Origin of the sequence: Rhodococcus wratislaviensis (genome assembly GCF_900455735.1) — a bacterium.
Taxonomy (GTDB): domain Bacteria; phylum Actinomycetota; class Actinomycetes; order Mycobacteriales; family Mycobacteriaceae; genus Rhodococcus_F; species Rhodococcus_F wratislaviensis.
Genome location: NZ_UAUI01000029.1, coordinates 57291 through 172633 on the forward strand (window position 1 = coordinate 57291; position 115343 = coordinate 172633).

Below are 115343 nucleotides of genomic sequence, written 5' to 3' on the forward strand. Positions count from 1 at the left end.
GTACTCGTCGGGCAGATGGGGCCGTCACGACGCGACGGCGTCCGCCAGACCGACTACCGGGTGTGGATCACCGGCATCGGCCTCACCGGCGCTAACCTGATCCTCGACGACCTCGAGCGGCTGTAGGCGGCTCCGCCGCCCGTGCGCGGTTAAGGAGTGTCAGGACTCGTCAACCACGCACGGGGGCTAGCCTGCCTGGGTGAGTTCCGACAAGATGCTGACCCGCATCGGTGGGCTCCTCCGGCAGGCGGAATCCACCGACAACCCGCACGAGGGCGAGGCCTTCATGGCCGCCGCGCAGCGGCTCGCCACCGCCTCCTCGATCGACCTCGCGGTGGCGCGCGCACACGCCGCGGGCAGGGAGAAGCGGGCCACCCCCACGCAGCGCCTGATCACGATCGGTGAACCGGGCAAGAAGGGTCTGCGGACGTACGCGCAACTGTTTCTTGTGATCGCCGCCGCCAACGACGTCCAGTGCGACATCGCCCAGACGTCGGCCGTCATCTACGCGTACGGATTCGCCGGCGACATCGACGTCTGCGAGGCCCTGTACGCGAGCCTGCTGATCCAGATGGTCCGGGCGTCCGACGGCTACATCAAGTCGGGTGAGTACCGCAGCGAGACGACGCTGCGGACGCAGGTCGAGAAGCGCGGGCGCCGCCGGGTCGCGACACGGGTGCGACGGCCCGTCGCCGGTGTCACCGCCCGCTTGAACTTCCAGCTCGCCTACGCCGCGCGGATCGGGCAGCGCCTCGCCGACGCCAAGAAGGAGGCCGAGGATCAGGCGGTGTCCGTGCCGGAGTCGTCGGCGGAGACGGCGCTGGTCCTGCGCGACAAGCAACTCGAGTTGAAGGACTACTACTCGGAGAACTCGCAGGCCCGCGGCACGTGGCGGGGAGGGCGCGCGTCCGCCGGACATTCGTCGAGTGCCCGCCGGGCCGGCGACCGCGCCGCCCGGACCGCACGACTGAGCAACTCACCCGAACTGTCGACCGCCCGCAAGCAGATCCCGTCGTGAAGCGGCCCCGCGACACTCAGCGGACCGCCGTGTACGACGCGGAAGCCCTGGTGCGCACCATGTTCGACCGCGCCGACGAGCGTGGACTGCGCGTCGTCGACGTTCTGGGATCGCAGGTGACGCTGCCGGTGGAACGCAAGTTCGCGTCGATCGATTCGGTGCAGGACTACGTGGACCGGGTGCTCGCCCTGAATTGGGTGCGGTCGACGTGGACGCGGGCAGCCACCCCGATTCACGTCCGCGCGCGGTCGGGCAACAAGGCCGCGCACTACGAAAGCGATTGCGCGACAATCGCGGTACCCGAGCACAGGAACGGCAACGCTTGGGCCTTCCGCGAACTGGTGGTGCTCCACGAAGTCGCCCACCACCTCGATCCGTCCGACCCCGAGTACCCGACGGTCGCGCCGCACGGACCGGAGTACGTGGACCGCTACCTCACCCTGGTCGGGGAGATCATCGGCCCCGAGGCGGCATTCGTCCTGCGGACCATGCTCCTCGCGGGCGGGGTCCGGCTGAACTGACGACCTCAGGCCCGGGTTCGCAGCCTGACGAAACGGATCTCACGGCCCGCCGCCCGGAAGTCGGACGCGCTGCCGTCGACGTCGAAGCCCATGCCCCGGGCGATCCGCATTCCGAGTTTCGGATGCTCCGCCGCGTAGTGCGCCATGAAGTCCGCACCGGTCTCCGGATCGAGGAATTCGGCTGTCACAGGCAGTCGCCGACGGCCCACCTGGATGTTCGCGTGCGGCTGCGCCCGCAGGTTCCGGTACCAATCGGACTTGGGTCCGAACCCGGCGGCCAGCACGTACCCGTCGCCGACGGCGTCGTGGTTGACCACCTCGAGCACGACCTGCCGCCGGGCGCCGGTCTTGCGTCCGACGTGTTCGAGAAGCAGGAATCGACCGCCGAGCAGCGACCCGAGATGGAAGCGGTAGAGGTAGATGGGGGCGCGAAAGAACGCCCGCCGGATGCCGGTGGGCGGGTCAGGCCTCTGCGTGACCTTCACACACCCAGTCTTCCACGTCCGCCGCGTGGTCGGGTGGTGATGCGGCCGCGTCCGTTTCGGAAACGATGGGCGGAAGATGCCGGAAGTACACGGCGTCGACGACGGCGACCAGCAGCGCGATCGCGGCGGCGACCCATCCGACGACGTGCACGCTGATGGTGAAGGCCTCGCGGGCGGAGTCGAGCAGCGCGGCGCCATCGGGCCCGAGTTGTGCCGCCGAAGTCGCGGCGCCGGCGAGGCTTTCGCGTGCCCCGTCGGCAAGGTCGTCGGGAACATCCGGGGCGATCGACAGCTGGGTGCGGTACACGAGCGCGCCGAGGCTACCCACCACGGCGAGCCCGATGGCGTACCCGAACTCGGCGCTCGTCTCGGACATGGCGGCAGCCGAACCGGCTTTGGCACAGGGCACCGAACCCACGACGATCCCGGTGCCGAGCGTGACCAGCGGTCCGCAACCGAGGTTCATGACGGCCAGGCCCGCGATGATCGCGACCAGTCCACCGTCTGCGTCCGCGAGCGTGTAGAGGAAGCAACCAGCCGCGGCGACCAGCATGCCGCCGGAGATCGCGAACACCGGCCGGATGTGTTGCGCGAGTATCGGGGCTCCGCCGAAACTGACGATCGCCGCGAGCGCCGCCGGTAGCATCGCGAATCCCGCCTGCAGCGGCGTGAGACCGGCGACGAGTTGCAGGAACTGCGCGGTGAAGAACATCAGCGAGCCGATGACGGTCACGAGCATCATGCTGATCACGACGGTCGTGAACGCCCGGTTGCGGAAGAGACTCAGATCGACGAGCGGGTCGTCCAGGCGTTGCTGCCTGCGCACGAAGACCCACCCGAACGCGACGCCCACGACCACGGCGAGACCGGATGTCGCGGCCCAGCCGTGGGTTGCGAACTCCTTCAGCCCGAACACCGCGGGCAGGATGGCGGCGAGCGACAGGGCGACACTGGTCAGGTCGACGCGACCCGCGGCCGGATCGCGTTCCTCGGGAAGCAGAATCGGCCCGAGGACGAGCAGCAGGACCATCGCCGGCACGCCGAGGAGGAACACCGAACCCCACCAGAAGTGCTCGAGCATGAAACCGCCGACGACGGGTCCGGCGGCGGCACCGCCCATGAACCCGATCATCCACAGCCCGATCGCCACCGACCGTTGCCGGGCGTCGCGGAACATCGTGCTGATCAGGCCGAGAGTCGACGGCGCCAGCGTGGCACCGGCGATGCCGAGCAGCGCGCGTGCGGCGATGAGCATCTCCGGGCTCGTGGAAAAGGCGGCAACCACCGACGCGGCCGCGAATCCCGCGCCGCCGAGAAGCAGCAGGGTGCGGCGCCCGATCCGGTCACCGAGCGTGCCTGCGGTCAGCATGAAGCCGACGAGCAGGAATCCGTAGATGTCCATGATCCACAACTGCTCGGTGGCACTGGCGTCGAGATCCCGACTCAGGCTGGGCAGGGCGAGCAGCAGCACGAACACGTCGATGGACACGAGCAGGGAGGCGAGGCCGAGGACCGCGAGACCGGCCCATTGGCGAGTGCCTGCGGTGGCGGTCCGGGTTGGTGAGGGATCGGTCGATTCGCTCATGAGAGCCACCGTAACCAGGCGTGGTCCTAAAACACAACCACTTAGTCGTGATTTGGTACCATCAGGTATGGCGTCCCGACGTACCTACGGCTCCTACGACGACGGCTGCGCCGCCGCCCACGCACTCGACCTGGTCGGGGAGCGGTGGTCGCTGATCGTGGTCCGCGAACTGATGCTCGGGCCCAAGCGCTTCACCGACCTCCGCACTGGCGTACTGGGCGCGAGCGCGAATGTGCTGTCGCAACGACTGCGCGACCTCGAGGACGCGGGCGTCGTCCGCCGGGTCACCCTCGGACCGCCGACGCGGGCCCAGGTCTACGAACTGACCGAATGGGGGCTCGAACTCGAGCCGGTGCTCCGGGCGCTGGGACGCTGGGGAGTGCGCTCGCCCACCATGCCGCACGGCGCGCAGGTCAGCAACGAGACCACCGTGCTGTCGATGCGGACCATGCTGGAGGACACCCCGCTCGGCGACGTGCAGGTGCGCCTCGAACTTCGACTCGGGAGGGGAGACGTCATCCGAATCGACACCACCGACGGTCTCGTCATCGAGCGCGGCGCCGCCACCGATCCCGATGCGGTGGTGACCACCGAATCCACCGTCTTCACGTCCATGGCGTTCTACGGCCGCGACCTGGACGAGGCCGTCGACGCAGGCGACGCCACCGTCGACGGCGACCGGGCAGCGGTACGGCGCTTCCTCGACCTGCTGCCCGAGTTGACCTGAGCCACAACACTCGTCCGATCCGCGGGCCCAGCGCATCGTGCCTGGATCCACGTCGACGCCGCTCGCTTCACCGATGTTCGCCCGCACTGCACCGAACTTCGCAAAGAAGAGCAGGTCGCAGGCCTTTCGACTCGTCCAGCGGAATGTCGGGCGCCATCAGGTCGGCGGCGAGGCGCGTGTGCACCTCGACGGGAATCACCTCGTCCGCGTGCGGACACCCAGCCGGCGGACACAGCCCTCATGGTCGAACGAACCTCTCCTCGGGTTCGGGGGTGAATTCATGCTGTGCCCGGGTCACGGCCGTAGTAGCCGCACTCGGCGCGGGCGAGCAATATGGTTCAGGGAGGGACTTGCACGCACGGGCCCTGCACGCAGGGTCTCCGTACTCATCCGAGGAGCCACGAATGACTCGTCCAGTTCGCATCGGTGTCCAACTTCAGCCGCAGCACGCGCCCGATTACGGGATGATCCGCGACGCGGTGCTGCGGGCCGAGGACGCCGGCGTCGACATCGTCTTCAACTGGGATCACTTCTATCCGCTGTACGGCGACCCGGCCGGCGCGCACTTCGAGTGCTGGACGATGCTCGGGGCGTTCGCCGAGCAGACGGAACGGGTGGAGATCGGCGCCCTCGTCACGTGCGCCGGCTACCGGAATCCGGACCTCCTCGCCGACATGGCCCGGACGGTCGACCACATCAGCGGCGGACGGCTGATCCTGGGCATCGGCTCGGGCTGGTTCGAGCGCGACTACGACGAGTACGGCTACGAATTCGGCACCGCGGGGTCGCGGCTGAACCTGCTCGCCGAATACCTTCCGCGGATCACCGCGCGGTTCGGCAAGCTGGAACCCGCACCCACCCGGCACATTCCGATCCTCATCGGCGGTGGCGGCGAGAAGAAGACGCTGCCGCTGGTCGGTCAATACGGCGATATCTGGCACAGCTTCAGCGACATGGACACGTACAAACGCAAGTCGGGGATCCTCGCCGGGTACGCACGGGATGCCGGGCGCAGCCCCGACAGCATCCAGCACTCCACGTCGTGGCCGGGTGTCGACGACGCGGCAGCCCACGTCGACGCCGGCGTCACCCTCTTCACCGTGGGTGTGGGCGGTCCGGACTACGACCTCGGCACCCTGAAGGAGGCCATCGCCTGGCGGGACGAGAACACCCCGCCGCCGCTGTCGGGCCTGGCCTAGGTGCTTCGCACCCGTGCGTGGTTGACGAGTCCAGAGACTCGTTAACCACGCACGGGCGGCGGAGCCGCCTACAGCCGCTCGAGCACCATCGCCATGCCCTGTCCGCCTCCGACGCACATGGTTTCGAGGCCGAACTGCTTGTCGTGGGTGGTCAGGTTGTTCAGCAGGGTGGCGGTGATCCGGGCACCGGTCATGCCGAACGGGTGGCCGAGGGCGATCGCGCCGCCGGAGACGTTGAGCTTGTCCTCGTCGATGTTCAGCTCCCGCGCCGACCCGATCACCTGCACCGCGAACGCCTCGTTGATCTCGACGAGGTCGATGTCGGAGATGCCCAGTCCCGCGATCGCCAGGGCCCGCTTGGACGCCTCGATCGGGCCCAGCCCCATGATCTCCGGCGACAAACCGGACACCCCGGTGGACACGATCCGGGCCAGCGGGGTCAGTCCCAGCTCCTTGGCCTTGGTGTCGGACATGATCACCAGGGCGGCGGCGCCGTCGTTGAGCGGGCACGCGTTGCCGGCGGTGACGGTGCCGTCCGGACGGAACACCGGCCTCAGCTGGCTGACGGCCTCGTAGGTGGTGCCGGCGCGGGGGCCGTCGTCCTTCGTCACGACGGTGCCGTCGGGCAGGGTCACCGGGGTGATCTCCCGTTCGAAGAAACCGTTGCCGATGGCCTCCTCGGCGCGGTTCTGCGAGCGCACCGCCCAGCGGTCCTGCTCCTCGCGGGTGATGCCGGTGATCTGCGCGACGTTCTCCGCGGTCTGGCCCATCGCGATGTAGGTGTCGGGGACCAGCCCCTCCTGCCGCGGGTCGACCCACTGCCGGCCGCCCTGGGCGAGCTTCTCGGTGCGGGTCTGCGCGTCGGCGTACAGCGGGTTCTCGGTGTCGGGCAGCGAGTCGGAGTTGCCCGCGGTGAACCGGGACACGGTCTCGACGCCGGCGGAGATGAAGACGTCGCCCTCACCGGCCTTGATCGCGTGCAGAGCCATGCGGGTGGTCTGCAGCGACGACGAACAGTACCGGGTGATGGTGGTGCCGGGGATGAAGTCGTAGCCGAGCTGGACCGCGACGTTGCGGCCCATGTTGAAGCCCTGCTCGCCGCCGGGCAGGCCGCAGCCCAGGATGAGGTCGTTGATGTCGGTGGGGTCGAGTGCGGGCACCTTGTCGAGTGCCGCCTGGACCATCTGCGCGGCGAGGTCGTCGGGGCGCATGCCCTTGAGCGATCCCTTCATGGCGCGACCGATCGGGGAACGGGCGATGGAGACGATGACGGCCTCGGGCATGAGTAACTCCTACCGATTGACGTGGTGGACGGCAGTCGGTGCGGACCTGCAGCCCCTCAGTTCTAAGCAAGTGCTTATTTTCTAAGCGTTTGCATATATTGACCACGCCCGCGGCGCGGTGTCAACCCCCGGACGGTCGCGATTGTGCTCAACCGACAACGAACCGCCCGAACTCGAGCCCCCGAGGCCGTTTCTTGCACGAAAGCCCGTCGATAGTGTTGTGGATCACACCACAACGAAAGGGCGGACGAAATCGTGTCGCACATCGGCTATTTCGCTTGGAACCTCGCCACAGAGCGTTCGGACGCGCCGTGCCTGCGCGATGACCGACTCGAACTGACGTACCGGCAGTTCGCGGACCGGGTCGATGCCTTCGCCGCGCAGCTGTCCGAGAACGGTGTCGGACGGGGCGACGTCGTCGCGATCATGCTGCCGAACCGGGCGGAACTGCTCATCGCCCTGATGGCTGCCTGGCGAATCGGTGCGGCCGCGACGCCGGTCAATCCCACTTTCACCGCGAGCGAGGCGGACTATCAGATCGGCGACGCCACAGCGGTTCTCGTCGTCAATGAGGGACCCGACGCACCGACCGGCGGTCGTCCGGCGATCGCCGTCGACGACATGGCCACCATCCCCGATCCCGCCTGGGAACCGGGCATCACCGCCGGCGGAGACGACCTCGCCCTGCTGATCTACACGTCCGGGTCGACCGGTCGCCCCAAGGGCGTCATGCTCACCCACGACAACCTGCAGTTCATGAGCGTGTCGATGGTGCAGCACTTCTCGTTGACCGCCGACGACCACTGCCTCCTGATCCTGCCGCTGTTCCATGTCAACGCGATCTGCGTCAGCTTCCTGGCCCCGATACTCGCCGGCGGCCAGTTGAGCGTCACCGGACGTTTCTCGCCGGCGCGGTTCTTCGGCGACGTCGCCCGCCTGCGCCCGACGTACTTCTCCGCGGTACCGACCATCTACGCCCTTCTGGTCTCGCAGGACACCGTCGGCGACACCTCCTCGCTGCGCTTCGCGGTCTGCGGGGCCGCCCCGATCTCGAAGGAACTCCTCGACCGCGCCGAACAGCGTTTCGGACTCGTCATCGTCGAGGGCTACGGGCTGACCGAGGGCACGTGCGCGTCCGCGTGCAATCCGCCTGCCGGTGTTCGCAAACCGGGCACCGTCGGCCCCGCGCTGCCGGGTCAGACCATCGCGATCGTCGACGAGTCCGGGACACCGGTCCCGGCGGGGACGGTCGGCGAGGTGGTGATCCGGGGCGCGAACGTGATGCGCGGTTACCTCGGCCGCCCCGAGGAAACGGAACGCACCGTCGTCGACGGCTGGTTGCACACCGGCGACGTCGGCCGACTCGACGAGGACGGCTACCTCACCCTCGTCGACCGCATCAAGGACATGATCATCCGCGGCGGGGAGAACATTTACCCCAAGGAGATCGAGAACGCCCTCGCCACGCACGACGACGTCCTCGAGTCGGCCGTGATCGGAGCCCCGCACGACGTGTACGGCGAGGTGCCGGTCGCGTACGTGGTCACGTACCCGGACACCACCGTCACCCACGACGTCCTGGCCGAGCACCTGACAAGCCGACTCACGAAAGTCAAACTGCCGGTTGCCATTCACATCGTCGACGCGCTGCCCCGCAACCCCGTCGGCAAGATCGACAAGCCGGGACTGCGGAGCCGGCATCGGCCTGCCGCCGTCAGCTGATCCAGTAGAACTCCACACCTCGGGACGCACCCGAGGCGATGCCCCCTACCCTCAGGAGCCTCCCATGGGATTCAAGACCGGGAACTTCCCCGAAGTCGACCCCGCCACCTTCCTCGACCTTCCGTTCCGCGACCGCCTGCGCGCCATGTCGACCCATTGGGTCGACTACGGCTTCGGAACCCCGAAGATGGTGCACACCATCTACATTCTGAAACTGCTCGTCCTCTACCTCGGTATCGGGCTGTCGCTCGCGACGTTCACGTCCGGCCTGAACGTCCTCGACGTCGGCGCCTGGTGGAACCAGCCGATCGTCTACCAGAAGCTGATCCTGTGGACAGTCCTGCTCGAATCGGTGGGTCTCGCCGGTTCGTGGGGTCCGCTCGCCGGCCACTTCAAGCCGATGACCGGCGGCATCCTGTACTGGCTGCGCCCCGGGACCATCAGGCTCCCACCGTGGCCGGGGAAGGTGCCGTTCACCTCGGGCGACACCCGCACCGTCGGCGACGTCCTGATCTACGCGGCGTTACTGCTCAACATCATTGTGGCGCTGATACTTCCGGGAGTACACACGTCGTCGATCGACGCTGCCATCACCGACAACTCCGGACTCGTCCGCCCCGCCGTGCTGTTTCCCCTCATCGCGCTGCTGGTGCTGATCGGTCTGCGCGACAAGGTCATCTTCATCGCGGCCCGCAGCGAGCAGTACCTGCCCGCGATCGTCTTCTTCGGGGTCCTTCCGTTCGTGGACATGATCATCGCGCTGAAGCTGCTGATCGTCTCGGTGTGGGTCGGGGCGGGCGTCTCCAAGCTCGGCCACCACTTCTCGATGGTGGTGCCGCCGATGCTGTCCAACACCCCGTGGATGCCGTTCAAGAAGATCAAGCGCGCCCACTACCGCAACTTCCCCGAGGACCTGCGGCCGTCGATCGTCGCCGGTGGTGTCGCCCACGTGCTCGGGACTGTCGTGGAAGTGGTGACCCCGCTGGTGCTGCTGTTCTCCACAAATCGCACGCTGACCCTGCTCGCGGTGGCGTTGATGGTGGCGTTCCACCTGTTCATCCTGTCCACGTTCCCGCTGGCGGTGCCGCTCGAGTGGAACCTGCTCTTCGCCTACGCGTCGATCTTCCTGTTCCTCGGATTCCCCGCCTGGGACGGGTACGGCGTCGCCGACATGTCCTCGGTGTGGCTGACCGCGGTGATCGTCGCCGCCCTGGTGTTCTTCCCGATCCTCGGCAACCTGCGCCCCGACCTCGTCTCGTTCCTGCCGTCGATGCGTCAGTACGCCGGCAACTGGGCGTCCGCCACCTGGGCCTTCGCCCCGGGTGCGGAGGAGAAGCTCGACGAGCACATCATCCGTCCCACCAAGAACACGCGCACCCAGCTGCTGGCCACCTACCCGCCCGAGGTCGCGGACGTGGTGATGCACCAGTTGCTCGGCTGGCGGTCGATGCACAGCCAGGGGCGGGCGTTGTTCTCGCTGATGATGCGCCACCTCGGCGACGACATCGACACCTACTCGCTGCGTGAGGCCGAGTTCAGCTGCAACTCGCTGGTGGCGTTCAACTTCGGTGACGGCCATCTGCACAACGAGTTCCTGATCGCCGCACTCCAGCGGCGCTGCAACTTCGCGCCCGGCGAGTTCGTCGTCGCCTGGATCGAATCGCAGCCCATCCACAGGGGCACTCAGCAGTACAAGGTGATCGACGCGGCCCTCGGTGTCATCGAGCGGGGAACGTACAAGGTGTCCGACGCGATCGACGAGCAGCCGTGGCTGCCGAACGGTCCCATTCCGTTCGACGTGCAGTGGACACTGGAACGTGACGGCTCGAACGTGCGAACGCGGGAGGCGAAGATGCAGGAGACAGATCTGGTGGTGCGGCCGTGACCACCGCAGTCGTCGTCGGCAGCGGGCCCAACGGGCTCGCTGCCGCGGTCCACCTCGCCCGGCACGGCGTCGACGTCCAGGTCCTCGAGGCCGCCGACACCATCGGCGGCGGCACCCGCTCCGGCGAACTCACCGTCCCCGGCCTGCTGCACGACGAGTGCTCGGCGTTCCACCCGATGGGCGCCGGATCGCCGTACCTGCAGACCCTCGACCTCGACCGATACGGCTTGACGTGGAAGTGGCCGGAGATCGACTGCGCCCACCCCCTCGACTCCGGTGAGGCGGGGTTGCTGCACCGGTCGGTCGCGGCCACCGCCGCCGGACTCGGCGAGGACGGCGGGCGCTGGCAGCGCATGTTCGGCGGGCTCGCCGACGGCTTCGACGACCTCGCCGCCGACCTGATGCGTCCGATCGCGAACGTGCCCCGGCACCCGCTGAAGCTCGCGAGCTTCGGGCCCCGAGCCCTCCTGCCTGCCGCCGTCACGGCCCGCTGGTGGCGCACCGACAAGGCCCGCGCACTGTTCGGCGGTGCCGCCGCGCACGCCTATTACCGCTTGGACCGGCCCGCGACATCGGCGGTCGGCATGATGATCGTCGCCGCCGGTCACCGCTACGGCTGGCCGGTCGCCGAGGGCGGATCGCAGTCGATCACCGGTGCACTGGCGGCCATGCTCACCGACCGGGGTGGCAAGATCACGACCGGTGTCCACGTCCGCGAGTGGAACGAACTCCCGACCGCCGACGTCGTCCTGCTGGACGTCGCGCCGTCCGCCGCGCTCGGCATCCTGGGCACTCGCCTGCCCGGCCGGGTGGCCCGCGCGTACCGGCGGTTCAAGCACGCGCCCGCCGCGTTCAAGGTCGACTTCGCGATCGAGGGCGGGGTGCCCTGGGCCGATCCCGACTGCGGACGCGCCGGGACCGTCCACCTGGGTGGCACTTTCGCCGAGATCGCGGCCGCCGAACGCGACGTCGCATCCGCGCGGATGCCGCAGCGGCCATTCGTCCTCGTCGGCCAGCAGTATGTCGCCGACCCCGGACGATCGAACGGAAATCTGCATCCGCTGTACGCATACGCCCATGTCCCGCACGGCTACACGGGAGACGCGACGGAGGCGATCACCGCGCAGATCGAACGATTCGCGCCCGGGTTCCGGGACCGCATCGTCGCCACGGTCAGCAGCGGACCGGCGCGACTGGCCGCGTCGAATCCCAATTACATCGGCGGTGACATCATCGGCGGCGCCAACACCGAGACCCAGGTGGTGCTGCGGCCGCGCATCGCCCTCGACCCGTACAGCACCGGGATCCCCGGCACGTACCTGTGCTCGGCATCGACGCCGCCCGGCGCCGGGGCACACGGCATGTGTGGGTACAACGCGGCGCAATCGGCCCTGCGCTTTCTGCGACGAGGCGGAGGGGACGTGCTGTGAGCAGTCCCGCCCCCGGCGACCGCGGCGCCGGTGCCAGGCGTCGCATGGCGCGGGTGCCCGCGATGGCGGAGGCCGAGGTCCTCGACATCGTCGCAGGCATCGCCCGGAAACTCGATGCGCGGCAGGCGGAGATCACCCGCACGATGAGCGCGCTGCTCGCGCACGAGATCGACCAACTCGACGAAGACCCGCAACTCGTCGAACTGCTCGAGGCCAGCGTGAACGGCAACGTCTCGACGATCGTGCACGTCCTCGCCAACGACATTCCCGTCGATCACCTGCAGCCCACCACGGCCGCCGTGGAGTACGCGCTGCGGCTGGCGCAACGCGACGTGTCGTCGAACTCGCTGGTCCGGGCCTACCACATGGGCCAGGACGACCTGATCAAGATCTGCTACGACGAGGTCAGCTCACTCCAATTGTCCGGACCGCTGACCCTCGCTGTGCTCAAACACATTTCGGAGGTCGTGTACAGCTACATCGACTGGATCACGCTGTACGTGTTCGACGCCTACGAGCAGGAACGACGGCGATGGCTGGGTGCCCGCGGCAACGTCCACTCGTCGACCATCCACACCCTCCTCACCGGAACGGGCAACGACGGGTCCGCATTCGAGGCCGAGACGCACTACCGGCTCGAGCAGACGCACGTCGCGATGATCCTGTGGTCCACCGGTCCCGACACCGAGGCGAGCCTCAACACCCTCGACCACTACGTGCGGGACCTTGCCCGCCACCTCGCCACCGACTCCGCACCCATCGTCACCGCCATCGACCGCCGAACACTGTGGGCCTGGCTCCCTTTCGGTCGCCGGAAACCCGTCCTCGACACCACCGAACTCGCCGCGGCCCTGCCCGCGAACCCGGGAATCCGGACCGCGATCGGACTACCTGCGACCGGGGTCGCGGGATTCCGGCGATCGCACGAGCAGGCCCGCGCCGCCTACTCGGTCGCCACCGTGCCCAACACCCCGGCCCGGCCGATCGTCGGCTTCGGCGACCGCGGTGTAGCCGTCGTCTCGCTCCTCGCCGAGAACCTGGACTCCACCCGTGCCTGGGTGTGGGAGGTCCTCGGCCCACTCGCGGAGAACACCGACCAGGCCGCGACACTGCGGACCACGCTCAGCACCTACTTCGCGACCGGCGAAAGCCACCTCCACACCGCCCAGCAGATGAACCTGCACCGCAACACCGTCAAATACCGCATCACCAAGGCACTCGGCGACCCCGCCACGGGCACGCACAGCAAGCTGGATCTCGCTCTCGCCCTGCAGGTGTGCGAGTTCCTGGGTCCGACGGTGCTGAAGTAGGCGCTTCGCGCCTGTGCGTGGTTGACGAGTCTCTGGACTCCTTAACCACGCACGGGCGGCGGAGCCGCGAGTTTGTCGCCGATCACGCGTAGGCCTTCGGGGAAGGCGCCGGGGTTGGTGCCGGAGTAGTTGAGTCGGATGAATGGCCCGGCGGGTTCGGCGGGGAACCACTCGGCGCCGGGGGCGATGAGCACTCCTGCCGCTTCGCAGTCGCGGACGAGTTGTCCGAGGTTGGTTTCGTCGGGCAGGCGCACCCACAGGTTCAATCCGCCTTTGGGCACGCTGGTGAGATGGGCGCGGGGGACGTGCTCGCGCAGGCTGGTGACGAGCAGGTCGCGGCGTGCTCGGAGTTGTTGCCGGAGATTGCGCAGGTGGGTCTGCCACCCGGGCTGGGTGACGACGTCCAGTGCCGCGGCCTGGAGGAGTCCGCTGACGTACATCGAGGAGGCTCCGCGGTCGGCGAGGATGCGTTCCCGGGCCGGACCGCGGGCGATGACTGCGGCGACGCGTATGGACGGCGACACGCTCTTGGTCAGCGAGCGGAGGTAGACCACATGGCCGGCGTCGTCGTGCGCGGCGACGGGGTTGGAGTTGGTGTCGATTCCGAAATCGTGGGCCCAGTCGTCTTCGACGAGGAAGGCCCCGTTCGCCCGTACTACCTCTAATATGTTTTCGGCCAACGTGTTCGACCATTGTGCGCCGGTGGGGTTGGCGTAGTTCGGTTGCGCGTAGAACACACGGGCGCCGGTCTCCTCGAAGGCGCGGGCCAGCTCGTCCGGGTCGGGGCCGTCAGGTCCGCTGGGGACGGGGACGACGCGCACTCCGGCCTGGGCCGCGGCCAGGATCGCGCCCCAGTACGTGGGCGACTCCGTCAGCAACGGTTGCCCGACGGGGACCAGGGCCCGGAAGACGGAGCTGAGCCCGCTCTGACTTCCGGGCAACACGATGACGTCGCTCGCTGTGGGCGGCGTGACGCCGACCGGTGTCGAGCCGCCGAGCTCGTGGGCGAACCACGATTGCAGTTCCGGCAGACCCGCTGCGGGAGAGGGCGACAGCGCGGCGTCGCTGCGGGCTGCTCGGGTCAGCGCCGACCGGACCAGGCGCTCCGGTAGGAGTTCCCGGTCCGGATAGCCCGCGTGCAACGCGATCGCATCGTTGGGGGGCCGGCGCATCGGGGTCGACAGCGAAGGCAGGCGGCTCTGCGGGGATCGCAGAGCCGCAGTTTGCCATCCGTAGTCGAGCGGCCGCGCCGTCCGAACGGCGCGAACGAACGTCCCGACGCCGGGCCTGCTCTCGATCAGTCCCTGCGCGGTGAGGGTGCGCAGGGCCTTCTGCACGGTGACCGGACTTGCCGCGTATTCGGCGACCAGTGAGCGGGTCGATGGGAGCCGCGCCCCGGGTGGCGCCTGGGCGATCCACTTGCCCAGTGCGGCGACGATGCGCGCACTGCTATCGTTGACCATGACGGTAGATAGTAGCGCTACTCAAATTCACGCACCAGTGTTATCGCATTCTCGTGCCGGTCTCCGGTGGGGCCTGCTCGGGGTGGCGGCGTTCTCGTTCACGGTGCCGTTCACTCGGGTGGCGGTGGGCGGATTGTCGCCGCTGTTCATCGGCTCGGGCCGGGCCGTGATCGCGGCGGTGCTCGCAGCGGCGGCCCTGACGCTGACCCGGCAGCGCCTGCCGCAGCGTGCGCAGTGGATGCGACTCGCCGTGGTGGCGGCGGGAATAGTCTTCGGCTTCCCGCTTCTCACGTCCTTCGCCCTGACGACTGCGTCCGCCAGCCACGGTGCCGTCGTCATCGCGCTGCTGCCGTCGGCGACAGCAGTCACGGCTGTCCTCCGGGGCAAAGAGCGTCCACCGCTGTCGTTCTGGATCATGGCGGGGGTGGGTGCCCTGGCGTCCGTCCTGTTCGCATCCATGCAGGGCGGCGGGGTTGGTCAGTTGCACTGGTCGGACCTGCTGCTGTTCGGAGCCGTCGTGGCCGCCGCCGTCGGATACGCCGAGGGCGGCCTCCTCGCCCGCGAGCTCGGCGCATGGCAGACGGTGTCCTGGGCCCTGGTGCTCTCCGCGCCGCTGATGATCGCCCTGACCGTCATCTCGGCGGTCCGGCAGCCGCCGACCGCCTCACCGATCGAGTGGGCGGCGTTCGCGTACCTGGGCGTGGTGAGCATGTTCCTCGGCTTCTTCGCCTGGTATCGCGGGCTCGCGATCGGGCCGATGGCGCAGGTCAGCCAGGTCCAACTGGTCCAACCCGTGTTCACCATTTGCTGGGCGGCCCTGCTGCTGCGTGAACAGCTCACCTGGGCCACCGTCCTCGGCGGAGTAGCCGTCGTCGTGTGCGCGGGGACCGCCGTGAGAGTTCGAGGGCGCTCCGCACCCGTGCGCGGTTGAGGAGTCCAGAGACTCGTCAACCGCGCACGGGCGGCGGAGCCGCCTACGCCCGCCTGAGGATCGCCTGCAGGTCGGCGGACGGGGAGAGAGTGCCGTATTCGTGGGTCCGGTCGGGGCCGAGGCGGGCGTCGATGAATGCATCGGCGACGGCGGCGGGCGAGAACCGGGTCAGCAGCGACGCCTGAAGTGCGAGGGCCATCGATTCGACGACGGTGCGGGCACGCAACTGGGCGGACGCAGCGTCGAGTCCGGCGAGTTCGCCGAGTTGACGACGGACCCGGTCGAGGTGGTCGTCCAGCAGCGCGTTGCTGCCGCGGGCCAGGTTCACCTCGGCGTCGAACGCGGCGACGCTGTCGGGTTCGCGGGTCATCGCGCGCAGGACGTCGAGGGCGATGACGTTGCCCGACCCCTCCCACACGGCCATGACGGGCTGCTCCCGGTAGCGGCGGGCGAGCGGGAAGTCCTCGGTGTACCCGTTGCCGCCCAGGCATTCCAGCGCCTCGTAGGCGTGGTGCGGGCCGCGCTTGCAGATCCAGTACTTCGCGACCGCGGTCGCCAATCGGCGGAAGCTGCGTTCCTGCTCGTTCGCGTCCTCGTCGTGTGCCCGGGCGAGGCGCAGCGCGGTGACGGTGGCCGCCTCCGACTCCAGCGCCAGGTCGGCCAGCACCGACGTCATGGCCGGCTGATCGGCCAGGACCTTCCCGAACGCCGAGCGGTGCCGGGCGTGCCACACCGCCTCGGCGACGGACTGCCGCATGCCCGACGTGCTGCCGAGCACGCAGTCGAGGCGGGTGCGCGCGACCATTTCGATGATGGTGCGGACGCCGCGTCCCGGTTCGCCGACCATGACGCCGACGGTGCCGTCGAGTTCGATCTCGGACGACGCGTTGGACTTGTTGCCCAGCTTGTTCTTCAGCCGCTGGATGCGGAAGACGTTGCGAGTGCCGTCCGGGAGGATGCGCGGCAGCAGGAAGCACGAGAGACCCTCGCCGCCCGCACCTTCCGCCTGTGCGAGCACGAGGAACGCGTCGGACATCGGCGCGGAGCAGAACCACTTGTGCCCGGTGAGCAGGTAGTCGGCGCCGGGACCGCCGCGTCCGGCGGGTGTCGCGACGGTGGTGTTGGCCCGCACGTCCGAGCCGCCCTGCTTCTCCGTCATGGACATCCCGAAGATCGCGGACGCCTTGCCGGGTGCATCGAGTTCGGGAGTGTAGCTGCGGGACAGCGCGCGCGGCTTCCAGATCGCGGCGACGTCGGGTTGCAGGTCGAGGGAGGGGATGACGGCGTTGGTCATCGAGATCGGGCAGGAGTGTCCGGGTTCGATCTGCGCGAACATCATGAATGCCGCTGCGCGCGCGACGTTCGCGCCCGGCTTCGGGTCGGCCCACGCCGACGTGTGCGCCCCGTGCGCGACGGCGGCGGAGATGATCCGGTGGTAGCTCGGGTGGTATTCGACCTCGTCGATCCGGTTGCCCCAGCGGTCGAACGTCTTCAGTTCGGGGATGATCGTGTTGGCCAGTTCGGCGTCGTGCTGGAACGTGGCGCTGCCGACGAGTGCGCCGATATCGGTGAGTTCGCCGGTGGCCCAGTCGGCGTCGTGGCGGCGCACGCCCTCGGCCAGCACCGTGTCGAGGGTGAACTCGTTGACGTCGGCGCGGGGCACCGACTGGTTGAGCACGGTGTGCGTCCGGTGGGGTGCGGGATGGGTGACGTTCGTTTCGGAAAAAGTAGTCATGACACTGTCTTTCGTGAGTCAGCTCGCGGAGCGGATCAGGTGCTTCTGGATCTTGCCGGTGGGGGTGCGGGGCAACACGGTGGCGAACACGTAGTCACGGGGAATCTTGTAGCGCGCCAGCTTGTCCGACAGGTAGCCGCGGATGTCGTCGGCACCCACGACGTCCGGTTCGCGCCACACGACGTGCGCGACGACCGTCTCGCCCCACTCGGGGTGCGGCCGGCCCACCACCGCGACGTCCACGACGTCGGGGTGGCCGGAGATGGCGTCCTCCACTTCCTTGGAATAGACGTTCTCGCCGCCGGTGATGATCATGTCTTTCGCCCGGTCGACGATGAAGAGGTAGCCGTCGTCGTCCTGGCGTGCGAGATCGCCTGTGCGGTACCAGCCTCCGTCGGCGAACACGGCCGCGGTGGCGGCGGGATCGTCGAGGTACCCCTGCATCACGGTCTCGGTGCGCAGCCAGATCTCGCCGATCTCCCCGGCGGGCACGTCGACGCCGTCGGGGCCGGCCAGGCGCATGTCGACGCCGGCGAGCGCCGCCAGGCCGATCGAACCGGCCTTCGCGAGCTGTTCCTCCGGGTAGAGGACGGCCCCGACGGGACCCGTCTCCGTCATCCCGTACACCTGGTAGAAGCGGGTGGTCCGGTACGACTCGACGAGCCGGCGCGCCACGTCGGCTCCGATCGGCCCGCCGCCGTAGAGCCAGGCCCGGACGCTGGACAGGTCGTAGTCGGCGAAATCCGGTACCGCATTCAGTGCCGTGGTGTAGATGACCGGCGGTCCGAAGCACAGCGTGATGCGTTGCTGCTGTACCGCTTCCAGGAAGTGGACGGGGTGGTACTCGCGGACGAGGACGACGGTGCCGCCCATGTAGAGCGTCGCCATCAGCCAGTTGTTGAGCGGCGACGCGTGCCAGATCGGGACGGCCATCAGCAGTCGCTCGTCGCGGGTGATCGACAGGCCGAGGGCCGCCGTCGTCGCCACGAGCACGACGTTGCGGTGGCTGTGCACGCAACCCTTGGGCGCGCCGGTGGTGCCGGACGTGTAGAGGATTTCCGCGGGGTCGTTCTCGTCCGGCTCGATGCCGTCGATGCCGTCCAGGTCCGCGATCGCGTCGTCGAAGCAGGTGCGGCCCTCCATGGCCGTGTCGGTGGACAGCAGCTGCACCGGCGTCTCGAGTCGCTCGATGACGGGTGCGAGTTCGCCGTCGAAGACGCAGACCTTCACCTGCGCGTGCCGCAGGATGTAGTCGACCTCGGGTGCCTGCATCTTGTGGTTGACCGGCACCACCACCGCGCCGAGGCGCCAGGCCCCGAGCATCGCGTAGACGAAACCGGGGGTGTTGAAACACATGAGGGCGACGCGGTCGCCGCGCCCGACACCCAGTTGTCGCAGCAGGGCGGCGGCGCGGCGGCTACCGTCCTGCACGGAACCATACGTATGGTCGCGACCCTGGAAATGGAGAAACGCCTTGTCGGGCGCCTTCCGAACGTTGCTGTCGAATACGCGAACGATGTTCATCGCGCTCCTTGGAGAAGAGGGGTTCAGTCGATGGAGGTGTTGCGGACGGTCTCGGGGATCTGCAGGTTCGCGAAGATGACGGCGACGGCCTCCTCCAGCGAGTAGCCGAAGCTCTCACCGGTGGCGGTCTTCTGGATCACCAGGCCGAAGATCGCCGACCAGAACGCCTTCGATTCCACGTCGATGCCGGCGCGTAGTTGCCAGCCGGTGCGCATCAGGGTGCGGATCAGCGCGTCCTCGCCCGAGGAGTGCAGTGTGCGGAGGGTGTCGGTGATGAGGTCGCGCAGTTCGCTGCGGCGTCCCGTCATCAGCATCGCCGACGTGAAGAGTTCGACGCTGGGCGCGCCGGGCCCGAGCAGGGAGCCGACGAGTTTCTCCGTGTAGTCGCCGACGGTCTCCGCGGTGGCCGCGTCGTCCTCGGCCCGCTTACCGGCGCGCAGCACGGCACCGCACGCGACCTCGACGAAGAGTCGCTCCTTGGAACCGTAGTAGTAGGTGACCTGGTTGGGGTGGGCCCCGGCGGCGGCGCAGATCTGCGTGATCGGGACACCCTCGCCGTGCTCGAGAAAGAGTTCCGTGGCGGCGGCGAGCAGGGCGTCGCGGGTCTGACGACCGGACTCCCGGGTGGCTCGCGCTGCTCGTCCCGTCTGCGGCACCATGACTGCACTCCTAGTTGTTTGTATGACAAACAATAACTTGACTTTGTTTGTATGACAAACAAGGGGAGTGACGGGCGTCGCCCCGGACGTCCTCCGACCCCGGAAATCCCGACTTCCAGGGTTACGCTGCTCACCATGTTTTCTTCCGTCGGAGCGAAGATCCGTGTGGTGGTGGCGCTACTGCTCACCGTCCTGCTGGCGTTGACCCTGTCGTCGTGTTCGAGTGACGGGGAGACGTCCGGGGCGGCACCGCAGGATCTGTGTTCGCCACCCGGCGTCGGCGCGGCCACCGCGGCCCCGACCAACCTGGCCGCCGCAGGCGCCGCGGCCGAAGACCGCTACACGACGCCGTCGACCACCCCGATCGACCAGATCGACGCGTCGAAACTGAACCTCATCACCCCCGGCGTGCTCACCGTCGGCACGCTGTCCGACGCGCCGCCGAGCATCTGCGTGAACTCGGAGAACCAGTTCACCGGCTACGACAACGAACTACTGAAGGCCGTCGCCGACAAGCTGGGCCTGCGCGTCGACTTCGTCGGCACCGAGTTCGCCGGCCTGCTCGCCCAGGTGGCCGGCCGCCGCTTCGACGTCGGATCCTCGTCCATCACGACGACGGACGAGCGCCGCAACACCGTCGGCTTCACCAACGGCTACGACTTCGGCTACTTCTCCCTCGTCGTTCCCAACGGCGGTCCGATCCAAGGCTTCGACGACCTCACCGCGACGACCCGCATCGGCGTCGTCCAGGGCACCGTCCAGGACGACTACGTCGTGAACACGCTGAAGCTGAACCCGGTGAAGTTCCCCGACTACGCCACCGCCTACGCGAACCTGAAGTCCGGGCAGATCGACGCCTGGGTGGCGCCGTCGCAGCAGGCCGAGGGTGCCATCGCGCCGGGCGATCCCACGTCGATCGTCGAGAACACCTTCAGCGTCAACAACTTCGTGGGCTGGGCCGTCAACAAGGAGAACCAGCCGCTCATCGACGCCCTCAACTCCGGGCTCGACGCCGTCATCGCCGACGGCACCTGGGCCCAGCTGTACTCCGACTGGGTGCCCCGCGAACTGCCCGAGGGCTGGAAACCCGGCAGCAAGGCGGCACCGGCGCCCGACCTGCCCGACTTCGCCGCGCTCGCCGCCCAGAACGCGCAGGACACGACCGAAACCCCGGTCGCGGAACCCAAGTCGACACTCCAGCAGCTGAAGGACACGTTCTTCGACTGGGACCTCTACACGCGGGCGTTCCCCGATCTGCTCAAGACCGGTCTGCCGAACACGCTGATCCTGGCGCTGGCGTCGGGCATCGTCGGCACCGTCCTCGGCATGCTGCTCGCCATGGCCGGGATCTCCCGCACCCGCTGGCTCCGCTGGCCCGCCCGCGTCTACACGGACGTGTTCCGCGGCCTGCCCGCCGTCGTCATCATCCTCATCGTCGGCCTCGGCGCCGGCCCCATCGTCAAGGGACTCACCGGCAACAACCCCTACTGGCTCGGTGCGGCCGCACTGTCACTGCTCGCGTCCGCCTATATCGGCGAGATCTTCCGGTCCGGCATCCAGAGCGTCGAACCCGGACAGCTCGAGGCGTCCCGGGCGCTCGGCTTCAGCTACCGGAAGTCGATGACGCTGGTCGTCGTCCCGCAGGGTGTGCGACGGGTGCTGCCCGCGCTGATGAACCAGTTCATCTCCCTGATCAAGGACTCGTCGCTGATCTACTTCCTCGGCCTGCTCGTCAGCCAGCGGGAACTGTTCGCCGTCGGCCGCGACCTCAACGCCCAGACCGGCAACCTGTCGCCGCTCGTCGCCGCCGGCCTGTTCTACCTGGCGATGACGATTCCGCTGACGCACCTCGTCAACTACATCGACAACGCGATCGGTGAAGTCCTCATCCGGACGTGGGGCAGTGCTCATGAAAACCATCGTAGCGACCAACTTCACACTAATTCAGAACTATTTTACTAGTGAAGTATACGGTACGCTGAGGTCATGCAGGCTTCCACTCGATACGCACCCGACCTCAGCCGGCTCCATCACTCCCGTGGGGCGCTGGCCTACTCGGTGGCGCCCTCGACATGGCGTCGTGCGTTCGAGGTCCGGAATGCGGATGCCACCATCGCACCCGCACTGCGGGTGGGTGCGGCAACTGCCCTGGTGCTGGTCATCGGTGGTCTTCTCGGGCACGGCAACCTCGCGGGCTTCGCGGCGCTCGGTGCGCTGACCGCCGCATTCGGCCGCTACGAGCCGTACCCCCGGCTCGCCCGCAAGGCGGGTCTCGTCGGTGTCGCACTCATCGCCTTCGTCGCCGGAGGAGCGCTCCTCGGTGCTGCGGGACTGCCGCTCTGGCTGCAGATAGCGGCCATGTCCGTGGCCTCGGGGGTCGCCGCGTGGCTGCTGGCGGCGTTCCGTATCGCCGGTCCCGGCCCTGTCATCCTGATTTTCGCGGCGACCGCGGCCGTCGGACACGCAACCCATTTCTCCGATCTCGGACCGGCCGTCGTGGCCGTTGCGGTCGGGGTCGTCGTGGGCTGGCTCGCCGCCATGACGCCCTGCCTGTTCGTTCCCCTCGGGCCCGCCCGGCTGGCGGTGGCGCGGGCGCTGGCCGCGGCCGCGGAACTGGAGCATGCACACGACACTTCCGCGATCGCGTCCGCTCGCAAGGCCATCGACAACGCGCGTGACGTGATCGCGCACAGCGGACGGGGCCGCGACGGGCACTCCCACCAATTGTTCGCGCTTCTCGCCGAAGCGGACACGCTGGTCGATCGGTGGGCGCACGAGCGGGACCACGACACCCTGCGTGCGCTCGTCGATCACGAGTCCGAACTTCGTAAGGTGAAGCGCCGCAGCGATCTTTCGGCGTTCGGTGCGGATCCCGCGGTGCTGCCGAAGCCGGGTGGCTTCTTCGCAGACGGTCGCCTGGCGCTGCGGTCGCGGGAGGGGATCGTCAACGCGGCCCGTATCGCCGCTGCGGCCGCGCTGGCCGGATGGATTTGTGTGGCAATGGGATTGGAGCACCCGCTGTGGGCGTCGATGGGCGCGATGGCCGCGATGCAGGGGTTCAACTTCAGTCAGACCGTGCAGCGGGGAATTCAACGCCTCGTCGGCAATGTGGCAGGGGCGGTCCTCGCCGCCGGGCTGATCGCCGCAGCGATGGGGTACTGGCAGACCGTCGTGGTCATCGTGGTGCTGCAGACCGTGACCGAACTGGTGGTCATCAAGAACTACGCGTTCGCGTCCGTCGCCATCACACCCATGGCTCTGCTGCTCACCGGACTCGGGTCGGCGGTCGCACCGGACATCGCGGTGAGCCGCGTCGTCGACACGCTCGTCGGCGTGGTGGTCGGGGTGATCGTCTCGGCTGTCGCGATCAGCCGGACCGACCACCATCACGTGAACTGAGGCGGCTCAGATTCCCGTCGCGGAGACGTAACCGGCGAATCCGATCGCGCACGCGCCCGCGCTGAGGGCCAGGGTTACACATGCCACCGGCCACGCGATCGTGCGCCGCGCGATGCGTGCGATCGTGACCGCGCCGCCGATCACGGTCACCAGTGCGGCGACCGCGAGCGCCACGCACACCGCGATCCACGCGTTCTCGGCGCTGCAGGTCTCGGGCGGGCAGTAGTCCAGGAACAGCAGCCAGAACAGCCCCGCGACCGCGGAAATGCTGGCGACGGCGACCGCGACGACGAGCGCGGCCGCCGACACCGCCACGTCCCAGCCGTTCAGCTGCGGCTGATCGTCACCCGGACACGGGTGATTCCATGGATGTGACTGAGGCCCCCCTGGCTGCATGTTCGTCACTGTACTGCGGGTTCCGGGAGTATCGGTGGCGGCAGCGGAGCCCCGTCCGGGCGCAACCCGGCGAGGAACACCGTGATCAGGCGCGGAACGAGATTGGCTGTCGTGTCGTCGAACATGAGCACGTGGGGCCGGGTCAGCATGGCGATTCCCATGATGATCTCGAGCGGCACGACGTCCTCGCGCACCAGTCCGTCGTCCTGGAGCCGGCGGATGAACTCGGTGACCGTCGACTTCGTGAGCTCCCTCGACTCGCGGACGTCGGGCGGTAGTTCGTCGAGGCTGTTGACCAGTGCGGGAACCAACGCTCCCATCCTCAGTTCGACCACGGCGTCGACGAACCGCCGCCACGCTCCCTCCGGATCGTCCCCGCATTCGTCCAGTCCCCGGACCGCGAGTTCGCGGACTTCGGCCAATGTCGTCCGGGCCACGGCGTGGGCGAGTTCGTCCCGGCTCGGAAAGTTCCGGTAGAGGGTGGCGATCCCGACCCCGGCCTCTGCGGCGATGGCGTCGAGCGGCGCGTCGTGCCCGCGGTCGGCGAACACCGCGCGCGCAGCCTTGATCAGGGTGTTGCGTCGTTCCAGCGCGTCTGCCCGCACGATTTCACCTCTTTCGTTGACAACCCAGCATAACCGGAGGAATATTCTCCACAAGTAGTGGAGGAATTTCCTCCGCTTAGTGGGAAGGGGAGTCCGATGAGCACTTCGGATACCGGGACACTCGAGCCGCGCACGGAGCCCGCCGGGCGATCGGCGCACGGCCCGTCCGATCCCGTGAAACTGACCGCTGTCGTGCTGGGACTCACCGCGGTGATCGCGCTGATGCTGCTGGCGTTCGCGTTGCCCGCCGTCAACAGCGGCCCCCACGACCTCCGGCTGGGCGTCGCCGGACCCGACGCGGCCGTCACCCGGATCGACACCGTGCTCGCCGCGGGACACCCCGGCGCATTCGTCACCGAGCGCTTCGCCGACTCCGATGCGGTCCGGACGGCGATCGAGCACCGGGAGGTGGTCGGCGGAATCGTCGCGACACCGGACGGCATGAAGGTCCTGTCGGCCGGCGCCGGCGGGGCGCCCATCGCGCAGACGATGAACGGCATCGCGGCGGGCATGAGCACGGCTGCGGGACACCCCGTTCCGGTCGAGGACGTCGTTCCGCTGACGGCCGACGACCCCGCCGGCGTCGGTGTCGGTGCCTTGGCGCTACCCCTGGTCTTCGGCGGCATGATCCCCGCGCTCGCGCTCGTGCGGCTGTTTCCACGCAGTCTCGCTCGGCGGATGGCCGGAGCGGTGCTGTTCGCCGCGAGCGCCGGTCTGGTGCTGACGGCAATTCTGCAGTTCGGTCTCGGCAGCGTCGACGGCAACTACTGGACGACCACCGGTGCCGTCGTGCTCGGCATCGCCGCTATCTCGCTGACCGTTCTCGGGCTCGAATCGGTGCTGGGCACAGCGGGGTTCGCGCTCGGAGCGGTGACGATGATCTTCCTCGCCAATCCGCTGTCCGGCCTGGCGACCTCCGCGGCGTGGCTCCCTTCGGGGTGGGGCGCATTCGGTCAGCTGTTGCCACCCGGCGCGGCGGGCACCGTGGTGCGGTCGACGGCGTTCTTCGACGGACACGGAGCCGGTGCGGCGGTGCTCGTGCTGACCTGCTGGGTGCTGTTCGGGCTGGGCCTGTGCCTGGTGTCCGGACTGCGTGAGCGGCGCGCCGGGGAAGAACTGGCCGTCGCCTGACGCTGTGGTTTGATGGCGGCATGGGGGAAAGACGGATCGTCCGCCGACTGGTCGGCATCGGAGCGGGCCTCGGTGCGCTCGCGGTCCTCGTCGTGGCGGCCTCGACGGTGTGGATATCGCGCGAGGCCTCCGGCCACGTCTACGACGTCGACGACGCACCCGAAGCGCCGGTCGTCATCGTCCTCGGTGCGCAGGTGCGCGACGGCAAACCCCGGGAGTACCTGGCCGGACGCCTCGACGTCGCCGTCCGCCTCGTGCAGGATGGCCGTGCGCGGGCGGTCCTCGTCTCGGGCGACGGTGCAGGCAGATCCGGCGACGAGATCGCAGCGATGACGGACTACCTGGTGGAGAAGGGCATCGACCGCAGCAAGATCGTCGGAGATCGGTACGGGCTCGACACCTACGACACGTGCGCGCGGGCCGTCCAGACGTACGGAGTGACCAAGGCGCTGATCGTCACTCAGGGTTTCCACGTCCCCCGCGCGGTCGCGCTGTGTCGCGGTGCCGGGATCGACGTCGCCGGAGTCAACGCCGGATGTGAATGCCGCCCGATCACGATGGCGAGGAACACGGTGCGCGAATCGCTGGCCCGGCCGAAGGCCGTCCTCGACCTGTTGTCCGGGCGCGATCCCGTGGTGGTGTCCGAACCCGAGGACTCGCTGGGGAAGGCTCTCGCCGCCGAGGGCTGACCTCGAACCGCCGCGGTGGGGAGGGGCCCGTCGGTAGGCTTCTCACCGTCGACGATCGGGAGGCTGAATGGTTTCTCCGACGGGTTCGGGTGCACGACCGGATCCCGGTCCGCGTGAAGTCCGGAAATGGCGTCGCTACCTCGCCGACGAACGCGCCGAGGCGGCTGTCTACCGCGACCTCGCGAAACGCCGGACCGGTGAGGAACGCGAGATTCTGCTGGCGCTCGCCGACGCCGAGGGACGGCACGAGGCGCACTGGCGCGAGCTGCTCGGCGAACACGTCGGCAAGCCAGTGCGCGGTGACGTCCGCACGCGCATCCTCGGTGTGCTGGCCCGGCGTTTCGGATCGGTGTTCGTGCTCGCCCTCGCGCAGCGCGCGGAGACCCGGTCGCCGTACCCGACGGACGTCGACGCCACCGACGCGATGGGCGCGGACGAGCGCATCCACGAAGAGGTGGTGCGGGCGCTGGCGGCGCGCGGGCGAAATCGGCTGTCCGGCACGTTTCGTGCCGCCGTGTTCGGTGCCAACGACGGCCTGGTCAGCAACCTCGCCCTCGTCCTCGGCATCAGCGGTAGCGGCGTCGACAATCACATCGTCCTGCTGACCGGGCTCGCCGGTCTGCTCGCGGGCGCGTTGTCGATGGGCGCGGGCGAGTACGTGTCCGTGCGGTCGCAGCGTGAACTGCTCGAGGCGTCGGCGCCGGGGCAGGGCGCCCGTGAGGCGGTGCCGCTCCTCGACGTCGACGCGAACGAACTCGCACTCGTGTACCGCGCACGGGGCATGCCCGCGGAGGACGCCGAGAAACGTGCCGCCGACGTGTTGCGGAGAGCCGTTCAGCCCGAGCCTGTTTCGGGTCCGGAAGCCGTCGACGAGCACGAGGCCATCGGCACCGGGCTCGGTGCGGCCGCCGCGAGTTTCTGCTTCTTCGCGTCCGGTGCGGTGATCCCCGTGCTGCCGTACCTCTTCGGCATGGAAGGCACCGCCGCTCTCGTCGTCGCGGCCGCACTGGTCGGCGTTGCGCTGCTCGGGACGGGTCTGGTGGTGGGATTGCTGTCGGGTGGACCACCGGTCAAGCGGGCATTACGCCAGCTGGCAATCGGGTACGGCGCAGCCGCCGCCACCTACGTGCTGGGCATGCTGTTCGGGACAGGCGCCTGAGAACGTCATCATCACCACCGGTGTGGAACCGTAGCCGGGGACGGGAAACGTGCGCACCGTGTGCCGGGACCAGGATCCGTCCGACAGTGCGACGCGGGCGACAGCGGGAAGACGGGCCGGGATCCGTTGCCGCACTGCCGCGAGGTCTTCGCCGTGCAGCAGTCCGATCTGCCCGCCCTCTGCCGCGGCAGACAGACCGGTCAGTGGTGCGGTGATCCATTTGATGGCGTACCCGTGCTGTGAATCGACCAGTGCGGCATGAACCCCCGCGACCGCGTGCACGGTCGACGCGATGTCGGAATCCATCACCCGGATGGCCAGTTCGCCGACGTCGGTCTTGTGCGTGATGTCGTGATCGACGCCCCGCAGCACCACCCCCTCGGGTGTCTCGACGGCTCGGCGCACGAACCGGACGAGGCGCAGCGTTCCGTCGTCGTGCCGGGCGATGAGTTCGCCGGACAGGAACTCGCCGTCCCGCGCGTTGTCGACGCGTTCCATCAGTACCGCGATGTCGGAGATCCGCGGCACCCTGCGGTACAGGTCGGCGAGACCGAAATGGTCGTGTTCCGGCCGGGTGTCCGCCACCCCGTACAGATTCCGGAACTCACGCGTCCATCGAGTGCGTCGCGGACCCGCCGACACGGACAGATTCCATTCCCATCCTGCGGCCCGGTGCGGCTGCGGCACCGGGCTGTCCGCGCGACCGGTGAAGATCTGCACCGCGAGGACGTCCCCGCCCGGACCGAGTACCGGTTTCGCCACGACGAGATCGATGTCGCCGACCGTCTCGCCGAGGGTCACCTGCACCGGCTGTCCCGACGACCTGACCGTGTCGATGGCTCCCGCCACCAGGGTCAGCATCCTGCCGCGGTAGACGTTGCCGAGCGGCCGGCACTGCCGCTGCTTGATGCCCTCCGCGATCACCGTCGGTGCGTCCCCCAGGATTTCGGCCAGAATCCAGCCGTCTCCGCTTCCCCGTTGTCCCACTCGTACCGCCCCCTCTTGGCGCACGATCATCGCACGGCGGCGATCCGGATGCTCGGCGAGACGGTTGCCGCGACAGCGTTCAGTCCGGCGCGGTCGCGACGGCGTCCAGGAGTCCCGGGAAGCGGGATTCGATGTCGGATCTGCGCAGCTGAGCCATCCGGGAATTGCCGCGGTCGACCTGTGTGATCAGCCCGGCCTCGCGCAGGACCTTGAAGTGGTGGCTGCGGGTCGATTTGGACACCGGCAGCCCGAACGACGTGCAGTGACGTTCCGCCCCGTCCGCCTCGGCCATGAGCTTCTGCACGACCTCGAGGCGCAGGGGGTCGGCGAGTGCGGCGAGCACGGACACCAATTCGATCTCGTCGACCGCAGGATGTCCCTCGGCGTCGGGCACAGCGCACCTCCAGGTTCGCATCGTCGACCACCAGAGTGAAGGTTCGTCTTGCATCGAACCTCACTCTGGTGCATGGTTCGTATTGTATCGAACCTCTGGTGCACGGGGGCAACGCACTCTTCAGGAAGGATCGACATGACCTCGGAGCTGACCACGCCGGACGCCACGACGCCGACGTCACCACCCGAAGCAACACCGTCCGACCCGCGACGCGGGAACCTCACCCTCGCCGCCGTACTGCTGGCCGTTCTCGTCGTCCCGATGTCGATTTCCGGAACCGCGGTGGCGCTGCCCGCCATCACCTCCGACATCGGGGGCGGAGCATCGGGCCAGCAGTGGGTGGTGAACGCGTTCAACCTGTCGTTCGCGTGCTTCACCCTGGTCTGGGGGTCGCTGTCGGACCGTCTCGGCCGCGGCCGACTGTTCGCCGCCGGTGCCGCCACGTTCGCGGTCGGAAGTGTCGCCAGCGCACTGGCCCCGAACATCATGGTCCTCGACATCGCCCGCGGTGTCGCCGGTCTCGGTGGCGCCGCCATCTTCTCGTGCGGCGCGGCGATCCTGTCCTCCGCCTTCGACGGGCCCGCCCGGTTGCGCGCGTTCGCCCTGTTCGGGACGACCGCGGGCATCGGTGTGGCGCTCGGACCCACGCTGTCCGGGCTTCTCGTCGACACGGCCGGCTGGCGACCCATCTTCGCGGTGCAGGCCGCCGTGCTGCTCGTGGTGCTGGCGGCCACCCCGGTGATCGGACTGGCACGACCGGCGGGCGACGCGGCTGCGAAGTTCGACCTGCTCGGCACGGTCCTCCTGGTGCTGGGTCTGCTCGCGGCGATGGTCGGCATCGTCCAAGGCGAACCGTGGGGCTGGGGCAGCCCGGCGGTCGTGGCGTCGTTCGTCCTCGCGGTCGCGCTGCTGGTCGGGTTCGCCCGTGTCGAATCGCGACGTCCGGCGCCGCTGCTGGACCTCGAACTGCTCACGCACGCACGGTTCATGGCCCTGTGCCTCGTTCCGGTGGCCGCGTCGTTCGGCTTCGTCACGTTGCTCACCTACTTTCCGACCTTCCTCCAGTTCGTGGCCGGCCAGTCTTCGGCGAAGGCGGGTCTGGTGATCGTGCTCCTCACGATTCCGGTCGTGGTGGGACCGCTCGCCGCAGGCCGCGCGGTCGGCGCCGGGGTGAACCCCCTCGTGGTCATCTGGATCAGCCTGGGAGCGTTGATCGCCGGTGACCTGGGACTTCTGTTGGCGGGCCTCGACACGGCGGTCGCTGTCATCGCGGTGCCGCTGCTCCTCGCGGGGTGCGGAATGGGACTGTCCGCCGGTCTCGTCGACGGTCAGGCGCTCGCCCTCGTCCCCGAGGAGAAGGCGGGTATGGCTGCGGGAGTGGTGAACACGATGCGACTGGGCAGCGAGGCCATCGCCGTCGCGGTGTACGCGGCGCTGCTCACCGGTCTCGCGACCCGCAGGGGCGAGGAAGCGCTGTCCGGCGTCGACGGCGTGGGCAATGCCACGGAGGTCGTCGGCAAGGCCGCGAGCGGTGACCTCGAGCAGGCCCTGGCGGCGGCCGGACCGGACGTCCGGGAACAGGTGGCGCCCCTCGTGATCGACGCCTACAACAGTGCGTTCCACACGACGCTGGTCGTTCTGGCGGTCGTCGTCGCCGGATTGTCGGGCGTCATCGCGGTGCTGCTGCGACGCGGGGCGGGCGCGCGATGACGGAGGCGGACGACCTGCGACAGCACTATCGGATCGTGGTGGTCGGCGGCGGCCCGGTGGGATCGCTGACGGCACTCGAGCTGGCGCGCAGCGGAATCGACGTACTCGTCCTCGAGGCCGCTCCGCACACCACGGACGTTCCGAAGGCGGGGACGATCCACGCACGCAGTATTCAGCTGCTCACCCGGCGAGGACATTTCGCGGCGCCGGACGTCGACGCCGGAGCCGCGTCGACCACCTTCCACTACGCCGGCGTCTGGGGTCTGGAGATCACGGCACCACCCGGCGAGGGACCTGCCATCGCCGGTATCGGGCAGAGTGATCTCGAAAGACTCTTCACCGCACGGCTGATCGGTCTCGGCACCCCGGTGCTGAAGGCCGCGATGGTCACGGGCGTCGATCAGGACGACGGTGGGGCGACGGTGACCTTCACCCACGAGGGACGCACCCGGAGGGTGACAGCCGACTGGGTGGTCGGCGCGGACGGCGCCCGCAGCATCGTGCGGCGAAGCGTGGGCTTCCCGGCGACGGAGACTGCTCCGACCGCCGCGGCGCTCCTGGGTCTCGCCGTCCTCGACGACCCGGCGACCGCCCCCAGGGGGTGGGTGCGTACCGAACGGGGCTGGACCGTCCTCAACGTCAACCACGGCGGATTCAGCCGTATCATCACATTCGATCTCGGTGGTCCGCACGAGGATCATCGCCGGCCCCTCACCGCGGAGGAACTGCAGGAGACGGTCGACAGATTCGCGGGCCGTCCCGTTCCGTTCCGCAACGCACGGTCGCTGTCCCGGTTCAGCGACTACTCGCGGCTGGTCGACGACTACCGGTTCGGCCGGGTCCTGCTCGTCGGTGACGCTGCGCACGTGCACTTTCCGCTCGGCGGGCAGGGGTTGAACCTCGGCATCGGAGACGCGGTCGGCCTCAGCTGGCGCCTCGCCCTCGTCGCGCGGGGACAGGCCGACCCGTCGGTGCTGGACGCGTACTCGCGGGAGCGGCACGCGTGCGCGGCCGGGGTGATCGCCAACGTCGCGGATCAGCGTGAACGGATGCGCATCGGTGTCGACGGCGACCGCCTGCGACACGAACTCGATGTCCTGCTGGAGGATCGCGACCGCAATCGGGCGCTGGGTTCGGTGATCAGTGCGCAGAGTCAGCCCGCGCCCAGCACTCTCCAGGATGCGGCGCGCGGCGACTTCGCCGCGAACACCGTGCTCGAGACGGACACCGGAGTCACCGACCTGATCCGGTTGCACGTCGCGGCGGGTAACCGGGGTCTCCTGCTGTGCGGGGACGCATCCGAATCCGTCCGCGCACTCGTCGAACCCTGCTGGGGCGAACGGGTGCGGGTGATTCGGGCGCGGAACCTCGGGCCCACCACGGTGCTCGTGCGCCCGGACGGTGAAGTGGCCTGGTCGGGGGAACCTGGAGACGGCAGCGAACTCGTCGCCCGGCTCGCGGAGACGTTCGGCGGCTCCGCCACCCGTGCGCGGTTGACGAGTGCAGGGACTCGTTGACCGCGCACGGGCGCGAAGCGCCTACCAGCGGACGGGCAGCGACGTCGGACGCCGGAGGAGTACTCCCGAATCCCACGGCACCGCAGCCGGTTCGACGGCGAGAGCGAGGGTCGGGAATTCCTCCGCCAACAGGACCAGTGTCGTGGTGATCTCCATCCGGGCCAGCGACGCGCCCATGCAGTGATGCATGCCGTACCCGAACTGCAGATGGCGTTTCCCGTCCCGGAACGGGTCGATCAGTTCCGGGTGCGGGAACGTGTCGGGGTCCCGGTTCGCGGCGAACGCGTCGGCGTAGACGAGGGCGCCCTCGGGGATCACGGAGTCCCGCAGCTGAACTTCACGGGTGGCGATCCGGGGAAACGTCGAAATGTTTCCCAGTGGAAGCACCCGCAACAGCTCCTCGACCAACTGCGGCGCAGCGGCAGGCTCGTCCACCAGCAGAGTCCACAGCGCAGGCGCCTGCACCAGCACGTACACGGCCTTCGCGAGCACGGACAGCACGTTCTGGTCGGCGCCGAGGACGGAGCCGAGCAGGATCGCGACCAGTTCGTCGTCGCTCAGCGGCGGTTCCGCCTCGTCCCGCGCCGCCAGGAAGCGGTCGATCAGCCCGCCCGGTTCGACGGGTCGTTTCCGCTGCACGAGGTCGGTCACGTAGTGGTAGACGAGCCAGAAGTTCTCCAGCAGGCCGGGAATGTCGGTGTCGTGCGACAACTGCACCACCCGCGACGACGGGCGGAAGTAGTCGATGTCCGACTCCGGGATCCCGAGGAAGCCGACGTTCACCTCGACCGGCAGGCGGTCGAGCACCGTGGCGAACAGGTCGGGGCTTTCCTCGCTGCGCAGCAATGCGATCCGGCGGTCGAGGATGCGCCGGACCGATCCCTTCAGCTTCTCGACGCCGGCAGGGCTGTAGTCCGCGTTGACGAAACTCTTCATCCGCGCGTGATCCGGGTTGTCCAGATTCAGCAGAAGATCCGGGGGCATCGTCGTGGGCTGAAAACTCGGCCCGCCTTCGACGTTGGTGTCCCTCCGGCCGAAGGACGGATCCGTGAGCACCTTCAGGACGTCGTCATATCGTGTGACGTGCAGGGCGGTGTGCCCGCTCGGCAGGGTGATCTCCGGTAGTCCGGTGGGCCCCTCCGCGGTCACCGGGGTGTACGCGACCGGCGGGTCCAGGTGGGGAATGTCGTCGATGGACACCGCGACACCGCGTCGGCGTCCAGGTGGAGCGAGTGTCGAAACCTGGGTCGTCACGTCGTACTCCTTCACGTTGGTGGGATTCACAGGACGGCGGCGACGCTTGTCAGCCGGGACAGCTCACTCGACGCCTGGGCGTTGGTGCGGAAATGAATGGCACGCCAACCGCTCTCGCGTGCAGCGCGTACGTTCTGCTCCAGGTCGTCGATCAGAATGCACTGATCGGCGGCGACGCCGGCGGTCTTCTCTGCGATCGCGAAGATCTGGGGGTCCGGCTTGCGCGCGCCGACCAGGCACGAGTCGACGACAGCATCGAGCGGGCCGGCGGGTTCGATGATCGGCCTCCAGAACCGCTCCCACTCGACCACGTTGTTCGACAGGACGCCGACGCGCAGACCGTGAGCCTTCAGGCCGCGCAGGGCCGCGGCTATCGCCGTGTTCACGGTGATCCCGTCGAACCATTGCTCTCCGAACGTCTCCAGCCGCGCCCTGGTGAGGTCCAGACCGGGGTCGGCGGCGGCGAGGTGCTCCCTCAGCCTCGCACCCCACTCGCGCTCGGTGATCTGGGCCAACTCGATCGGGGCGAGAGGAGGTGCCCCGAGGTCGTCGCCGACGGCCTGCATCGCCGCCTGCAGGGCTGCGGGTGAGATGCCCGTCTTCGTTTCGTACGCCGCGAAGAGTTCGGCGAGCGGGGGCGAGAGCACACCACCGAAGTCGAACCAGACCATGGTGTCGTCCCGCGTCGTCATCGGACGATCCGATCGAGAGCGGCAGTCGAGGCGCTCACTCGTTGCAGGGTGACCCGGCCGTGGGCGATCTGCCGCCCCTCCTGCGCGAGAGTGACGGACAGGACGACCTGGCGGGAGCAGATTTCCGCCTCGGCGACGGCTGCGCAATCCGTCGGCAACTCCAGCTCACCGAAGCTCTCGAAGACGGCGTCGCACCCCACGAGCACGAGCATTCGCGGGGACAGGCCGAACAATTCGTGCGCGGCGACGAGGGCGGTCTGACGCATCGCCTCGAAGATCAGGGCGCCCGGCACGTGGTCGAGCGGGTGATCGAACAGGCCGGGGTGGGCCTGATCGACCAGCACCTGGCTGCGCACGGTGTCGCCGTCGACCCCGATCCGGCTCAGCACCACGTTGTCGAACGAATGTCGAGCCACCTCCCGAGGCTCGACCCGCTCGTGCAACGGATGCGGTCGGGCGGGATCGAGCTGCAGCGGTGCTCGACCCCTCTGCCGGAGGCGGTCCCACGCGTCGCCGGGCATCCACTGGATGGTCATGCTCATGGTGGCCGCGGCAGACCCGTCCAGCGCGAGTGTCATGGCGAGCGTGATTCCGACGATGTCGGCGCCCCGTCTCTTCTCGGCGGTGATCGTGGCGTCCAGAACCCCCGCGGCGGGTGCGGGGCCCACTTTCACGGCGTCGAGGTCGACGACCTCGAGCGCTCCGGCGTTGAACACGAACTTGGCGTCGAGCGGAGCGTCGACGTGCCGATGCGAGATCAGGATGGACGCCTGCCGGAACGTTTCCAGCAGAAGCAGCGGATCATACTGTCGTACAACGACATTGTGATCGCTGTAGTAGCTGTGGACTCTGGGAAGCTGCACGCCGAGACGGAACTGTGGGTAGCTCTCGCAGATGATGTCGGTGAGGAAGACCTCGCAGATCGCGGCGCGGTGCACGTGCGCGCGGGGGATGGCGGACGAATAGGACAGGGTCGGTTCCAGGACGGCGGTCATGTCGATTCCTTTCGTTGACAGCGGAATTCGCACGGGTCGATGCCGCCGGGCGACGACGGCGGTGAGCAGTGGAATGCGTGACCCGTGCAGACGGTGGTTCGCGCTGGAGCGGAAGAACGCGGGCGAGCCCGCAGCGCAGAGGGCGAGGAGCTCGGGGTCTCGTCGCGGACCGGGGATCCCGGTGGATGCGCACGATCAGTGAATACCGGGCGATCCGGAGCGTCAACAGATGTAATCCGGTGTTCACCGATCCCTTGACGGTGTTCGGCACGCGAACACCACGGTCGAAAGTCGTTGACCTGCGGTATCGGTGACTCCGCGTACGAGCAACTTCCTTGTCGCGTGGCGGGAGTCACAGCCTAGGTTCCGGATCGGGACGGAAATGTTACCGCCAGGTATGGCGTGTGGTAACCGGCGAGCGTAGAGGGGCGATGCTATGTTCCCCTCGCCGGGAGTGGCCGGAGTTGACGGAGGGGTCGGGGATGTCGAAGAGGTGGGTCGCGTCGGTCGCGGCAGTGGCGATCGGCTCGGGCATGATCGCCTATTCGAACCAGAACGCTGCCGTCGCGGAACCCGAGCCGGTGTCCAACGGCCTACCCGGCAGCGGTCCCTGCGCGAGCGAGGTGTCGAACGAGACGCACTCGCTGATACCGGAGAAGCTCGAGATTCCGATCCCGTACCCCAAGATCACGACGGTGCCGTATCCGGCTCCCGTCACGGATCCCGTCCGCGTGTCGCAGGCGTTGCCCGCCGACACGTGCACCGATCCGTGCCCCGACCTCACCGACGAGACCGACCAGGCCCCGGGGAACCTGTCGAGCGTGCTGAACATCCCGGACGTCAGCGTGAAGTTCACGCCCTTCCACTTCGGCATTCCCGTCCCGGGCGCCGACATCCAGTTGCCCCCGCGGCCGCCCCTCGTGCACCCCGCGACCGAGGAGGCGCCGCGCAGCGCGGCCCCGGCCACCCCGAAGATCGGCGACGTGACCCGCGTGGCCAAGGTGACCGGGTCCGGTTCCGTCAGTCGCACCGACAAGCGTTACCAGGTCAACGGCACCGACCTCGGCATCATGTGGGAGAGCGCCCCCGACCAGATCGCCGTCGCGTTCGGCGACACCGTCGGCAAGGGATTCCAGCCACCCGGTGGTCAAGGCGACGACTGGCGCAGCAACGTCCTCGGTTTCAGTTCCGACCGCAACCTGTCCGACGGCATGAGCCTCGACAGTATGGTCCAGGACAGCCGGTGCCACGCGGCGGAACTGCTCGACAGCCGCAAGCTCGACAATATCGAGATCACCACCATCCCGACCTCGGGTTTCGCCGTCGGGAACCGGCAGTACATGAGCTACATGTCGATCCGCACCTGGAACAGCATCCCTGCCACGTGGTGGACGAACTACGGCGGCATCGCCTACTCGGACGACGGCGGATCGACCTGGACCAAGGACCCGTACGCGAAGTGGGACAACATCTTCGGGGTCACCAAATTCCAGGTCGCGTCGATGGTCCCCGCCGGCGACTTCGTGTACATGTTCGGCACCCCCAACACGAGGCTCGGCGCCATCGGCCTGGCCCGCGTCCCGGCCGCCGATGTGCTGAACACGTCCGCCTACCAGTACTGGCAGAACGGCAACTGGACGCCGGTCGGTGGTTACACGGAGGCGACCCCGATCGTGGACGCCCCCGCCGCCGAATTGTCCGTGCGCTACGAGGAGGCCACCGGCAAGTGGCAGATGGCGTACCTCGACACGTCGAAGGCGGCCATCGTTCTCCGGGAGTCCGACTCGCCGCAGGGCGTCTGGTCGGATGGGGCGCCGATGGTCAGCGCCGTCGAGTACCCGGAACTGTACGGCGGCTTCATCCACCCGTGGTCGAGCGGCGACGAGCTGTACTTCACCATGTCGACGTGGTCCGACTACAACGTCTTCCTCATGAAGGCGGACATAGGCGCATAGCGCCCGTGCGCGGTTGACGAGTCCAGGGACTCCTTGACCACGCACGGGCCCGGAGGGCCTACAGCAGGCCGTGGCGTGGCGGGACGGTGCCCGAAAGCGTCCAGCGGCCGATGTGCTGAATCTTCCACCGCGTGGGGTCGTGCAGGGTGTGGGTGCGGGCGTCCCGCCAGTACCGCGACAGGTTGGACGTTTCCGACGCACTGCGGGTGCCGCCCAGCTCGAACAGCACGCTCGACGCCTCGAGTGACGCGCGGGCGGCGCCGACCTTGGCCGCGGCGGCGTCGATCGAGGCGACCGCGGCGCTCTGCTCGGTCAGGTCGCGACGCGCTGCGTCGATGCTGCGCGCACCCTCCCGGAGGAGTGCCGTCGCGGACCGGACGCTGACCGCCGCCTCACCGGCCAGCTGGATCAGCAGGGGATCGTCGACGGCGTCGGTGACGCCCGCCTCGAAATAGGGCCTTGCCTGACGCGCCGACCGCACGCCCTCGTTCAGCGCTGCTGCGGCAATCCCGGCGTCGATGGCGGCGTGCAGGATCTGGGCCTGTGACCCGTACGTGGTGGGTGCGTCGAAGATGGGGGAGAACGGCACGACGTGGAACGCGGGCACCCGGACGGCGTCCAGGGTGACGGTTCCGCTCGCCGTGGTCTTCTGCCCCATGCCGTCCCAGTCGTCGACGATCGACAGCCCGGCGGCGCTGCGCGGCAGGTAGGCGACGGCCTTGGCGGCTTTCCCCGTCGGCGTCGTCGTCCCCGGAAGGGTGGCCCGTACCGCGATCCAATCGGCGAACAGTGCGCCCGTGCTGTAGAACTTGCGACCGTCGACGACGAAGTCTTCGCCCTGCCCGGTGAGCGTCGTGGCGTCGATGTCGATCGTCGTGGTTCCGCGCTCGCTCTGGGCGTTGGCGAACCGGCGCCCCGCGAGAACCTCGGAATAGAAGAACTCCTGCTGCGCCGGCGTGCCCTGGTGACGCAGCACCTCGAGGAACGTGTAGTGGCTGTGCGGGATCTGCGCGATGCTCGGATCGCCCTCGGCGAGAAGACGGAAGACTTCGGCGAGGGTTTCGGTCCGCGCGTCGATGCCACCGTGCTCGCGGGGAACACCGAGCGCGAGCAGTCCGGACGCGGCGAGAGCGCCGACCTGTTCGTAGGGGAGTTGCCGGCCGGCATCGCGAGCCGCCGCCTCCTCGGCGAACTGTGCGGCGAGATCGGCAGCAACGACGAGGGCTTCGGCCTCGTCACTGATGCGGTGGGCGCTCTGGACGGCGGTCATGCCTGACCTCCCTGTACTGCTGTCATGCCGTCGAACCTCACACGGACCCACGAGCGGGGTGAAGGGTTGTACGCGCACTGATTGGAAGGGTGGGCGTGCGCTGTGTGGGCGGGTTGCATGCTGGGTATGTCAACCGAACACATCGCTGAGCAGATCAAGTTCGCCTACTGGGTGCCCAACGTCAGTGGCGGGCTCGTCACGTCCGACATCGAACAGCGGACCAGCTGGGATTACGAGTACAACAAGAAGCTCGCCCAGACCGCCGAGAACAACGGTTTCGAGTACGCGCTCAGCCAGGTCCGGTACGAGGCCAGCTACGGGGCCGAGTATCAGCACGAGTCGACCAGCTTCAGCCTCGCACTGCTGCTGGCCACCGAACGGTTGAAAGTGATCGCCGCCGTCCACCCGGGTCTGTGGCAGCCCGCGGTGCTGGCGAAACTGGGGGCCACGGCCGACCACCTGTCGAACGGCAGGTTCGCCGTCAACGTCGTGAGCGGCTGGTTCAAGGACGAATTCACCCATCTCGGCGAGCCGTGGCTCGAGCACGACGAACGGTACCGGCGCAGCGCCGAGTTCCTGCAGGTGCTCCGCAAGATCTGGACCGAGGACGACGTCGACTTCCGTGGCGACTTCTACCGCATCCACGACTTCACCCTCAAGCCGAAGCCGCTGAACACGCCCGACCGTCCGAACCCCGAACTGTTCCAGGGCGGCAATTCCGCCGCCGCACGGCGGAACGCGGGCCGGTACTCCGACTGGTACTTCAGCAACGGCAAGGACTACGACGGCGTCACGGAACAGATCGTCGACGTGCGACAGGTGGCGCGCGAGCACAACCGGGAGGTGAAATTCGGGCTCAACGGATTCATCATCGCCCGCGACACCGAGAAGGAAGCGCGCGACACCCTCCGCGAAATCATCGAGAAGGCGAACAAGCCTGCGGTCGAGGGATTCAGGTCCGCCGTCCAGCAGGCCGGCGCGTCCACCGCCGACAAGTCGGGGATGTGGGCCGACTCCACGTTCGAGGATCTCGTCCAGTACAACGACGGATTCCGTTCCCAGTTGATCGGGACGCCGGAGCAGATCGCCGAGCGCATCGTCGAATATCGGCGTCGCGGAGTCGACCTCATCCTGGGCGGGTTCCTGCACTTCCAGGAGGAGATCGAGTACTTCGGCGCCAACGTCCTGCCGCTGGTCCGCGAACTCGAGGCTGCCGAGAGGCTTGCGCCCGTGAGTGGTTAGCGAGTCCAGGGACTCGTCAACCGCGCACGGGCGGCGGAGCCGCCTACAGGTGCCGGGCCAGCGCGCGACCCGCGGCCCGGCCGGAGAAGATGCAGCCGCCGAGGAAGGTGCCCTCGAGTGCGCTGTAACCGTGGACGCCGCCGCCGCCGAATCCGGCGACCTCACCGGCGGCGTAGAGACCCTCGAACGGTGTGCCGTCGGGCCTGATCACCTGCGAGTCGAGGTTGGTCTCGAGGCCACCTAGGGTCTTGCGGGTGAGCAGGTGCAGCCGGACCGCGATCAGCGGGCCGTTCTTGGGGTCGAGCAACTCGTGGGGGCTCACGACGCGGGTGATCTTGTCGGCCAGCAGGTTCCGTGCGTTGTGGATCGCCATGATCTGGAAATCCTTGGTGTAGCTGTTCTTCACCTCCCGGTCGCGGGCCACGATTTCGCGTTCGAGGTCCTCGTACTTCAGCGGTGCCTCGGGGGTGAGGGCGTTCATGCCGTCGACGAGGTCGCGGAGATTGTCGCGGACGACGAAGTCCGCACCGCGCTGCTTGAACGCCTCGACGGGCCCGGGTGCGCCCTTCTTGAGGCGTTCGGCGAGCAGTTTGAAATCGCGGCCGGTGATGTCGGGGTTCTGCTCGGAGCCCGACAGTGCGAACTCCTTCTCGATGATCTTCTGGTCGAGGATGAACCACGTGTGGTGGTGGCCGCTGTTCATGATGTGGTCGAGTGTTCCCATGGTGTCGAAACCGGGGAAGTTGGGGCTGGGGAGGCGTTTGCCGTTGCCGTCGAACCACATCGACGACGGTCCGGGGATGATGCGGATGCCGTGGTTCGGCCAGATCGGGTCCCAGTTCTGGATGCCCTCGGTGTAGTGCCACATGCGGTCGCGGTTCACGATGTTGCCGCCGGCGTTCTCGGTGATCTCGAGCATGCGGCCGTCGACGTGCGCGGGAACGCCGGCGAGCATGTTCTCGGGAGCCTTACCGAGGCGCGCGGGCCAGTTCTTCTTGACCAGTTCGGGATTGCCGCCGATACCGCCGGATGTGACGACTACTGCCTGTGCGGAGAATTCGAACTCCCCGACCGCGGTTCGCGAACTCTTGACGCCGCGTGCTTCGGTGGACGGTTCCAGGACGGTGCCGCGCACGCCGGTGGCGGCACCGTCGGTGACGACGATCTCGTCGACCTGGTGACGGTGCTTGAACGTGACGAGGCCCCGCTTCGACGCGGCCATGACACGTGTGAGGAAGACTTCGACGACACCCGGTCCGGTGCCCCAGGTGATGTGGAAGCGCGGAACGGAATTGCCCTGTCCGAGAGCGGATCCGCGTCCGCGTTCGGCCCATCCGACGTTCGGCATCAGGCGCAGGCCGAGGTCGTGGAGGTACTGCCGCTTCTCGCCTGCCGCGAACTCGACGTACGCCTGGGCCCACAGCCGCGGCCACTGGTCCTCGCGGGCGCGGTCGAAGGCCGCGGTGCCCATCCAGTCCTGGATCGCCAGTTCGTAGGAGTCCTTGATGCCGAGTCGCCGTTGTTCGGGGCTGTCGACGAGGAACAGGCCGCCGAGCGACCAGAAGGCCTGTCCGCCGAGATTCGCCGAACTCTCCTGGTCGACGACGAGGACCTTCCGGCCCGCCTTGACCATTTCGTAGGTGGCGACGAGTCCGGCCAGTCCGGCGCCGACGACGATCACATCAGCCTGTTCGGTCACGAGGACCCCTCTTTCCGGTGTGTGTGGGTGTGGGTGGTGTCGGGTTCGGTGTACGCGGCCACGACGTGGGTGAACAGTTCGAGACGTAGTTCCCGGGCGGATGCGTCGTCGTCCTCGATGAGGCACTGGACGCTCGTGCCGTCGTGCAGGGCGACGAGCGCGCGGCCGAGCACCCGCGGATCGCCGACGGCGCGCCGCCCGAGGCGGTGAAGCGCCTTCTCGAGGATCGGCACGATCGTGTCCAGAATCGTGTCCTCGCGTGCTGCGAGGGCCTTCTTCAGGGACGGGTTGCGCAGGGCGTGGGCGGTGAATTCCGCGTTGATCCGGTACCACTGGTCGTCCACGGGGACGACTCCGAGCACCAGTTCGGTGCCGGCGCGCAGCTTTTCGGCAGGCGTGAGCCCCGAGAGGTCGATGCTCGACGAATCGGCGGCCAGCCGGATCTGTGCGAGCATCGCGCTGGAGCGCTGTTCCCACATGGCGAAGAACATCTCGTCCAGCGAGGCGAAGTTGGAGTAGAAGGCGCCGCGGGTGTAGCCACCGCGTTCGCAGATCTGCTCGACCGTCGACCGTCCGAAGCCGTTGTCGGCGAACACCTCGACCGCGGCGTCGAGCAGACGCCGGCGAGTCTGGCCTCGCCGTTTCGTCACCCGGCGAGGTGTGTCGGTGGCAGGCTCGGAGGAGCGGGCCGGTGAGGTCGGCATGGGCACTCCTCCGATCGGGTCGACAGCAGCCGTCGATACACTAGCGTATCGGATACGCCGGTGTATCGGACGTGACTGTCAGAGCCCGTTCGGGCAATCTCAGAGGTAGAGGTCCTGCTTTCGGATCAGGGCCGTGGCCACGACGCTGACCACCGACGTGGCGACGAGGTATCCGCAGGCCAGCCAGGGAGTTCCACCGCCGGCCGCGATCAGGGCGGTAAGGATCATCGGCGTGATGCCGGACGCGTAGATCCCGGAGAACTGGTACACCACGGACAGGCCGGTGTAGCGGATCTCGGTGGGGTACAGGCTCGCGTATAGCGTGCCCTGCGCGCCGTAGAAGAGGGCGTGGATGACGCCGAACACGAGCACCATCGCCACACCGAACAGGATGAGATTCTCCGTGCCGAACAAGGCGAACGCGGGGAAGACCGCGAGCCCGTAGGCCGCGATCCCGATGAGGTAGATCCGCTTGGCGCCGTAGCGGTCGACCAGCAGGCCGGAGAACGGCAGGAGCACGGCCATGACCGTTGCGGCGACGGTGACGACCAGGAGGACGGGGATCTTCGCGAACTCCAGATTCTTGGTGGCGTACGTGATCGCGAAGACGCCCCAGGTGTTGAACGCGGCGCCCTCACCCCAGCGTGAGAGCAGGCCGAGGAGGGTGCCCCGGCGGACCCGGCCGCGGAACACGTCCTTCAGCGGAGCGGAGGAGCGCTTCGCGAGGTCGTGCACCTCCTGGAACGCCGGGGTCTCCTCGACCTTCAGCCGGACCACGAATCCGACGAAGACGAGAATCAGGCTCAGCAGGAAGGCGATCCGCCACCCGTAGGAGAGGAACTGGGCGTCGTCGAAGATCACCTGCAACGCGGCGAAGACGCCGGTGCCCAGGGCCAGCCCCAGTGCCAGGCCGATCTGGGGGATGCTGCCGAAGATGCCGCGCTTCTTCGCGGGACTGTGTTCGACGGCGAGGAGTACGGCGCCCGCCCATTCACCGCCCAGTGCGAATCCCTGCAGGATGCGCAGCAGGAGCAGCAGTATCGGCGCGATCACCCCGACCTGCGCGGCGGTGGGCAGCACGCCCATCAGCGCGGTGGCGATGCCCATGATGAACATGGTGAGCGCGAGCGTCTTCTTGCGTCCGATGCGGTCGCCGATGTGGCCGAAGACGACTCCGCCGATCGGACGGACCACGAAACCGACCGCGAACGTGGCGAACGCCAGCATGGTGCCGACGAACGAACTCTGATCGGGGAAGAACAGCTGGTTGAACACCAGGCTGGCGGCCGTCGCGTAGAGGAAGAAGTCGTACCACTCGACTGTCGTCCCCAGGAGGCTGGCGGCGACGACGGTGCGGAGCCGCTTGCGCCGCTCGAGGTCGGATTCGGTCGAGGATGCGTACGGGGCGTCGGACAGCGTAGTCATAGCGCGGCGACCGTAACCTTGCTCGCTTCGGTCGGGCACTACTCCGAATCACGGTGATCGAAACCCTCGTGCCCCGGCTCCCGTGGTGATGAACTGATGTGTGATGCCCATCTGTCGTCGACAAGAGGATCGCGCGTGTCTCTGCATTTCCACTGGTTCCTTCCCACCTACGGTGATTCCCGCAACCTGATGGCGGGTGGTCACGGGAGTTCCATGGCAGGAGACCGTCCCGCCACGCTGCGGTACCTCAATCAGATCGGCGCGGCGGCGGAGTCGAACGGCTTCGAGTCGGTTCTGACGCCGACCGGCGCGTGGTGCGAGGACGCCTGGCTCACCACGGCCATGATGCTGGAGACCACCGAGACATTGAAGTTCCTGGTCGCGCTGCGGCCGGGCCTGCTCAGCCCCACGCTGGCCGCACAGATGGCGGCCACGTTCCAGTGGCAGTCGCAGGGGCGGCTGCTGCTCAACGTCGTCACCGGCGGCGAGGACCACGAGCAGCGCACCTACGGCGACTACCTCGACAAGAACCAGCGCTACGCCCGCTGCGGCGAGTTCCTCGACGCCGTCCGTCAGCTGTGGGCGGGAACCGGACCGGTCGACTACGCGGGCGACTACATCCGGGTGGAGAACGCCCAGTTGCAGCGCATCCCCGACCCGGTGCCGCCGATCTTCTTCGGCGGGTCGTCGCCGGCCGCGGGCACCGTCGCGTCCCAGTTCGCCGACACCTACCTCACCTGGGGTGAACCGCCGAGCGCCGTCGCCGGGAAGATCGCCTGGATCCGCGACCTCGCCGACGTTCAGGGCCGCACGCTCGATTACGGCATCCGGCTGCACGTGATCAGCCGTGACACGTCCGAGGAGGCGTGGGCCGAGGCCGACCGGCTGCTCTCCGCCCTCGACCCGGCAACGGTCGAGCAGGCGCAGCAGAGTCTGGCCCGGTCGGGGTCGGAAGGCCAGCGCCGCATGCGTGAACTGCACGGCGGTGGGAGCGCCTACTCGAAGGACGCGGGAGCACGCGCCCTCGAGGTGGCCCCCAACCTGTGGTCCGGTGTCGGGCTGGTCCGCGGCGGCGCCGGCACCGCACTGGTCGGCTCCCACGAGGAGGTCGCCGACCGCATCGCCGAGTACGCGGCGCTCGGACTCGATCACTTCGTCCTCTCCGGCTACCCGCACCTCGAAGAGGCCTTCAACTTCGGCGAAGGGGTCCGGCCGATCCTCGAACGACGGGGGCTGGTGCAGTCGCGCAGTCACCGCCCCGGCGACCTGTCCGGGTCGACGGCGTTCCTGTCCTCGAGTCGGTAGCCGCTGTCAGACTGGGGGCATGGCGGCGGTCGGGCGAGCGCGAACCTGACGGTCACCGAGATCTGCCGCCTCGTCGGGTACACCAGCCTCGGGTCGTTCGGTGCCAAATTCCGTCAGCTGGTCGGCGCGTCGCCGTCGGTGTGTCAGGCGAAGTTCGCCGAGCACGGGGCGCCGCGCATCCTGGGTGCCACGTGTTCATGCACGGCTGAGCGACCGCCGGTGACCGCCGCAATTTCGGAGAAGCGCCGCCCCCTCGACGCCGACACGGCAGACGCGGTCCGCCGGTCGCTCGAGAGCGGGACGATGGGCAGATTCGGGTTGATCACCACCGACTGTCACGAGACGTACCGGGATTTGGTCGCCAGGGTCGTCGAGTTCACGCAGCCGACGGCATTACGGCATCGAGGCGGTAATCCGTGGGTCTTTCGGCGCATACCCGGTCCTTCAGGTCCGGGATAGCCGATCTGGTTTTGTCGGACCGTGTGGCTAGTGTCTTCGGTCATGGCGGGGAGGGTGGTGAAGCGGGCGTACAAGTACCGCTTCTATCCGACCGCGGTGCAGGCGGAACAGCTAGCTCGAACGTTCGGATGCACCCGGTATGTCTACAACCGGGCATTGGCCGAGCGGACGCGTGCCTGGTCGCAGGAGCAGCGACGGGTCACCTACGCGGACACGTCGAAGATGCTCACCGATTGGAAGCGAGACACCGAGACCGCGTGGTTGTCGGAGCCGTCGAAGGGGCCGCTGCAGGAGTCGCTGCGACAGTTACAGGGTGCGTTCGACAGGTTCTGGCGCAAGCAGACCGGATACCCGCAATTCAAGAAGAAGGGGCGGTCGAAGGAGTCGGCGACCTACTTCTCGAACTGCTTCACCTACCGCGGCGGGCAGATCCGGTTGGCTAAGCAGACCGAACCGCTGGATGTTCGGTGGTCGAGGCCGCTCCCGGAGGGGCAGTGCCGTCGCAGGTGACGGTGTCACGCAATGCACGCGGTCAATACCACGTCTCGATTCTCGTCGAGGACACGATTCCCGAACTCGAACCGGCCGATCGGGTGGTCGGACTCGATGCCGGGATCACGAGCCTGTACACGCTCTCGACGGGGGAAAAGATCACCAACCCGCGTCACGAGCGCAGGGACCGTGCGCGGTTGGCGAAGGCGCAGCGGGTGCTCGCCAGGAAGGAGAAGGGATCCCGTAACCGGGCCAAGGCCCGACTGAAGGTCGCGAAGATTTTTGGTCGGATCGCCGATCGGCGTCGCGATCATCTGCACAAACTTTCCACTCGGCTGGTGCGCGAAAACCAAGTGATCGCCATCGAGGATCTGAGTGTGCGGAACATGGTCAAGAATCGGTCGTTGTCTCGGGCGATCTCGGATGCGGGTTGGTCCGAGTTCCGGTCGATGCTCGAGTACAAGGCCGACTGGTACGGGCGGCGGGTGGTGGTGATCGACCGGTTCTATCCCTCGTCGAAGACCTGCTCGGTGTGTGGGGTGCTCGCGTCGACGATGCCGCTGACCGTGCGGGAGTGGGCGTGCCGATGCGGCACCGTCCACGACCGGGATGTGAACGCGGCGAAGAACATTTTGGCCGTCGGACTGACGGTGACAGCCTGCGGAGATGGTGTGAGACCGCCCCGCACTGGCTGGTGCTCGTGGAGAAGCGGGAGTTCACCGGAGAGGACTTCCCGCACTGAGCGATACGGGTCAGCGCGCCCGGTGGCGTCGAACGGCGTCCCGGTTCGCGCACTTCGGTGAGCAGTACCGCTGGCGGCCGTTGCGGGACGTGTCGGCGTAGATGGCGGTGCACTCCTCGAGTGCGCAGCGGCCGAGCCGGTGCATGCCGCGGCCGACGAGGTGCAGTGCGGTGCCGACGGAGAAGAGCGCCTCGAGCACGCCCGCGAGCGTCTGCTGGTCGTCGCGGTAGTGGAGGTGCCAGCCGTCGCCGGCGTGATTGGTCAGTCGCGGGTAGGCGGATGCCTTCGTGAGCATGAGGTTGACCTGTTCGGCCCGGGCCTCGTCGCTGGTGGTGTCCGCGATGGATGCCCACCGGTCGAGCATCGCGAGCACGTCGGCGAGGTCGTCGTCGGTAACGGGGAAGTCGACGACGATGCCGGCGTCGACGCACCTGTCGACGAGTTCGCCGGTCGAGTCGGGCTTGTGATTGGCGAGGTCGGCGGCGAGTGTGACCGCGTATTCGCCGTAAGGGTTGAGATGCACAATGCCATTACATCACGCTGGGTGCATGAGCGAACATCACGAACACGACTGGCAGGAAGTATCTCGGCACCGGACGAGCACGGGGGTCGTCACGTACCTCGGCTGCCCGTGCGGCCGGTGGCAGTTATCGCTGGTCGAGGCGTCGCTAGAGGAATCTAGCCATATCTACGTCTGATCGCAGATCCGAATAGATTTGCCTACGGACCGATGCTTTCCGCCTCGAGGGTCTGGCATTTTCGGCAGGAGGCGCACATAATCACCACGTGAGCCAAGTTACTGTTACTCCGAGTTCACCCATTCTTGCCCAATCGGGCGGAGAGGGTGGCGGTGCGGCGTTCGACCAGATCATCGGAATCTCGGTGGCGACGGCGATCATCACCGTCGGTCTACTGTGGATCGCGTACCTGCACCGCACACGCAAGATCACGTGGCTGCAGACGACCGCCGACACGGCGGCGCGCGCGCTCGACCGGCCCCCGTGGGTGGCCCTGCCCCTGGTGACCTTCGTCGGGACCATCCTGACGGCGTTCTTCGGTTTCATCTGGGACGTCAGCCTGCACATCGGGCGAGGCCGCGACGACGGGCCGCTCGCGAACCCCGCGCACTACTTCATCCTCGTCGGACTCTTCCTGCTGTTCATCACGGGAATGCTGGCGATGATCCTGCCGCGCGACGAGAAGCCCGGTCCGGCCGCGATCAAGATCACCCGCACCTGGTACGTCCCGGTCGGCGGCGTCCTGGTCGCCGGGGCCGGGCTGTACGCCCTCATCGGCTTCCCGCTCGACGACGTCTGGCATCGCGTCTTCGGTCAGGACGTCACGCTGTGGGGGCCGACGCACCTGATGCTGATCGGCGGTGCGGGACTGTCGCTGATCGGCGTCCTGCTCCTCGATTACGAGGGCCGGATGGCGACCCCCGGCGACACCGAGCAGGACAGCAGGCTGATCTGGTTCCTGCGGTGTGGCACGTTCGGTGGCCTGCTCATCGGCCTGTCCGTCTTCCAGATCGAATACGACTTCGGCGTCGAACAGTTCCGCCTCGTCCTGCAACCGATGATGATCGCCGGTGCGGCCGCGTTCACCCTGGTGGCGGCCCGCATCGTTCTCGGACCCTTCGCGGCGATCGTGGCCGTGGCGGTGGCCGGCGTCGTGCGCGCGATCACGGCACTGATGGTGGGGCCGGTTCTCGGCGCCCCCACGAACGTGTTCGAACTGTGCCTCGGCGCCGCAGTGCTGATCGAATTGCTCGCCCTGACACCGCTGATCAAGAACCGGGTGGCCTTCGGTGCCGTCGGCGGACTGCTCGTCGCGACGGTCGGGCTGTGGCTCGAGTCGCTGTGGATCGACGCCGTGTACATCTACCCCTGGCCCACCAGCATGTGGCCGGAGGCGCTGGCCATGGCGGTGCCCGTGGGCATCGCGGCCGGGGCCTGCGGAGCGCTGCTCGGGCGGGTGCTCCGATCCGAGGGGCTTCCGCGTCCCGCGATCAGCCGCACCATCGTCGTCGCCACGGTCGTGGTGATCGCCGGGGCCACTGCCAACGGTCTCGTCGCTACGGTTCCGGACAAGGCCACGGCGACAATCGCTCTGACGGAGGCCGCCCCCGACGGCGGCCGGATGGTCGACGCGGAGGTTCGCATCGACCCACCCGATCTCGCCGGCGACAATCCTGCCTGGGTGTCCATTCTGTCCTGGCAGGGCGGCCCCGGACTGGGCAACGGATTCACGGTCGACCGACTCGAACGCACCGGGCCCGGCACCTACCGGACTCACGAACCGGTGCCGGTCCACGGAACGTGGAAGACGTTGCTGCGCGTGCAGGACGGCCGCACGATGACGGCCGTCCCGATCTACCTGCCCAGCGACCCGGGCATCGGCGCCGAGGAACTCCCCGCCGTCGCGTCCTCGACCCGCGACTTCGTCCCGGAGATCACCATCCTGCAGCGGGAGCGCAACTTCGATCACCCGTCCTGGCTGTTCGGTGCCGCGTCGCTGGTCGTGCTCGTGTGCACTCTTGCGCTGATCACCGCGCTGGCGTGGGGAGCGGGCCGGATCAGCAAGTACACGCAGGGGCAGGCGACCACCGGAACCCGTGAGGACGTGAAGGTGACATGAACCCGGTGAACGACCCGGACGTCGTCTATCTCGCCGATCACTCGGTGCTATTGGCGATTCCCGCGTTCGTCCCGGCCTTCCTGGTGGCCGGCCTGGTGATCTATCTGGCGGTCCGGGACCGCAAGGCGGAAGCGGCCGAGAATGCCGAGAGTGCGAAACACGGCCCGAGTGAGAAAGACGAGGAGAATTAGGTGATCAGGCGGTTGGCCGGAGTTGTCGTGGTACCTGCTGTCGTGGTCGCCCTGGTGTCGGGATGTGGTGGCGACGTCGACACTCCGGCAACGGAGGACGGTGTCGTAATCGACGTCGTGATCGGGGGCGGATCGGTCACACCGGACAACGAGCGCATCGAGGCCACGGTGGGGGAGACCATCACCGTGCGGATCGAGAGCGACGCCGACGACGAACTGCACGTGCACGCCGTGCCGGAGCATTCGTTCGAGATTCACCCCGGAACCCAGGAAACCCAGTTCTCCGTGGACGTTCCGGGCCAGGTGGCGATGGAGTTGCACGACACGGGTAAGACGGTGGCCACCCTGCTCGTGCGTCCATGACCGCTGTTCTCGCGCACGGCCTCGGCGGATCCACCGATCTTCCGATCCCGTTCACGTATGCGCTGATCGGGGCGAGCTGGGCGCTCACCGTCTCCTTCGTGGTCCTGGCGTTCGCGTGGCGCACGCCGAAGCTGGATCCGGACAGTCCGGGTCGCAGGCTGCCGCGCTGGGTGACGCAGTTCGCCGATGCGCCGATCACGCGGAACGCGCTGGCGGCGTTCGGTGTGGTGTTCGCGGTGTGGGTGGCGCTGGCGGCCTTCTTCGGACCCGGGGCATCCTCGGAGAATGCACTGCCGGGTGTGTTCTACGTGCTGCTCTGGGTGGGACTGGTCGCGGTGTCGCTGGCGTTCGGACCGGTGTGGCGGGTGCTCTCCCCGGTCCGCACACTTCACCGATCGGTGTGCGCGGTGATCGGCCGCTCGCCGACGGAAGGCACTGCGCGGTACCGCAACTCGTGGGGATACCGGCCCGCGGTCGCCGGCCTGTTCGCCTTCGTCTGGCTCGAACTCGCCTCCGGCGACCCGGGTTCCGTTGCCGCTGTGCGCACCTGGCTGCTGGTCTACGTCGTGGTCACGACGGCCGGGGCCTTCGCGTGCGGCGAACGCTGGTGTGAGCGGGGCGATCCGTTCGAGGTGTACAGCACGCTGGCGTCGCGGTTGTCTCCGCTGAGCCGGGATCGGCACGACGGCCGGATCGTGCTGCGCAATCCGCTGGACCACCTGGGATCGATGCCCGTCCGTGCCGGCTCCGTCGCGTTGATGGCAACGCTGCTGGGGTCCACGGCCTTCGACAGTTTCTCGGCCTTCCCGTGGTGGTCACGGCTGGTGGACGGAATCGGTTCGCCGATCGGCGCCACCCTCGCGCGCACGGCGGGGCTGCTGGTGTTCATCGGCTTCGTCGGGGTGTCGTTCTGGTTGGCTGCGCGGGCGACGGGCGGTCTACGGCCCGAGCAGCGCGCCGCCCTCCCGGGGCTGCTGTCGCATTCGTTGATCCCGATCATCATCGGCTACGTCTTCGCCCACTATCTGACGTATCTGGTGGAGAAGGGGCAGGCGACGGTGATCCTGCTGGCCGACCCGATGGGGCGGGGATGGAACCCGCTGGGACTCGGCGACGCCGACGTCTGGTACGTGCTGTCCGAGCATCCGGCCGCGACGGCGTCGATCAAGGTACTGTGCGTCCTCGCGGGACATGTCCTCGGAGTGATTGCGGCACACGACAAATCCGTGCGGGTCCTGCCGCGGGGTCATCAGCTCACCGGGCAGCTGGCACTGCTGTTCACGATGGTGACGTACACCTTCGGTGGGCTGTACCTGCTGTTCGGCGGCTGACGGCCCCGGCGTGCGTCAGCGCGCGAGGACGACCGCCGCCTCCGCGGTGAGCGAGGCGAACGTGAACGTCTCTTCGAGGTAGAGCGTGACATCGGTGGCGGTGTGGCTGTCGTAGCCGATCGACAGGTCGGTGCCGAGGGTCAGCTGGTTGTCGCCGCCGCGAGTGGACAGCACGTACCCGCCGCTGATGGCGGGTGCCCAGATGATGTCGCCGGTGACCAGGTCGCGCAGGTGGTGGAACACGGGATGTCCCTCGTCTCGGGTCTCGCTGACCGCGGTGTACGCGTCGGCGTCGAGCACCACCGAATACGGTCCCTCGACACCGGCGAGTCGCAGCGCCGACAGCGCGGAGGCGACGGCGTCGGGGATCAGCAGCGGGTCCTCCGGCAGGCTGAGGACCGGGTTGTCGCTGGACGGCCCGAGTCCGCGGATGCCCGCCTCGTCGAATCCCTGGAAGATCGACTGATCTTCCGCGAACGCGACGGCCTTCGCGGCGTCCTTGACGGGCTGCCAGTCGGAATCGAGGGAACCCCGGGCGACGTCGTCGACCTCGGCGCGGCTGAGGGTGAACGGGAACCGGAGTTCGACGAGCGGGTCGACCTGCCGCTGCTGCGCGCGGATCCTGCTGTCCGACGTCTTGATCGGGGTGACCCGGCCGAGGTTGTGGGCCGAGTAGGAGTATCCGAACGGTCCCGCGACGTCGACGACGCGTCGGCCCGCGACGTGCCGCTTGAACGTGCGGGCGGCCTCTTCGCCGATCTGCTGCCAGGCAACCTCGGTGACGGGTGCCAGGTTGCGGTGCAGATTGCTCGAATCACTCATTGCGATACTCCTTTGAGACCACCGATTTTCAGGGACAGGTCGTACGGGCCGGCCGCGTCGGGCTCGACCGGGTCTTCGGGTGCCGACTCCGCATCGGCCTGCTCGTCGCCGAGCGATTCGAGCACGTCCCGGCTCGGCACGAAGAACAACGTGCCGGTGGCCGCCGTGGAGAAGTCGAGAATGCGGTCGTAATTGCCGGGCGGCTCACCGAGAAACATGCGTCGCAACATCAGCTCGGTGACGGCGGGATCCTTGGCGTACCCGATGAAGTAGGTACCGTATTCAGCCTCGCCGAGGCTGCCGAATGCCATGTTGTCCCGGAGGATGTCGTGTTCGACGCCGTCGTCGTCGACGATGGTGTTGAGGGTGACGTGCGAATTGCTGGGCTGGACGTCGTCGTCGAGTTCGACGTTCTCGAGCTTGGTGCGCCCGATGACGCGTTCCTGCTCCTCGGTGCTCAGCGTGTTCCACTCGCTCATGTCGTGCAGGTACTTCTGCACGATCACGTAACTGCCGCCCCGGAAGTCGGGATCCTCGTCGCCGATCAGTGCGGCGTCCGCGGCGTCGTCGTCCGTGGGATTCTCGGTGCCGTCGACGAATCCGAGGAGGTCGCGGGAGTCGAAGTAGCGGAAGCCGTGCACCTCGTCGATCACGGTGGCGGCGGAGCCCAGTGCGGAGACGATCTGGCGCCCCAGTTCGAAGCACAGGTCCTTGCGGGCGGCCTTGATGTGGAACAGGACGTCACCCGGCGTGGAGGGCGCGCTGTGGACCGGTCCGGACAGCGGGACGAACGGATGCAGGCGCGCCGGCCTCGACGACGCGCTCACGCGGTCCCAGAACTGCGCACCGACACCGACCACGCAGGACAGGGAGCCGGCGAGTTCGCGGAATCCCACCGCCTTGAGCGGTCCGTCGATACCGGAGAGCACGTCGCACACCGTCGCGAGGTCGTCGTCGGAGTCCCCGGCGACGAGCACCAGGAACAGGGAGGCAGGGCTGGGTGGAGTGAGGACTGCTTGGGGTGCCAATCTCGCGACTGGGCCTGGCATCTGTGTCTCCGTTCACTTCGACGTACGACGCTGCACTGTCCGGAACCTCAGGTCCCATCTAACCGTTTCGAACCGCCAGGTTCCATTCAATCGGTCCGCCGCGCCGCTGCGGGGCTCCGGAACCTGTCGGTGGGGGCTCCTATCGTCGAGGTCATGCCATTGTCTGTGTCCGAGCGCGAACAGTTCCTGTCCGAGCCGCACATCGCGGCGCTGTCGGTCTCCGCTGGTGAGAACCGCGGACCTCTGACGGTCCCGATCTGGTATCAGTACGCCGCGGGCGGTGATCTGTGGGTACTGACCGGCGCCGGTTCGGAGAAGGCGCGCCTCATCGAGGCGGCCGGGCGATTCACCATGATGGTCGAACGAGTCGACCCCACCGTCCGATACGTCTCCGTCGAGGGCTCGGTGACGCGAAGCGTCCCGGGAACCGACGCCCAGCTGCGGGAGATCACCGAGCGCTACCTCGCGCCGGAGAAGGTCGACGCCTACCTCGACTTCGCCCGGGCCGAACTCGGCGAACAGGTCGCCATCTATCTCCGCCCCGAGCACTGGCGATCGGCGGACATGGGTCCCGCCTGACCGCGTGGCGGGCCGACCCGCCAGCGAAATGAAAGCGATATCTGACCGGGTCTAGTCGTTAAACGTCGAGCATATAGCTGTGAACTGTGAAAACGGGAATCCTGCCGCGCTTGTGAGAAAGCGTTTACAAATTCGGTGACGTGGGTCATAGTAGTCGGGTTCCGGCAGTTTCCCTTCACAGTCAGGAGTTCTCGATGGGCATGACCGAACTCGGCACCGAGCGGTCGACCGCGGTGCCGCACGGGTCGGCAGGGCAGCAACGCCGCCGGGTGATCAAGGCGAGCGCGGCGGGAACCGTGATCGAGTGGTACGACTTCACGCTCTACGGTCTCGCAGCCGCCCTGGTCTTCGGGCCCCTCTACTTCCCCGGGGCGGGTTCCCTCGCCGGCACGATGGCCGCCTTCGGGACGTTCGCCGTCGGGCTCGGCGCCCGCCCGATCGGTGGACTCGTCTTCGCCCACTTCGGCGATCGGCTCGGCCGCAAGCCGATGCTCCTCATGACCCTGCTCGTCATGGGCGCCTCGACGACGCTGATCGGTGCGCTGCCCACCGCGGACTCGATCGGTATCTGGGCGCCGATTCTCCTGATCGTCCTTCGCCTGTTCCAGGGTGCGGGCGCGGGCGCCGAGTTCGCCGGGGCGATCACGATGGTCACCGAATCCACGGACAGCTCCCGGCGAGCGCTCTCCAGTGCGTATCCGGGGGCCGCGATCTACGTCGGAACCGGCGGCGCCACCATGATCTTCGCGTTGCTCACGCTGATGCCCGACGACCTCTTCCTGTCCTGGGGCTGGCGAATTCCGTTCCTGGCCAGCGCCGTCATCGTTCTCGTGGCCGGCTATCTGCGGCTGAAGGTGAACGAGACGGCGGTGTTCGAGGAGGCCGCGCAGCACGGGGAGGTGGACCGCGCCCCGCTGGTCGAGGCGGTCCGAAACCACTGGCGGCAGATCCTGTGCGGGCTGGCCCTGTTCAGCTTCGTGATCCCGTGGGCCTACGTCATGCAGGTCTTCGCGCTCTCGTTCGTGACCAAGACCCTCGGCGTCGATTCCACCCAGGCCCTGATCGGATTGATCGTCGCCGAGTTCTGCGCCATCCCCGTCATCATCGGGTTCGGCCGACTGGCCGACAAGATCGGCCGCAAGCCGGTCCTGTTGTCCGGCGCCGTCTTCGGCATCGTGTTCCCGTTCCCGATGTTCATGATGCTCGACACGCGGTCGCCGTGGATGGTCGGATTGGCGCTGATCCTCGGAATCTGCCTCGTCCAGGGCACGACGTCCGGTCCGGGCGGTGCGCTGCTCTCCGAACTGTTTCCCACCAAGATCCGGTGGAGCGGTATCGCGATCTCCCGGGAGATCCCGGCCGCCGTGGTCGGCGGCACGATCCCGCTGGTCGCCACCGCCCTCGTCGCCATCGCGGGCGGAACGCCCTGGCTCGTCGCGAGCTACCTCATGGGCTTGAGCGTGGTCGGGCTGATCGGCATCGCCCTGCTTCCCGAGACCCTCGGCCGGAGCGTGGGCTCGCGACAGACCGCCGAGGCCGCATCGTGACCCGTCGTGTCGTGGTGGTCGGTGCCGGCCTCGCGAGCGCCGCGCATCTCACGGCTCTCCGGGCTGTCGGCGCCCACGTGGTCGGTGTGGTGACGCGCGACGAGACGAGGGCGGCGGCCGCACGCCGACTGGCACCGGAGGCACGGATACTCCCGAGCCTCGATGCGGCAGTAGCCCTGGACGCCGACACGGCGGTGGTGGTCACGCCGCCGTCCAGTCACCTGGCCGTCGCGTCGGCACTGGCCGAGCGCGGCCTGGACCTGGTGATCGACAAACCGCTGGCGGCGTCATTGCACGAAGCGCAGGCGATCGACGACGTCGCCGAGCGGTCCGGCGTGCGGGCCGCGGTCACGCTGCAACACCGCTACAAGGAGGCGGCGCGTCGCGCGCGGCGGCTACTCTCGGACGGCGCGATCGGCGCGCTCCGCTCGGCGACCGTCACCGTCCCGCTGTGGCGCCCCGACTCCTACTACGCCGAGGCCGGACGCGGCACCTGGAACCGCGACGGCGGCGGCGTGCTGATCACCCAGGCCATCCACACCCTCGACCTCTACCTGTCGCTGACCGGCCCCGCGCGCAGTGTCGTGGCCACGGCTTCCACCAGCCGAGGCCGGCTCGAGGCCGAGGACACGATTCACCTCCTGATCGACCACGGCACGCACACGGCATCGGTGACGGCGAGCACGGCGGCGTGGCCGGGTGGAGCCGAGACGATCCACCTCTACGGCGACGCGGGACAGCTACGGCTGGTGGGTGATTCGCTCGTCCAGATCGGCGACGGCGTCCGCCCACTCGTCGACGGGCACGTCGACGCGTCCGGGCCGGACCCGCTGTCCATGACGGCGTGGTTCCGGTCTCTGTACGACGACGTCTTCACCAGTTGGGCGGCAGGCACGGCACCGTTGTCCGACGCCCGGTCCGGGCTGCCCGTGCAGTCCGTGATCGACGCCGCCTACCGGTCCGCCGCAGCCGGCGCGACGCCGATCACGATCACCGTCTCCGAGGAAAGGGAAAGCGCATGTCAGTCTTGAGTATTCGGGTCGACGGCCCGAACGAGTATCGCCTCGACCACGGTGACGTCACGCGGCCAGGCGAGGGGGAGGTGCTCGTCGCTCTCGACTCGGCCGGGATCTGCGGCGGCGACCTGTCGCATCTGCGTGGCCGGAACGCCGTCGCCGCATATCCGACGGTGCTGGGCCACGAATGCGCCGGACGCGTGTCGCGGGTGGGTCCGGGCACGAGTCTCACGGTCGGTCAGCCGGTGATGGTCTACCCGACAACGGGGTGCGGCCTGTGCCGCGCCTGCCGCGACGGCAGGATCAACAACTGCCCGAGCATCCGGGTGTTCGGATTGTCCGACCCACGCGGGTGCTTCAGCGAGGAATTCGTCGTTCCCGAGGCGCAGTGCGTGCCGGTGAGCGACTCGGTGCTGGACCGTTTCGGGGCGCTCGTCGAACCGCTCGCCGTCGGCGTTCACGTGGTCCGGCGCGGCGGCGCGTCGGAGGGGGACACCGCGCTGGTCATCGGGACCGGTGCGATCGGTCTCGCGACCACGCTGGTGGCCCGGAGTCGCGGCGTCCGGGTGTTCGGTGTCGATCGCTACACCGAACGTGAACAGCCTGCCCTGGCGTGCGGGATGAGCGACTTCACGACCGACTCGGGGGACGCGCTCGAGAGCTGGCTCCGGGAGCGGACGGACTCGGTCGACCTCGTCTACGACACTGTGTGCACCGAGGAATCGTCTCGGCTGGCGCTGCGGGTCCTCGCACCCGGCGGCCGCTACGTGGCGATCGCGTCCGCGAAACCCGGGCACGAACTGACCCTGGACTACAGCGCGCTCTACGCCCGCGAACTGTCCGTCGTGGCCTGCCGGAACTACGTCCGGCAGGACTTCGTCGAGGCGGCCGAACTACTCGAGTCGGGGAGGGTGGACGCGTCGCCGCTGCACACCGCGACGTTCGCGCTGGACGAGTTCGGCCGTGCGGTCGAGGAACTCGAATCGAACGGCAGCAGGCACGTCAAGGTGCTGCTGACCTCCCGGAAACTGCTGGGGACGCGCGCCTTGTTGCGCAGGGAGTGAATGTCCACGTGATCCGGGGCCGTCTTCGCGATACGCTGTAAGCGTTTCCACCCTGAGGTGGCAGACGGTAGCAATGGTGACGAGAGATGTAGAGGCAGCTATGGCTGATCAGACCCGAGTGCCCGCGAGCCGTCGCGTCACGATCAATACCGTAGCCAAGGCGGCCGGTGTCTCGATCGCCACCGTCTCCCGTGTCATGAGCGGCAGCTCGTCGGTCACCCCGGACCTCGCGGCCCGGGTCCACAAGGTCGCCGACGAGCTGTCCTACCGGCCCAGCACCGCGGCCCGCGGACTCGTCCTCGGGTCGCTGAGAAACATGGGCGTGATCCTGCCCGACCTGGCGAACGCGTATTTCTTCGACGTCGTCAAGCAGATGCACCACGGCGCCACCGCCGACGGATACCGCATGCTCGTCGCCGACTACTCCGGTGACGCGGCCGACGAACTCGCCACCGCACTCGACCTGCTCGGTCAGGTCGACGGACTCGTGCTGCTCTCGTCGAGGATTCCGACGAGTGGTCTGAAGGACCTCGCCAAGCAGTCGACTCCCGTTCTGCTCGTCAACCGGGTGGAACTGGAAGTCGATCTCCCCATGGTCGCCGTCGACAACTTCACCCCCATGATGCAGCTGTGCGGACACCTCGCGAAGCTGGGCCACCGCCGGATCGTCTACGTGAAGGGGTCGGATCTGGCCTGGCAGAACCGTGAGCGGTGGCGGGCCATCGAAATGGCGAAGGTGCTCGGAATCGAGGCGACGGCGGTGCCGTCGGACGGAACCATCGAGGGTGGCTACGACGTGGTGGAAGAAGCACTCACGCACGAGCCGACCGCCCTCGTCTGTTTCAACGACCTGACCGCGCTGGGCGTCATCTCGAAGCTGCGTGAGCGCGGACTCCGTGTCCCCGAGGACATTTCGGTCACCGGATTCGACGACATCGACATGGCGCGCCACCTGGCGCCACGCCTGACCACGGTGGTGAGCCCGAAGATCGATCTGGGCGACAAGGCGTGGTCGCTGATGCGCGCGGCCCTGAACAACGAGACCACCACGTCTCCGCCGCTGATCCCCGCCGACGTCGTCATTCGCGAGTCGACGGGGCCCGCCGCGAGCTGAGCCGGGTTTCAGACGGCGGCGAGGCCGTTCGCCGCGGCGTGGACCGCGCGCGGGGCGGCCTCGGCCCACCAGCGGTCGCTGAGGATCTCGACCTCCACGAGCCCCGCGTAGCCGGCGTTTCTGCAGTCGGCGACGAATCCGGTCATGTCGATGCAGCCTTCGCCGGGCATGCCGCGGCTGCTGAGTTCGCCCTGGATCGGGGTGACCCAGTCGGCGAGTTGCACCGAGAACAGGCGTTCGCCTGCCCGGGCGATCTGCTGCTGCAGCGCCGCATCCCACCACACGTGATACGAGTCGAGGGCGATGCCGACCAGGTCGGAATCGATCGCCTCGATCAGGTCATTCGCCTCCTGAAGCGACGTGATCACCGACCGGCTCGACGCCATCATCGGGTGCATCGGCTCGACCGCGAGCCGCACACCGGCCTGGCGGGCGTACGGCTCGAGTTCGGCGATGCCGTCGTGGACCTGCAATCTTGCGCCGGCGAGGTCGCCGTGGGCGGCGCCGCAGACCAGGACGAGGCAGTCGGCGCCGAGGGCGTGCGCCTGATCGACCGCCACTCGGTTGTCGGCCATGGCTTCTCGTCGCAGCTCGGCGGTCGGTTGCGGGAACATCCCGCCCCGGCAAACGCTGGTGACGCGCAGCCCCGACCCTCTGAGCCGGGCCGACGCGCCCGCCAGGTCCACGCCGTCGAGGACGTCCCGCCACAGGCCGACTCCGCCGAACCCCCACTGCTCGGCGAGTTCGGCGACCTCGGTGAAGCCGGCACCCTTGACGGTGACGGAGTTGAGACTGCACTGCGCGAGGTCCATGTCAGCGGATTCCGTGCACAGCGAAGTATGCCGAGGCCCGTGCGGCGGTGAAGTCGGGATCGGTGAACAGGCCGATCGCGTCGGCCGCGCGGATCAGTTCGGCCAGATGGGTGAGGCTGCGGCCGGTTTCGAAGCCGCCGATCATCCGGAAGTGGTCCTGCTTGCCGTTCAGGTACGCCAACCACGCGACGCCGACCTTGTAGTACTGCGTCGGGGCGGCGAACAGCAGCCGGCTCAGGGTTTCGGTGGGGCCCAGGATGTTCCGGAACCCCTGCTCGTCGCCGTCGTCCAGCCGGGCGAACGCGGCGGAGGCGAACGGGCCGAGCGCGGCGAACGCACCCAGCAGGGCGTCGCTGGTGTGGGTGCCGTCGCCGGCGATCAGGTCGACGTAGTTGTAGTCGTCGCCGGTGAACACCCGAACGTCGTCGGGCATCCGGTTGCGCAGGGCGATCTCGAGCGCGGGGTCGAGCAGGGAGACCTTGATGCCGCGTACGCGCTCGTGATGTGTGGTGATGATCTGCAGGACGGTGTCCATCGCGGCAACCGGCTCCGAGAAGCCCCAGTACCCGTCGAGGGCGGGGTCGAACACCGAGCCCAGCCAATGGAGGACGACCGGGCGGGTGGCCGCCGACAGCACCGCGTCGTACACGGCGAGGTAGTCGTCGGGGCCGGTGGCGGCGCGGGCGAGGTGCCGACTCGCCATCAGCACCACCTCGCCGCCGGCGGATTCGATCGCCTCGACCTGCTCGAGGTAGGCGTCGCGGATCTCGTCGAGCGTGGGGGTGTCGGTCTTCAGTTGATCGGTGGCCACGCCCACGACCACCTTCCCGCCGACCGCCTTCGCGTCGGTGAGCGTGCGGACGGCGAGTTCCCGGGCACCGGCCCAGTCGAGCCCCATGCCGCGCTGGGCGGTGTCCATCGACTCGGCCACCCCGAGCCCCAGCGACCACAGGTCGCGGCGCAGTTGCAGGGTGGCGTCCCAGTCGATCTGATCCGCGGCATTCTCCGCGGACGCCCGTAGCGGATGGGCCACCACGTGCGAGGCCGCGTACACCGCCCTGCTGCTCGGCGGCGTGGACCGGGTGTCCAGCCGGGCGGGTGCGTTCAACGCGAGAGTCGTGGGCGAACCGTGGCGATCGGGCAGCAGGATCGAAGCCATGAAATCTCCTGTAATCGTTTTCTTGATGTTGTGCAGCTCACAATATACTGTGTCAATCACCGAGGTCCATAGCGTTAATGGGCCGATTGGCAGAATGTAAGCATTTACAGGAGCGGATATGACACAGCCTGGAACGGGTGCCGCCTCGAGGCGCTGGACACTGACCACCGCGACACGAGCCGTGAGCGACATCGCGCCAGGAGCGACCATCGCCCTCACCGGTTCGGGCGGTGGGATCCTCGAACCGGACACCGTCCTGAAGGCACTGGAGGAGTGCTTCCTCGCGACCGGATCGCCGAGGGAACTCACGATCGTGCACGCCCTCGGCATCGGCGACCGGGTGAGCCGCGGAACCAACCACCTCGCGCACAAGGGCATGGTCAAGCGGGTCATCGGCGGGCACTGGACGTGGTCGCCGACCATGATCGACCTCGTTCGCAACGACGAGATCGAGGCGTACGCGTGGCCCGGCGGCGCGATCAGTCAGCTGCTGCGGGAGATCGGTGCGCGCCGGCCGGGCCTCATCACCGCGACCGGTCTCGACACCTTCGTCGATCCACGGCACGGCGGGGGCAAGTTCACGCCGTCCGCCACCGAGGACCTCGTCGAACTCCTGACTCTGGACGGCCGCGAGTACCTGCGCTACAAGCCGTTTCCCGTCGACGTGGCCATCGTCCGCGGCGATTCCATCGACCCGTCCGGGAACGTCACGTGCTCGGGCGAGGCGGCCCAGCTCGACGCGCTGGCCGTCGCTCAGGCGGCGAAGGCGAGCGGCGGCCGGGTCATCGTGCAGGTGAAGAACCTGCTGGACCGGCCGATCGATCCGCGGCTCGTGCACATTCCGGCGGTCCTGGTGGACGACGTCGTCCACGCACCGGCCCAATGGCAGACGTACGCGGGCGAATTCGACCCGGAACTCTCCGGCGACGCTGCGAACTCCGGTTTCGGGGCCACGAACCACGACCCGATCCGCATGCTGATCGCCCGGCGTGCCGCCGCCGAGGTCCGGGACGGCGACGTCCTCAACGTCGGCTTCGGGGTGTCCGCCCTGGTCGTGGACGCGCTCGCCGAACAGGATCGCCTGGACGACATCACTCTCGCCATCGAACAGGGACTGATCGACGGCATCCCCGTCTCCGGCGATCTGTTCGGGGCCGCGCGGGGACCGAAGGTCGTGCATTCGTCGACCACCCAGTTCGACCTGTTCTCGGGCGGAATGCTCGACGTCAGCTGCCTCGGCATGGCCGAGGTCGACTCCACCGGCGCCGTCAACGTCAGCAAGATCGGCGGCGGAATCGTCGGACCGGGCGGGTTCATCGACATCTCCCAGAACTCGCCGCGCGCCGTGTTCTGCGGAACGTTCACCGCCCGCGGCCTGGACGTCGAGATCGTCGGAGGAGAACTGGTGATCCGGCGCGAAGGCTCGGTGCCGAAGTTCGTCGACCGTGTCGATCAGGTCACCTACTCCGGTGCTCTCGCCGTCCGCGAGGGACGTGAGGCGGTCTATGTCACCGAACGCGCCGTCTTCGCCCTCACCCGGGACGGCCTCGAACTCGTCGAGATCGCACCCGGCATCGACATCGATCGGGACATTCTGCCGCACATGGGATTCCGTCCGATCATCAAGAACCCACGCCTGATGGACGCGGGGTTGTTCGCCCCCGTCGCCGTACACATCTGAGGAGAACTGCATGTCAACCGGAAACAGCGTCATTCCCTCGTCGGTGCTCGGCGCCGACGAACGCAAGCTCGTCGCCGAGTTCGTCGACGAACGGATCCGTCCGGTCGCCACCGAACTGGACGAGACCGAACGATTCCCCGAAGAGATCTACCGGGAGATGGGCAAGATCGGGCTCTTCGGCATCACCGTGCCCGAGAAGTTCGGTGGCTTCGGCGGCACCGCCCTCGACTACCTGTTCGTCATGGAGTCCCTGTCCTACGGGTACGCGTCGGTGGCCGACCAGTGCGGCCTCGTCGAGATCCTCGGCAGCCTGCTCGGCAACTACGGCACACCCGAGCAGCAGGAGCAGTACCTGCGCCCGATGCTCTCCGCCGAGAAGCGCTGCGCCTACGCGCTCACCGAGCCGGGATCCGGATCCGACCTCGGATCGATCACCACACGGGCGGTCCGCAGCGGCGACGGCTGGGTGCTCACCGGCGAGAAGATCTACATCCACAACGCCCCCGTCGCGGACTTCGCGGTCGTCCTCGCCGTCACCGACCCCGAACTCGGGAAGCGCGGCGGCATCTCCGTCTTCCTGGTGGACGTCGACCAGCCCGGCGTCAGCCGCGCCTACCACGAACACAAGATGGGCCAGCGGGCCTCGCAGGTCGGCGGGCTGGTGTTCGACTCCGTCCCACTGTCGGCCGACGCCCTCCTCGGCGAGGAAGGCAAGGCGTTCGGTTACATGATGAAGGTGCTGGCCAAGGGCCGTCTCGGCATCTCGGGCCTGAGCCTCGGCATCAGCCGCGCCGCCCTGGACGCCGCCACCCGGCAGTCCCTCGACCGCAGCCAGTTCGGCAAGCCGATCTCCGCCAACCAGGGCATCTCCTTCTCCCTCGCCACCGTCGCCACCGAGCTGCGGGCCGGCACCGCGCTGTCGGTCGAGGCGGCGCGGGCGCTCGACACGGGGGCAGCGGACGCCGAGACGCTCTGCTCGATGGCCAAGCTCTACGCGTCCGAGGGATGCGTGCGCCACGCCGACGCCGCCGTGCAGGTGTTCGGCGGCAACGGCTTCATCCGCGGATACGAGGTCGAGCGCCTCTACCGCGACGCCCGCATCACGAAGATCTACGAAGGCACCAGCGAAATGCAGCGGCTCATCATCAGCCGGGCAGTACTGAAGGGAGCCGCGGCATGAGCGGCGTTGCACAATCCACCAACTCGGTCGATCTGTCCGGGAAGACCGCCATCGTGACCGGTGCGGCCGGCGGGATCGGTTCGGCGATCGCCCGCGCCCTCGCCCGCAGCGGGGCACTCGTGGTCGCGGCCGACGCCGACCCGAAGGTCACCGACGTCGCGGCGGAGTTCGGCGGGCACGGCCTCTGCGGCGACCTCACCGACCCCGAGTTCGGCGCACGCGCCGTCGATCTCGCCCAGCAGCTGTCGGGGCGCCTCGACATCCTGATCAACGCGGCCGGGATCCAGTTGCGGACCACGGCGATCGACGTGGACGAGGACGGGTGGGAACGTCTCCTCGACGTCAATCTGTCGGCGGCCTACCGGCTGACGCGGCAGGCGGCCAAGTCGCTCGTCGACGCCCGCGGCAGCATCGTGAACATTGCGTCGCTGTCCGCGGATCGCGCCGTCCCGGGGATCGTTCCCTACGGTGCGACGAAGGCCGCACTGACGCAGCTCGGCAAGGGTCTGGCCGTGGAACTCGGCCCCCACGGCGTGCGCGTCAACACCGTCTCGCCGGGCTACATCGAAACCCCGATGACGGCGGACGTGCTGGGGCAGGAAGACTTCCGCGCCCAGAAGCTGAGCCGTATCCCGTTGCAACGGTTCGCCGACGGCGACGACGTCGCCGACGTGGTGCTGTTCCTGGTCTCCGACGCCGCGCGGTACGTCACCGGCGTGGTCCTGCCCGTCGACGGCGGGTACTCGATCACATGACGAGCCTGGCGACCGTTCCCTCGGTCACGTTGAACAACGACGTCACGATGCCCGCACTCGGGTTCGGCCTGTTCACCATCCCCGACGAGGACATGGGTTCCACGGTGTCGCACGCGCTGGCCGCCGGCTATCGTGCGTTCGACACCGCCCCGATGTACGGCAACGAGGCGTCTCTCGGTGCGGCGCTGGCCGGGGCGGACGTCGATCGGGACGCGATCTTCGTGACCACCAAGATCTCCAACGAGGATCAGGGGTACCAGCAGGCACTGGACGCCTTCGAGGCGAGCGCGGCGAAACTCGGCCGCATCGACCTGTGCCTCATCCACTGGCCGGCACCGGGCCGCGGACTGTACCTGGAGACGTGGCGCGCACTCGAGAAGCTGTACTACGACGGACGGGTGCGGGCGATCGGCGTGTCGAACTTCCAGCCCGAACAGCTCGAGCGGCTCGCGGAGATCGCGACGATCACCCCGGCGGTCAATCAGGTCGAACTGCACCCGCTGCTCACGCAGTCCGCACTGACGGATCTGCACCGGTCGATGGGCATCCGAACCCAGGCGTGGGCGCCGCTGGCGAGGGGGCATCTGAACGACCACGCACTCCTGGCGGCGCTCGCCGCCCGGCACCGGGTGTCGGTCGCGCAGATCGTGCTGCGCTGGCACTTGCAGATCGGGACGATTCCACTGCCGAAATCTTCTGCGGTGCACCGGATGCGGCAGAACGCGAACGTGTTCGGTTTCCGGCTGTCCGCCGCGGAGATGGACGCGATCTCGGCTCTGAATCGCGATCAGCGCACGGGACCCCACCCCGATGACGTCGACTGACGCCGGCTCGATGCGGGTGGTACTGGCCCCGGATTCGTTCAAGGGCTCACTGACGGCGACGGAGGTGGCGGCGGCTCTGGCGGCCGGCTGGTCGACGGTCCGGCCGAACGACGAGCTGGTCCTGCTCCCGCAGGCGGACGGCGGCGAAGGCACGGTGGACGCCGTCGCGTCCTGCCACGACACCGGCGTGTGGCGTGCGGTGCCGGGTGTCCGGGGTCCTGACGGGCGTCTCACGACCGGACGCTGGCTGCTGCTCCGGGACGGTACGGCGGTGATCGAACTCGCCCAGATGAGTGGGCTGCCGCTGATGGACTCGCCGGATCCGGGGGGAGCGTCGACGACCGGGCTGGGACAGGTGATCGCCGCAGCACTGGCGGACGGCGCGAAGGCACTGCTGATCGGACTCGGCGGTTCCGCGTCCACCGACGGCGGTGCGGGCGCCCTGCGGGCGCTCGGCGCGAAGCTCCTGGACCGCGACGGCCGGGAGATCTCCGACGGGGGTGCCGGCCTGGCCGCTCTCGCCGCGATCGACGTGGGCTCGCTGACCGAGCCCCCACCCGGTGGCGTCGAGCTGCTGACGGACACGACGGCCGTCCTGTGCGGCCCACAGGGGGCGGCGCACGTCTTCGGGCCGCAGAAGGGCGCCGACCCCGCGGTGCGGGACCTCCTGGATCGCGCGCTCGCGACGTTCGCCGCCTGCCTCGGCGCACGACTGCCGTGCACTCCCGACGAACCCGGTGCCGGAGCTGCGGGCGGCACGGGATTCGGACTGTCGGCCTGGGGCGGCCGGCTGGTGCCGGGCGCCGCCCGCATCGCAGAACTCACCGGGCTGAGCGCCGAGTTCGGCCGCGCCGACGTCGTGGTCACCGGTGAAGGCCAGTTCGACGCGACGTCGCTGTCCGGCAAACTCGTCGGTTCCGTGCTGGAGCGGTGCGCGGACACCGCGACCCGATCGGTGGTCGTCGCGGGCCGTCTCGCGGCGTCGCCGCCCGGTATCGGGCTCTCGCTGACCGACCTGGCGGGAAGCTCCGAAGCGGCACTCGTCGCACCCACGATGTGGTGCCGCGTGGCCGGCGCGGTCGCGGCCGCGCGGCTCACCAGCAATTTGTAATCGGTTTCTCGCCTGTCCGGTCGATCCGGATGACCCTTGACCAGACCATGCAGCGCTTGACTTGTGACGCCGATCACGGTAAGAAAGCGTTTACATTCTTTTTCAGGAAGTGGACGAACGATGACACGGACGCAACGATCAATCAGGGCGGCAGCCCGGGCCGTCGGCGTTGCCGCGGCAGTCTCCGTCATGGCGAGCTCCGCCATCGCCTGCTCGACGGGATCGGAACAGATCGAGCGGGACGGCGCAGCCGTCGACCGGGGCGACATGGTGATGGTCTCCGAGGTCCGGTCGCTGACCAACCCGTACGAGGCCGCGTGGGTGCAGGGCAGCCGCGCATACGCCGAATCGCTGGGGATCGAGCTGAAGGTGATCGTCTACGGCGGCGACTCGCAGAACGCGCTGTCGCAATTGCAGTCGGTGCTCGCGGCGGGCAAGACCGTCCTGCTCAACATCAACCCCAACACGAGCGCCGACACCCCCGCGATCGTGCGCGCCGTGCAGAACAGCGGCGGGTGCGCGGTCACCCAGTGGAGCAAGCCGGCCGACCTGCACCCCTGGGACGTCGGGAACGGATGGGCGTCCTACGTCGCCTACGACGGCGTCCAGCAGGGAGCCGACACGGGCAAGGCCCTCGTCGATTCGCTCGGCGGCACCGGCGGCGTGATCGCGCTCCAGGGTTTGCTCGCCAACGAGATCAGCCAGACCCGGTTCCAGGGCTTCCAGCAGGCCATGGACGGACAGTCCGGCGTCGCCCTGCTCGACGACCAGCCCGCCGACTTCGACCGCAACAAGGCCTACACCACCACGCAGACCCTGCTCAACAAGTACGGCGACCAGGTGAACGGTATCTGGGCCGCAACGGATTCCATGGCGCTGGGCGCCCTGCAGGCGGTCCGCGAGGCGGGTCGCGCGGGGGAGATCAAGATCGCCAGCGCCGCGGACGCCACCCCGGAAGGCCTGGACGCCATCGCGAACGGGGAGCTGGTCTCCACCTACACGACCGATCCCTACTTCAACGGTGCAATGGGACTCGCCATCTGCTACCAGGCCATGACCGGCGGAATCGACGTCGAGTCGCTGCCCCGTGAGAACCGCGAGTTCTTCGTCGACCAGTCGCTCATCACCGCGAACAACGTCGACCAGTTCCTCGCCGTGCCGAGTGACGAGGAGATCGTGCGGTCCGTGCAGGATCCGTTCTCCCGCATCACCGGCCCGGTTGCCCGGTAGCCCACTCTCGATTCACGAACCACACAATCTTCCGAAGGAGTGACGATGTCGACGACTGAAGTGACCGGGGAGGTGACGACCCCCGCCGAACCCGCCACACCCGTGCGCAGCACGCGACCACGCGTGCGCCGGCTCCTCTCCACCGCCGGCCCGCTCGCCGCCCTGCTGGGACTGTGCGCCGTCTTCGCCGCGCTGGCTCCCGGCTTCGCGACGGCGAGCAACGCGATGGCGATCGTGGAGCAGGCCGCGATTCCCGTGGTCCTCGCGATGGGCGCCACGCTGGTAGTCCTGGTGGGCGGTGTGGACCTGTCGATCGAGGGCGTGATGGCGGCCAGTGGGCTGACGTTCGTCCTGCTCGCAGCGAACAGTGTCAACGGCAACGACCTGGGACTCCTCGCGGTCCTGCTGGCGCTGGGGGTCGGTCTGCTCTTCGGAGTGGTCAACGGCGTGCTGCACGTCGTCGTCCGGGTACCGTCCTTCCTCGTCACTCTGGGTACCTGGTTCGTCGGGCTCGGTGTCGCGACCGTGCTCTTCGGCACCGCCACCCCGCAGCTCGCCGATCCGTCGCTCGCGGCCTGGGCCGGCGGCCACTGGCTCGGGCTTCCCGTCGTCGTGGTGTTCGCACTCGCCGCCGTGGCCGTGACAGTGCTGCTGTGCAAGGGAACCCGGCTCGGCATGCACACCTACGCGATCGGCGGCGACGAGGCGACCAGCCGCCTGGCGGGCGTCCCGGTCGGCCGCACCAAGATCATCCTGTTCGCCGTGGCCGGACTGCTGTCCGGCCTCGGCGGAGTGCTGGCCACCATCCGGCTCGGCGTCGGCGACGTGAGCGTCGGATCGGGCAGCCTCTTCCTCACCCTGTCCGCGGTGGTCGTCGGCGGCACCCTGCTGAGCGGCGGTCGCGGTGGACCCCTGCACTCCCTGGTGGGTGTGCTGCTCCTCGTGGTCCTCGGCAACGGACTTCTCCTGTCGGGCGCCAGCCCGTACATCCAGCAGGGCGCGCAGGGTCTCATCATCGTGGTCGCGGTGATCGCCACCGGGTGGCCCGCCCGCAGCCGATTGAGGGTCGTGAAATGACATCACTCCTGGAACTCCGCAATGTCACGAAGAAATTCGGACCCAACACCGTCCTCGACGACGTGAGCCTGTCCATCGCCCCGAACGAGGTCGTGGGATTGATCGGCGAGAACGGTGCCGGAAAGTCCACGCTGCTCAAGATCCTCGCGGGAGTGCACCGCCAGGACGGCGGCCGGATGGTGCTGGGCGGGCGCGACGTGAGCTTCGGAAGCCCGGCCGACGCCGCCGACCACGGAATCGGGGTCGTGCATCAGGAGCAGTCGCTGCTCCCGAACCTCACCGTCGGCCAGAACCTGATCCTCGGGCACGAGGGTGACACAGCCCGTGCCGGGTTCCTCCGCCGGCGCCGGATCCGGGCCCGCGCCCAGGAAATGTTGTCGGTGGTGGAGTCGACGGTCGATCCGGGCGCGCTCACCGAATCGCTCGGCTTCGCCCAGCGCCAGATGGTGGAGGTGGCGCGGGCCGTCGGCGGCAGGCAGGTGGAACACCCGCCGCTGCTCATCCTCGACGAGCCGACATCGGTGCTCGAACCCGAGGACGTCGAGGTACTCCACCGCCGGGTCACCGCCCTCAAGGAACGCGGTTCCGTCATCTTCGTCTCCCACCGCCTCGACGAGGTCCTCCGCTTCTCCGACCGCGTGTACGTGCTGCGCGACGGCAAAGTGGTCGGCGAGCGGATCGCCTCGGCAGCAACAGAATCCGAGTTGTACCAGCTGATGATCGGGAAGGGTGCGGCCGAGGAGATCTACTCGTCGGAGCGCAAGCAGGCCGTCTCGCGGACGGGCACGCCGACCCTGTCGGTCCGCAACCTCACCTGCGGCGGCAAGGCGAAGGACGTGTCGCTGGACGTCCACGCCGGCGAGATCGTCTCGGTGGTGGGCGTGGTCGACTCCGGGCGCGAGGAGGTGGCCCGCGCCGTCTTCGGTGCCGTCCCCATCGACTCCGGAACCGTCGAGATCGACGGACAGCGGTCGGCCCCGGGATCACCCGCGGACGCCGTGCGGTCCGGTGTCGCGTACGTTCCCGCCGAGCGTCGCGTCGAGGGCATGATCGCGGGAGCGACCGTGGCGCAGAACATTGCGACGGTGCATCCGGTGAAGGCCGGTGGCGGCCGGATCTCCTCCGGTGCCCGGGTGGAGGAGACCGCACGCGGCTGGATCGAGAAACTCGGCATCCGGCCCGCCGACCCGGACGCCGACATCGCGCGACTGTCGGGCGGCAACCAGCAGAAGGCCGTGGTGGCCAAGTGGATCCTCGGCGACGGCCTGAAGGTACTGGTTCTCGACCACCCCACCCGCGGACTCGACATCGGTGCGAAGGAAGACCTCTACGCCCTGTTCCGCGACCTCTCCGACAGGGGAGTGGCGATTCTGGTGCTCGCCGACACCCTCGACGAGGCGATCGGCCTCGGCCACCGCGTGATCGTCATGCGGGATGGCGAGATCACCGGCGCGTTCGACTCGCCGCCCGGAAACCCGCCCAGCAAACTCCAACTCCTCGAGAAGATGATGTGATCGCCGTGGCAACAAGAACTTCCACCGAGAGGACTTCCACCGAGACGCGCGCACCCGAGGGTGCGGCGCAGGCGGTGTCCCGGACGACCCGGGACCGGTTGCGGCTGGCCGGCCCGTCGGTCGTATTGGTCGCGCTCGTCCTCCTCGTAGCGCTCGCCGAACCGAATTTCCTGTCGATGAACGCCCTCGCAGTGGTCTCGGCGCAGGCGGTCCCGATTCTGCTGCTCGGGCTGGGTCAGATGTTCGTCATCCTCACCGGCGGTATCGACCTGTCCGTGGCGGCGCTCGCGTCGCTGGCCACCGTGATCCTGGCGACGGTGATCGGCTCCCTCGGTCCGCTCGCCGTCGTCGTCACCCTCGTGGCACTCACTCTGATCGGCGCGCTGACCGGTCTGTTGATCGTGTTCGGGCAGGTCCCGTCATTCGTCGTCTCGCTGGGGGCGCTGGGGTTCTGGGGTGCGGTGGCGCTCGTGGCCTCGGGGTCGACGACCATCTACATCAGCGAAGGCTACGACGCGATCTTCTGGCTCAGTTCCTGGACGGTGCTCGGTCTCCCCATGGCGGTGTGGGCCGCAGTGGCGGCGGTGGCCGCGGTGTTCGGCGCGATGCGGTTCTCGCCGCGGGGCAACGTCTTTCACCTCGTCGGACTGGGGGAGAAGGCCGCGATGATGAGCGGTGTCCGAACCCGGATCGTCCGGATCGGAGCATTCGCCCTGTCCGGATTCTTCGCGGGCGCCGCGGGTGTCGTATTGTCGGCCCAGCAGCAGAGCGCCGCACCGCAACTCGCGGATTCGCTGCTGCTGCCCGCCATCGCGGCCGTGCTGGTCGGCGGCTGCGCCATCACCGGTGGAATCGGCGGAGCGTGGCGGGTACTCGTCGGCGCCCTGGTGGTCACCGTGCTCCGGGTCGGCGGCTCGGTGGCCGGCATCGACCCCAGTTTCCAGCAGATCGTGTACGGCGCGGTCGTCATCGTCGCGGTCGCCGTGACCCTCGACCGCAGCCGGCTCTCGATCATCAAGTAAGACTCAGTGTGAGTGTGAGATTCGAAGGAGAACGATGAGTACGACGGCACGCGGTGCGGTGATTCACGAAGTGGGCGGCAAGTGGGAGGTCGACGATCTCGTCCTCGCGGAGCCCGGTCCCGGAGAAGTGCGGATCAAGGTGATGGCGTCCGGACTCTGTCACTCCGACGATCACCTCGTCACCGGTGACATCCCCAATACGCTGCCGCTGGTCGGCGGACACGAGGGTGCCGGTGTGATCGACGCGGTCGGACCCGGTGTCACCCGGCTCGCCGTCGGCGATCACGTCGCTACCGCCTACCTCCCGGCCTGCGGAACTTGCGCCTGGTGCGCGCAGGGGATGCAATATATCTGCGACACGGGGGCCGGTATGGAGGCTGGTTTCATGCTCGACGGAACGGCGCGGTTCGCCACGCAGTCAGGGCGGCCGATCGGCGCCATGCAACGCCTCGGCACGTTCGCGAACTACCTCGTCACGTCGCAGGCCCAGGCCGTGAAGATCGACGACGACATCCCGTTCGACGTGGCCTGCCTCGTCTCCTGCGGGGTCGCCACCGGATGGGGCTCCGCCGTGAACGGCGCGGGCGTCCGTCCCCGGGACACGACGATGATCGTCGGTGTCGGCGGTGTGGGGATCAACGCCGTGCAGGGTGCCCACCACGCGGGTGCCGCACACGTCGTCGCCGTCGACCCGGTCGCGTTCAAGCGCGAACGAGCCCTCGAACTCGGCGCCACCCACGCGTACGCGTCGATCGACGAGGCCATGCCGTTCGTCCGCTCGGTCACCAACGGTCAGGGCGCCGACGGCGCCGTCGTCACCGTCGGGGTGGTGGACGGACAGCTGATCGCCGACGCGTTCGGCGCCGTCCGCAAGGAGGGAACCGTCGCGGTCGTGTCGATCGGCCAGAACGAACCCGGGATCCCGATCAGCCCGCTCGAACTGGTGGTCTACGCCAAGCATCTGCGCGGGGTCCTGTTCGGCAACTGCAACCCCACCCGGGACATCCCGGCACTGCTGGACTACTACAAGTCGGGGCGACTGAAGCTGGACGAACTGATCACCCGGCGTTACACCCTGGACCAGGTGAACGACGCATACGTGGACATGCACGCGGGGCTCAACCTGCGTGGTGTCCTGATCCACGAACACTGACGAGGAATTGCCAAAGATGTCGACAGTCGAAGCAACACAGATCCGCAGCTACGGACACTTCATCGGCGGGCGCAGCGTGCCCCCGTCGGAGAACATCATCGAACGGGTCAGCCCGGCCGACGGCCGCGTGGTCGCCACGTTCACCGCGGGCACCCGCGCCGACGCGGCCCTGGCCGTCGCGGTCGCGCGGGAGGCCTTCGACGAGGGCGAGTGGCCGCACTGGACCGCGATGGACCGCGCCCGGGCGCTGCTGCGCTGCGCGGGCCTGATGCGCGAGAACGAGGAACGACTCGCCCGGATCGACGCGGAGGAGTCGGGCAAACCGATCACTCTGGCCCGCGGCGACGTCGGGGCGAGCATCGAGCTGTTCGAGTACGCCGCGGCGCTGGCCATGACGATGCACGGTGAGGCGCACACCGCGCTCGGCGACGACTGCACCGCCATGGTGGTCCGCGAGCCCGCCGGCGTGGTCGGCATGATCATCCCGTGGAACTTCCCGCTGCTCCTGCTCGCGCAGAAGCTGCCGTTCGCGCTCGGCGCGGGCTGCACGGCGGTGGTGAAGCCGTCCGAGTTCACGTCCGGCACTGCCGTCGAGCTGGCCCGGTTGCTCACCGAGGCCGGGGTCCCCGACGGTGTGGTGAACGTGGTGACGGGGGCGGGCGCCGAGGTCGGTGCTCCGCTCGCGGAGAGCAGCCTGATCGACATCCTGTCGTTCACCGGGAGCACCGAGACGGGTAAGCGCATCGTCGAGGCCTCGGCGGGCAGCGTCAAGCGACTGTCGATGGAACTGGGCGGTAAGGCCGCCAGCGTCGTGTTCGACGACGCCGACCTCGACGACGCACTCGACGGCGTCCTGTTCGGTGTGTTCTTCAATCAGGGTGAGTGCTGCGTGTCGGGTGCCCGGCTCCTGGTGCAGGACTCGATCGCGGACGCCTTCCTCGCCCGCCTCGTCGAGGCCGCCGGCCGCATCACGGTGGGCGGACCGCTCGACGACGCGAGCGAACTGGGCCCGATGATCGACGCCGGCCACCTGGAGAAGGTGCTCGGCCACATCGACGCGGCGCGGCGGGACGGTGCCACCGTCCTGACCGGCGGTGGCCGGCTCGGCGGAGAGAACTGGGGGAGCGGGCATTTCGTCGCTCCCACGATCCTCGACGGCGTGGCCGAAGAGTCCGCCGCCTTCCAGGAGGAGATCTTCGGTCCCGTGCTCACCGTCACCCGGTTCAGCGACGTCGACCACGCCATCCGGCTCGCCAACGCCACGGAATACGGACTCGCCGGCTCGATCTGGACCAAGAACATCGACAAGGCGCTGCGGGTGGCGAGGGAGATGCGCAGCGGCCGCGTATGGGTGAACACGACCATCGACGGCGCCCCGCAACTTCCTGCCGGCGGCATGAAGCAGAGCGGGTTCGGCCGCGAGATGGGGCAGGCCGGCTTCGACGAGTTCACCGACGTCAAGACCATTCAGATCCGCACCGGACCACGCAAGCGCGTGTTCCCGAACTGGACCGGAGGCAACCGATGAGTGCCACCTACGACTACGTCATCGCGGGCGGCGGCACCGCGGGCTGTGTGCTGGCCGGACGGCTGACGGAGGATCCGACGGTCCGGGTTCTCCTGCTCGAGGCCGGCGGCAACGACCGGCATCCGTTCATCCACGTGCCCGCAGGATTCGCGAAACTCACTGCGAGCAAGTATGACTGGGGATTCTCGAGCGTTCCACAGAAACACTGCAACGACCGGGTCATTCCCCTCGCTCAGGGCAAGGTCATCGGCGGTGGCGGCTCGATCAACGCCCAGGTGTTCACCCGCGGCGCGCACGAGGACTACGACGAGTGGGCCCTGAAATACGGCTGCGCGGGATGGTCGTTCGAGGAGATCCAGAAGTACTTCCTCCGGTCCGAGGACAACGAACGGCTGTCGGCGCCGTACCACGGCACCGACGGGCCGCTCGGGGTCTCGGATCCTGTCAACCCTCATCCGCTGTCGAAGTCGTTCGTGCAGGCGGGGCAGGAGTTCGGGCTGCCGTTCAACGGCGACTTCAACGGCGAGCACCAGTACGGTGTCGGCCTCTATCAGACGACCACGAAGAACGCCCGCCGGTGCAGCGCCGCGGTCGCGTACCTCGCACCCGCCAGGAAGCGACCCAACCTGACGGTGCGGGAGAACGTCGCCGTGTCGCGGGTGCTGCTCGACGGCGGCCGCGCCACCGGGATCGAGGTGCTCACCGCGCACGGTGTGGAGACGTTCCGCGCGTCCCGCGAGGTGCTGGTCGCCGCGGGCGCGTTCGGATCACCCAAGATCCTGCAGCTGTCGGGGATCGGTCATCCCGAAGACCTTCGCGACGCGAATGTCGAGGTGGCCCATGCCCTTCCCGGTGTCGGCCGGAACCTGCACGACCACTGCGACCTCGACGTCATCTACGAACTCCGCGAATACCAGAGCCTCGACCGCCTGAACCTCGTGCGTCCGGCCACGGCCAAGGCCGGACTCGAGTACGCGGCCTTCCGGCGGGGACCGTTGGCATCGACGGTCGTCGAGGCCGGTGGGTTCAGTTTCGGGCACGCGGGGGAGTCGATCCCGGATCTGCAGTTCCACTTCCTGCCCGCAGCGGGCGTCGAGGCCGGTGTCGCCGCGGTCCGCCCGGGCTACGGCTGCACCCTGAACTCGTACTCGCTGCGGCCCGAGAGCCGGGGCTCGGTGAAGATCAGGTCGAACGACCCCACCGCCCAGCCGCTGATCGACCCGAACTTCCTCGCCACCGACTTCGACCTGGAGTCGAGCATCGAGGGGCTTCGGCAGAGCCGCGAGATCATGGCGCAGTCGTCGATGGCCCGGCACATCAAGGCCGAACATCTGGCAGGCGGTCTGTCGGTGAACACGAAGGACGACTACGTGAAGTTCGTTCGCGCGTACGGCCGCACCTCGTACCACCCGGTCGGCACGTGCGCGATGGGTGTCGGGGACGACGCCGTGGTCTCACCGGAACTGAAGGTGATGGGCATCGAGGGGCTGCGGGTGATCGACTCGTCCGTCATGCCGCGCATCGTCAGTTCCAACACCCAGGCCCCCACGGTGATGATCGCCGAGAAGGCGATCGATCTGATCCGTGGTGAAGGATGACCGGATGACCAATTTTTCCGGACTGACCGAGGACGTGGCCCGCGAGGCGGTCGAGCTGGCTCGGCCGTCGATCGAGAACCTCTCCCACGGATCCCCGGGGCATCTCGTCGTGCTCGGGCCGGGCGTCGCCCCTTCCCCCGATGCGGAGTTGCCCGTCGTCTTCCGCCGCAGCTGGGGTGACGAGAAGGACTGGGCCGGGCCGTACGACGCGATTGCCGAGTCGAAAGCGCGGATCAGCTGGACCACCGGTCTGCCGTCGCATGCCGTGCAGCAGCTGCATCCCTACCTCTACCAGCAGGGTTGGACAAAGTGGGGTGGCAGCGCGGTGGGCGAGGGCGGGCTGGTCGTGGCGTACAGCGGCGACAAGTGGTTCCACGACCAGTTCTATTCGGAGCTCGTCGTCGCGGCGATCAAGGTCGTGTGCCTTCGTGAGATGGACGCCGTGATGCGCGACCCGGGCACTCTGTTCCTCGGCAACGGAAGCGGGAATCCATGAAGGTGAACGACACTCGGACGTTCGGGCGCGCAGGGTTCGACGTGACCCTCCTCGGCTACGGCGGTGCGCCCATCGGCAACATCTTCCGGCCGATCCCCGAGGTGGAGGCCCAGGCTCAGATCGCCGAAGCCTGGGACATGGGGGTGCGTTCGTTCGACACCGCACCCATGTACGGGCACGGACTGTCCGAGCACCGGGTGGGCCATGCTCTGCTGACGAGGGACCGCGACGACTACGTGTTGTCCACGAAGGTGGGGCGCACGTTGACCCCCGCGCCGCGTGGGTCGTTCGACACCGGAATCTGGGTGGACACCCCGCCGTTCCGGGCCGACTTCGACTACTCATACGACGCGGTCCTGCGGCAGGTGGAGGACAGCCTGCAGCGCATGTGCCAGGACAGATTCGACATCCTCTACGTGCACGACGTCGACAAGTACACACACGGCGACGCCCAGCCCGCGCGGTTCGCGGAAGCGCTCGAGGGTGCGTTTCCCGCGCTGATCCGGTTGCGGGAGGAGGGCGTGGTCCGGGCAATCGGCGTCGGGGTCAACGAGGCCGACGTCTGCGTCGATGCCCTCGAACGCGTCGATCTCGACTGCGTCCTGCTCGCGGGGAGATACACACTGCTCGAGCAGGATCCGGTGAAGGACCTGCTGCCGCTCGCGGTGGAGCGGGATGTCGCGATCGTCCTCGGGGGTGTGTTCAATTCGGGCATCCTGGCCACCGGTGCGGTGCCGGGCGCCAAGTTCAACTACCAGCCCGCATCCGAAGAGGTGCTGAGCCGGGTGCGCGACATCGAGAAGGTCTGCGAGCGTCATCGGGTTCCGTTGGCGGCCGCCTCGATTCAGTTCGCGGCCGCGCATCCCGCGGTGCGGGAACTTCTGCTGGGCGCACGGAACTGCGAGCAGTTGCGGCAGAACGCGGCCTGGCTCGAACACCCGATCCCGGCCGAATTCTGGGATGACCTGCGTGCCGCGGGACTGATCCTGGACGGGGCGCCCACGCCGTCCTGACCGCGGTCACATCGTGTACGGAGCGGTCGAGTTCTGTAGCTCCTCGAGAAAGTCGGAGGGCACCGTCGCCCAATCCGGCCGCCATTCTCCGGCCAGCTGATCTGCCCGGAGGTCCGCGACCAGGGCGACGACGAAGGGTCCGCCGTCGGGAAGTACGCGGTGGAGTCCGCGCGCCGCGCAGATCGAGGCGATGGAGGCGAGGGCCTGCTTCGCCTCGTCGTCGCGGCCCGCGGCGGCGAGGCACGCCACCCGGAGGCGCTCGGCCAGCAGGTAGGCGCGGTTGCGGCCGGTGCCGGCCAGCCGGTCGGTCCACTCCTGCGCCCAGGTGCACGCCAGCTCGATGTTCGCGCGCGCCCCGGTGGCGAGCAGCATCCGAATCGCGGTGGTCTCCTCGATCTGCGCGACGATCTCGTCGATGCCCGACACCGGGCGCCGCCGGTCCTCGTGCCGGACCGGGACCGGTGCCCCCAGCGTGGGATGCGGGGTGATGCCGAGCCGCCTCCGTTCGTTCTCGACGCGGGCCCGCAGGCGGGCGAGGGAGTAGGTCTCGGCCACCTCGAGTCCGGCGTGCAGACGTGTCGTCGCCTCCTCGCGGTCGCCCCGCAGCGCCTTGACGTGAGCGCCGGTGACGAACCGGGCGACCTTGAAGTCCACCCCGCCGGTCTCGACGGCGAGGGTGTATCCGTCGTCGAGGAGTCGTTCGGCTTCTTCGACGTCCCCGCGTTCGTAGAGCACCTCACCGAGCAGCGACCCCGCGAGCCGGGCGGACGGCGTTCGCGGACCGCCCAGTTTCCTGGCGGCTCGGCGAGCCCGCCGGAAATGGTCGACGGCGTCGTCGATGTCGAGCTGCTCGTAGGACGCGACACCGAGATAGCTCTGGCCGTGAACGACGTTGTGCGGTCCCTTGTTCCGTTCGTAGTAGGGCTTGCCGACTTCCTGGATCCTGCGCACCTCGGCGAAGTCGAAGCGGTACACGGCGGCGAACGTGATGACGTTGAAAGCGGCGCACACCACCCACGGGGCCATCGCCTCCGGCCGCGCCAGGCAGTCGGCGGCGAGTTCGTCGATCCGGTCGCTGCGGTCGTTGCGCAGTTCGGCCACCGCACGGACGACGCCCGCCTCCGCCCGCAGATCCGCTGTGTCGCTCGCGCTCGCACCGCTGTGTTCGAGCGCCCATTCGGCTCGCTCGAGCGCGCGTTCGGCGGCCATGGTCCGGTTTGCCATCGCGTGCGCCCACGCCGTCGTGACCTGCAGCCGGGCGCTCGCGGCGACAAGAGCCGGTGGCAGCTTGTCGACCACCGCCGACAACGTAGCCGCCTGGGACTGCTCGAGCAGTATCAGTCCGTCGGCCTCGACGAGTTCCACGGCGCGTTGCTCTTCGCCGCCGGCGAGGGCGTGGTCGACGGCCTCGCGGAGCAGGCTGTGGTCGCAGAACCACCGGGACGCGACGCGGTGCAGTTCCCGGACCCGGTCGGGTTGGTCGCGTTCGAGCCGGCGGCGCAGGAACTCGGCGAACAGGGTGTGGTAGCGGAACCACGTTCGCTCGTCGTCGATGTGGCGCAGGAACAGGTCCCGGTCCTCGGCGGCCTCGAGCATCGCCTGCCCGCGCGCGGTGTGTGCGAGGGCGCCGGCGAGGCTGCCGCACGTGCGTTCGGTGATCGAGGTGGCCAGCAGGAAGTCGAGCATCTCGGGTTCGAGGGTGTCGAGGACGTTCTCGGCGAGAAATTCGCCGATCGCGTGGTGCCGCCCGGACAGTCCGGCGATCAACTCCGAGGGGTCCGCTCGTCCGCGCAGCGACAGCGACGCCAGTTGGAGCGCGGCCACCCACCCGTCGGTGGAGTCGCGGAGTTCGGTGACGTCGTCGTTGTCGAGGGGCAGGCCACCGAGGTCGACGAGGAACGACCGGGCCTCGGAATCGTCGAAACGCAGTTCCGAGTAGTCGATTTCGACGAGTTCGTCCTTGACGCGCATGCGGCTCATCGGCAACCCGGCCCTGGTTCGGCTCGTCACCACGACCTGCAGGTGGTGACAACCGTTGTCGAGGAGGAACTCCAGGGCGGCGATCGTCGCGGGCTCGGACACGCGCTGCCAGTCGTCGATGATCAGGGCGATCCGTTCGCCGCTCTCGTGGATCTGGTTGACGAGCGAGGTGAGCACGTAGCGTTCGGCCTCGTCGTCGTGCTCCTCCAGGACCTGGCCGAGTTCCTTGGCCAGGTTGGGACGCACGCGTCGGATCGCCTCGATGAGGTGCGCGACGAACCAGACCACGTTGTCGTCGTCGCTGTCGACGGTGAGCCACGCGACGGCCACGCCCTCGTCGGCGAGGACGTTCCGCCACTGGGCGGCCAGGGTGCTCTTGCCGAACCCGGTGGGGCCGTGGATCACGGTCAGCAGGCGTCGGCGTCCGGCCCGCAGCAGCTCGATCAGCCGTCCCCGCTCCACGAGCTGGCGGGTCGCGGCGGGCGGCCGGAACCGGGTGGCCGGCGCGGGCGGCGGCGTCGACGCGTATCGCGCCCGTCCGGTCGTGGAGGTCCGGAACGGACCGGAGACGGTCGAGACCGATCCGGGCGAGGACTCCTCGAGGTGGTGGACCCCGGCGTCGACGGGCATCGCCATCTCGTCCACCGCCAATCCGTGGTGGCGTTCGACTTCCCGCAGCTCGTCCCCGAACGCGGCGGCGGACGCGGGGCGATCTTCCGGACTACCGGACATCGCCCGCTGGATCACGGCGCTGAGGTCCTCGGGGAAACCCTCGGTCCGCAGGTCCGGGACGGGTTGGGTGGTGATGCGCAGGAACTGCGCGATCACCTCCTCCCCGTTGTGCCGTTCGAAGGCCGCGTGCCCGGTGATCGCGCTGAACAGGGTCGCACCGAGGCTGTACACGTCGGAGGCGGCCGTCGGGGTCCGCCCCGACAGCACCTCGGGGGCGGTGAAGGCGGGGGAGCCGGTGACGGTGCCCGCCGTCGTTTCGAACGCCCCCGACATCCGGGCGATCCCGAAATCGGTGAGCTGCGGTTCGCCGTACTCCGTCAGCAGGATGTTTCCCGGTTTGACGTCGCGGTGGAGGATGCCCACCCGGTGCGCGGTTTCGAGCGCACCGGCAAGTTTCACCCCGATCCGCAGGGCGTCGCTCCAGGGGATGGGCCCGCGCCTGCGGATCTGCGCGTCCAGCGAATCGTGGGGATGGAACTGCATCACGATGTACGGCCGGCCGGCGTCGGTCGTCCCGACCTGCATGATGTTGACGATGTGCGGGTGGCCGCTCAGCCGGCCCATGGCGCGCTGCTCCCGCAGGAACCGTTCGAGGTTCTCCGCATCGAGCGCCGCGGTGAGGACCTTGACCGCCACGGTTCGATCGAGTTCCGGTTGCGCACACCGATAGACCACCCCGAAGCCACCGTGCCCGATCTCCCTGGCATCCTCGAGACCGACTGCGGACAGCTCGGCCGCGAGGGTCTTCGACACCGACTCACGCTGGGTGGCGAGCGGGTCAAAATCGGTCATTCCACCACCTCTTCGCTCGTCATCGAGCATATCGCGGTACGCGTGACCCCGAGGCCGGACAATCGAGCGATGCCACACGTGCGGAAAATCGTGGATCTGTCACACACCATCGGGCCGGGGATGCAGGTGTATCCCGGCGACCCGGTGCCGACGCTGATCCGGCACTGCACCCTCGAGCGCGACGGCTACAACGTGCTGGACGTCAGAATCGGTTCGCAGTCCGGGACACATGTCGACGCCCCGGCGCATCTGAAGGCGGGGGCCGCGACCGTCGACGAGCTGGCACCGGAGCTGTTCGTGGGCCGCGGCGTCGTGTTCGACCTGCGCGAGCTCGTTGCGCGACAGCGGATTACCCGCGAACTGATCATGTCCCGGGCGGACGCCGTCGGGCCGGGCGACATCGCCGTTTTCCATACCGGGTGGTCTCGGCATTACGGAACGGATGCCTATTACACGCATCCGTTCCTGGACCCCGCGGCGTGTGCTCTTCTGCTCGAACGGGGGGTGCGGACGTTCTGCCTCGACGCCCCCAGCATCGACGAGACACCGGCCGGGGAGCACGCCGACGCGGGATACCCGGTGCACCATCTGATCGCGGACGCCGGCGGAGTGATCGGCGAGAATCTGTGCGGGCTCGACCGGATCGACTTCCCGGACCCGCTCGTCAGCCTCCTGCCGATCGCCCTGGAGGCCGGTGACGGGGCGCCCACCCGGGCAGTGGCGATGGAGCTGGCCGAATAGTCCTGCTCACCCGCCGGCCACGGACTGCAGGATCTGCAGTTCCTGCCCGGGCGTCACCTCGGTGCCGACACCGCCGAGGAGCCGGACGTCCTCGCCGTCCACGTAGACGTTGACGTACCGCCGCAGGGCGCCGGTCTCGTCGCGAATCCGGCGGCCGAGAATCGGGAAGTCTCCCGCGAGGACGTCGAGCACGTGGGACACCGTCGAGGCGGTGTCGAGGGGCACGTGCACGGACCGTTCACCACCGACGATCGACGCCAGCGCCCGCGGAACCCGCACGGTGACGCCCTCGCTCACGATGCGATCACCGCGGCCCGCACGCACAGGACGTCGGGCAGGTGCGCCGCGACCGTGCCGAACGAGGCGCCCTCGTCGGCGCTCCCGTAGACCTCGCCGCCGCGCGTGCCGAAATACACCCCGACCGGGTCGGCGGCGTCCACCGCCGCGGCGTCGCGGAGCACCACGTTGTAGTCGCGTTCCGGCAGACCGCTGTCGAGGCGGGTCCAGCTGTTCCCGGCGTCCTCGCTCCGGTAGACGGCCAGCCGGCCGTCGGGTGGGATCCGTTTGCCGTCCGCCTCGATCGGAACGACCCAGATGGTTCCCTCGCGGCGGGGATGGGTGAGCATCACGAACCCGAAGTCCGTCGGCAGTCCGTCCGCGATCGATTTCCACGTGTCGCCGCTGTCGTCGGAGCGGTAGACGCCGTGATGGTTCTGGGCGTACAGCCGGTCGGGGGCGACGGCGTCGCGGGCGATCTTGTGGACGCACTGGCCGAACTCCGGGTTCGGGTCCGGCAGGAAGTAGGCCGTGATCCCGGTGTTGCGCGGCTCCCAGGACGCGCCCCCGTCCGTGGTGCGGTAGACCCCTCCGGTGCTCATCGCGACGTGCACCGTGTTGTCGTCGTGGGGATGAGGTACGACGGAATGTGCTGCGGCGCCGCCGTATCCGGCTCCCCACTCGGGGCGGTGCGGATGGTCCCACAGTCCGCGTTCGAGGTCGAAATGCTCGCCGCCGTCGACCGACCGCCACACCGAGATGGGTTCGCACCCCGCCCACACGACGCCCGGACGGCCGTCCGTGTCGGGCCGGAGCTGCCACACCCGCTCGAGCGCGGCGCCGTCACCGTCGCCGAAGCGGATGGCGCCGTGGTCCGGTTCGGTCCAGGTGGCACCCAGATCGTCGGAGTGCGCGACGGTGGGACCCCAGTGCTCGGACCGGACCCCGACCAGGATGCGGGTGCGCCCACCCCGCGTGTCGATCCCGATACTGGGAATCTCGTTCATGAGGAAATGTGGGCCCGACAGCGACCAGGTGGCGCGGTCGCGGCTGGTGGCCAGCCACAGGCCCTTCTTCGTTCCGATCGCGACCAGGACTGTGTCGGGTGCGCTCATGAATCCATCGGACCACTCGGCCCCGCAGTTGGCAACGACGGAGCGAGAACTCTCAGCGGGCGGGCCCGTGCCCGATCCGCGCCCGCAGGTGGCTCAGTGCCCGGTGCTGGGCGACGCGGACGGCGCCCGGTGTGGTGTCCAGGACCCGTGCCGTCTGCTCGGCCGACATTCCCACGATGACGCGCATGAAGAGGATCTGCTGATGCCGGACCGGAAGGGTCTCGACGAGCTGACCCATCTCGCCGCGCAATTCGCGGCGCAGGACATGATGCTCGGGGCCGTCCTCGACGTCCACCACGTGATGTGCGGCAGCGCCTCGCGCGGTGGTTGGTGCGGACAACCGGGTGGCGCGACGCCGCGCGTCGGACACCTTGTGCGCGGCGATGCCGAAGATGAACGACAGCAACGACTTCCCCTGGTTCTCGTACGTCCGCAGGGAGCTCATCAACGCGAGGCACACATCCTGGGTGACGTCGTCGGCGGTGGCGTGCGGGTGATCCACCGACTCGAGCCGGCTCGTGCAGTAGCGGTGCACGAGGGGGTGCGCGATGCGGAGAACCTCTTCGACAGCGTCTTCGTCGCCCGTCGCGGCGTACGGCGCGAGTCGTTCCAACTCGGCTCTGGCGTCCAATTCGATCATGGTGTTCTCCCTGTTCCTGGTGCTGCATCCAGCCTCGGGGGAACACGCGATCGTCGATAGGCACCGAAGGGTGCTGAAGTCACCACCCCCGCTACGACTTCATAGCGGGATCTAGGACACGCGCTAGATGAGCGCAGATTCGGCAACAGAGGTTGTTACCTTCGTGGCCATGGACCCTGTCCGTAACCCCTATGCGCCCGGCGCGGGGCAACGCCCGCCGGAGCTCGCGGGCCGAACCAGGCAGCTCGACGCGTTCGATGTGGTGCTGGAGCGGATCGCGCGCGGCCGCCCGGAACGCAGTGTGATGCTCACGGGTCTGCGCGGGGTCGGGAAGACGGTTCTGCTGAACCACCTGCGGTCGGCCGCCATCTCGCGGCGGTGGGGCACGGGGAAGATCGAGGCTCGCCCGGATCAGGATCTGCGGAGGCCGCTGTCGTCGGCGTTGCACATGGCGGTTCGGGAGATCGCGGGCTCGCATCGCGACCCCGACCGGGTGGAGGAGTTCCTCGGCGTCCTGAAGTCGTTCGCCCTGCGCGCGACGGCCGACAAGGGTATGCGGGAGCGGTGGCAGCCGGGCATCGACGCCCCCGCCGTGAAGGGGCGCGCCGATTCCGGGGACATCGAGATCGACCTGGTGGAACTGCTGCTCGACGCGTCGTCCCTGGCCCGCGACGTCGGGGTCGGGATCGCACTGTTCATCGACGAGATGCAGGACCTCGGCGCCGCGGACGTCTCGGCGGTGTGCGGGGCGTGCCACGAGCTCAGCCAGGACGCGGCGCCGCTGATCGTGGTCGGAGCCGGACTTCCGCACCTGCCCGCGGTGCTCTCGGCGTCCAAGAGCTATTCGGAGCGGCTGTTCAGCTACCACCGCATCGACCGGCTGGACCGGGTGTCGGCCGATCGGGCATTGATCGCGCCCGCCGAGCGGGAGGACGTCAAGTTCACGGACGAGGCGCTCGACGCGTTGTATGCCGCCGCGGACGGCTACCCCTATTTCGTCCAGGCCTACGGCAAGGCGACGTGGGACGTGGCCGCGGCCAGCCCGATCACCGAGGAGGACGTGCGGGTGGCCGCGCCGACCGCGGAGGAGGAACTCGCGGTCGGGTTCTTCGGATCGCGGTACGAGCGCGCGACGCCTGCCGAGCGGGAGTACATGCGGGCGATGGCTGACCTCTCCGGGGACGACGGACCGGTCGCCACGTCGGCGATCGCCTCCGAGCTCGGCCGCAAACCTGCGTCGCTGTCACCGGCGCGGGACGGGCTGATCAAGAAGGGCCTCATCTATTCGGCCGAGCGCGGATCGATCGGATTCACCGTGCCGCACTTCGGCAAGTATCTCCGCGCGCAGAACGACTAGCGGAATCTAGCTCTCTCTACGAATTTGCCTAGATAGTCGAAGATTGTCCTGTCGAGTGCCGGACCTGTTCCGGGCGCTGGCCCTCGCCGTGGCTCCGGCGCATCCTGGAGGTACGACGAAGGGATCAGCGATGTCGGACACTGTCGCCCGCAAGGTCATCGGTGCACACCTCCTCGACGGCCGGATGGAACCGGGCGAGGAGATCTCGATCCGGATCGACCAGACCCTCACCCAGGACGCCACCGGAACCCTGGTCATGCAGGAACTCGAGGCGCTCCACCTCGATCGCATCAAGACCGAGTTGAGCGCACAGTACGTCGACCACAATCTGCTGCAGACCGACGAGAAGAACGCGGAGGACCACGAGTTCCTCCGCACCGCCGCCCTGCGGTACGGGTTGTGGTTCTCGAAGCCGGGCAACGGGGTCTCCCATCCCACCCACATGCAGCGATTCGGTGTTCCCGGCAAGACCATGGTCGGTTCCGACTCGCACACACCGGCGGCGGGCTCGCTGGGCATGCTCGCGATCGGAGTCGGTGGGCTCGAGGTCGCCATGGCGATCGCGGGTCAGCCCCTGCACCTGCGGATGCCTCAGATTTGGGGTGTGGAGTTGACCGGCAGGCTCCCCGACTGGACTTCGGCGAAGGACGTCATCCTCGAAATGCTCCGCCGCCACGGGGTCAAGGGCGGGCTCAACAGAATCATCGAATACCACGGTGAGGGGCTCGCGACGTTGACGGCGATGGATCGTCACGTGATCGCGAACATGGGCGCCGAACTGGGCGCAACGACGTCCATCTTTCCCGCCGACGACGCCGTCCGCGATTTCCTGCGCGCCGAGGGCAGGGAAGACGACTTCGTGGAACTGCTCGCCGATGCAGGCGCGGAGTACGACGTGCACGAACGCCTCGACCTGTCGGCGATCGAGCCGCTGATCGCGAAACCGTCTTCGCCGGGAAACGTGGTGCCCGTCCGGGAGGTCGCCGGTGAGGACGTCAGCCAGGTGGTGATCGGGTCGTCCGCCAATCCCGGGCTGCGCGACTTCGCGATCGTTGCGGCCATGGTGTCAGGGAGGCAGACCGACCCGAGCGTGAGCTTCGACGTCAATCCGAGTTCGCGGGAGATCCTCTCCGACCTGACCAAGATGGGCGCCACGCTCGAACTCGTCGTGGCGGGCGCGCGAATTCATCAATCCGGCTGCATGGGCTGTATCGGGATGGGCCAGGCGCCGGCGACCGGCCGGAATTCTCTCCGGACGATGCCCCGCAATTTTCCGGGACGCTCGGGCACCCGCGAGGATTCCGTGTGGCTGTGTTCACCCGAGACGGCGGCCGCGTCGGCACTCACCGGGGTGATCACCGACCCGCGGGACTGGGCGGAGAAAGTGGGGATGCCCTACCCGGAGATCACGCTTCCGGACGAGGCCACCGTCAACACGGCCATGCTGGTGGCCCCGCTGCCCGAGGAGGAAGCTCGGCACGTCGAACTCGTGAAGGGGCCCAACATCTCGTCCCTGCCCGAGTTTCCGCCCCTGCCCGACCGCATCGAGGCCCCGGTACTTCTCAAGGTCGGTGACAACATCTCCACCGACGAGATCTCTCCGGCCGGGGCGCGGGCCCTGCCGTTCCGTTCCAACATTCCCAAGCTGTCCCGGTTCACGTTCACCCAGGTGGACGAGACCTATCCGGCGCGCGCGGAGGAGACGGCAAAGACCACCGGGCATTTCATCGTCGGCGGTGACAACTACGGGCAGGGTTCCTCGCGTGAGCACGCCGCGATCACCCCGCGCTACCTGGGGTTGCACGCGGTGATCGCCACCTCGTTCGCCCGCATCCACTGGCAGAACCTCGCCAACTTCGGTGTACTCGCGCTCGAATTCGAGAACCCGGACGATTACGACACGATCCGGCAGGACGACGTGCTGATCCTCGACGGGGTCCGGGAGGCCATTCGTTCCGGCCCCCACCTGACCCTGTTCGACTCGACCCGTGACGTGGAGATCCCGGTGCGTCACCGGCTGTCCCCACGTCAGGTCGACGACGTGCTCGCGGGCGGATTGATTCCACAGCTGGCACGCAGGGAGTGATCAGCCGGTCGCCGTACACTCGGCGCCGATGACTGGAATTCAATCGCTGTGGGAGCGCATGAGCGCCGTCAGCCCCGCGCCGGCTCCCTGGATCGTTCAGGTCACGGCGGTGGTGGCGGTGATACTCGTCCTCGAACCGCACGCCTGGCGGCTCACCCGCAACGTGGTGACCATCGTGCACGAGGGCGCGCATCTGGTGGTCGCCCTGCTGTTCGGCCGAACGCTGAAGGGGGTGCGGCTGCACTCGGACACGTCGGGTGTCGCCATCTCGTCCGGTAAACCGACCGGGCTCGGCGTGGTCCTCATGACGTTCGCCGGTTACGTGGGTCCCGCCGTTCTGGGGCTCGGCGCGGCCTGGGTGCTGGGCACCCAGCACGCGGTCGCGGTGCTGTGGATCGGTGTCGTGGCTCTCGCGGCCATGCTGATCCTCGTCCGGAACCTGTACGGCTTGTTCTCCCTCACGGTGGTGGGGGCGCTGCTGTTCGGACTCGTGTGGTTCGGGACGCAGGACCAGCAGGTGGCCGCGGCATATCTGATCACCCTGTTCATGCTCGTCGCCGCGCCGCGCCCGGTCCTCGAACTGCAGCGGCAACGCGCCCGCGGCGCAGCCCCGGAGTCGGATGCGGATCAGCTGGCGCGGCTCACCCGCGTTCCCGGCATCGTCTGGGTGGCCTTGTCCCTACTCGTGACGCTGAGCTGCCTCGCCCTGGGTGGATGGTGGATTCTCCGTCCCGTCGGCGGCTGAGGCGCCCGCGAGGTATCCGGCCAGGATCGGCCCGATGACGGCCAGCGCTTCCGGGTCGGTCATCCGCGCGTGAGGGCGGTCGACGGTGTGGGCGATCACGTCCCCACCGATCCACGGTCGCCACGTCCCGCTCGCTGCAACAGGTTGGGATCCGTCCCCGGCAGCGCCGAAGAACACCAGGCTCCCATCGAAGTGTCGCGGAACGAAGTCGGCGGCAGCGTCGACGACGTCGACGTAGTCCTCGTACAACCGGGTCAGCTGCTCCGGCCCGAGCTGCTCCGACGCCGCGCCGCCGAATTCCGTGAGCAGTTCCGGCAGTGTCGGTGCCGGGGTGTCCCGCTCCGCCGACGCGTAGCTGTCGATCATCGCGAGCACACGCACCTCCTCGCCGACCGAGCGCAACTCGACGGCCATCGCGTGCGCGATCACGCCCCCGACCGAGTACCCGAGCAGGTGGTACGGCCCCCGCGGCTGCACACGGCGAATCTCTTCCACATATCGATGGGCCCGCTGGGCGATAGACGAAAACCGTTCGACGGGCACGGTCACGGCGGGGGACTGCACACCCCAGACGGGACGGTCGGGGCCGAGATGCGCACTCAGTCCCGCATAGCACCAGGCCAACCCGATGGCCGGATGGACGCAGAACAGCGGCTCGCGACTGCCGTCCGGATGCAGCGGCAGCAGCACCCCGAGCCCGGCGGAGGTGTCGGAGGCCGCGGCGAAACTCGACGAGATTCTCGCGGCGATGCTCTCCGCGGTCGCGTCGGCGAAGAACCAGTCGAGCCGGACCTCGACCCGAGTCGTGGCGTGCAGCCGTGACGCCGCCCTGGTCGCGGACAGGGAGTTGCCGCCCAGTTCGAAGAAATTGTCGTCCAAGCCCACCAGGCCTGTGCCGAGAACGTCCGCGAACACCGCGGTGACCAGTTTCTCGGTGCGGGTCGTCGGGGGACGGAACCGCTGCGCCCGTGGCACACCCGGATCCGGAAGCGCCCGCCGATCCAGCTTGCCGTGCGGTGTCGACGGCAGCGCCGCCAGCACCACGATCTGGTTGGGCACCATGTACCGGGGCAGCCGCTGCGCCAGTTCCGCCGACACGGCACGGGTATCCACCACCATGCCCGGACGCGGCACCACGTAGCCGACCAGGCGGGCCCCCGTGCCGGCTGATTCGTACACGGCCACCGCGGACTGCGCGACGGCGGCATTGTGTCGCAGCGCCGTCTCGATCTCCTCCAGTTCGACCCGCTGGCCGCGGATCTTCACCTGGAGATCGCGCCGGCCGAGGTAGTCGATCGTGCCGTCGCTGCGGCGACTCACCACGTCGCCGGTCCGGTACATCCGGTGACCGGGCGGTCCCCACGGATTCGCCGGGAATCGGGAGGCCGTCACCCCCGGCTGCCCGAGATAGCCGCGCGCCAACTGGGCACCCGCCAGGTAGAGCTCACCCGGAACGCCGACGGGCACCGGATGCAGCCGCGAATCCAGCACGAGCACGCCGACGCCCCTCTGCGGCACGCCGATCGGGACGGTCGCGTCCACGGTTTCGACGACGGTACGGGTCACGGCGACCGCCGTCTCGGTCGGGCCGTACTCGTTGTACAGCACGGCGGCCGGGCACCGCGCGTGGACACTGTGTGCCGTGCCGGGCGGCAGGACCTCCCCGCCGCAGGACACCTGTCGCAGTGACGTGAGGTCCGCGTCGGGGATCGCCAGGATCTCGGCCAGCATCAAGGGAAGGAAGTATCCCGCGGTCACCCGGTGCCGTCCGATCAGCCCGGCGAGATGCCGCGGGTCGCGGTGGCCGTCCGGACGAGCGATCACCAGCCGCGCACCGGCGATCAGCGGCCACCAGAATTCGCGGACCGAGGCGTCGAACGTGTACTGCAACTTGAGCATCACCGTGTCGTCCGCGCCGAGCGGGTCGGTGTCCTGACGCCAGTTCAGGAAGCTCACGACGGCCGCATGGGTCACGACGACACCCTTCGGGGTGCCCGTCGACCCCGACGTGTGGATCACGTACGCGGGGTTCTGCGCCCGCAGGGGCGCGATCCGGTCCAGATCGGAGAACGGCGACGGATCGATACCGGAGAGGTCCACCCGGTCGATGACGGAGAGCAGCGTCTCCGTGGGCAGGACGTCGGAGAGGTCGAACCGATCGCGCTCGGTGGTGAGGACGGCGCGTGCGGCCGACGACCGGATGACCTGGGCGTTGCGCTGCGCGGGCTGATCGGGGTCGATCGGCACGTACGCCGCCCCCGCCTTCGCGACGGCATACATTCCGACCAGGAGATCGACGGAGCGGCGAATCGCCAGGCCCACCATGGCCTCCGGGCCGACGCCGGCGCCGATCAGGTGCCGGGCGAGGCGATTGACCTGTTCGTCGAGTTCACGATAGGTGAGTGTTCGGTCTCCGGAGACGACGGCGATCGCGTCGGGTGCGGCGGCGACCTGCCGCTCGAACAGATCGACGAGTGTCTCACCGGAAGACGGCGCCGCGGTGGGGATGTCCGGGTCCGGATCGAGGAGGGCGAGGTCGCCGACGGCCGTACCCGGTTGTGCGACGGCCTCGCTCAACGTCCGGATGAAGCGTTCGCCGATGTCCGCGACGGTGTGGTGGTCGAACAGATCGGTGGCGTACGTGAATACGGCTGCGCGCCGGGGACGTTCCGTCCACGGGTCCGGATCGGCGGTCACGGTGAGTTGCAGGTCGAATCGGGCCGACCGGGTAGGGGGAGCCATCGCCGACACCCGGAGTCCGGGCAGGGCGAGCTGGGCGTGATCAAGGTTCTGGAACGCGAGGGCCACCTGGAACAGCGGATTGCGTGCGCGTGACCGGGCGGGATCGAGCACCTCGACCACGGTTTCGAACGGAACGGTGGAGTGCGCGAACGCGTCCAGGTCGCCTTCTCGTACGCGGCCGAGCAGTTCCGCGAAGCTTTCCGCGGGAATCACCTGGGTGCGCAGGACCAGGTTGTTGACGAACATGCCCACCAGTTCGTCGAGGGCCTGATCCCCGCGTCCCGCGACGGGAGTGCCGATCACGATGTCGGTGGATCCGCTGAGCCTCGCGAGGAGCACCGCGAACGCCGCGTGCACGACCATGAACGGGGTGACGGCAAGGGTCGTGGCGGTGTGCTCGACCGCACGGTAGAGAGCGTCGTCGAGCGCGAATTCGACTGTGCCGCCGCGGTGCGACGCGATGGCGGGATGCGGCCGGTCGGCAGGGAGGGACAGCTGTTCCGGCGCACCCGACAACGTGTCCTTCCAGTACGACAGTTGCTGCGCGGCAACGGACTGTGGATCGTCGCGGTCGCCCAGCAGTTCGTGCTGCCACAGGGTGTAGTCCGTGTACTGGACGGGCAGTTCGGCCCACCGCGGCGCCGCGCCCGAGACCCGCGCCTGGTAGGCGGTCATCAGATCGCGGACGAGTAGCGGCACCGAGAACCCGTCCGCGCTGATGTGATGGATCATGACGGCGAGCACCCACTCGTCGGGGGCGAGGGCGAACAGCCGCGCACGGATCGGCGGTTCGGCGCCCAGCGCGAAACCCTTCGACGCGAACGTCGCGACCCGCGCGCCGACGTCACCGCGGGGCACGGGTACCGGTCGGAGCGTGGGAGCGGCCCGCGACACCGGGACCAACTGCTGGTACGCGACGCCGTCGTTGTCGGGATACAGGGTGCGCAGCGGCTCGTGACGGCCCACCACGTCCGCGACGGCCGCGGTGAGGGCATCGACGTCGAGCGTCCCGGTGAGCCGCAATGCCATCGGGATGGTGTATTCGGGGGAGCCGGGGGCGAGGCGGGCGAGGAACCACAGTCGTTGCTGCGCAGGCGACAGCGGCACGCGGGCGGGGCGCGGACGCACGGTCAGGGCGACGTGCGTCGCGCCGTCGGTCTGCTCGGCGACGGTCGCCGCGAGCGCGGAAACGGTCGGCGTGTCGAACAGCGCGCGCACCGGCACCGTCGTCTCCAGCGCGGCACCTATCCGGGACGCGGCACGCGTGGCGGAGAGGGAACTGCCGCCCAGGGCGAAGAAGTTTTCGTCGCGCCCCACGAGGTCGAGTCCGAGCACCTCGGCGAACGCTGTCGCCACCACCCGTTCGGCGGGCGTGTGCGGCGCCTCGAACTCGGTGGCCGCAGGAACGGGGTCGGGTAGTGCCGAGCGGTCCAGCTTCCCGTTCACGGTGAGCGGCACTGCGTCCACCACGACCACCATCGCGGGCACCAGCGGCATCGGCAGGCGCGTCGCCGCGAAGCGGATCAGCTGATCGGGATCGACTGTCTCGTTCCGTGCCGGGAGCACGTACGACACGAGTGCGTCGACGCCGTCCCGCAGTTCACGCACATCGGTCGCCGCGAATCGCACGGCCGGATGGGTGAGGAGGGTCGCGTCGACCTCGCCGAGTTCGATTCGGACGCCACGCAGTTCGATCTGCGAGTCGTTACGGTACAGATACTCGATCGACCCGTCGCGACGCCACCGGCCCACATCGCCCGTCCGGTACATCCGCTCCCCGGAGGTGCCGAACGGGGAGGCGACGAAGCGTGCGGCGGTCAACGACGGTCTGCTATGGTAGCCGCGGGCGACGCCCGGCCCGCAGATGTAGAGTTCGCCGGCCACTCCCGTCGGCACCGGGTGCAGACGCGAATCCAGCAGGAGCACGGCGGCGCCGCGGACCGGACGGCCGATCGTGACCGGCTCGCCGGCCGCCATGGGATCACTGATACTCGTCATGATCGTCGTCTCGGTCGGACCGTAGCCGTTGTACACGGCGATCTGTTGCTGCGCCGCGCACACCGCAACGAGTTCCGGCGGGCAGGGTTCGCCGCCCACCACGACGACCCGCAGGTCGTGCAGGCCGCGCGGGTCGACGGTCGCCAGCACCGTAGGCGTGGTGAACACGTGGCTGACCCGCTCGCGGGCCAGCAGGTCGGTGAGTTGATCGTCGCCCTGGACCGTCGGCGGTGCGAGCACCAGGCAGGCGCCCGCACCGAGCGCGAGCAGCATCTCCAGCACCGCGCCGTCGAAGCTGGGAGACGAAGCGTGCAGCGTGCGCGACGACGCCGTCACCGAATACCGGTCCCGCTGTTCCGCAGTGAAGTCGGCGAGACCGGTGTGGGTCACCACCACTCCCTTGGGGTTTCCCGTCGAACCGGACGTGTAGATCACGTACGCCGGATGGCGCGCATCCAGCGGCCGAGCACGGTCGGCATCGGTGACCGGGGCCGAAGAGTAACCACGACATTCGGTTCGGAAGTCCGGGTCGTCGAGCACCAGCCAGTCCGTATCGTCCGGCAGGGCCTCGCGGTCCGCGGCGGTGGTCAGCCCGAGGGCGGCGCCGGAGTCGGCCATCAGATACCGGACCCGCGCGGCGGGGTAGTGCGGGTCGACGGGCACGAACGCGGCACCCGTCTTCGCGACCGCCCACACGGAGACGACGGACAGGGCGGACCGCGGCACCCCGAGCGCCACGAGTGCCCCGGGTCCCACCCCACGCAGCAGCAGGGCGCGGGCGAGCCGATTCGACTCGGCGTCGAGTTCGCGATACGTCATCGACCGGCCGTCCGCGGTCAACGCCGATCCTCCTGGATTCTGCCGGGCGGCGGCGGACATCAGGTCGGGCAGGGTGCGTTGCGGCAACGACGGCGGTCCGTCGTGCCGCGCCTGCTGCTCCGCGACGTCCCGCACGTCGACGTCGCCGATCACCACGGCCGGGTGGGCCAGCGCGGCCCGCAGAATGCGCTGGAATCGGTCCGCGAATCCCGCGACCGTGGCGTCGTCGAACAGATCGGTGGCGTAGGTGAAGACGCACGACAACGGTCCCGGGTCGCCCGCGTCGTCGACCGATTCGGTGACCGTCAGCTGCAGGTCGAATTTAGCGGTGTGCGTCTCGATCTCGACGATCTCGGCGGAAACCTCCGGCAGATCGATCACGACCGGCACCGTGTTGTGATAGGCGAGCGCCAGCTGGAACAGTGGATTGCGACTACGGGATCGAGCGGGCGCGACCGCCTCCACAACTTCCTCGAACGAGACGTCCGCGTGGGCGTACGCGGCGAGATCGACATTGCGCACGCGGGTGAGTATGTCGGCGAACGTGTCGTTCAGCGCGACGTCTGTCCGTAGCACCAGTGTGTTGACGAACATCCCGACGAGGTCGTCGAGTGCGCGGGGCCCGCGTCCCGCGATCGGCGTGCCGACGACGATGTCCGAGGTGTCGCCGAGCCTGGCCGCGAGGACGGCCAGCGCCGCGTGCACCACCATGAACGGAGTGGCGTCGTTCGTGCGCGCGAGAGCACGAATCCGCCGATGAATCTCGGCGTCGAGAGTGCACTCGACGCTCGCGCCGCGGTGCGTCGCGACGGGCGGGCGGACACGGTCGAACGGCAGGGGGAGCAGTTCGGGCAACCGGGACAGGGTCTGCGTCCAATACGCGAGGCCCCGTTGTCCGTCCTGCATGTCATGCTGCCAGAGGGCGTAGTCGGCGTATTTGACGGGGAGGGGCGTCCAAACCGGAAGGTCGCCCCGCGCCCGAGCGCGATACGCCGTCATCACGTCCCGGGCGAGCGGTCCCAGCGAGAACCCGTCGGCACTGATGTGATGGACGACGAGGGTCAGTACCCACTCGTCCGCGCTGACCGCGAGAAGTTCGGTGCGAACCGGGGGTTCGGCAGTGAGGTCGAATCCCGCCGACAGCAGGTCGCGCACCCGGCCGACCGGGTCCGTCGTCTCCCGCACCGTGCACGGCGGCACCGCGGAGGCGGGAAGAACGTGCTGGCAGGGGATTCCGTCGTGCTCGGGGTAGACGGTGCGCAGGGGTTCGTGCCGTTCGATCACGTCACCCACCGCCGCACACAAGGCCGATTCGTCGAGCGTGCCGGTGAGGCGGAGCACGACGGGAATGCTGTCGGTGGCCGAGCGGCCGTCGAGACGGTTCAGGAACCACACTCGCTGCTGGGCGAGGGACAGCGGCACGTGGGCGGTCGGGGCGTGGGGGAGGAGGGGCGGCCGCTCGATCGCGTGTGTTCGTTTCGCGAGATACTCGGACAGTTCAGCGACCGTCGGGTGGTCGAACAGTTCACGGATGTCGACGGATGTTCCCAGCGCGGCTCCGACGCGGGCGACGGCCTGCGCCGCGGTCAGCGAGTTTCCGCCCGCCGCAAAGAAGTTGTCGTTTCTTCCTACCCCGCCACTGCCGGTGACCTCCGCGAACACGAACGCGACCACGTCCTCGGTGGGGGTGGCGGGCGGATCGGATGCAGTCTGCGCGGGCGCCGGTTCCGGTAGGGCGGCGCGATCCAGCTTTCCACTGGTCGTCAGCGGCAGCGCCGGGAGCGGGACGACGGCGGAGGGAATCATGTAGGCCGGGAGCAGACCGGCGAGACGGTCGGCGATCCGGCGCTCGTCCGGCGGCGCACCGTCCGCGGGCACGACATAGGCGATCAGCCGGTCTCCCGTTTCCGGGTCGCGGTGCACCGTGACCGCCGCGTGTGTCACCGCCGGGTCGGACGTGAGTGCGGACTCGATCTCGCCGGGTTCGATGCGCTGGCCGCGGAGTTTGATCTGGAAGTCGCTGCGCCCGAAATACTCGAGCCGGCCCGACTCGTTCCACCGCACCACGTCGCCGGTGCGGTACATCCGGCCGCCCGTTCCGCCGAAGGGGTCGGCCACGAAGCGTTCGGCGGTCAGATCGGGGCGCCCGGCATATCCGCGCGCCACATACGCACCGGCAAGGTACAACTCGCCCCTCGTCCCGACCGGCACCGGTCGGAGCCGGCTGTCGAGTACATACGTACGTATGTTGTGAACGGGACGGCCGATGGCGACCGCGGTGCCGAACTCGTTGCCGTCGAACAACTCCGAGGTCGCCGCCGCCGCCTCGCACGGGCCGTACCAGTTGTACAGCCTGGCGGTACTGCGTTCCCTGAATCGCGATGCCGTCGCCGCGGACAGAGGTTCACCCGCCGAGTACACGCGGCGCAGCGTCGGGAGCGCCCGCGGCCCGCACTGGTCCAGGAAGGCGTCGAGCATCGACGGAACGACATGGAGAGTCGTGATCGACTCCTGCGCGATGATGCGAGCGAGGTAGCGGGGATCGCGGTGGCCGTCGGGTTCGGCGATCACCACCCGTGCACCGGTGTGTAAGGGCCACAGCAGTTCCCACGCGGAAATGTCGAAGGTGAGCGGGGTCTTGTGCAGTACTGCATCGGAACCGTCGAGCGGAGTCAGCGTCTGCGCCCAGCGGAACTGGTTCACCATCATCTCGTGGGTCACCGTCACGCCCTTGGGTCGACCGGTGGAACCGGACGTGTAGATGACGTACGCGGCGTTCGCCGGATGCAGCGGTGCGCGTCGCTCGGAATCCGTGATCGATCGGGGGGCGTACCCGGTGAGGTCGAGCAGATCGAGATCCACGACGGCGACTCCGTCCGGGACCGTGCGATTCCGGGAATCGGACGTGAGGACCAGCGCGGGTGCGGCCGAGTCGATGACGAGTGCCGTTCGCCCGAGTGGGTGCTCGGGGTCCATCGGCAGGTAGGCGCCGCCGGCCTTCAACACCGCGTGCAGCGCGACGAGAAGCTGAATCGAGCGGGGAGCCGCGACACCGACGACGGTTTCCGGTCCGATTCCCTTCGCGACGAGATACCGGGCGAGCCGATTCACCCGTGCGTCGAACTCCGCGTACGTCAGTCGATCCGGGCCGAAGACCACCGCAACGGCTTCCGGGGAACGCGCGACCTGCGCGTCGAACAGGTCCACCAGGGTCTGCGAGGGCACCGGTGCGTCCGTCGCGTTCCAGGTGCGCAGAACCCGCTCGCACTCCTGATCGCCGAGGAGGTCGAGCCTGCCGAGGACGACGTGCGGATCCCTGCCGATGCACTCGAGGACGCGGCCGGCCCGGGCGAGCAGGGCTTTCTCGTCGTACCGTCGCGACCGGCACTTCGCCGTCAGCCGGAGGGTCCGGGACACCGTCACCGCGAGCGTCACGGCGTAGTGCGAGGCGTCGTGTGCGCGAATGCCTTCCAGCGAGAGTCCGTCCACGGGTTCCGGCAGCGCGGTGCGGTCCACGGGGTACGACTCGAACGCGACCAGCGTGTCGAACAGCGGCGCCACGCCGACCGCCTGCTGGATGTCCGCCAGACCCAGGTGCTGGTGTTCGAGGAGACGGACGTGGTCGGCCTGCAGGCGGGTGAGCAGTGCGGCGGTGTCGATGTCGGGGTCCAGCGGAATCCGCACGGGCACAGTGTTGACGAACAACCCCACCGCACTCTCCACACCGGCGAGGTCCGCGGGCCTGCCGGACACGGTCGCGCCGATCACGACGTCGTCCCCGGCGGTCGCCTGCCCGAGAACAATTCCCCAGGCCGCCTGCACGACGGTGCTCATTGTGACGCCGAGTTCTGTTGCTCGCGCGGTCAGGTTCCGGGTGTCGTCCTCGCTCAGCTCCAGCACCGCCTCGGATGTGCTGGGGGTGGGCTCGGCCAGGGTGGCAGGCTCGGTGATGCCGTCGAGTGCCGCGACCCACGCCCGCGCCGACGCGGCGGCATCCCTCGCCGCCAGCCATTCCAGGAAGTCGCGGTACGGGCTCGAATCCGGCGACTCGGTGCGGACGTCGTCGCGTTGGTAGGCGGTGAAGAGTTCGCGCACCAGCAACGGCATGGACCAGCCGTCCAGCACGATGTGGTGGGCGGTGATCGCCAGTTCGGCGCGGTTCGGCACTCGCATCAGCAGGGTGAACCGAATCAGCGGTGGGGCAGACATGTCGAAGCGGGTGGTGCGGTCGTCGAGCAGGATCTCCTCGGCACCATCGTCCGTGAGGTCGACGTGCCGCCACCGCAGCGGCACGTCGTCGAGCACGAGTTGCACCGGGACACCGCGACTGTCGCGCACGAACGCGGTGCGCAGGTTCGCGTGTCCCGCGACGACGGCGACGCACGCGCGCCGGAGCCGATCCTGATCGAGGCGCCCGGACAGGGTCAGGATCACCTGCATCGCATACGGATCGACATCCGTGCCCGCGAGCGCCGCGTGGAACAGCAGGCCCGACTGCAACGGCGTCAGCGGCCACACGTCGAGCAGACCCGGACGGTCCCGCTCCCACTCGTCGATGTCGTTCCGGTCCACGGCGACGAGCGGCAGATCGGACGGGGTGAGCCCACCGGCGTGCGGAGAACGCGCCACCGCGGCGAGCGCCGTCAGCGCCTGCTCCCACAGATCGGCCAGCGCCCGCACGTCCTCGGATCCGATCGCACCCGTCGGGTAGGCGAAGGTGGCGTCGAGGACGCTGTGGGTGGTGAGCGCGGTGATGTCGATCAGCGCGGTGACCGGCATCGACGGCTCGGCCGACGAGAACATGGTCGTGCCGTCCCGCACCGGGCGCCAATCACGTTCGGTCGCTGCGGTATCGAGACGACCCAGGTAGTTGAAGGCGATCTGGCCGACGCCGCCCCCCGGATACCGCAACAGCCCGTAGCCGACGCCCTTGTCGGGCACCGCACGCAACTGTTCCTTGACCAACTTGATCGCGGTGCTCGCGGAGCGGCCGCCCGCGAACGCCTCGTCCAGGTCGACGTCCCCGAGGTCGAGGCGGATCGGATAGATGCTGGTGAACCACCCGACGGTGCGGGAGAGGTCGGCGCCGGGGAGCACCGCCTCCTCGCGGCCGTGGCCCTCGAGCCGGATCACCGGCGCGGTGGCCGGTCGTCCCCGCCGGCGCTGCCACTGCGCGAGGGCGAGGGTGAGGGCGGTGAGCAGTGCGTCGTTGACCTCACAGCGGAAGGCGGCGGGGAGTCCGGTGAGCAACGAGTGCGTGACGGTCGCAGACACTTCCGTGTGGATCCGCTCCACGGTGGAATTCACGTCACGCCGCGCGTCGAGGGGGCGGGTGCCGAGCGGCGAATCCTCGTACGCGGTCATCTCACGCCAGAACGCCAGCTCGGACCTGCGGCCCGGCCGCTGCGCCTCCTCGATCAGGCCGTGCGACCACCGGCGCAGCGAGGTGCCGACCGGTGCGAGAGTGGGCGATACCCCCGCCTCCACCTGCGCCCACACTGCAGCGAGATCACCGATCAGGATTCGCCACGAGACCCCGTCGATCACCAGGTGATGGGCGACGAGGAGGAGCCGCCCGGCGCGGGTGGTGTCTTCCGGTCCGGGGTCGAGCCAGACGCACTGCATCATCACGCCCGCAACCGGATTCAACCGGCGGATCGCGGACTCGTGTTCCGCCCGCGTCCGCTGCGCCGGGTCGGCGTGGGCGGACAGCGGGACCCGTAGGATCGTGCCCCCCGGCAGCGGTGTGCCTGCCGGGCTCACGGTGAGAAACGCCGTCCCGTCCGAGCCGCGCACGAGGCGCGCCCGCAGTGCGTCGTGCCGATCGACGACGGCGCCGATCACACAGTCCAGCGTGTCGGGATCGATAGCGCGTGGCAGTTCCACCACCACGGCCTGGGCGTATCGGTCGATGACGCCTGCTCGGTCGAGGAGGAATCGGGCGGCCGGGGTGAGCGGCATGTCGCCGATCCCGCCGCCCGGAAGTTCCGCGAGGGTGGGTCTGTCGACGCCGTGTCCGGCCACTTGGCCGAGACGGAAGATCGTCCGCTGCTCGAACACGTCACGCGGAGTGAACGAGAATCCCGCACGCCGCGCTCGGGAGGCCAATTGGATCGCCATGATGCTGTCGCCGCCGAGCGCGAAGAACGACTCGTCCACACCGAATTCGGACGTCCCGAGGATGTCGGCGAAGAGGGCGTGGAGCGTCCGTTCGCGCTCGGTGTCGGGCGCGGTCCGGGAACGTGACCGGAGGCTGTGCTCGGGGAGAGCAGCGTGGTCGAACTTGCCCGATGGGGTCAACGGAATGTGGGGGAGCACGACGACGGCGGCCGGCACGAGATGCGGGGGCAGTTCGGCGGCGAGGAACGACAACAACTCCTGCTCGGTCACGGTGTCGGCGCCCACCACATACGACACGAGCTGATCGCCGGCCGACTGCGCGCGAATCACGCTGACGGCGAATCGAACCGCCGGATGCCGGCGGAGTGTGGCGTCGATCTCGCCGGGTTCGACGCGCAGACCCCGGAGGTTCACCTGTTCGTCGCTGCGTCCGAGGTACTCGAGTTCGTGGTCGCGGGTCCAGCGGACGGTGTCGCCGCTGCGGTACATGCGGGTGCCCGGCGGCCCGTACGGATCGGCGACGAACCGTTCCGACGTCTGCCGGGCATTGCGGTGATAGCCGCGGGCCAGGGCGGTCCCCGCCACATACAGCTCGCCGACCACTCCGACGGGGACCGGACGGAGCCGGTGGTCGAGGACGACGGCCCTCGTTCCGTGGATCGGCCGGCCGACGGTGACGGGTCCCAGCTCGGTGAGGGGCTCGCTGACCGTCGCCATGACGGTGGTCTCCGCCGGACCGTACGCGTCGATCATTCGGCATCGGGAGGCCCACCGGGACAACAGTTCCGGTGGACACTTCTCACCGGCGACGACGAGGGTGCGCAGACCTCCTCCGGGTTCCATCGACGCCAGGACCGACGGGGTGATCACCGCGTGTGTGACACGTTCGGTGGCTATCAGCTGCGACAGAGGGGCACCGCCGAACACTGCGGGTGGGGCGATGACGAGAGCAGCGCCGGAGCCGAAGGCCATCAGCATCTCGAAGACGGAGGCGTCGAAGCTCGGCGAGGCGACATGCAGAACCCTCGCCGCGCTGTCGAGATCGAGCCGGGTTCGCTGTGCGGAGACCAGATTGGCGATTCCGCGGTGGGTGACCACGACTCCCTTGGGAACTCCCGTCGATCCGGAGGTGTAGATGAGGTAGGCGGCGTCGTCGAGTCGTATTGCCGGCGTAGGGAAATCGTGGACGCTCGGGCCGACTGTCTCGTCGAGCAGTAGCCACTCGGGTTTGTCCGGCAGTGTGGTTGCGTACTCCGCGGACGTCAACCCGACTGCCGCGTGGGAGTCGTCGAGCATGTGCTGAACGCGGGGGACGGGGTAGTTCGGATCCACCGGCAGGAAGGCGGCCCCCGTCTTCGCGACGGCCCAGACCGCGCAGACGTAGTCGGACGACCGAGGCAGAGCCACCGCGACGATGTCGCCGGACTCGACGCCACTCCGCGCCAGCGCCGCAGCGATCCGATCCGATCGGCCGTCGAGTTCGCGGTAGCTGATCGTGCGGCCGGCGCTGACGACGGCGGTCGCGTCCGGATGCTGTGCGGCGGAGGCGCGGAACACGTCGGCGAGCGTGACCGGGACGCTGTCGGGAGGTCCGGGGAAGGGGACCAGCGCCGCGGTTTCGTTCTCGGTGAGGACCGGGAGTTGACCGATCGGGTGGGCGGCATCGGCGTCGAGAAAGTACCGGAAGTACCGGAGGAATCTCGTGTGGTGTCCCGCGAGCTCGTCCTGCGAATACAGTCGCGGGTTCGCCTTGAAATCGAGGTGCACACGTCCGCGGGGACCGTACCGATACAGGTTCACCAGGAGGTCTTCGATCGGACCCGAGGACAGCACATGCAATTGGCTCCGCAGCGAACCGAGTTCGAACTCCGCGGGGAACAGCATGATGTTGACGGCGGGGCCGAACAGTCGCGGCCCGGACACCGTGTTCCCGAGGTCCGCGCGGATGTCCTCGTGCCGGTACCGCTGATGTCGCAGGGCGCCCGACATCACGAGTCGCGTGCGGGACACCAGATCGCCGATAGTCGCCGTCCCCGCGGACGTGAAGCGCAGCGGCACCACATTGGACACCATGCCGCCGGACCGGCGCAGCGCCGCCGTCGTGCGGGCCGACACGGGCAGGCTGAGCGTGACGTCGTCCTCTCCGGTCATTCGCGCCAGATAGCTCGCGACCGCGCAGACGGTGAGCGTCGCGGGATTGACGCCGTGCGCTGCCGCGCATTTCTCGAGCTGATCGACGGCCTCGGTGCTCAACGTTCCGCTGACGTCCCGGGAACCGGCGGTCGCCGGGGCGGATCCGCGCGCGAGGGTGCTCGCGTGCGTGACACCGCGCATCGTCTCGGTCCAGTAGTCCCGGTCGGACTCCCGGCGGGCGGAGGTGCGATAGTCGGTCTCGAGTTCCTGGATGCGCCGCAGACCGACGGGCCTGCTCGCGGGTGGCGGCAGTCCGTGCACCGCGGCGGTGTACAGCGCGGCGATCCGGTAAAGCATCGTGACGGACCCGAAACCGTCCATCGCGATGTGGTGGGCGCGCGAATACCAGAAGTAGTGGTGGTGCCCGACGTGGAGAAGGAACGAGACGGTCAGGCGGTCACGTTGGATGTCGATCGGATCGGCGGTTTCGGTGCGCATCCACGTGTGCGCCGATCCCTCGGGGTCCGGCGTATCCCGGAAATCGAGGTAGCCGACGGGAGCGTCCAGGCTCGGTTCCACCCATTGCAGCGGTTGCCCGTCGACCTCGGAGATCTGCAGGAAGAACGACTCGAACTCGGCGGCCGCCCGGACACATGCGGACGTCAGGACGCCCCGGTCGAGATCGCCGTGGATGTCGACGTACTGGGCGACCGACACCGGAACCGTGGGCTCGACGTGCTGCGCGAGCCACATCCCCGTTTGCGCGGGTGACAAAGGGAACGCGCGCGCCGACGAGTCTCCGGGACCAACCGAGGTCGGTGAACTCATCGCTGACTTCTCTCACGCATACGTCCCCGCACGACGCTGCTTGCTGGGGTGCCTCCATTCAGGAGTCTGCCCCAGTTTTCTAGGAGATTGCTTAGAAACGTCTAGATAGTGCTACTGCCGGTTGCAGTTGTGCGGTCACGCCACCTCATGCTCGCCGCCGGCAGCGACTTTCCGCAGGCCACGGTAGGCGCCCTCCGGCGTCTGCCGACCCGCGACCACCGCCTCGACCTCGGCGGCGATGGGCATGTCCACGTTGTAGTCGCGGGCCAGCTCCATCACGGTGGGGGCGGTCTTCACACCCTCGGCCACCTGCCCCAACTTGGCGACCGCCTCGTCGACCGTCATGCCGCGGGCGATGAACTCGCCCACCCGCCGGTTGCGCGAGCTCGGGGCCATGCACGTGGCGATCAGGTCTCCCACCCCGGTGAGTCCCGCGAATGTCCGCGGATTCGCGCCCATCGCCTCACCCAGCCGGGTCATCTCGGCCAACCCTCGTGCCAGGACCATCGCGCGCGTGTTGTCGCCGACGTCCAGTCCGTCGGCCATCCCCGAGGCGATGGCCACGATGTTCTTCAGCACACCGCCGAGTTCGCAGCCCAGCACGTCGGTGTTCCGGTACACGCGGAACACGGCGGACGCGAACAACGGCTGCAACGCGGTGGCCACCCGAACATCCTGGGTGGCGACGACCGACGCCGCGGCGAGTCCGTCGACGATCTCCCGCGCAATATTCGGGCCCGCGAGAAGCCCGACCGGGTGACCGGGCAGGCACTCGGCGATCACCTCGGTGGGTCGCAGTCGCGTTCCCGGCTCCAGCCCCTTCGCCAGCGACAGCACCGGCACCCACGCCCGCACCTCGTTGGCGATCTGAGCGAGGGTGCTGCGGACGGCGTGCGACGGAACCCCGACCACGAGAACGTCGGCTTCCTGGGCCGCTTCCACCAGGTCGGATGTGGAGCGTATGGAGTCGGGGAGTGGGCGGTCGCCGAGATAGCGGGAGTTGCGGTGCTCGTTGTTGATCTCGTCGGCAGTATCCGAGTTCCGCGCCCACAGCAGGGTCGGTGTGTTGTGGGCGGCGAGACCTGCCACCGTCGTTCCCCACGAGCCGGCGCCGAGCACGACGACGCGCACCGGGCGGGCCATTACCGATCACCCATCGAGTTGATGCTGTCCATGACCTCAAGCCTGGCACTTGCCGGACGTTCACGAAGCTGATTCGGCAAGTCCCTGTGGCCGCTAGCATCCATTCATGAGTGGACGAATTGCTGGACTTGCGGCGTGTGTCGGTGTGCTCGTCTCCACGGCAGCCGGTGAGGCGCACGCTGCACCCCCGCCGCTCGGCGACGTGGCGGCAGTGCGAGCCGCCCTCCAGTCGGCCGCCATGCCGATCAGCACCCGCACCGTGGAGTCGATCACGACCACCATCGGGCGCATCGCCGCGGGCACACCGCGCTACAACTACTTCCCCCGATCGGTTCATCTCGTCGAGGGCACAGCCCAGCCATTCCTGTACGACACCACCGCCGCCGACTGCCTCCCGGCCGGCTTCGGAGAGCAGAACGATTCGGTCGGTATCGCCAGCGCGATAGCCGGCCCCGCCGTCGACGAGAACCTGCCTGTCCCTGTCATTCCGCCGGGGAAGGTCAATGTCTTCTTCAGCGGGATGAACACGGCAATGTCGTCGCCGCTGCAGGCCGACCTCGTCGAGGTCGCCTGGCTGAACCTCACCACCATGCAGTCGGGGCGAGCGCCGCTGTATCAGGAGCGGCCCGCCGATTACATCGTCACGCTGTCCAACACCCTCGAGACAGGCAGGGGCACAATCGTGTTCGTCGTCTTCGGGAGCATCCTCGACAGCACCAGCCGGGCGTTGCCGCCATGTGATTACGCCCCGGTGGTCGGCGTCGTCCAGGCGTGATCGCGCTGTCATGACGCGCGCAGATGCGCCGGGTCCGGGAGCGGCGGCGCCGCCGAGCGGTAGTGGTGCCCGGTCGGGGTGCCCAGGTCGATGAGGTGGGTGCCGCCGGGGTTGGGTACCGGTCGGGCGGTCCATCCGTCGCCTTCCTTCGCGTAGTTGCAGGCCTCGCACAGCCCGGACCCGTTGTGCACGCTTGTGGAACCGTGCTTTCGGCGGGAGCGGATGTGGTCGTGATGGCGGATCGGCGCGTCACACCACGGCGTGCGGCACGTCCGGTCGCGGACGTCGATCAGCTTTCGCAGGCTCTTCGGGAACGTGCGCGACTGCGATTCCATCGCCGTCAACGCTCCCGACTGCGGGCACGAATACACTCGCCGCAACGACGTCTCGGTGTCTGAACCGACCGCATCCGCCACCAGGCGCCGGGCGATCCCTGCCGGCACCGGCCCGAACCCCTGCAGCTGCGCGGCCTCGTGCCCGCCTGCTAGCAAGGTCTCGTCCGAGAGCACGAGGTTCACCGCCACCGGCACACCCGACGCCACTGATGCTCCGGTGCCGCGGTCGAACAACAGGTCCACCATCAGCTGATTGCGGGTGCGACCACCACTGTTCCCGGTCGCAATGAGACTGTCCGCATCTCGACCCAGCGTGGCCTGCAGGCACACCGCCTGCTCGACCGGCATCAGCACGCTCAGGTAGGCCATCGAGTCCGGCGCCGGACGGGTCGTGACCCGACGCTCGGACACTGCCTTGCGGTGCCGGCGCATCACGGCCGCGGCGTCGAGTTCGACCGCCAACGCTTTCGCCTGCGCGATCAGCCCGCGGTCCCCGACTCCGTCGAGAGTGGCCGGGTCCGAGCACAACCGGCGGTCCACGTTTCCCCGATCTTGCGCCGACAGGCATGCCGTTTCGCGTACCAGCAACGTGGCACGCCATTCGTTCAGCCGACCGGTCTGCAACAGGGCCAGGGTGTGGGGCATCTCGTGCACCAGGGCCTGCGCGAAACCGAGGTGACGGCCGCCGCGGTTCGGGGATTCTCTGCGCGCCAACGCAATCTGCGAGGCGATGCCGCGGTCCCAGTCCGCTCGCGGCAACCCCGCCGCCTTCCGGTCCGCGCGGATGCGGGTGGCGACGTCGTCGGTGATCACCGCCTGCACCGCACACCCGACGGACTTCAACGTCTCGATTGCGTCGAGCCACTCGATCCCCAATCCCGCATCCCCGTCGGCGGAAACCACTCGCAGCCGCGCCGCGAACGCACGCAACTCGGCAAGATCCGGCGCTACCACTTCCCCCACAACCAACCTCCCCCAAGGTTATTCGAAACTGTGTGGCCGTCCTGACCCTTTGGTGGGCGATTAACGTTGTGGCAGAGCTGGGCACGCCCCTCCTCGTGTCAGTGTCGCCATCGCAATCAAGGCCTCTGGGCTGTGAAATCCGTAGGATCGCTTCGTCAGTGAACGCAGGTGGGTGTTGTTAGCCTCGACGCGAGCATTGGACAGGTCGTATTCGATTGCGTTGAGGATCTCGCGCCGGTAGCGAGCGATGCTCTTAGCCAGGCCTACAAGTTCCGGGATCCGACTGTCCTGGGCCATCTGCATCCATGCTCGCAGTCGTACGGAGGCTCTCTTCTTCGAGCCGGAATAGACATGTTGCAGTTGTTCTTTCATGACATAGCCTCGACACAGTTCGCTGTTTCTGTCCTCGAGGATCTTTGCTCGGACTGATATCTGCGCGGGGTTGAGATTCTCGACGTTCTTCAACAATGCCCACCGCAGGTGCCGTCGATCCCGGTCGGTGAATCCCCATAGCCGCGACAACACACGCGAGCGCAGTCGGTCCAGAGCCCGCGTCATCCACTGAATCACATGAAACGGATCCATACACCGCTTCACCTGCGGCGCCCTGCTGCACACGGTCGAGGCGATCCACTTCGCAGCATCAGCACTGATATGCGTCAGACGAGCCGTGCGTTCTTCACCCAACTCGTCGAAGAATCGATTCAAGGTGCTCTCGTTGTGCCCTTCGGCTGCCCATACGAGTCGGCCTGTGTCGTGATCGACCACCACGGTGAGATACCGGTGACCTTTCCGGTAGGCGATTTCGTCGATCCCCAAGCGCCGCAATCCCTGGAGCCGATCAGTGCGTCCGACAGCGTCGCCGACGACGCGGGTGACGATCCTGGTCACAGATCGCCACGCCACTCGGGCGTACTCGCACACCGAGGTAGCTGGACTGTGCGCGGCCAACCACGCCACGTTGTCGTCGAACGCCCTGGTCATGTTCGCGGCCGGCCGTGCCCACGGCACCATCTCGGTCACCACGCCGTGCTCGGGGCATCGAATCCTCGATACCGAAGCTTGTACGAAGCACCGTGTGCCGCCCATATCCAGGTGACGCCACTGTCGAGATCGATTCGGGCGATCGTATCTAGGGCAGCGCTGTTTACAATGTGGACAGCGGGACCGCACCGACGCGTGCGACTCGAGGGTCACCACGATCACGGGCCCTCGTTCGTCGTCCGTGAATGCGACATCGATTACCCGGGCCCTGTCGATTCCCAGCAGTTTCTGCAGTATTCTGGCAGCGCGCAACGCCTTCTCCCTTAGGTCTTGTCTTCGCAAACCAAAACCTATGCGAGGGAGGGCGTTGCGTCTATCAGGCTCGCGGAGATCACCCATCAAAGGGTCAGAAGAGCCAACTGTGTTCGACTCTAGCAACCGAGTTCGGACCGGGCAATACCCGAATCGCGACTGGGAAACGTGTGCATGGTCGGGGTGGCAGGGGGCAGGCGCTGCCGACCCGGGCAACGAGAGCACGATCGTGGTCGACCCCGCTACCACTTCCGTGCGGTGAGGAGGAGGTATTCCCAGTTCATCACGGTGCCGTCGGTGCCGTGGTCGAAACGACGTGCGAGATCGGCGAGTTCGTGGTCCAGCGCGGCGACTCGGGCGGGGTCGTCGGCGATGTTCCGGTACACGGCGATCGTCGGACCGTAGCGGGTCTTGAAGTAGTCACGGAAGTCCTCGGGCGACCGGAACTGATCGATGCGCACGGTGTGCCGGGTGGCCACGATGTCGGTGACGCGGTGGCCGAACAACGCCCGGACGTGTTCCTCTCGGCCCCACAGCGGCGGGGGCTGCGCGCCCGGCGGGGGCGGGGGTGCATACGGTTTCATCGTTGCGAACATCTGGCCGATGAAACCCTCGGGGGTCCAGCTGAGCAGGCCGATCGTCCCTCCCGGCCGGCAGACGCGGACGAGTTCGTCGGCGCTCGCCTGATGGTGCGGGGCGAACATGACACCGACGCACGACATCACGGTGTCGAACTCGTTGTCGGCGAACGGCATGGCCTCGGCATCGGCTTCGCGCCACTCCACCTCGGCGCCGAGTTCGGCGGCCCGGCGGCGTCCGGCGTCGAACAGTTCGGGGGTGAGGTCCCCGGCCACGACGCTCGCGCCGTACAGCGCCGCAGGGATGGCGGCGTTGCCGGAGCCGGCCGCGACGTCGAGAACACGGTCACCGGGCCTGATCCGGCTCGCCCGGACCAGGGCGGGCCCGAGGCCGGCGATGATGTCGGTGGCGAGGGCGGGGTAGTCGCCGAGAGCCCACATGGCGCGGTGTTTGTTCTTCAGGTCGCGGTCGGCTTGCACTGCGTCGATCGTGTCATCCATCTCGGTACTCCGGTGGGTCGGCTGCATCGGTCGAGATCCAGCCTGGCCCGACGACGAGGCCCCGAACAGGCACCCTCGGGGTAGGTTCCCGTCACCCCGGACGTCACTCCTGGTCGCGGAACTGCGCCGCGAGTTCGCTGCGCGAGCGGATGCCGAGCTTCGCGTAGACCCGGGTCAGGTGGTACTGCACGGTCTTGACGGACAGGAACAACTCGCCGGCCGCCTCCTTGTTGCTGGCGCCACCCGCGACGAGTTCGGTCACGGCCCGTTCCTGCGGAGTCAGTTCCTCGAGCGTGAACCGGCTGCGTTTGAGGTTGAGGCCCCCGGCCTTGAGTTCGCGGTCGCACCGCTGCACGTAGGAGGTGGCTCCGAGCGCGAAGTACCCCTCCCGGGCGGCCTGCATGACGGCGTCCGCTTCGCGTCGCTTGCCTGCCCGGCGCAGGGTCTGGCCGTACGCGAAGTTCACCCGGGCGCGATCGTAGGGGAGGGGAAGGGTGTCGAGGTGCGTCAATGCCGTCTCGAACACGTCCCGGGCGGCGTCGATGTCGCCGCGCGCCCCGGCGACGCGACCGCGGGCGTAACCGAGACGAGCCATCGCCGACCGGTGCCCGCGCTCCGCGGCGCGTTCCTCGTGCGGGGTGAGGAAGGCGTCCGCGTCGTCGACGCGACCGGCCATCACGAGAGCGTTCGCGTAGACGTCGGGCCACTGCCAGAAGCCGGGCTCGTCGATGCCCTCCCGCGGTTGCAGGCGGGTGAGTGGCTCCAGCGCCCTGATGACGGTGGCGTAGTCGGCCTGCACTTCGGCGCACTGGGCGCGTGCCAGGGAGGACGGAATGAACATCATCGGGTAGTCGTGCGAACTCGCAGCCGCGAGGCGGAGGTGCTCGTGCGCAGCGGGCCAGTTTCCGCGCAGCGCGTGCGTCTGCGCGCCGGTCCAGTGCACGAGGGGCCGGACGAGGTCGAGCGCGGCGTCCTCGAGCTGGTGTCCCGCACGGTCGACCGTGGCGATGGCGCCGCTCCAGTCGCCGAGGGCGAATTGCGTTCGCGCCAGCCAGGCCTGCGCCCACAGCGAGATGCGGGTCGAGCCCATCCGGAAGGCCGTGGGGACGGCGCTCTCGAGTTCCTGACGCGCCGATTCGGGATCGTCCAGCGCCAGATCGAGCCAACCCCTGGCCATGTCGAAGCGCTGGGACTGGGCACCGAGCGCGATCTTCGCGGACAGCGTGTCGTAGGCGGCTCGTGCCTCCACGATCCGACCCGTGGCAGCGAGTCCGAGTCCCATGATCGCCGCGGATTCGACGGCCGACGGATCGCCCGGATCGACGAGAGCCACGGCCCGGCTGGCCCATTCGACGAGGTCCGGTCCGTGCCAGCGGACGAGTGAGTCCAGGACCCGGCGCTGGCAGATCAGCGCGGCCGTGCCCGGATCGGTATCCGGGTCGCACGCGGTCCACGATTGCGTGAGCAGCAGATCGGCCTCCGCGGGTCGTCCCCTGAGGATGGCGAGATAGCCGAGCACGGCGTCGCGTAACGGACTCTCGGGGAAGCTCTCGATCTCCGGCGCGAACGCCAGTGCCTGGGGAAGGTTACTGGCACCGACGAGAGCGTCGACGGCCCGGATGAGGCGTTGTTCGCGTTCGCCGCGGTCCGCGGTGAGGCGGCTCGACTTGATCAATGCGTCCGCGACGGCCGACCACGCCCCGACGGTTGCCCTCTGCGCGGAGTAGGTGTCCAGTTCGTCCGCGAGCGCCGGGTCGGCGAACGGTGCCGCTGCGGCGCGATGGTCCAGTCGCCTGCCCTCGTCCTCGACGATCCGTGCGGCATGATCGTGCAGGTCGCGCAGTCGGATCGGCCCGAGGCTGCGGTAGACGGCGGCGCGGGTGAGCGGTGACGGGAAGGTCAGCACGGTCACGCCGCGACGCTCGCCGACGGTGAGAAGGCCGGCACGATGGATTTCGTCGAGCGCTTCCACCGGGTTCTCGATTCCGGCGAGTGCGGCGGCGTCGGCGAATCGGGGATCCCCGGCGAGTACCGCCGCCGACTCGACGAGCGCCCGGGCAGGCGCTGAGCACGCCGACAGTTGTGACTGCACTTTCGCCGCGAATATGCGGGGCACCGGGAGCACTGGCTGCCACTGGTCCCAGGCGCTGGGATCGACTTCCTGCAGAAGTTGCGTGAGGTGCCGCGGATTTCCCGCAGCGTGCTGAACGAGCTGGTGCGCCACCGGGGCCGGAAGGTCGATATGCGCAAGGGTATTCGCAAGTCTGCGGGTGCCGGACGCATCGAGCGGACGGACGTGGATCCGGTGCCGGCGATGCCGGTCGAGGAGGTCGAGGACGTCCGCGGGAATACCGTCGGGAGGTTCCGAGTTCGTGACGAGGACGATCATCGCGGGTCGGTCGAGCAGATGCACGGCGGAGGTCAGCGCCTGCAGTGAGGCGAGGTCTGCCCAGTGCGCATCGTCGAGCGCGAAGACGAACGGCGCGTCACCGGCAGGCGGATCGACTGCCGCGACGAGTTCGCGGGCGACGTCCAGTGGGTCCTTCGACGTCACGGGGGCACCGAGCAGCTGTTCGGCGACGCCGAAGGGATGGCCCGACGCCCACGGGGCGCAGACCGCGGAGAACGCCGGCAGGTCGGGATGCACCGCGAGGAAGTGTTCCATCACAGAGGTCTTGCCGATGCCCGGCACGCCTTCGACGACCACGACGACGGGCGCGTTCTCGCCCGCCTCACGCAGCATCGCCTCCAATTCGGCGAGTTCGCGGGAACGCCCGACGAGCTCGATGTTCCCTGGGTCTCTCACACCACTCACCGTATCGCGACGCCTGATTTCGGCGTGTTCCTGGCGAAAACTGGGAACGCTTGTACCGTGAGGTTAGAAGCTGCTGGTCAGAACGACTACGAGTCGAAGGATTCGGTGCATTCATGACGACGGAGGCGAACTCCACGAAGTTGGAGCGAGTGGCGATCCGCTTTGCCGGAGACTCCGGCGACGGCATGCAGTTGACCGGCGACCGGTTCACGTCGGAGGCGGCGGCGTTCGGCAACGACCTCGCCACCCAGCCCAACTTTCCCGCCGAGATCCGGGCGCCTCAGGGCACGCTCCCCGGTGTGTCGTCGTTCCAGATCCAGATCGCGGACTACGACATCCTCACGGCCGGCGACCGCCCGGACGTCCTGGTCGCCATGAACCCGGCGGCGTTGAAGGCGAACCTGGGCGATCTGCCGCGCGGCGGCATGATCATCGTGAACACGGACGAGTTCACCAAGCGGAATCTCGCGAAGGTCGGATACGCCACGAGCCCCCTCGACGACGACTCCCTCGAGGACTACGTGGTGCATCCGGTGGCGATGTCGACGTTGACGGTCGGCGCGGTCGAACCCGCCGGACTGAGCCGGAAGGACGGCGAGCGGGCGAAGAACATGTTCGCGCTCGGACTGCTGTCGTGGATGTACAACCGCCCCACCCACAGCATCGAGCGGTTCCTGCAGACCAAGTTCGCAGCGAAGCCGCAGATCGCGGAGGGCAACCTGCTCGCGTTCAAGGCCGGGTGGAACTACGGGGAGACGACGGAGAGCTTCGCGACCACGTACGAGGTGTCGGCGGCGACGCTCCCACCGGCAACGTATCGCCAGGTCACCGGGAACACGGCCCTGGCCTACGGGGTGGTGACCGCGGGACGGCTGGCGTCGCGGGACGTCTTCCTCGGCACCTATCCGATCACGCCGGCGTCGGACATCCTGCACGAGCTGAGCAAGCACCGGAATCTCGGCGTCACCACGTTCCAGGCCGAGGACGAGATCGCCGGAATCGGCGCGGCGCTGGGCGCGTCGATCGGGGGTGCGCTCGGTGTGACGAGCACGTCCGGACCCGGACTGGCGCTGAAGAGTGAAGCCATCGGGCTGGCGGTGATGACGGAGGTCCCGCTGCTCGTCATCGACGTCCAGCGCGGCGGCCCGTCCACCGGGCTCCCGACGAAGACCGAGCAGTCGGACCTGTTGCAGGCAATGTACGGACGCAACGGCGAGTCGCCGGTCGCCGTGATCGCGCCGCGCTCACCCGCAGACTGTTTCGATGCCGCCGTCGAGGCCGCCCGGATCGCGTTCACGTACCGCACACCGGTGCTGTTGCTGTCGGACGGCGCCATCGCGAACGGCAGCGAACCGTGGGCCATCCCGGACGTGTCCGAACTGGACCGGATCGACCCCGGCTGCGACACGGCGCCGCCCGTGGACGGCGAATTCGCACCGTACGCCCGCGACCGGGAGTCGCTCGCCCGTGCCATGGCGATACCGGGAACGCCCGGGCTCGAACACCGCATCGGCGGACTCGAGAAGGCCGACGGCAGCGGCGACATCTCCTACGATCCCGCCAACCACGACCTCATGGTGCGGTTGCGTCAGGCCAAGATCGACGGAATCGCCGTTCCCGACGCGGTCGTCGACGACCCCTCGGGTGAGGCCGACCTGCTGCTCGTCGGGTGGGGCAGCTCGTACGGGCCCATCGGTGAGGCCTGCCGGCGGGCCCGCCGCGAGGGCAAGAAGGTGGCCCACGTGCACGTGCGCAACATCAACCCGCTGCCCGCCAATCTCGGTGCGGTGCTGCGCAGCTACGGGACCGTCGTCGCACCGGAGATGAATCTCGGCCAGCTCGCGATGATCCTCCGTTCGAGGTTCCTCGTCGACGTGCAGTCGGTGACGAAGGTGCGGGGACTCGCGTTCCTCGGCGACGAACTGCACGACGTGATCGACTCCGCTCTGGCCGGAACGTTGCGTGAGCACGAGCTCGCGAAGACCACCGGCGCGCTCGCGTCGGCGACCTACCGATCGACCGGACCCCGGCAGGAGGAATCGGTGTGACACAGATGATCAGTCGTGTCGGTGCAGATCTGGGACTGAGCGCCACCGCTCACGTGCCCACGACCGACGAACCGCAGAAGGCCAAGGACTTCACGTCGGACCAGGAGGTCCGTTGGTGTCCGGGGTGCGGCGATTACGTCATCCTCGCCACGATCCGAAGTTTCCTGCCGGAGTTGGGACTCCGACGCGAGAACCTGATGTTCGTCTCCGGTATCGGATGCTCGAGCCGGTTCCCGTACTACCTCGATACGTACGGCCTGCACTCGATCCACGGTCGTGCGCCTGCCATCGCGACGGGTCTCGCGGTGACGCGCCCCGACCTGTCGGTATGGGTGGTGACCGGCGACGGCGACGCACTGTCGATCGGGGGCAACCATCTCATCCATGCCCTTCGCAGAAACGTCAACATGACGATCCTGTTGTTCAACAACAGGATCTACGGGCTGACCAAGGGGCAGTACTCGCCGACCTCGGAGGTCGGCAAGGTCACCAAGTCGACGCCGCTGGGTTCTGTGGACCACCCGTTCAACACGCTCTCCCTCGCGCTGGGAGCCGAGGCGACCTTCGCGGCCCGAGCCATGGACTCGGACCGCAAGGGGCTGACGGAGGTGCTGCGGCAGGCGGCGGCCCACCGCGGCACGTCGTTCGTGGAGATCTACCAGGACTGCCCGATCTTCAACGACGGCTCCTTCGACGTCCTACGCAAGGAGGGTTCCGAGCAGCGCCTCATCCCGCTGACCCACGGCGAGCCGATCGTCTTCGGCGGAGCAGGCGAATACTGTGTCGTCCGATCGGGTTTCGGCCTGAAGGTGGTCGCGACCGCAGACGTCGACCGGGACGACATCGTCGTGCACGACGCCCACACCGACGACCCCGACTACGCGTACGCACTGTCGAGGCTCTCCGACCAGGACCTCACCCACACCGTGACCGGTGTGTTCCGCAGCGTCACGCGGGACACGTACGACGACATGGTTCGCCTGCAGAACGAGATCGCGCGGGAGAAGGACCCCGTCGACGACGGCTCGCTGCAGCGCCTGCTGACCGGTCACGACACCTGGACGGTGGAGTAGGCGGCCGCAGGCGCAGCGCGGGTGACCCGTGCGCGCGGAACGAAGAACGTCACGATCCCGCCCAGGACGGCGATGCCCGCGAAGACGTAGAACGCCACCTGGCTGCTGATGCCGGCGCTGATCAGTGCTCCGCCGATCAGGGGGCCGAAGATGCCGCCCAGCCGGCCGAATCCGGCGCACCAGGCCACCCCGGCGCCGCGCGCGGACGTCGAGTAGTAGTTGGAGACGAAGCCGTAGATCAGGACCTGGGTGCCGATGGTGCCGACTCCGGCGACGGCGACGGACGCGAGGAGCACCGGCAGCGGGAAGCCGAGCGTCAGGAGGATCAGGGCGAGTGCGGCGAGACCGAACGTCGTGGCGACGACGCGCTGCGGTCCGATACCGTCGGCGACCTTGGAGGCGATCAGGCCGCCGAGGATCGCGCCGCCGTTGAGGACGAGCAGGAACGACAGCGAACCCTTCGCGTTGAAACCGGCGTCCTCCATGATCTTCGGAAGCCACGTGTTGAGTCCGTACGTGAGCAGGAGCCCGGAGAAGCTCATCATTCCGAGAAGCGCAGTGCCCCAGGCATAACGGCGCGTCGCGAGTGCGGCGAAGCCGACCTTCTCGACCGAGGCCCGTTCCGCGGCGATCTCGTCGGCGCCGGGCATCGGGATGCCGGTGCGTTCGGAGATGCGGCGTGCCCTGTCCTCGTGGCCTCGGGCGACGAGCCACTTCGGCGACTCCGGCAGCTTCACGAGGGCCAGCGGAAGCAGGATCACGATGGGCAGTGCGCCGATCCAGAAGAGGCCGCGCCAGCCGATCGTGTCGCGCAGGACGATGGCGAGGAGGGACGCGAGCACCCCACCGGCGGGGACGCCGCTGTAGACGATGGCGTTGTACAGGTTCCGCTTCCCGGGAGGCGCGAACTCCGCCACCATTGCCCCGGCCGTGGCGACGAGGCCGCCGACCCCGATGCCGGTGAAGAATCGCAGCAGGCCGAACATGGTGACGTTGGTGGCCAATGCGGCGAGTCCCATCCCGATGGAGAACCAGGCGATGTTGACGAGCATCATCCGCCTCCGGCCGAGGTAGTCGCCCACGGCGCCGGCGGTGAGTGCGCCCACCATGACACCGATGAGCGCGTACGAGCCCAGCGCACCGGCCTGCTGCGCGGAGATCTCGCCGAGTTGGCCGGGATCGTTCATCAACGTCGGGAGGATGGTGCCGTAGACCACCAGGTCGTAGCCGTCGAAGATGATCGCGATCGTGGCGATCGCGACGACCCAGGTGACGGCACTGCGGTGTCTCGGACTCGCCCAGGTGTCGGGGGTGGTGGATGGGTTCATGGTGATCTCCGCTCGGTGAGTGTGACGGGGAACCGGGTCTCGCTCATAAGTGTGCTGTGTCACAAGTGAATTCAGGTAGAAAAATGCCCCACCGGCGAGACGATGCAATGCGCCCCGCCGATGAGGCGGTCGAGATCTGTGGGCAGCTAGCCGAGGTCGCCACCGGCGACGGGCAGTACCGTCCCGGTGATGTAGGTGGCCTCGTCGGAGGCGAGGAAGACGATGGCCGCGGCCTGCTCGTCCAGCGTTCCGTACCGCTTCAGCAGGGACGAGTCGACCGTCTGGTCGACGATCTGCTGGTACCAGGCCTTCTCCTGATCGGTCTCCGCTCCGGGGCCGCGAGGTACGCGGCGAGCGGGCGCCTCGGTGCCGCCGGGAGCGGTGGCCACCACGCGGATTCCGTACTGTGCGGCCTCGAGAGCGAGAGAGGCGGTCAGGGCGTTGACCCCGCCCTTCGACGCCGCGTAGGGCACGCGGTTGACACCCCGCGTGGCCACCGAGGACACGTTGACGATGGTGCCCGACTCCTGCGCGATGAGGTGGGGGAGGACGGCGCGGCACGTCCACAGGGTCGGGAACAGCGACCGCTGCACCTCCGCCTGGATCTGCTCGGCGGTGTAGTGCTCGTACGGCTTGGCCCAGATGGTGCCGCCGACGTTGTTGATCAGCACGTCGAGCCGGCCGTGCTGCTGCCGCGCCTCGTCGATCGCCGCCTCTGCGTCGCCGAACTGTTCCAGATCGGCGGTGATGCTGTGCGCGTCGGTGCCGTTCTCGCGCAAACCCTTCGCGACGTCGTGGACGAGTTCGGCGCGGTCGATCAGGATCAGCGACGCACCCTCGGCCGCGAGCCGGGTGGCGACCGTCAGGCCGATGCCCTGCGCTGCGCCGGTGACCGCGACGACCTTGCCGTCGAAGCGGTGCGGAGTGACGAGTCCACTCATGCGACGGCACTCCTCTCGATGGCGCGGCATATGGTGGCCTTGGCGTGCGCGCTGTGGCTGACGATCAGGTCGTGGGCGGCGGCCCGGTCACCCTTCTCGAACGCGGTGACGATGTCGAGGTGGTCGTGCTGGATGTGCTCGTCCACCCAGTCCGCGGTGCGAAGCACCTTCGTCATGAGCTGCGTGACCTCCAGGCGGTTGTACGCCTCGAGGAGCACGTCGTTGGCGGTGCACCGGAACAGGAATTCGTGGAATGCGGCGTTGGTGTCGGTGAAGGCGCCTGCGTCCGTGAAGTGGTCGTTCTCGATCGACTCGCACGAGGTCTCGGCGAGGATCCGGTACTCGGACAGCTGTTCCTTCGTCATCCGGCCGATGGTCAGTTCCATCGCACCGAGTTCGAGCGCCATGCGGGCGTCGAACTGTGCGTCCGATTCGGACAGAGGCTGGTGTTCCTCGCCGATCTCGTACTCGGGGGCCGCCTCGACCGTGTCGGCTGCCGGCGGTGCGGAGGCCTCCGACCCACTCGGCGTCGCCGCGTTGTTGAACTTCTCGAAGTAGAAGTTCGCCGGCGTGACACCCTCCGACTTCAGGTGGTCGCGCACCGCCTCGACCATGGGAGGCGGACCGCACAGGTACACGTCCACATCGCCGTCGTTCAGGTGGGCGGGCTCGAACAGCCCGGTCACGTACCCCTTGTTCGGTGCACTGCTCGCCGGGTCGGACACGCAGTAGTCGAACGTGAACTGGGGCAGGGACTTCGTGTATTCCTCGAGCTTGTCCAGTTCCACCAGGTCCGCGTCGGACGAGACGCCGTAGACCAGGTGCACGGGGTGGTCGGCGGCGTCGGTGCGCATCTTGTCGAGGATCGACAGCAGCGGG

General features: G+C 68.4%; 86 protein-coding genes and 2 pseudogenes (2 of these 88 cut by a window edge). 52 read left to right on the forward strand and 36 right to left on the reverse strand.

The window, feature by feature from the left end; translation table 11 throughout:
• The 3 genes from DTA22_RS35005 to DTA22_RS35015 form a co-directional block, all read left to right on the forward strand.
• Positions 1 to 126 carry the end of an ABC transporter substrate-binding protein gene (locus DTA22_RS35005; protein WP_112302454.1) on the forward strand. The gene continues 843 nt to the left of window position 1, outside the view, so 126 of the gene's 969 nt are visible here — the last part of the coding sequence; the start codon falls outside the window, past its left edge; its stop codon occupies positions 124 to 126.
• Positions 127 to 199: 73 nt separating this feature from the next.
• Positions 200 to 1018 carry a DUF2786 domain-containing protein gene (locus tag DTA22_RS35010; RefSeq protein ID WP_112302455.1) on the forward strand — a complete coding sequence of 273 codons (819 nt, stop codon included), beginning with the start codon at positions 200 to 202 and terminating at the stop codon, positions 1016 to 1018.
• A complete protein-coding gene (locus tag DTA22_RS35015) occupies positions 1015 to 1539 on the forward strand; it encodes a TIGR04338 family metallohydrolase (protein WP_037230149.1) in 525 nt (174 codons plus the stop codon). The genes DTA22_RS35010 and DTA22_RS35015 overlap by 4 nt, the downstream gene beginning before the upstream one ends.
• Positions 1540 to 1544: 5 nt before the next feature.
• On the opposite strand, the gene DTA22_RS35020 is transcribed toward DTA22_RS35015, so the two are convergent.
• Positions 1545 to 2024, reverse strand: a complete 480-nt coding sequence (locus DTA22_RS35020; RefSeq protein WP_112302456.1) for a nitroreductase family deazaflavin-dependent oxidoreductase — start codon at positions 2022 to 2024, stop codon at positions 1545 to 1547.
• Positions 2002 to 3609, reverse strand: a complete 1608-nt coding sequence (locus DTA22_RS35025) for an MFS transporter (protein ID WP_112302457.1) — start codon at positions 3607 to 3609, stop codon at positions 2002 to 2004. Before DTA22_RS35025 ends, DTA22_RS35020 begins: the two co-directional genes overlap by 23 nt.
• Before the next feature lie 67 nt (positions 3610 to 3676).
• On the opposite strand from DTA22_RS35025, the gene DTA22_RS35030 reads away from it, so the two are divergent.
• Together DTA22_RS35030 and DTA22_RS35035 are read left to right on the forward strand one after the other, a co-directional pair.
• A complete protein-coding gene (locus DTA22_RS35030; RefSeq protein ID WP_037230154.1) occupies positions 3677 to 4336 on the forward strand; it encodes a winged helix-turn-helix transcriptional regulator in 660 nt (219 codons plus the stop codon).
• Between the two features lie 404 nt (positions 4337 to 4740).
• On the forward strand, positions 4741 to 5535 hold the full coding sequence (locus tag DTA22_RS35035; protein WP_037230156.1) for an LLM class F420-dependent oxidoreductase: 795 nt from the start codon (positions 4741 to 4743) through the stop codon (positions 5533 to 5535).
• Between the two features lie 68 nt (positions 5536 to 5603).
• On the opposite strand, the gene DTA22_RS35040 is transcribed toward DTA22_RS35035, so the two are convergent.
• Positions 5604 to 6818 carry an acetyl-CoA C-acetyltransferase gene (locus DTA22_RS35040; RefSeq protein ID WP_112302458.1) on the reverse strand — a complete coding sequence of 405 codons (1215 nt, stop codon included), beginning with the start codon at positions 6816 to 6818 and terminating at the stop codon, positions 5604 to 5606.
• A gap of 255 nt (positions 6819 to 7073) precedes the next feature.
• On the opposite strand from DTA22_RS35040, the gene DTA22_RS35045 reads away from it, so the two are divergent.
• From DTA22_RS35045 to DTA22_RS35060, 4 genes are all read left to right on the forward strand, one after another.
• On the forward strand, positions 7074 to 8540 hold the full coding sequence (locus tag DTA22_RS35045; RefSeq protein ID WP_112302459.1) for a class I adenylate-forming enzyme family protein: 1467 nt from the start codon (positions 7074 to 7076) through the stop codon (positions 8538 to 8540).
• Positions 8541 to 8604: 64 nt separating this feature from the next.
• The gene (locus tag DTA22_RS35050) at positions 8605 to 10425 is read left to right on the forward strand and encodes a DUF3556 domain-containing protein (RefSeq protein WP_112302460.1); all 1821 of its coding nucleotides are present in this window, start codon (positions 8605 to 8607) and stop codon (positions 10423 to 10425) included.
• Positions 10422 to 11855 carry a phytoene desaturase family protein gene (locus DTA22_RS35055; RefSeq protein ID WP_112302461.1) on the forward strand — a complete coding sequence of 478 codons (1434 nt, stop codon included), beginning with the start codon at positions 10422 to 10424 and terminating at the stop codon, positions 11853 to 11855. Before DTA22_RS35050 ends, DTA22_RS35055 begins: the two co-directional genes overlap by 4 nt.
• On the forward strand, positions 11852 to 13165 hold the full coding sequence (locus DTA22_RS35060; RefSeq protein WP_370181938.1) for a PucR family transcriptional regulator: 1314 nt from the start codon (positions 11852 to 11854) through the stop codon (positions 13163 to 13165). The genes DTA22_RS35055 and DTA22_RS35060 overlap by 4 nt, the downstream gene beginning before the upstream one ends.
• 41 nt (positions 13166 to 13206) lie before the next feature.
• Here the strand turns inward: DTA22_RS35060 and DTA22_RS35065 are convergent, their stop codons facing one another.
• Positions 13207 to 14628, reverse strand: a complete 1422-nt coding sequence (locus tag DTA22_RS35065; RefSeq protein WP_112302462.1) for an aminotransferase-like domain-containing protein — start codon at positions 14626 to 14628, stop codon at positions 13207 to 13209.
• On the opposite strand from DTA22_RS35065, the gene DTA22_RS35070 reads away from it, so the two are divergent.
• Positions 14627 to 15559: a DMT family transporter gene (locus tag DTA22_RS35070; protein WP_112302463.1), complete on the forward strand. Its 933-nt coding sequence runs from the start codon at positions 14627 to 14629 to the stop codon at positions 15557 to 15559. The genes DTA22_RS35065 and DTA22_RS35070 overlap by 2 nt on opposite strands.
• A 43-nt stretch (positions 15560 to 15602) precedes the next feature.
• On the opposite strand, the gene DTA22_RS35075 is transcribed toward DTA22_RS35070, so the two are convergent.
• Genes DTA22_RS35075 through DTA22_RS35085 form a run of 3 tightly spaced genes read right to left on the reverse strand, consistent with a single transcriptional unit; the run spans position 15603 to position 19477 of the window.
• Positions 15603 to 17294, reverse strand: coding sequence for an acyl-CoA dehydrogenase family protein (locus DTA22_RS35075; RefSeq protein WP_112302464.1), 1692 nt, complete (start codon positions 17292 to 17294; stop codon positions 15603 to 15605).
• Between the two features lie 18 nt (positions 17295 to 17312).
• Complete coding sequence (locus tag DTA22_RS35080; RefSeq protein WP_112302465.1) at positions 17313 to 18818, reverse strand: class I adenylate-forming enzyme family protein; 1506 nt, start codon at positions 18816 to 18818, stop codon at positions 17313 to 17315.
• A gap of 23 nt (positions 18819 to 18841) precedes the next feature.
• Entirely contained in the window at positions 18842 to 19477 is a 636-nt protein-coding gene (locus DTA22_RS35085) for a TetR/AcrR family transcriptional regulator C-terminal domain-containing protein (protein ID WP_112302466.1), read from the reverse strand.
• A gap of 135 nt (positions 19478 to 19612) precedes the next feature.
• Between DTA22_RS35085 and DTA22_RS35090 the strand changes: the two genes are divergently transcribed.
• Both DTA22_RS35090 and DTA22_RS35095 read left to right on the forward strand, forming a co-directional pair.
• The gene (locus DTA22_RS35090) at positions 19613 to 21439 is read left to right on the forward strand and encodes an ABC transporter substrate-binding protein/permease (RefSeq protein ID WP_245973436.1); all 1827 of its coding nucleotides are present in this window, start codon (positions 19613 to 19615) and stop codon (positions 21437 to 21439) included.
• Positions 21440 to 21463: 24 nt separating this feature from the next.
• Positions 21464 to 22876, forward strand: a complete 1413-nt coding sequence (locus DTA22_RS35095) for an FUSC family protein (RefSeq protein WP_112302467.1) — start codon at positions 21464 to 21466, stop codon at positions 22874 to 22876.
• A gap of 6 nt (positions 22877 to 22882) precedes the next feature.
• Here DTA22_RS35095 and DTA22_RS35100 read toward each other — a convergent pair whose 3' ends face one another.
• The gene (locus tag DTA22_RS35100) at positions 22883 to 23272 is read right to left on the reverse strand and encodes a hypothetical protein (RefSeq protein ID WP_245973437.1); all 390 of its coding nucleotides are present in this window, start codon (positions 23270 to 23272) and stop codon (positions 22883 to 22885) included.
• Positions 23273 to 23277: 5 nt separating this feature from the next.
• On the reverse strand, positions 23278 to 23877 hold the full coding sequence (locus tag DTA22_RS35105) for a TetR/AcrR family transcriptional regulator (RefSeq protein WP_025433238.1): 600 nt from the start codon (positions 23875 to 23877) through the stop codon (positions 23278 to 23280).
• A 96-nt stretch (positions 23878 to 23973) separates the two neighbouring features.
• On the opposite strand from DTA22_RS35105, the gene DTA22_RS35110 reads away from it, so the two are divergent.
• The 3 genes from DTA22_RS35110 to DTA22_RS35120 all read left to right on the forward strand — a co-directional run bounded on the left by DTA22_RS35110 (position 23974) and on the right by DTA22_RS35120 (position 26856).
• Positions 23974 to 25008, forward strand: a complete 1035-nt coding sequence (locus tag DTA22_RS35110; protein ID WP_112302469.1) for an ABC transporter permease — start codon at positions 23974 to 23976, stop codon at positions 25006 to 25008.
• A 20-nt stretch (positions 25009 to 25028) separates the two neighbouring features.
• The gene (locus DTA22_RS35115) at positions 25029 to 25697 is read left to right on the forward strand and encodes a SanA/YdcF family protein (protein ID WP_037225835.1); all 669 of its coding nucleotides are present in this window, start codon (positions 25029 to 25031) and stop codon (positions 25695 to 25697) included.
• Between the two features lie 67 nt (positions 25698 to 25764).
• Entirely contained in the window at positions 25765 to 26856 is a 1092-nt protein-coding gene (locus DTA22_RS35120; RefSeq protein WP_037225832.1) for a VIT1/CCC1 transporter family protein, read from the forward strand.
• Here the strand turns inward: DTA22_RS35120 and DTA22_RS35125 are convergent.
• Positions 26779 to 27843 (reverse strand): GAF domain-containing protein, encoded by a 1065-nt coding sequence (locus DTA22_RS35125; protein ID WP_112302470.1) that lies wholly within the window; start codon positions 27841 to 27843, stop codon positions 26779 to 26781. The two genes, DTA22_RS35120 and DTA22_RS35125, sit on opposite strands and share 78 nt — an antisense overlap.
• Positions 27844 to 27922: 79 nt before the next feature.
• On the reverse strand, positions 27923 to 28237 hold the full coding sequence (locus DTA22_RS35130; protein ID WP_037225829.1) for an ArsR/SmtB family transcription factor: 315 nt from the start codon (positions 28235 to 28237) through the stop codon (positions 27923 to 27925).
• Positions 28238 to 28372: 135 nt separating this feature from the next.
• Here DTA22_RS35130 and DTA22_RS35135 point away from each other — a divergent pair, with 135 nt between their 5' ends.
• Both DTA22_RS35135 and DTA22_RS35140 read left to right on the forward strand, forming a co-directional pair.
• Entirely contained in the window at positions 28373 to 29947 is a 1575-nt protein-coding gene (locus tag DTA22_RS35135) for an MFS transporter (protein WP_112302471.1), read from the forward strand.
• Complete coding sequence (locus DTA22_RS35140) at positions 29944 to 31464, forward strand: FAD-dependent oxidoreductase (RefSeq protein WP_112302472.1); 1521 nt, start codon at positions 29944 to 29946, stop codon at positions 31462 to 31464. Before DTA22_RS35135 ends, DTA22_RS35140 begins: the two co-directional genes overlap by 4 nt.
• Positions 31465 to 31485: 21 nt before the next feature.
• On the opposite strand, the gene DTA22_RS35145 is transcribed toward DTA22_RS35140, so the two are convergent.
• From DTA22_RS35145 to DTA22_RS35155, 3 genes are read right to left on the reverse strand one after another with little or no spacing between them, the layout of a single operon-like run.
• A complete protein-coding gene (locus DTA22_RS35145) occupies positions 31486 to 32718 on the reverse strand; it encodes a cytochrome P450 (RefSeq protein WP_112302556.1) in 1233 nt (410 codons plus the stop codon).
• 26 nt (positions 32719 to 32744) lie between these two features.
• The gene (locus DTA22_RS35150; protein ID WP_112302473.1) at positions 32745 to 33410 is read right to left on the reverse strand and encodes an HAD family hydrolase; all 666 of its coding nucleotides are present in this window, start codon (positions 33408 to 33410) and stop codon (positions 32745 to 32747) included.
• Entirely contained in the window at positions 33407 to 34405 is a 999-nt protein-coding gene (locus tag DTA22_RS35155) for a ScbA/BarX family gamma-butyrolactone biosynthesis protein (protein ID WP_037225821.1), read from the reverse strand. Before DTA22_RS35155 ends, DTA22_RS35150 begins: the two co-directional genes overlap by 4 nt.
• Positions 34406 to 34887: 482 nt before the next feature.
• On the opposite strand from DTA22_RS35155, the gene DTA22_RS35160 reads away from it, so the two are divergent.
• A complete protein-coding gene (locus tag DTA22_RS35160) occupies positions 34888 to 36360 on the forward strand; it encodes a DUF4185 domain-containing protein (protein ID WP_037225819.1) in 1473 nt (490 codons plus the stop codon).
• Positions 36361 to 36418: 58 nt separating this feature from the next.
• Here DTA22_RS35160 and DTA22_RS35165 read toward each other — a convergent pair whose 3' ends face one another.
• Positions 36419 to 37630, reverse strand: coding sequence for an SfnB family sulfur acquisition oxidoreductase (locus DTA22_RS35165; RefSeq protein ID WP_112302474.1), 1212 nt, complete (start codon positions 37628 to 37630; stop codon positions 36419 to 36421).
• Positions 37631 to 37756: 126 nt separating this feature from the next.
• On the opposite strand from DTA22_RS35165, the gene sfnG reads away from it, so the two are divergent.
• Positions 37757 to 38872, forward strand: a complete 1116-nt coding sequence (sfnG, locus tag DTA22_RS35170; protein WP_112302557.1) for a dimethylsulfone monooxygenase SfnG — start codon at positions 37757 to 37759, stop codon at positions 38870 to 38872.
• Positions 38873 to 38915: 43 nt separating this feature from the next.
• On the opposite strand, the gene DTA22_RS35175 is transcribed toward sfnG, so the two are convergent.
• The 3 genes from DTA22_RS35175 to DTA22_RS35185 all read right to left on the reverse strand — a co-directional run bounded on the left by DTA22_RS35175 (position 38916) and on the right by DTA22_RS35185 (position 42700).
• Positions 38916 to 40571 carry an FAD-binding dehydrogenase gene (locus tag DTA22_RS35175; protein ID WP_112302475.1) on the reverse strand — a complete coding sequence of 552 codons (1656 nt, stop codon included), beginning with the start codon at positions 40569 to 40571 and terminating at the stop codon, positions 38916 to 38918.
• The gene (locus tag DTA22_RS35180) at positions 40568 to 41275 is read right to left on the reverse strand and encodes a TetR/AcrR family transcriptional regulator (protein ID WP_112302476.1); all 708 of its coding nucleotides are present in this window, start codon (positions 41273 to 41275) and stop codon (positions 40568 to 40570) included. The genes DTA22_RS35175 and DTA22_RS35180 overlap by 4 nt, the downstream gene beginning before the upstream one ends.
• 99 nt (positions 41276 to 41374) lie before the next feature.
• Positions 41375 to 42700, reverse strand: a complete 1326-nt coding sequence (locus tag DTA22_RS35185) for an MFS transporter (RefSeq protein WP_037225810.1) — start codon at positions 42698 to 42700, stop codon at positions 41375 to 41377.
• Positions 42701 to 42835: 135 nt separating this feature from the next.
• Between DTA22_RS35185 and DTA22_RS35190 the strand changes: the two genes are divergently transcribed.
• From DTA22_RS35190 to DTA22_RS37080, 3 genes and pseudogenes are all read left to right on the forward strand, one after another.
• Positions 42836 to 44005, forward strand: coding sequence for an LLM class flavin-dependent oxidoreductase (locus tag DTA22_RS35190; protein ID WP_112302477.1), 1170 nt, complete (start codon positions 42836 to 42838; stop codon positions 44003 to 44005).
• A 36-nt stretch (positions 44006 to 44041) separates the two neighbouring features.
• Positions 44042 to 44214: pseudogene (locus DTA22_RS36995) on the forward strand (AraC family transcriptional regulator); the annotation flags it as partial.
• Between the two features lie 292 nt (positions 44215 to 44506).
• A pseudogene (locus DTA22_RS37080) lies at positions 44507 to 45645 on the forward strand (RNA-guided endonuclease InsQ/TnpB family protein); the annotation flags it as partial.
• Positions 45646 to 45708: 63 nt separating this feature from the next.
• Here DTA22_RS37080 and DTA22_RS35210 read toward each other — a convergent pair.
• A complete protein-coding gene (locus tag DTA22_RS35210) occupies positions 45709 to 46221 on the reverse strand; it encodes a CGNR zinc finger domain-containing protein (RefSeq protein ID WP_112302478.1) in 513 nt (170 codons plus the stop codon).
• Positions 46222 to 46484: 263 nt separating this feature from the next.
• Here DTA22_RS35210 and DTA22_RS35215 point away from each other — a divergent pair, with 263 nt between their 5' ends.
• From DTA22_RS35215 to DTA22_RS35230, 4 genes are read left to right on the forward strand one after another with little or no spacing between them, the layout of a single operon-like run.
• Positions 46485 to 48335: a hypothetical protein gene (locus DTA22_RS35215; protein ID WP_037225805.1), complete on the forward strand. Its 1851-nt coding sequence runs from the start codon at positions 46485 to 46487 to the stop codon at positions 48333 to 48335.
• Entirely contained in the window at positions 48332 to 48526 is a 195-nt protein-coding gene (locus tag DTA22_RS35220; RefSeq protein WP_037225804.1) for a hypothetical protein, read from the forward strand. Before DTA22_RS35215 ends, DTA22_RS35220 begins: the two co-directional genes overlap by 4 nt.
• Entirely contained in the window at positions 48527 to 48889 is a 363-nt protein-coding gene (locus DTA22_RS35225; protein ID WP_037225801.1) for a hypothetical protein, read from the forward strand.
• A complete protein-coding gene (locus DTA22_RS35230; protein WP_112302479.1) occupies positions 48886 to 50220 on the forward strand; it encodes a hypothetical protein in 1335 nt (444 codons plus the stop codon). Before DTA22_RS35225 ends, DTA22_RS35230 begins: the two co-directional genes overlap by 4 nt.
• Positions 50221 to 50235: 15 nt before the next feature.
• Here the strand turns inward: DTA22_RS35230 and DTA22_RS35235 are convergent, their stop codons facing one another.
• Positions 50236 to 51042, reverse strand: a complete 807-nt coding sequence (locus tag DTA22_RS35235; RefSeq protein WP_005251300.1) for a family 1 encapsulin nanocompartment shell protein — start codon at positions 51040 to 51042, stop codon at positions 50236 to 50238.
• On the reverse strand, positions 51039 to 52091 hold the full coding sequence (locus DTA22_RS35240) for a Dyp-type peroxidase (RefSeq protein ID WP_112302480.1): 1053 nt from the start codon (positions 52089 to 52091) through the stop codon (positions 51039 to 51041). The genes DTA22_RS35235 and DTA22_RS35240 overlap by 4 nt, the downstream gene beginning before the upstream one ends.
• A gap of 153 nt (positions 52092 to 52244) precedes the next feature.
• Between DTA22_RS35240 and DTA22_RS35245 the strand changes: the two genes are divergently transcribed.
• The 5 genes from DTA22_RS35245 to DTA22_RS35265 all read left to right on the forward strand — a co-directional run bounded on the left by DTA22_RS35245 (position 52245) and on the right by DTA22_RS35265 (position 57411).
• Complete coding sequence (locus tag DTA22_RS35245) at positions 52245 to 52670, forward strand: pyridoxamine 5'-phosphate oxidase family protein (protein WP_112302481.1); 426 nt, start codon at positions 52245 to 52247, stop codon at positions 52668 to 52670.
• A gap of 194 nt (positions 52671 to 52864) precedes the next feature.
• Entirely contained in the window at positions 52865 to 54217 is a 1353-nt protein-coding gene (locus tag DTA22_RS35250) for an MFS transporter (RefSeq protein ID WP_112302482.1), read from the forward strand.
• The gene (locus DTA22_RS35255; RefSeq protein ID WP_112302483.1) at positions 54214 to 55248 is read left to right on the forward strand and encodes a Gfo/Idh/MocA family protein; all 1035 of its coding nucleotides are present in this window, start codon (positions 54214 to 54216) and stop codon (positions 55246 to 55248) included. The genes DTA22_RS35250 and DTA22_RS35255 overlap by 4 nt, the downstream gene beginning before the upstream one ends.
• Positions 55245 to 56297, forward strand: coding sequence for an alcohol dehydrogenase catalytic domain-containing protein (locus DTA22_RS35260; protein WP_112302558.1), 1053 nt, complete (start codon positions 55245 to 55247; stop codon positions 56295 to 56297). Before DTA22_RS35255 ends, DTA22_RS35260 begins: the two co-directional genes overlap by 4 nt.
• 100 nt (positions 56298 to 56397) lie before the next feature.
• Positions 56398 to 57411 (forward strand): LacI family DNA-binding transcriptional regulator, encoded by a 1014-nt coding sequence (locus DTA22_RS35265; protein WP_112302484.1) that lies wholly within the window; start codon positions 56398 to 56400, stop codon positions 57409 to 57411.
• 8 nt (positions 57412 to 57419) lie between these two features.
• On the opposite strand, the gene DTA22_RS35270 is transcribed toward DTA22_RS35265, so the two are convergent.
• Together DTA22_RS35270 and DTA22_RS35275 are read right to left on the reverse strand one after the other, a co-directional pair.
• Positions 57420 to 58223, reverse strand: a complete 804-nt coding sequence (locus DTA22_RS35270) for a sugar phosphate isomerase/epimerase family protein (protein WP_112302485.1) — start codon at positions 58221 to 58223, stop codon at positions 57420 to 57422.
• A 1-nt stretch (position 58224) separates the two neighbouring features.
• Entirely contained in the window at positions 58225 to 59382 is a 1158-nt protein-coding gene (locus tag DTA22_RS35275; protein ID WP_112302486.1) for a dihydrodipicolinate synthase family protein, read from the reverse strand.
• A 118-nt stretch (positions 59383 to 59500) separates the two neighbouring features.
• On the opposite strand from DTA22_RS35275, the gene DTA22_RS35280 reads away from it, so the two are divergent.
• From DTA22_RS35280 to DTA22_RS35345, 14 genes are all read left to right on the forward strand, one after another.
• Positions 59501 to 61063: a CoA-transferase gene (locus DTA22_RS35280; RefSeq protein WP_037225782.1), complete on the forward strand. Its 1563-nt coding sequence runs from the start codon at positions 59501 to 59503 to the stop codon at positions 61061 to 61063.
• 10 nt (positions 61064 to 61073) lie between these two features.
• The gene (locus tag DTA22_RS35285) at positions 61074 to 62243 is read left to right on the forward strand and encodes an acyl-CoA dehydrogenase family protein (RefSeq protein ID WP_037225780.1); all 1170 of its coding nucleotides are present in this window, start codon (positions 61074 to 61076) and stop codon (positions 62241 to 62243) included.
• Positions 62240 to 62998, forward strand: coding sequence for an SDR family NAD(P)-dependent oxidoreductase (locus DTA22_RS35290; protein ID WP_112302487.1), 759 nt, complete (start codon positions 62240 to 62242; stop codon positions 62996 to 62998). Before DTA22_RS35285 ends, DTA22_RS35290 begins: the two co-directional genes overlap by 4 nt.
• A complete protein-coding gene (locus DTA22_RS35295; RefSeq protein WP_037225776.1) occupies positions 62995 to 63822 on the forward strand; it encodes an aldo/keto reductase in 828 nt (275 codons plus the stop codon). The genes DTA22_RS35290 and DTA22_RS35295 overlap by 4 nt, the downstream gene beginning before the upstream one ends.
• A complete protein-coding gene (locus DTA22_RS35300; RefSeq protein WP_112302488.1) occupies positions 63809 to 64933 on the forward strand; it encodes a glycerate kinase in 1125 nt (374 codons plus the stop codon). Before DTA22_RS35295 ends, DTA22_RS35300 begins: the two co-directional genes overlap by 14 nt.
• Positions 64934 to 65122: 189 nt before the next feature.
• Positions 65123 to 66163: a sugar ABC transporter substrate-binding protein gene (locus DTA22_RS35305; protein ID WP_037226227.1), complete on the forward strand. Its 1041-nt coding sequence runs from the start codon at positions 65123 to 65125 to the stop codon at positions 66161 to 66163.
• A gap of 45 nt (positions 66164 to 66208) precedes the next feature.
• Positions 66209 to 67240, forward strand: a complete 1032-nt coding sequence (locus DTA22_RS35310; protein ID WP_112302559.1) for an ABC transporter permease — start codon at positions 66209 to 66211, stop codon at positions 67238 to 67240.
• The gene (locus tag DTA22_RS35315) at positions 67237 to 68754 is read left to right on the forward strand and encodes a sugar ABC transporter ATP-binding protein (protein WP_112302489.1); all 1518 of its coding nucleotides are present in this window, start codon (positions 67237 to 67239) and stop codon (positions 68752 to 68754) included. The genes DTA22_RS35310 and DTA22_RS35315 overlap by 4 nt, the downstream gene beginning before the upstream one ends.
• Complete coding sequence (locus DTA22_RS35320) at positions 68751 to 69776, forward strand: ABC transporter permease (RefSeq protein ID WP_112302490.1); 1026 nt, start codon at positions 68751 to 68753, stop codon at positions 69774 to 69776. The genes DTA22_RS35315 and DTA22_RS35320 overlap by 4 nt, the downstream gene beginning before the upstream one ends.
• A gap of 34 nt (positions 69777 to 69810) precedes the next feature.
• Positions 69811 to 70929: a Zn-dependent alcohol dehydrogenase gene (locus DTA22_RS35325; RefSeq protein WP_112302491.1), complete on the forward strand. Its 1119-nt coding sequence runs from the start codon at positions 69811 to 69813 to the stop codon at positions 70927 to 70929.
• Positions 70930 to 70945: 16 nt separating this feature from the next.
• Positions 70946 to 72457 (forward strand): aldehyde dehydrogenase family protein, encoded by a 1512-nt coding sequence (locus tag DTA22_RS35330; RefSeq protein ID WP_112302492.1) that lies wholly within the window; start codon positions 70946 to 70948, stop codon positions 72455 to 72457.
• Positions 72454 to 74055 carry a GMC family oxidoreductase gene (locus DTA22_RS35335; protein WP_112302493.1) on the forward strand — a complete coding sequence of 534 codons (1602 nt, stop codon included), beginning with the start codon at positions 72454 to 72456 and terminating at the stop codon, positions 74053 to 74055. The genes DTA22_RS35330 and DTA22_RS35335 overlap by 4 nt, the downstream gene beginning before the upstream one ends.
• A gap of 4 nt (positions 74056 to 74059) precedes the next feature.
• Complete coding sequence (locus tag DTA22_RS35340; RefSeq protein WP_112302494.1) at positions 74060 to 74551, forward strand: hypothetical protein; 492 nt, start codon at positions 74060 to 74062, stop codon at positions 74549 to 74551.
• Complete coding sequence (locus DTA22_RS35345; protein WP_037225759.1) at positions 74548 to 75564, forward strand: aldo/keto reductase; 1017 nt, start codon at positions 74548 to 74550, stop codon at positions 75562 to 75564. The genes DTA22_RS35340 and DTA22_RS35345 overlap by 4 nt, the downstream gene beginning before the upstream one ends.
• Before the next feature lie 6 nt (positions 75565 to 75570).
• Here DTA22_RS35345 and DTA22_RS35350 read toward each other — a convergent pair whose 3' ends face one another.
• Positions 75571 to 79068, reverse strand: coding sequence for a serine/threonine-protein kinase (locus DTA22_RS35350; protein WP_112302495.1), 3498 nt, complete (start codon positions 79066 to 79068; stop codon positions 75571 to 75573).
• Positions 79069 to 79137: 69 nt separating this feature from the next.
• On the opposite strand from DTA22_RS35350, the gene DTA22_RS35355 reads away from it, so the two are divergent.
• A complete protein-coding gene (locus DTA22_RS35355) occupies positions 79138 to 79809 on the forward strand; it encodes a cyclase family protein (protein WP_037225756.1) in 672 nt (223 codons plus the stop codon).
• 6 nt (positions 79810 to 79815) lie between these two features.
• On the opposite strand, the gene DTA22_RS35360 is transcribed toward DTA22_RS35355, so the two are convergent.
• Genes DTA22_RS35360 through shbA form a run of 3 tightly spaced genes read right to left on the reverse strand, consistent with a single transcriptional unit; the run spans position 79816 to position 81840 of the window.
• A complete protein-coding gene (locus DTA22_RS35360) occupies positions 79816 to 80106 on the reverse strand; it encodes a MoaD/ThiS family protein (RefSeq protein WP_112302560.1) in 291 nt (96 codons plus the stop codon).
• The gene (locus tag DTA22_RS35365; protein ID WP_037225746.1) at positions 80103 to 81200 is read right to left on the reverse strand and encodes a WD40/YVTN/BNR-like repeat-containing protein; all 1098 of its coding nucleotides are present in this window, start codon (positions 81198 to 81200) and stop codon (positions 80103 to 80105) included. The genes DTA22_RS35360 and DTA22_RS35365 overlap by 4 nt, the downstream gene beginning before the upstream one ends.
• Positions 81201 to 81252: 52 nt before the next feature.
• Positions 81253 to 81840, reverse strand: a complete 588-nt coding sequence (gene shbA, locus DTA22_RS35370; RefSeq protein ID WP_009475065.1) for an RNA polymerase sigma factor ShbA — start codon at positions 81838 to 81840, stop codon at positions 81253 to 81255.
• Between the two features lie 169 nt (positions 81841 to 82009).
• Here shbA and DTA22_RS35375 point away from each other — a divergent pair, with 169 nt between their 5' ends.
• The 3 genes from DTA22_RS35375 (at position 82010) to DTA22_RS35385 (ending at position 86028) form a co-directional block, all read left to right on the forward strand.
• Positions 82010 to 83197 carry an AAA family ATPase gene (locus DTA22_RS35375; protein WP_029539211.1) on the forward strand — a complete coding sequence of 396 codons (1188 nt, stop codon included), beginning with the start codon at positions 82010 to 82012 and terminating at the stop codon, positions 83195 to 83197.
• 130 nt (positions 83198 to 83327) lie between these two features.
• Positions 83328 to 85283, forward strand: a complete 1956-nt coding sequence (locus DTA22_RS35380; RefSeq protein WP_112302561.1) for an aconitate hydratase — start codon at positions 83328 to 83330, stop codon at positions 85281 to 85283.
• A 28-nt stretch (positions 85284 to 85311) separates the two neighbouring features.
• Positions 85312 to 86028, forward strand: a complete 717-nt coding sequence (locus DTA22_RS35385; protein WP_112302496.1) for a M50 family metallopeptidase — start codon at positions 85312 to 85314, stop codon at positions 86026 to 86028.
• On the opposite strand, the gene DTA22_RS35390 is transcribed toward DTA22_RS35385, so the two are convergent.
• Together DTA22_RS35390 and DTA22_RS35395 are read right to left on the reverse strand one after the other, a co-directional pair.
• A complete protein-coding gene (locus DTA22_RS35390) occupies positions 85963 to 100668 on the reverse strand; it encodes a non-ribosomal peptide synthetase (protein WP_112302497.1) in 14706 nt (4901 codons plus the stop codon). The two genes, DTA22_RS35385 and DTA22_RS35390, sit on opposite strands and share 66 nt — an antisense overlap.
• Before the next feature lie 135 nt (positions 100669 to 100803).
• On the reverse strand, positions 100804 to 101811 hold the full coding sequence (locus DTA22_RS35395) for an NAD(P)H-dependent glycerol-3-phosphate dehydrogenase (protein WP_037225735.1): 1008 nt from the start codon (positions 101809 to 101811) through the stop codon (positions 100804 to 100806).
• Between the two features lie 106 nt (positions 101812 to 101917).
• Here DTA22_RS35395 and DTA22_RS35400 point away from each other — a divergent pair, with 106 nt between their 5' ends.
• Positions 101918 to 102586: an Rv1157c family protein gene (locus tag DTA22_RS35400; protein ID WP_112302498.1), complete on the forward strand. Its 669-nt coding sequence runs from the start codon at positions 101918 to 101920 to the stop codon at positions 102584 to 102586.
• Between the two features lie 8 nt (positions 102587 to 102594).
• On the opposite strand, the gene DTA22_RS35405 is transcribed toward DTA22_RS35400, so the two are convergent.
• The 4 genes from DTA22_RS35405 to DTA22_RS35420 form a co-directional block, all read right to left on the reverse strand.
• Positions 102595 to 103884 (reverse strand): HNH endonuclease, encoded by a 1290-nt coding sequence (locus tag DTA22_RS35405; protein WP_112302499.1) that lies wholly within the window; start codon positions 103882 to 103884, stop codon positions 102595 to 102597.
• Positions 103885 to 103944: 60 nt separating this feature from the next.
• A complete protein-coding gene (locus DTA22_RS35410) occupies positions 103945 to 105180 on the reverse strand; it encodes an ISL3 family transposase (protein ID WP_112302562.1) in 1236 nt (411 codons plus the stop codon).
• 242 nt (positions 105181 to 105422) lie between these two features.
• On the reverse strand, positions 105423 to 106259 hold the full coding sequence (locus DTA22_RS35415; protein WP_037226220.1) for a class I SAM-dependent methyltransferase: 837 nt from the start codon (positions 106257 to 106259) through the stop codon (positions 105423 to 105425).
• A gap of 103 nt (positions 106260 to 106362) precedes the next feature.
• Complete coding sequence (locus tag DTA22_RS35420; RefSeq protein ID WP_112302500.1) at positions 106363 to 109065, reverse strand: helix-turn-helix transcriptional regulator; 2703 nt, start codon at positions 109063 to 109065, stop codon at positions 106363 to 106365.
• Between the two features lie 122 nt (positions 109066 to 109187).
• On the opposite strand from DTA22_RS35420, the gene DTA22_RS35425 reads away from it, so the two are divergent.
• Positions 109188 to 111122 carry a 2-oxoacid:acceptor oxidoreductase subunit alpha gene (locus DTA22_RS35425; protein ID WP_112302501.1) on the forward strand — a complete coding sequence of 645 codons (1935 nt, stop codon included), beginning with the start codon at positions 109188 to 109190 and terminating at the stop codon, positions 111120 to 111122.
• Between the two features lie 5 nt (positions 111123 to 111127).
• Complete coding sequence (locus DTA22_RS35430) at positions 111128 to 112195, forward strand: 2-oxoacid:ferredoxin oxidoreductase subunit beta (RefSeq protein ID WP_112302563.1); 1068 nt, start codon at positions 111128 to 111130, stop codon at positions 112193 to 112195.
• Here the strand turns inward: DTA22_RS35430 and DTA22_RS35435 are convergent.
• The 3 genes from DTA22_RS35435 to benC all read right to left on the reverse strand — a co-directional run.
• Positions 112171 to 113523: an MFS transporter gene (locus tag DTA22_RS35435; RefSeq protein ID WP_112302502.1), complete on the reverse strand. Its 1353-nt coding sequence runs from the start codon at positions 113521 to 113523 to the stop codon at positions 112171 to 112173. The two genes, DTA22_RS35430 and DTA22_RS35435, sit on opposite strands and share 25 nt — an antisense overlap.
• A gap of 146 nt (positions 113524 to 113669) precedes the next feature.
• Positions 113670 to 114464, reverse strand: a complete 795-nt coding sequence (locus DTA22_RS35440) for a 1,6-dihydroxycyclohexa-2,4-diene-1-carboxylate dehydrogenase (protein ID WP_112302503.1) — start codon at positions 114462 to 114464, stop codon at positions 113670 to 113672.
• Positions 114461 to 115343, reverse strand: the 3' portion of a protein-coding gene (gene benC, locus DTA22_RS35445; protein ID WP_112302504.1) for a benzoate 1,2-dioxygenase electron transfer component BenC. Its footprint extends 656 nt past the window's final position; only the last 883 of its 1539 coding nucleotides appear in the window; its start codon lies beyond the right edge, outside the window; the stop codon is at positions 114461 to 114463. The genes DTA22_RS35440 and benC overlap by 4 nt, the downstream gene beginning before the upstream one ends.

Coding starts and splice junctions, on each gene's coding strand:
- DTA22_RS35025 (WP_112302457.1), bottom strand. CDS start 3,609: ATGAGCGAATCGACCGATCCCTCACCAACCCGGACCGCCACCGCAGGC.
- DTA22_RS35030 (WP_037230154.1), top strand. CDS start 3,677: ATGGCGTCCCGACGTACCTACGGCTCCTACGACGACGGCTGCGCCGCC.
- DTA22_RS35035 (WP_037230156.1), top strand. CDS start 4,741: ATGACTCGTCCAGTTCGCATCGGTGTCCAACTTCAGCCGCAGCACGCG.
- DTA22_RS35040 (WP_112302458.1), bottom strand. CDS start 6,818: ATGCCCGAGGCCGTCATCGTCTCCATCGCCCGTTCCCCGATCGGTCGC.
- DTA22_RS35050 (WP_112302460.1), top strand. CDS start 8,605: ATGGGATTCAAGACCGGGAACTTCCCCGAAGTCGACCCCGCCACCTTC.
- DTA22_RS35070 (WP_112302463.1), top strand. CDS start 14,627: ATGACGGTAGATAGTAGCGCTACTCAAATTCACGCACCAGTGTTATCG.
- DTA22_RS35065 (WP_112302462.1), bottom strand. CDS start 14,628: ATGGTCAACGATAGCAGTGCGCGCATCGTCGCCGCACTGGGCAAGTGG.
- DTA22_RS35075 (WP_112302464.1), bottom strand. CDS start 17,294: ATGACTACTTTTTCCGAAACGAACGTCACCCATCCCGCACCCCACCGG.
- DTA22_RS35080 (WP_112302465.1), bottom strand. CDS start 18,818: ATGAACATCGTTCGCGTATTCGACAGCAACGTTCGGAAGGCGCCCGAC.
- DTA22_RS35085 (WP_112302466.1), bottom strand. CDS start 19,477: ATGGTGCCGCAGACGGGACGAGCAGCGCGAGCCACCCGGGAGTCCGGT.
- DTA22_RS35090 (WP_245973436.1), top strand. CDS start 19,613: ATGTTTTCTTCCGTCGGAGCGAAGATCCGTGTGGTGGTGGCGCTACTG.
- DTA22_RS35095 (WP_112302467.1), top strand. CDS start 21,464: ATGCAGGCTTCCACTCGATACGCACCCGACCTCAGCCGGCTCCATCAC.
- DTA22_RS35100 (WP_245973437.1), bottom strand. CDS start 23,272: ATGCAGCCAGGGGGGCCTCAGTCACATCCATGGAATCACCCGTGTCCG.
- DTA22_RS35110 (WP_112302469.1), top strand. CDS start 23,974: ATGAGCACTTCGGATACCGGGACACTCGAGCCGCGCACGGAGCCCGCC.
- DTA22_RS35115 (WP_037225835.1), top strand. CDS start 25,029: ATGGGGGAAAGACGGATCGTCCGCCGACTGGTCGGCATCGGAGCGGGC.
- DTA22_RS35120 (WP_037225832.1), top strand. CDS start 25,765: ATGGTTTCTCCGACGGGTTCGGGTGCACGACCGGATCCCGGTCCGCGT.
- DTA22_RS35135 (WP_112302471.1), top strand. CDS start 28,373: ATGACCTCGGAGCTGACCACGCCGGACGCCACGACGCCGACGTCACCA.
- DTA22_RS35140 (WP_112302472.1), top strand. CDS start 29,944: ATGACGGAGGCGGACGACCTGCGACAGCACTATCGGATCGTGGTGGTC.
- DTA22_RS35150 (WP_112302473.1), bottom strand. CDS start 33,410: ATGACGACGCGGGACGACACCATGGTCTGGTTCGACTTCGGTGGTGTG.
- DTA22_RS35155 (WP_037225821.1), bottom strand. CDS start 34,405: ATGACCGCCGTCCTGGAACCGACCCTGTCCTATTCGTCCGCCATCCCC.
- DTA22_RS35160 (WP_037225819.1), top strand. CDS start 34,888: ATGTCGAAGAGGTGGGTCGCGTCGGTCGCGGCAGTGGCGATCGGCTCG.
- DTA22_RS35165 (WP_112302474.1), bottom strand. CDS start 37,630: ATGACCGCCGTCCAGAGCGCCCACCGCATCAGTGACGAGGCCGAAGCC.
- sfnG (WP_112302557.1), top strand. CDS start 37,757: ATGTCAACCGAACACATCGCTGAGCAGATCAAGTTCGCCTACTGGGTG.
- DTA22_RS35180 (WP_112302476.1), bottom strand. CDS start 41,275: ATGCCGACCTCACCGGCCCGCTCCTCCGAGCCTGCCACCGACACACCT.
- DTA22_RS35185 (WP_037225810.1), bottom strand. CDS start 42,700: ATGACTACGCTGTCCGACGCCCCGTACGCATCCTCGACCGAATCCGAC.
- DTA22_RS35220 (WP_037225804.1), top strand. CDS start 48,332: ATGAACCCGGTGAACGACCCGGACGTCGTCTATCTCGCCGATCACTCG.
- DTA22_RS35230 (WP_112302479.1), top strand. CDS start 48,886: ATGACCGCTGTTCTCGCGCACGGCCTCGGCGGATCCACCGATCTTCCG.
- DTA22_RS35235 (WP_005251300.1), bottom strand. CDS start 51,042: ATGAGTGATTCGAGCAATCTGCACCGCAACCTGGCACCCGTCACCGAG.
- DTA22_RS35240 (WP_112302480.1), bottom strand. CDS start 52,091: ATGCCAGGCCCAGTCGCGAGATTGGCACCCCAAGCAGTCCTCACTCCA.
- DTA22_RS35245 (WP_112302481.1), top strand. CDS start 52,245: ATGCCATTGTCTGTGTCCGAGCGCGAACAGTTCCTGTCCGAGCCGCAC.
- DTA22_RS35250 (WP_112302482.1), top strand. CDS start 52,865: ATGGGCATGACCGAACTCGGCACCGAGCGGTCGACCGCGGTGCCGCAC.
- DTA22_RS35265 (WP_112302484.1), top strand. CDS start 56,398: ATGGCTGATCAGACCCGAGTGCCCGCGAGCCGTCGCGTCACGATCAAT.
- DTA22_RS35270 (WP_112302485.1), bottom strand. CDS start 58,223: ATGGACCTCGCGCAGTGCAGTCTCAACTCCGTCACCGTCAAGGGTGCC.
- DTA22_RS35275 (WP_112302486.1), bottom strand. CDS start 59,382: ATGGCTTCGATCCTGCTGCCCGATCGCCACGGTTCGCCCACGACTCTC.
- DTA22_RS35280 (WP_037225782.1), top strand. CDS start 59,501: ATGACACAGCCTGGAACGGGTGCCGCCTCGAGGCGCTGGACACTGACC.
- DTA22_RS35285 (WP_037225780.1), top strand. CDS start 61,074: ATGTCAACCGGAAACAGCGTCATTCCCTCGTCGGTGCTCGGCGCCGAC.
- DTA22_RS35290 (WP_112302487.1), top strand. CDS start 62,240: ATGAGCGGCGTTGCACAATCCACCAACTCGGTCGATCTGTCCGGGAAG.
- DTA22_RS35295 (WP_037225776.1), top strand. CDS start 62,995: ATGACGAGCCTGGCGACCGTTCCCTCGGTCACGTTGAACAACGACGTC.
- DTA22_RS35300 (WP_112302488.1), top strand. CDS start 63,809: ATGACGTCGACTGACGCCGGCTCGATGCGGGTGGTACTGGCCCCGGAT.
- DTA22_RS35305 (WP_037226227.1), top strand. CDS start 65,123: ATGGCGAGCTCCGCCATCGCCTGCTCGACGGGATCGGAACAGATCGAG.
- DTA22_RS35310 (WP_112302559.1), top strand. CDS start 66,209: ATGTCGACGACTGAAGTGACCGGGGAGGTGACGACCCCCGCCGAACCC.
- DTA22_RS35315 (WP_112302489.1), top strand. CDS start 67,237: ATGACATCACTCCTGGAACTCCGCAATGTCACGAAGAAATTCGGACCC.
- DTA22_RS35325 (WP_112302491.1), top strand. CDS start 69,811: ATGAGTACGACGGCACGCGGTGCGGTGATTCACGAAGTGGGCGGCAAG.
- DTA22_RS35330 (WP_112302492.1), top strand. CDS start 70,946: ATGTCGACAGTCGAAGCAACACAGATCCGCAGCTACGGACACTTCATC.
- DTA22_RS35335 (WP_112302493.1), top strand. CDS start 72,454: ATGAGTGCCACCTACGACTACGTCATCGCGGGCGGCGGCACCGCGGGC.
- DTA22_RS35340 (WP_112302494.1), top strand. CDS start 74,060: ATGACCAATTTTTCCGGACTGACCGAGGACGTGGCCCGCGAGGCGGTC.
- DTA22_RS35345 (WP_037225759.1), top strand. CDS start 74,548: ATGAAGGTGAACGACACTCGGACGTTCGGGCGCGCAGGGTTCGACGTG.
- DTA22_RS35350 (WP_112302495.1), bottom strand. CDS start 79,068: ATGACCGATTTTGACCCGCTCGCCACCCAGCGTGAGTCGGTGTCGAAG.
- DTA22_RS35355 (WP_037225756.1), top strand. CDS start 79,138: ATGCCACACGTGCGGAAAATCGTGGATCTGTCACACACCATCGGGCCG.
- DTA22_RS35365 (WP_037225746.1), bottom strand. CDS start 81,200: ATGAGCGCACCCGACACAGTCCTGGTCGCGATCGGAACGAAGAAGGGC.
- shbA (WP_009475065.1), bottom strand. CDS start 81,840: ATGATCGAATTGGACGCCAGAGCCGAGTTGGAACGACTCGCGCCGTAC.
- DTA22_RS35375 (WP_029539211.1), top strand. CDS start 82,010: ATGGACCCTGTCCGTAACCCCTATGCGCCCGGCGCGGGGCAACGCCCG.
- DTA22_RS35380 (WP_112302561.1), top strand. CDS start 83,328: ATGTCGGACACTGTCGCCCGCAAGGTCATCGGTGCACACCTCCTCGAC.
- DTA22_RS35385 (WP_112302496.1), top strand. CDS start 85,312: ATGACTGGAATTCAATCGCTGTGGGAGCGCATGAGCGCCGTCAGCCCC.
- DTA22_RS35390 (WP_112302497.1), bottom strand. CDS start 100,668: ATGAGTTCACCGACCTCGGTTGGTCCCGGAGACTCGTCGGCGCGCGCG.
- DTA22_RS35395 (WP_037225735.1), bottom strand. CDS start 101,811: ATGGCCCGCCCGGTGCGCGTCGTCGTGCTCGGCGCCGGCTCGTGGGGA.
- DTA22_RS35400 (WP_112302498.1), top strand. CDS start 101,918: ATGAGTGGACGAATTGCTGGACTTGCGGCGTGTGTCGGTGTGCTCGTC.
- DTA22_RS35415 (WP_037226220.1), bottom strand. CDS start 106,259: ATGGATGACACGATCGACGCAGTGCAAGCCGACCGCGACCTGAAGAAC.
- DTA22_RS35425 (WP_112302501.1), top strand. CDS start 109,188: ATGACGACGGAGGCGAACTCCACGAAGTTGGAGCGAGTGGCGATCCGC.
- DTA22_RS35430 (WP_112302563.1), top strand. CDS start 111,128: ATGATCAGTCGTGTCGGTGCAGATCTGGGACTGAGCGCCACCGCTCAC.
- DTA22_RS35435 (WP_112302502.1), bottom strand. CDS start 113,523: ATGAACCCATCCACCACCCCCGACACCTGGGCGAGTCCGAGACACCGC.
- DTA22_RS35440 (WP_112302503.1), bottom strand. CDS start 114,464: ATGAGTGGACTCGTCACTCCGCACCGCTTCGACGGCAAGGTCGTCGCG.